A 115,343-nucleotide genomic window follows, 5' to 3' on the forward strand; every position below is an offset into this window, starting at 1 on the left:
CCCAACTTGTTCTGCTATAAAACACTTTTGTAACTCTTATTTATCAGTCCTACAACCCCAACATGCAAGCACGTTGGTTTGGGCTCTTCCCCGTTCGCTCGCCGCTACTTAGGGAATCGATTTTTCTTTCTGCTCCTGCTGCTAATGAGATGTTTCAGTTCACAGCGTATTCCGTCGTCTATCCTATGTATTCAGATAGCGACAACTCTTTTCGAGTTGGGTTTCCCCATTCGGAAATCTCTGGGTCATAGCGTACTTACCGCTCACCAAAGCTTATCGTAGTTAGTCACGTCCTTCATCGGCTCCTAGTGCCAAGGCATCCACCACGCGCCCTTATTAACTTAACCTATACAACTTGCGTTGCGGTTTCGTTTTATGAGTTGGTCATTTTTCAGACCTGCGATTAAACCGTTCTTTTTAAAGAACTTCTTTTTGTGTTGTTTCTCGGTTCAATTTAGAATAATGTTTCCATTACTTTTAAAAGAATTTGTTACTATTCAGTTTTCAATGTACAACCAAGACAATCTTTCGATTGCCTATGGAGAATAGCGGGATCGAACCGCTGACCCCCTGCTTGCAAAGCAGGTGCTCTCCCAGCTGAGCTAATTCCCCATAGGATCATCTTTTGAACATGATACCTATTACAGTACCACACTCAAAACTAAACAAAACTTTGAACATTTGAACTTGCAATCTAATGCACTGTCACTTTCCGATTATCCTTAGAAAGGAGGTGATCCAGCCGCAGGTTCTCCTACGGCTACCTTGTTACGACTTCACCCCAGTCATCTGTCCTGCCTTAGACGGCTCCCTCCCGAAGGTTAGGCCACCGGCTTTGGGCATTACAAACTCCCATGGTGTGACGGGCGGTGTGTACAAGACCCGGGAACGTATTCACCGCGGCGTGCTGATCCGCGATTACTAGCGATTCCGACTTCGTGCAGTCGAGTTGCAGACTGCAGTCCGAACTGAGACGTACTTTAAGAGATTAGCTCACCTTCGCAGGTTGGCAACTCGTTGTATACGCCATTGTAGCACGTGTGTAGCCCAGGTCATAAGGGGCATGATGATCTGACGTCGTCCCCGCCTTCCTCCGGTTTGTCACCGGCAGTCTCGCTAGAGTGCCCAACTGAATGCTGGCAACTAACAATAAGGGTTGCGCTCGTTGCGGGACTTAACCCAACATCTCACGACACGAGCTGACGACGACCATGCACCACCTGTCACTTTGTCTCCGAAGAGAACACTTCTATCTCTAAAAGCTTCAAAGGATGTCAAGACCTGGTAAGGTTCTTCGCGTTGCTTCGAATTAAACCACATGCTCCACCGCTTGTGCGGGTCCCCGTCAATTCCTTTGAGTTTCAACCTTGCGGTCGTACTCCCCAGGCGGAATACTTAATGCGTTAGCTTCGGCACTAAGAGGCGGAAACCTCCTAACACCTAGTATTCATCGTTTACGGTGTGGACTACCAGGGTATCTAATCCTGTTTGCTACCCACACTTTCGAGCCTCAACGTCAGTTGTTGTCCAGTAAGCCGCCTTCGCCACTGGTGTTCTTCCATATATCTACGCATTCCACCGCTACACATGGAGTTCCACTTACCTCTACAACACTCAAGTTAACCAGTTTCCAATGCCATTCCGGAGTTGAGCTCCGGGCTTTCACATCAGACTTAATCAACCGTCTGCGCTCGCTTTACGCCCAATAAATCCGGATAACGCTCGGGACATACGTATTACCGCGGCTGCTGGCACGTATTTAGCCGTCCCTTTCTGGTATGGTACCGTCAAACTAAAATCATTCCCTATTTTAGCATTTCTTCCCATACAACAGTGCTTTACGACCCGAAAGCCTTCATCACACACGCGGCGTTGCTCCATCAGGCTTGCGCCCATTGTGGAAGATTCCCTACTGCAGCCTCCCGTAGGAGTTTGGGCCGTGTCTCAGTCCCAATGTGGCCGATCAGTCTCTCAACTCGGCTATGCATCATCGTCTTGGTAAGCCTTTACCCCACCAACTAACTAATGCACCGCGGATCCATCTCTAGGTGACGCCGTAGCGCCTTTTAACTTGATATCATGCGATACTAAGTTTTATTCGGTATTAGCATCTGTTTCCAAATGTTATCCCCAGCCTTGAGGCAGGTTATCCACGTGTTACTCACCCGTTCGCCACTCGCTTGAAAGGTGCAAGCACCTCTCGCTGCGCGTTCGACTTGCATGTATTAGGCACGCCGCCAGCGTTCATCCTGAGCCAGGATCAAACTCTCAATTTAAATGAATTTAAATTCATTGTTTGAAGATGTACTCTTCGATTAAACTGACTAATTGCTATATCTCTATAACGACTATCCGTTTATTGTTTGTTACGAATTGACTTCGCAAATTTGTTTTTGTTATTACTGCTAATAACTAGTCACAGATTCGTTTGTTCAAAGTTTTGTTCAGTTTTCAATGTGCTACTTGTTGTCGCTGAGACAACTATATTATCTTATCAGCTTTCGCTGCCGTTGTCAACACTTTATTTCGTCGCTTACTTTCGCTCGCGTCGCTTTCGCTTTTTGACAACTTTATTACTATACTTTATTCTTCTCGCTTTGTCAACTACTTGCTCGCAATAATTAATAAAATATTTGTTGTTATCCTCTGTTACCAGACAACTATTAATACTATACACCGTTTTTTAAAATTGTCAAGCCTTTTACAATTATTCTTCAAAACTAACAAAAGATGTTGTTTGTAGTGTTTCTAATAGTGTGTGTAGCTTATTAGCTGGTACAAACTTAAGCTGATAATTCAAGGCTTTTTCTACCGCATCCATATTAGGCACTTCGAAAGAATACAATGACATTAATGTGCCGTTATCTTCTACACTTGTTAGCTCGCCCAATCGCCATTGATCAAAATCCACCGATCCCAACGTTTGAAATTCTCGCAATACGGCCCCTAGTGAGGTGTCGTGGTTATGCCTATGCATCTTTGCAGTGAAAAAATGGTACCCATTGGTATCTTCTTTAACTAAAAAATAAGGTAAATCATTTTTAACTGATATAGCTGTTGCTGCAATAAGTGACATTCTTTCTCTCCTTCACTGACCAATACGCGTTAAAGCTTCTTTGATCCACGCTTCGCGGTGTTTTTCAATGGCAGAAAAACCATAGTTCAAATGATTATTTGTCCAAAAATGCTTACGAAGATTAACATTCTTTGGTAAAACTTGTGATGCGTGCATGTCCTCTTGACGCAAAGACAGGCTTATTTTTTTATTATATTGTTCAATATCCAGCACTGTCACGACAACTGGCTTGCCGATACGTAGCTCATGTTTTAAATCGTGTACTATGCCTGATTTACATTCAGAAATATGAATCAATCCCTGTGTGTGATCATCTAATAGTACAAAGGCGCCATATGGTTGTATCCCAGTTACACGACCACATAGCTTTTGCCCAATATGGTAAGTTGTCATAATTAAAACCTCATTTTTATTATAACAAAAAAGCAGACCCTTAGTCTGCAATTTCTATCGTATTGATGGTAACATTCTCTTTTGGCTTATCGTACATGTCAACAGCAACGCCTGCAATTTTATCGACAACTGCCATATCAGAAATCACTTGTCCAAAAACAGTATGCTTACCATTTAGCCATGGCGTTTCTTCAGTTTGAACAATAAAGAACTGTGAACCATTGGTGTTTGGGCCGGCATTCGCCATTGAGAGCGCCCCGCGTACATTGCGCAACTTGTCCGAAAACTCGTCTTCAAAACTACCGCCCCAGATACTTTCACCACCCATACCTGTACCATTAGGGTCACCACCTTGCACCATGAAATCTTTGATCACACGATGAAAAATACCGTTGTCATAGTAACCGTTTTTAGCGTGCGTTACAAAATTTTCTACAGTTTTAGGTGCAAGATCAGCAAATAGCTTAACTTGAATATCCCCTAACGTTGTTTTAAACGTTGCAACTGGACCGGCATAATTTTGTGCATCTTGTTGTGGGTATTCTGTCATATCAAGTGTTCCTCTATATTATTTAATGTGTCTTAACGCGATGTTAAACTTGGTCTTCTAAATCGGGATCAATAATAACATCCCCATTTTCAATTTCTTCTAAAGCTTTACCAACTGATTTATTTGATTCGAACTTTTCTTGCGTGGCTGGTAAACCCGCGTCGAGTTCCCTGGCACGCTTAGCACCAAGGGCAATTAATTTGTAACGAGAATCAACTTTTTCAAGTAGTTTGTCAACTGAGGGGTAAAGTAACATAATAAATCTCCTTATAACGTTTTTTCAAAAACGCGCGCGACCCGAAGGCGCTCTGCTGTAATAATTGCTTTAATACGTTCTACCGCATGAATAACCTGATCGTTTTCCACCGCATAATCGTAATTGATCATTTGCTTAAGTTCTTCACGTGCTGCAGTGACACGCTTTTCAATCACTTCTTGCGAGTCTGTTCCACGTCCAACCAAACGCTCACGTAAGTTTGTTAAATCAGGTGGTGTCAAGAAGATATAAATGCCTTCTGGCATCTTTGATTTAACTTGTAATGCACCTTGAACATCAATCTCAAGAAAAACATCACGGCCACTAGCCAATGTCTCATCAATAAAACTCTTAGGTGTACCGTAATAATTGCTGACATACTGTGCATACTCTAGCATGTCACCATTTGCAATTTTCTCTTCAAATTCGTCATGTGAAACAAAGAAATAGTCTTCACCATCTATTTCGCCAACGCGTGGCTGTCGCGTTGTTGCTGAAATAGAATATTGAAAATCAATCCCATCTTCGTTAAAAATAGCCTTGCGTACTGTCCCTTTTCCAACGCCGGAAGGTCCAGATAACACAATTAGTAAACCACGCTGCGTCATCATTTTTCCTCTTTATGTACTAATGGGAATATTATACAGGTTTTAAGCGCTAGACACAACGGTTAGCTAGTTCTTATAATAAACTGAATATATGTTCCCCTAAGTTCAAACAGCCAATTAAAGCGTTTAATTGGCTGTTTGAATGATATTTTAAAAAAATAAGAGCTTTAAAAAAGATTAAATCTGATTAATTTATTTGCTTTTTTGAACATTTGTTCGTATGATAGACATATCAAGACATGCAAGGAGTGGATTAATGCAGAACTATCTTATACAAAATCCAATTGAATCTTTCTTTCATCACACCATAACTGCTATAAAGAAACGTTTTTCTCCTAAAAAGCGTGTCCCCCTGAAAGAACAGTTAACTGCTGAGGAATTAATTACACGTTTAGAATATGCTTTAAATAGCGAGGAAGCTGTTACTATACAAATTAACGATTCCTTATTATCTGAGGAGGTGTCTGATTTATTTGGTTACGTCTACCAAGATAATCATGGCCATGTCTTACTACAATCACCCTCTACACATCAGTTCCATAAAATATTGCCAGGAACCATTCGTCATATCACGCATCAAAAAAGATACAGCTGTTAGTTATCAGCTGTATCTTTTTTGATTTAAGCACGCGTCGCTGTGTCATCTATCGACATGTCTGCTAACAGATAATTTAAGGCACTAACATCAATGTAGCGATCAACGTAATCTAAATTATCTATCTTATCTTTCAATCCTGTGATGGCCTGCTTGCTGCTTAAGAAGGTCAAATAGGACTTAAGCTCCCCGCCAATACCATCTAAGTCTTGCCATTCTGGTCGCCAATAATCTAATAAATGATGAACAGTGAACGCCTTGAGTGCCTCAGCTGACCAAGAATCATGCGTCAAACCATATTCTTTTGCCATACCCTCATGGAACGCATATAGCATCGCAGTGACATTATCACTAACAACGTCTTTAACTGATGCTAATTTGAACTGCCCCAATTTAATTTTTGCATATGCAAGCTCGGTTTCAAGCACTGAATCTGTTATTGAAATAGTCGATTCTTCAACCTCCGCGTTTTTTAATGACCGCAAAACCGGTGATAATCCCTTAAACGTTTCATGGATAACAGCTAAATTAAAGTCATCATCAGCTTCATTTTCTGATAAGAACTTAAACTGTAATGTATCGATGGCCTGAGAAGTTTTCATCATCTCTGCAACATCCTTACCTTGCCACTTAAAGAAATTAATCGCCATAACGGTTCTCATAATCATTCGCCAAAAGTTGATATCAAACTTTGGTGCCTGTGCCACAAAACGAGGATTAACACTCGATTCTTTTACGATAAACTTTTGCATATCATATAATACTGGGACAAGCATGACAAAGTATCGCCAATCTTTATCATCACTATTCACTAGTGTCGCTTGCATAACTTCACTTAAATTAACAGTTGCGCGCTCATTACTTGTAAACGCTGAAAAATTCTGATTTACCATCATCGCAATCACATCGTCTAAAAAGAATGAGGCAACCTCAAATGTCTCCCGACTATACTTGTCATGGTGTGTCAGATAGTAACGTGCTCTTAAAAACCCAGCAAATTCATCATAATTAAAAGGTGGTAATTTCTCTTCATGTTGCTTTTTATGCTGCTTTTGGTTAATATGCTTTATCTTTTTTATTTGCGCTGACTTTCCTTGTTTCATCTTTATTCGTCTACCCTTCTCAATGCATATTAGACACTAAGGTCTAAACTATATTTGCCATTACCAAATTCACGTAAACGAAACTGAAATACTTGCTCGCCACGAGATAATTCTGGTGTTTTAATTGTAGCTTGTCGGCTACCCTCAAGTTCGGCAATTTCAACAGCACCATTGATTGCTGACATAACTGGTGCGAATTCCTTTGCATCTGCCGATACATAAAATAACTCCGCGTGCCCGTAAGTAGCAGATTTGCGAATTAAATTAACGGATACTTTATAACGGTTGGCATCAAAAACAATATGATTGAAATTGTAATCGTGTACGTAGTGGAATAGGGATGATAAAAATGCTGTTGCCTCAAATTTGTCTTTTGCCATTAAATCTTATTGCGTGATAGTTAACACGCTTCCTTCTCATTTGTCTTTTGTTACTTTCTATTGTACCTGTAAAAATAACAGGTTACCAGAAATTATTATGAAAGATGTTTTATCATAAATCAAAAAAAACTTGATTATGTAATCAAGTCCGTGTATTACTTATCTTTTTTTAACTTTTCTTGCACATCGTCTTTAATCTCAGTAGCCTTTTCAGTGGCTACTTTTGCTGTTTCGTCGACTTTCTTAGCAGTTTTTTCAACAGCATCATCAACGTGGGATTCAGCTTCTTGAGACAAATCACGTAACGCCTCTTCTAAGGTTAAGTCATCTTGTGTCAATTCAATATCTTCATTGCCAAACTTATCACGCAAATCGTGTAATGAATCCTGTGCTTTATCAACATAAGTAGCGGCTAAATCTTTTGCTTTATCAACATAAGGTGCTGCTTGATCAGCTAAATTTTTAACTTGTTCCGCTGCTTGGTCAATTTGTTCACCATATTTATCTTGCCCCTTAGCCTTAAGCTCTGAAGCACGATCTTTGGCCATTTCAGTCACATCACCGGCAAAATCAGCTGCAACATAGGCTGCATCATAGGCCTTGTTACGTAATTTGTCACCGGTTTCACTAGCCTTTTCTTTTAATTCATCTTGCTTATCTTTAGGTAAGGCTTTAAATGCTGCTATTGCAGCAGCCCCAGCTAATATACCTGCTAAAAATACTTTTGCTTTTGACATCACTTTTTCTCCTTTTTAGCTGCTTTTTTGTTTTTATATCGTTCCATGGCTGTTTTAGCCATTGCCGAAGCCACACCGCTGGCGCCAAAACTAGTAGCTGCCTTTGCTGTTGAAAATTTACTTGTGACATTCTGAACTGTCGCGTTCAACTGTGACACTGTTACGGATAAGTCGGCCACAGCCTGGACAGTTGGATCTAATGTTTTAACTTTACCATTAACATCATTTAACAATGTATTGGCATTACCAAGAATTTCATTACTCGACCTAGCTATAGTGTCAACATCGACTGTGATAATACTCAAAGATCTTGTTAACCTGAGTAAAAAAACGCCAATAAACAATACCAGTAAAAGAAATGCTATGGCAAAAATAATAAGCGCAAGCTGTCCTAGTTCCATAAATCCCTCCATATGTTAATGTTTGTTCTTGTTAATTGTTGATTTGATGATAACTATATAAAATTTCTCTCGTATAGTACTTCTAGTATAACAAAAAAAGTTACTCAATGAAATGAGTAACTTTTTCTCTTAGTGTGCGTAATCTGTTGCACGTGTTTCACGTACGACTGTTATCTTGACATGTCCCGGATATTCAAGTTTTTCCTCAACATCTGTTTTTATGTCATGCGCTAACACTGTCGCTTGCAAATCATTTAATTTAGTTGGTTCAACAATGACGCGTACTTCACGCCCAGCTTGTATAGCAAAAGCCGTTTCAACACCATCATAGTGATTAGCGATTGCTTCCAAATCTTTTAGACGTTGAACATAATTTTCTAATGATTCGCTACGTGCTCCAGGTCTAGCAGCACTAATTGCATCTGCAGCTGCTACAAGCTCCGAGATAGGAGAAATTGTCTCAACATCACCATGATGTGAAGCAATTGCATTAATAACAACTGGTTTTTCGTTAAACTTTTCGGCTAGGCGAACACCTAGTTCCACATGCGAACCTTCAACTTCGGCGTCCACAGCTTTACCGATATCATGTATTAAACCAGCGCGCTTCGCAAGCGCGACATCCATTTTAAGCTCTGCTGCCATCATTCCCGCAAGTTTTGCGACCTCTATCGAATGTTGCAACACATTTTGACCGTAAGACGTACGATAGTTCATACGACCAATCATTTTAATCAAATCAGGGTGAAGACCACGTAAACCAAGTTCAAATACCGCTTCTTCACCTTTTTCACGTATTGTTTCGTCAATTTGCCGCTTTGCTTTTTCAACCATCTCTTCGATGCGTGATGGATTGATACGGCCATCAGCTACAAGAGCATCTAACGCCATCTTAGCAATCTGACGTCTAATTGGATCAAACCCACTCAATACGACTGATTCAGGGGTATCGTCAATAATTAGATCAATACCCGTTAATGATTCTAATGTCCGAATATTACGACCTTCACGGCCAATAATACGGCCTTTCATGTCATCGCTTGGCAAATGGACAACTGAAACAGTGACATCAGCCACTGCATCTGCAGACGACCTTTGAATTGCCTGCACGATAACATTACGTGCACGTTTTTCGGCCTCACTGGTTGCGTCTTCTTCATATTCTTTAATCAGAGCGGCGCGTTGTCTCACCAAACGTTGTTTCGTTTTGCTTAAAATTTGTTCTTTCGCATCTTCAGGCGTTAGTTGCGCAATTTCCTCTAACTTTTCCTTCTGAGATGTGACCAGGTTATCAGCAAGTTTCTGCTTATTATTCGCATCATCTAATCGCTGTTGTACCTGGTTTTCTTTTTGAATCAATTGTGCATCACGTTGATTCAAGGCCGCATCTTTTTTGTCGAGGTTTGAGATACGGTCTTCAAGCCGTTGTTCTTGTTGTTGCAGCTGCTTTTGACGATCTTTGAAATCATTATCAACTTGATGTCGATAATCTTGCGCCATTTCTTTTGCATCAGTCTTAGCTGCACGTGTTAAACTTTTAGCTTCATTATTCGCTTGTTCAAGAATGTTATCTGCAATTTGTTTCGTTGAAGTGATTTTCTTTTTGTCAGATGACAAATGTAGATAATACCCTACACCAATACCAATTACAATTGCGAAGAGCGCCGAAATGATTGTCACTGCCATGAGTTTCTTTCCTTTCAGCTTGTGAAATTTTATTATTCACATATATTAAGTATATCTATAAACATAGATAACGTCAAACAAAAAAAGGCTAATTAGCCCTTAATGTTTTAACCGTCGACCGAGTTCACGTTCTTGATCCCGGCGCTTAATATCATCACGCTTATCGTATTGCTTTTTACCCCGACCAATACCAATTAATAACTTGGCAAAACCATGCTTGAGATAAACTTTTAGCGGTACAATTGTCACCCCCGGTTCAGTGACGGCTTTTTCTAATTGCCTGATTTCACGCTTATGCAATAATAATCGCCGCGTGCGTAGGGGATCAACATTAAAACGATTACCTGCCGTATAGGGCGCAATGTGAACGTTTGTTAGCAAGGCATTGTCATCATGTATTGTGACAAAGCCATCTCCTATTGTAATCTGGCCTGCACGTACAGATTTAATTTCCGTACCAGTCAATGCTATGCCAGCCTCAAAAGTCTCAGAAATAGCATAATTAAAGCGTGCCTTACGATTTTGTGCTAACACATTATGCTGATCTTGTTTTTTGTTTTTAACCATAATGACTAGCCTCCAGCAAAATAATTTTAGAAATTACGCTTTGAATCACGTTTTTGCCCTTGTTTTGCATCTAATGGCCCACGTTTTGGCTTTGGACCCTCTGATTTCCCACGACGTTCATTTTTTCGGCGTTCATCGCGATTACGGCCCTTACCAAATTTACCAGCAGACTTTGATGCTACACGGATAGCTGTTGTTGGTGCACTTTCAGGATTAACTAACATGAAATCAACTGTACGTTCTTCCTTGTTGACCCGCAAAACCTTGACTCGCACTTTTTGACCGATTTGGAAAATACGATGTTTTGATCGCCCAATAAGTGCCGCATGACCTTCATCATATTCATAATGATCATCAGTTAAATTAGAAATGTGCACAAGCCCTTCAACGGTATTCTCTAAACTAATAAACAAACCAAATTTTAAGGCAGAATTGATAACACCTTCAAATTCCAAGCCCACCTTATCCAACATATACTCGGCTTTTTTCAAGGCATCGACATCACGCTCCGTGTCAATTGCACGTCGCTCACGCGTGCTGGTATCTTCACCAATTTGAGCTAATTTATCAGCATACTTAGCTTGTGATGCCACACCAAGGCCATGTTTAGCGTACCACTTAATTAAGCGATGAACCGTTAAGTCAGGATAACGGCGAATAGGCGATGTGAAATGGGTATAATATGAAGCCCCCAAGCCAAAATGTCCAACTGGATCCGGTGAATATTTAGCTTGCTTCATTGCACGTAACATCATAGTTGAAATCATTTGTTCAGCTGGGTCACCTGCAACATCTGACATCAATTGCTGAAGCATCGTTGGTGTTACTTTACTAGGATCGCCATAAACAGGATGTCCTAAAGCCTTTGAGAATTCAAAGAATGATTTTGCACGCTCTTCATCTGGCGTCTCATGAATACGATACAAAAACGGTACATCTAGTTTGTCAAAATGTTCAGCTACAGTTTCATTGGCAGCCAACATAAATGACTCAATCATACGTTCTGCTGTACCACGTTCTCGTAGCTTAATGTCCACTGCCTTACCGTCGTTATCGACAATAATTTGTGCCTCAGGGGCATCAAATTCAATGGCACCACGTTTTTTACGCATATTATAAAGAATTTCGTGCAGCTCGCCCATCACTTTAAACATTGGGGTTAACTGTGCATATTCTTCTTGAACAAAGACATCGCCTTCAAGAATTTTGTTAACAGCGTCATAAGTCATCCGTGCATGTGACTTAATGACCGATGTATGCAAGCGATGGCTAACAATTTTGCCGGCTGGATTAATTTCCATTTCAGCTGACATCGCTAAGCGAGCAACATTTGGGTTTAACGAGGCAATACCATTAGAAATATTACGTGGTAACATGGGAATAACGCGATCAGTCAAGTAAACCGAAGTCCCACGATGATATGCTTCGGCATCAATCAGAGAGCCTTCAGTGACATAATGAGACACATCCGCTATGTGTACACCTAAATGATAATTACCATTATCCAATTTCCATGCCACAACAGCGTCATCAATATCCTTTGTATCCGCCCCATCAATGGTAACTAGCGTTTGATCAGTAATATCCTCACGCCCTGCCCAGTCTGAGTCTTGGACATCAGTTGGTATTTTAGCGGCTTCGTCTAATACCTCTTTAGGAAATTCACTTGGGACTTTTTTGGCATGGACAATTTGTAAAATATCCATGCCCGGCTCATCTTTATAACCCAATGTTTCAGTGACATGTGCGACTAATTCGCGTGGATGCACTTTGTCAGGGAACCGCGTTACTTCAGCAACCACTACCTGTCCATCATTAGGTGATAGACCTGTTTTATCAATCAATACTTTAAAATTGATTGCCTTTTTATCGCTTATTTTTAGTTCGCCAATCATATCTTTCACTTCAGAACCTAATGAAAATGTCCCAACAATGTTTTCATAAGCGTGTTCTAATATTTCTTCCACTTTACCTTCTGGCCCTCTATCAGGCGAAGGAGAAGGCTTAATTGTGCTCACGCGAACTTGATCCCCTTGCATCGCTTGCAAAGTGTTTTCCGGATTAATGAAAAAGTCTGGCAATTCATCATCATATTTAACAAAACCAAAGCCCTTATCGTTGGCACGATATGCGCCAAGAGTATAACCAGTATTGGGATTATATTGATATTTGCCTGCATCAAATGTCAGCTCACCATCACGAACCAAGGCGTCCATAGCATTGACAACACGCTTATATTCAGCAATGCTGGTCATACGTAGGCCATCAGCCAAGTTTTGAGCAGTAAATTCTTGAGATTGATTAGCTTTTAGAAAACCACTAATCTGGTGTTTTAATTCTTCTAATGTCATTTATTTTTCTTTCTAAATTTTATACAAAATAAAAAGTCAGTCTACAAAAAAGCAAACTGACCATTATAATTTTAGTGTGCAGATAGATACATCAATACAAAACCAATGACGAACCAAAGTCCGCCTAAAATGGCAGTTGCACGACGCATAACAGCCTCAAAACCTCGAGACTTGCGTTCCGCAAACAAATCGCCCGCGCCACCAGATAATGCTGATAACGCATCTTGTTGCTTACTTGGTTGCATCATGACTGTTACAATGAGTAAGAAACCCACAACAATCAGAGCAATAGTGAGTGCTTGTTCCACAGTCATAACCTCTACTTTAAATCTTTATTCTTTATTATAGCAAAAAAAATTGTGACTTGCATAAAAAATATTTTTACGCAATGAAATTAATTTCCTGCCGCTAAGCTAAACATCAAAATACCACCTGCAATGGCAACGTTAAGGCTTTCTGCTTGGCCTTGAATAGGTATATAAAGATTAGCAGTTGTCTTGTCAGCAAGAGATTCAGCCATTCCTTGACCTTCATTACCTACAATCAATGCAAATTGCGTGCTTGGTTGAATCGTACGATAAGATTTTGCTGCTTCATTAAGCTGTGAACCGTATACTGGTAGACCATTAGCCGTCAAAGCATCTGTCCACTCATGCAAATCACCATTTAGAATTTCCAAATGAAATTGTGATCCTTGCATTGCCCGCACCACTTTTGGCGAATAAGCATCTGCAGTGCCAGTACCCAAAACAACGCCACGGAAGCCAGCAGCATCTGCAGTACGTACAAGTGTTCCTACATTACCAGGATCTTGAATATTATCTAAGAATAACCAAGCGCCATCATGTACATATGTAGGATCAAACGTTTTATCTGGCAATGAAATTTCAGCAAAAATACCTTGTGGTGTATTTGTGCCTGCGATATGCTTTGCGACTTCTTCGCTCACCTCAAAAGCTGGTACACCGTGTGGCACATCATTTAAATGTTCAGCCATTTGTGCTTCAGTCGCCATAACTGCATGAAATTTAGCCTTAGCCTTAATAGCCTCTTCAACTAAATGCCAGCCGTCCAAGAGATATGTTCTGTTTTCTTGGCGACCCTTTTTTGTTGCAAGTTTAGCCCATGCTTTTACACGACTATTTTGATTTGATAAAATACGATCCATTATTTTCTACTTTCCTTTTGTAAAACTAACAAAAGTACGTCAAGATTTTGACGTACTTAAACTTAGCGCTGTTGCTTGCCTGCATTACGTGGCTTGCCGTTGCGCTTTGACTGCTTATCCTTAGTGGTCATATCATCTGTCGTCTGTTTTTTGACAGCTGGTTTAGCAGTCTCAGACATCAAATCATCAGCCGTTTTCTTAATCTTAAATTCCAATGCCACACGTTTTTCAAGACCTGGTCGTTGGAAATGTTGAATCAGCGTTTGAATCAGTGCAAACAAACCACCAACAACAAAGTACAAACCAATGGCACCGCTGGCAATCATGGCAAAGCCAAAAATCATAATCGGACTAATAAACATCATTGCCGCCGACGTCTTTTTTTGCTCTTCCGGCATGTGTTGCATGGCTAACCATGCTTGAATGAGGTAAACCAAACCAGCAATAATTGCAAAAACAATTTGTGGGTGACTTAGATTAAATCCCAAGAATGATGCCCCTTTTAATGCAGGTGCATGCAAAATCGCTGAATACAATCCTGAGAATACCGGTAATTGCATTGCCATGGTTAGAAAAGAAATACCACCAATAACACTGACATCATTTTCTCGGTACAATGACATCATTGCCATGCTAGCTTTTTGTTGTTCTTCGGTCGTTCCTGCTTTACGTGACAAGGCTTGCAATTTGTCAATTTCAGGCTTCAAAGTTTGCATCTTAATCTGATTGATGGTTGTATTAACCTGCTGGTTCAAAAAGAATGGTAGCAAGACCAAACGCAAAATTGCCGTGATAATGATAATTGCCCAACCGATACCATTGGGACCACCAATCACATGCGCAATATTTGTCATAATATCGGCTAATGGATGCCCAATCCAACGGTACATCTTACTGTGTTCATCATAACCGCCTGTAATTAAAATGATATCTAAAATTACAAAAGCCGCAGTCAAAACGCGCTTTACTTGTTTCATATTGTTTATTTTTCTCCTGGTTACTACAGAAGTTCATTATACCAATAATTCTTACCTAATAGCAAAGTTATTCGCATTAAAAGTCGCAATTATTTTTTTAGTGACCCCATCAACTTGACTATAAAAACCTGGGCCCATTGCAATATCATGCAAAAAAGCAGCCATATTTTCAGCATCCCCTTGTGCTGCAATTGTGACAGAACCATCTACTTCGTTTTTTACCCAACCTACAATATGATGTTTATCAGCGGCCTGTTTTGTGTACCAACGAAATCCCACGCCTTGTACACGTCCTATGACATTAATTTGATAGCTTTTGATCATTTTTATTCTCTCGCTGTAGTGGTAACCGAATCGTAAATACCGATCCTGAGCCGAGTGCACTCTCTAACGTAATCTCCCCACCGTAAGCTTTAACTAGCCGTTGTGCGATACTTAATCCCAAGCCGTTGCCTCCCTTAGCACGAGATCTCGCTTTATCAACACGATAAAAGCGGTCAAAAACACGTGCCGCATCCTCACTTGATAATCCTTCACCAAAATCTTGAATCCCAATTTCAACGCGATTAGTCGTTTGCGATAGTGCAAAATGAATTTCCTTACGATCAAGTGAATACTTCACAGCATTATCAGCCAAAATAATCAAAATCTGTTCCATATGGTCTTGCCGGACTTTGACATTAGCATCTTGCGTTAAATCGTCATCCAAAGTGAAAATAAAATCAGGATGAATCAATTTAAAGTTGTCAAACACACGATGCACTAACCCACCAACTTCAGTCACTTCTTGTACGTTTTCAATCGGAATTTGTTCAGCACGTGTTAAGTTTAACATCTCGTTAATCAATGTTTCCATTCGCTGCATTTCAGCCAAGGAAGATTTTATCGAGTCCTCTAGGACTTCCGGCTCATCTTTACCCCAACGATTAAGGAGATCCATATGACCTTTAACAATGGTAACAGGTGTGCGTAATTCGTGAGAAACATCCGACACAAATTGTTGTTGCGCTCCAATCAAGCTCTGTAAGCGATCTATCATGCGATTGAGTATATTCACTAAATCATAAAACTCATCATTTACATTTGCACGATCGGCTCTGACGTTGGTCATCGGATCGTCTTCAAAAGCTTCGATTGTTGTCTTAATCGATTTTACTGGTCTTAGAATATACCGTGTTAACATAAAGGCAAAACCAAAAACAAAAAGTCCACCTAATAAAATTGTGATACCAAGCCATTGATAAAGGGTCTCAGGTAATCGGCCATAGTATTGTTTTAAAATCTGCGATAATACAAAAGCAAAAATAATAAAGATAACAAAAAAACCAGACGCCATCCCCAATGCTAATTGCCAACTCAATGTGAAACGACGTAAGGTTTTTTCAGTTGTTTTTTTAGTCTCTGTCATTATAATCAATCAGCTACGCATAACATATCCAGTACCACGTACCGTCTGAATATATGAGGCCTTACTTTCTGGATCATCAATCTTATTACGCAAATATCGAATATAAACATCAACAACGTTGGTTTCAACTTCGGAATCAAATCCCCAAACTTCTTTCAACAATTGCTCACGTGATTGCACCACATTAATATTCTCAACTAAAGTAAGCAACAAATCATATTCACGCTTAGTCAAATTGATAATTTGATCATCACGACGTGCAATGCGATTTTCTTTTTCAATACGTAAGTCCTTAAAATTAATGATAGCACGATGCTTATCACTCGACTCTGTCTCAATTGCAATACGACGCAATAATGAGCGAATACGTGCTAGCAATTCTTCAATAGCAAAGGGTTTTACCAAATAGTCATCCGCCCCATAATCCAAACCTGATACACGATCAATGACTGAATCACGCGCTGTCATCATAATAATTGGCGTTTTCTTTGATTCACGCAAGCGACGTGCTACTTCAAGCCCATTTAGTTCAGGCAACATCAAATCAAGCAAGATGACATCGTAATTATTTTCCAATGCTGAATCAAGCCCAGAACGCCCGTCCAAAACAGTTTCAACTTCATAACCCTCGTGTTTGAGTTCAAGACCGATAAACTTTGCCAAGTTTTCTTCATCTTCAACAATTAATACTTTACTCATTCTTTGTCCTCAACATTTAAATCGGCTCATTGCCGAATCCATATTTCTTTTACTTCCCCTTATTCTAGATTAATTTTTTCCTTTTTGCAAGTATTTTCTCATTCTTTGAAAAAATCATCTAATTTTGCAAGCCTGGGGTCTAATTCCGCTTCTTTTTTCGCTTTTTTCTCATTTTCAAAAGTTTCTTCGCTAATAACATGCCAATCATTCCCCGATGGTAGAGTATCAGAGGCCTTTTCTTCAGCCGTTAAAATTTGTAGCGGTAATGAAGCTACGATATTATCTAAAATAGCCGTATCAACATCGAGTGTATCACTTTCTAAAACAAAAACTGCTTCTGTTTCTTCAAATTCTGTTAAGCGCGTTTCATCTTCGATATACCGTTCATCAAACGTCATATCAATATCTCGCAGTACGGGTGCCAACGATCGAGATGATGGCACTGTTACTTTTCCTGTGACTTGGATATGTAACAATAAATCATCATTATCGTAGTAGCGAATAAAACCCTTAACGTTTAGGGGGGTTAGCCCCAGAATTGTTTTTGGGAATCTTTCTTTGGCTAGTGATGCTAGTTCAAGTACTTCATCAAATTCCAACGAACTTTGCCGAAATTTTTGAAGTTGGTTTTTATTATATTTCATTTATCTTCCTTTGTATGAGCTTGTGTAAAATGAATGGGTTGCCGTGCGATATCTTGTTGCTGACCTGGTTCACGAGCTAATAATTGCCAAAGTTTTCCTGCCTTAAAATCTAAACGCAGATTGGCTTTGGCTAAATGCTGATCAACCTTACTAATGAGTGGTAAGGTGGTTGTTTTTTTAGCACCATTCAGATAAGCTTGCCCCTTGTCGGTAAAACCCAAAATACGTAAATAAGGGTCCTGCATCGCTGCTTGCATTTGGTCTACTTTAACATTTAATAATGTATACAGTAGTGTGCGCTGAATACGAGCAAACGTGTAACGCTTGGACTTGACGGCCTTGATAAAGCTTTGATAACTTTGCGGTCCTGGTTCACCAAGCGCAACTGCAGCTAGCCGATGCTCTAGTCCTTCTGCCATTTGGTAAACTTGTCCTAATTGTCCTATGGTATCAGTCATCAAACGATATTTTAATAACGGCCAGAATTGTGACTCAAAATCAACAGTATGATTAGCAGATGAAATATCAACTAGTGTCTGATTAGGCACCACGCCCTTCACTTTTTCTAGTTTGCCCTTATGAAGTGCGAGTCGAATCGATGATGCTGAGGCGATTGTTTGATCATCGGTGAAACTTTGGTCATGATAGCCTGCGGCGACGCGCTGAATAGCATGTAATTTAATTGGGGAATTCAAATTTAGTATCGCTTTAGCATAACCAAAAGCTAAAATATCATTTGGATCTTCTAATTTGAAGCCTGTTTCTGATTCTAATTGTGTTGCATAGGCTTGCGCAAACGTTTGGTTTTTCTCTTGAAAAGCCTTACCTCCCTGAACACTAGGTGCTTGTTTTGCTAGGTTTAAAAAATCAACCGTTGCGTGCTCACTGCCAAAAACAACATCTTCAACGCCAAGTGCAGTTAATAATTTAATTGCTCCCTCAGCGAATAAATGACTGGGTTGTACCGCATAAAAAGTTGGTAGTTCGATAACCAAGTCAACACCATTTGCTAATGCGGCCTGAGTACGTGTCCATTTGTCAAATAAGGCTGGCTCACCACGTTGCACAAAGTTTCCAGACATTACAGCAATAACCACATCTGCCCCTGTTACCGCCTTAGCTTGCTGAATATGATAAATATGCCCATTATGAAACGGATTATATTCTGTTACGAGACCAACTGCTTTCATATTTTCACCGCCTTAAAGAACCAACGTGATGTTTCATCGTTGACTGAATGATTACCAAAATCAGCCATTACTTGCACGTCTTTAAAGCCTGCTTCTTCGAGGGCTTGCTGGTAAACAATCAAGTCATACGTTTGCTCATGATGAATCTCTCTAAGTATTTTGAAACCATCAATCGCTTCATCATAGACAAAGAACTTCAAATCATGATCGACACTATTAATGCTATCTCCAGGGTATGATGTCCACATGAAAATATTGTCTGCATCATCATCATTGTTATAATAATAGGCTTGATACAACTCATTCACCTGATAAGGTGTAATGACGTCAAACAATAATTGCCCGCCAGTATTTAAGTGCTGTGCGGCTTGTGCTAGAGCTGCTTTAAAATCATGTAGGGTAGGTAAATAATTAAATGCGTCCGCAAAGCTAATAATTGTGTCATAAGTCTTTGGCCAGTCTGACCAATCACGCATATCTGCTTGCAACAAGTTAATATCAACTTTTGCCGCTTGCGCATGCCGTTGTGCTAACGTCAACATATCAGCAGATAAATCTAAAACGTCCACTGCGTAGCCATCTTCAGCTAGTAGTACGGCCAATCGACCAGCACCACCACCCAAATCTAAAATCGTCCCTTTTGTTGTATGCACCTTAACGAATGCTAACCAAGCCTCGTACATATTATCATCAAATAATTGATCATACTTTTCGGCAAAAGTCGAATAATTTTGTTGTAAGTTTTCATCAGTCATATATTATATTTTAACAGAAAAAAAGACAAGCTGCTGCTTGTCTCAAACTAGTCTGCTATTAATAATGTCGTTAAATCAACATATGGCGCATCATGCCACAACCGTTCCAAATTGTAAAAGTCACGTTGTTCGGTTGAAAAGACATGCACAATCACATCCCCCAAATCGACCAGAACCCAGTCAGCTGATTGAAACCCTTCAATTAGTTTCACTTCACCGCCTGCTGCTTGAACCTTATCTTTCACTTCTGTCACGATAGCTTGCACTTGACGGTTAGAAGCAGCATCTGCAATCACAAAATAATCTGCCATCAAACTCACATTGCGCATGTCTAATGCCACAATATTATTTGCTTTTTTACCATCAATAGCTTTTACCGCTGTTTCTAAAACAGTATTCACATCTAACGCTGTTGTCAAAATTAATCCCTTAACTTTCTTTAATTTAATAGTCCCCGGTTTAACCAGTAATTATAAGTCGTGATACTTTTTGGATAAATCGGCGTTTCTTTTTTCACTAACCGTAACACAGTATGCACAATCTGGTAGCGCACACCAGCGGCCAGTGATTGATCAGTTATCTGACGTGCTGTTTCTACACCAGGGAAATCACGTCCTTTTTCTAAATAATCAGCCATAAACAATACCTGAGATAATGGTGTCATTTCCTCGGCACCACCTGTGGTATGCTCACGTACTGCATTTAAAATTTCGTCATCTTCAATACCGAGTTCATCTCGAATAATCTCAGCCCCAACAACCCCATGCCAAATATAGTTGCCCCAATTAAGTAAATCAGAGTCCAAATGTTTTGCTTTAATCACAGAGAGAAATGTTTCATCTGAAAGTTCTTTGGCATAGTCGTGTACCAGTGCCGCGACTTCTACTTTATCTTCGTCAACACCATTATCATGTGCTAATTTCACCGCATAATCACGTACACGCACGCTATGTTGAAAACGATAATCAGATAATTTGTCTGCAACGCGTGTCTCCAGTGTTTGAATTGTACCATTAAAATAATTAGTCATAAATGCCTCTATACAGATTATACTCCTGAATAAAGCATGCTTCACGTTCCGGAACTAAATAATTAATACTTTGATTTAATCTTAACTTTGTTCGAATGTCTGAGGAACTGATAGCAATATCTGGGACATCTAGCCAAACAATAGGATAGTCTGACTCATGCCGATTACCACCGCGTGCCCCAGCAACAAAAGTCACCAATCGCGTCAACTCATCAATATAGTCCCAAGTCGCTAATTTACTGACTTTTTCACCACCAAGGATAAAAAAATACTCATTTTCAGGATGTTGCTCAACCAAATCGCGCATTGTCTGGTACGTATACGATTTCCCACCTTGTCGAATTTCACGTAGCTCGATATCAAACAGTGGATTACCCATGATGGCCATTTTAACCAACTGTGCCCGATATGACGGCTCAACGGCACTAGCATGTGTGCCGTCAACTGGAACAGCATTAGGCATCCAAAATATTTTTTCTAATCCTAATTGTTTGCCAATACTTTCAGCTAGTATCAATTGCCCAATGTGTGGCGGATTAAATGTTCCGCCAAATATACCAACACGTTTTTTAGTCGGCATGGTCACAGTATCGGGTTGAATTTTTGGGTAAACCGTATACGTCCCATTCATAGATTTTACCGCCTTAAATCTTAGCTAGTGCGACTGAAATTTTTTTATATTTATCTTCTTCAGCAGGCAAAAACAAAACTAAAGTACGACCAATTGTTTGCGCCACTGTAATATTGGAATGTGCTTGAATAAAATCTGCTACGTCTTTGACACTCTCATCAGCACCTTGCTGTAAGCTAACTTTTATTAGTTCCCGTTTTGCTAGTGCTAAAACAATTTCATCGACCCATTTTTGTGTTAAGCCATTCTTACCAATCGAAAAAATAGGTGATAGTGTATTTGCCTGTGACCGTAAAAATCGTTTTTGTTTTCCTGTAAGTTCTAACATTAAATCATTGCCTTTCTAATAAGGACTGAAACACCTTGTGGCGCCCAACCCGAAACTTCAATACCCGCGGGCACAGTTACCCAACCTAACCCTGCAAACACAATATCACTTTTTTCTGTTGTATGGAATTGATGTTTAACAAGCGTCGATGTGGTGACTTGTGTTGGCGATGGTGCCAATAGGTTCCCGACATGTTTTTGATAAAAATCATCCGCGCCTAGTAGCTTTGTACGATGTAAATTTAAATTATTTTCAAAATAAGCCGTTACTGCACTGCGTTGTCCTGCTTCAAAATCAAATCTGGCCAGACCACCAATAAAAATTGTCTGTTCCGGATTTAGTTGGTAAGTACGTGGCTTGATTTCGTTCTTAGGTAACGCGTACTTAAGATTCTTATCATCTAACACATGAGCAATTTGATCACGCTTGATAATGCCAGGTGTGTCAATCAAAAATTGACCATCAGCTAACGGAATTTCAATACGATCTAAGGTGGTTCCTGGGAAACGAGACGTCGTAATTAAATCAGTGACACCTGTCCGAGATTTGATAATTTGGTTAATCAACGTTGATTTACCAACATTGGTTACACCAACAACATAAACATCGCGCCCTTGTCGTAGCGTATCTACCTTGTCTAACAAATCATCTAAATTTTGTGGCTTAGTTGCTGAGGTCAAGAAAATGTCAGCCGGCTGAATACCTTGTGCCTTGAGCTCCGCCTGCAACCAATTTTTTAGACGGTTTTTATTCAATAATTTAGGTAGTAAGTCAACTTTGTTCGCAACAACTAAAATTGGATTATCCTGACCGACGAAGCGTGGTAATCCTGAAATTTCAGAACCTGTGACATCAAAAACATCAATAACATAGACAATCAATGCCTTCGTCTCAGAAATCTGATGCAACAACGTTGCAAAATCATCGTCTGTCAGCTCTACTGGTTGAATTTCATTGTAGTGTCTTAAGCGGAAACAACGTTGACAAAGCAGTTCATCACTATCAATTGTCTTCTTAAGTGCACTCATTGGTAAATAACCTGATTTATTTGCATCCGTCACTTGCATCAAAGCACCACAGCCGATACAGCGAATGCCCTCTGATAATTGTTCTTGGATATATGTTTCTGTTATTTCAGTTGTCACGAAGTGATTTCTCCCATTTCAAGTGTGGATGTGCTTTAAAAACAATTTTTTTAACAATTTTTTCAACGCTACGGTTTATCCAAGTCTGCCACATGTCAGACTCGATTAAACGTTTTACTAAAACGCTTCTCACCCCTGCCCCATGAGCCGCCCAAACATCTGTAAGCATTTGATCACCTACCATTATGACAGACTCACGCTTTAAATGATGTGTTCTTAAGACATGAAGTATGCCGCGTGGTAAAGGCTTTAAGGACCAAGACACAAATTTCACTCCCAGTGGCTCAACGGCTTTAGCAACACGTTTAGTGGTATTGTTTGAGACCACAATCAATTCGATGCCACCCTCACGTAAATCTTGCAACCATTGCTTTAATTCAGGGGTGCCATCTGGATTATTCCAAGCCAATAACGTGTTGTCTAAATCAGCCAATACTGTCGTAATACCGTGGGCTTTTAAATCTTCAACTGTCAAATCGTATATTCTTTCTACCATGTAGGTAGGCGTAAAATGTTCTAAGCGCATCGATAATCCATCATCCATTTTATTTATTCTATCTTATTATACACTACTATCTTATTAATTTATAACAAGTCGCACCAGACAAAATAAAAGGTAACAGTACGCTGTTACCTTCTTAATACCAATTATTTGATTGCCAATGAGAAATTGCATTATCAACCGTACCATAGCGCTCCGCGATATATTTTTGCATTGCTTCTAATTGCACATCATAGTTTCCACGGTAATTCTGACCTGGCACATATTTATCATAATATGATTCTGCCAATTGTCCAATACCATAATAAGCACCATTTGTTGCATGTGCATCGCCATGGCTTTCACGTGTAATCAGCCACTGAATGTCACCCGTATTAGTCACTGGCTTTGGCGCTGCTGTGGCCACTACGTTTGCAGATTGTGACGATGGGACTGACAATTGATCGTTGGTTTTTGGTTCAACAGCAACCTGCTGTTCATTCATATCAATATGATTCAGTGTTTGTGTTTGCACCGCTGGTGCTGGTTCAGCCTTCGCTTCATTTTGTTTGACACTAGCTTCTGCTGTCAATTGCTGTGTACGCTCTGGCTGATGGCTTTTACTAGCACTAAGCTGGATACTATTGACATCTGATAATGATTTTACAGCGTCATCAATACCAATAACGTTAACCTTTTCACGATCTGGCTTAGTATAGGTCACATGTTCTTGATTGGCATGTGTTGGTGTTCCAAAAATTCCCAAACCACAGCTTGTAATTGTTGCACTTGTAAGTAATATTTTCTTTAACATCATGCTTTCTATTGTCTAATCCCAATGTTACAAAAGCATGACACCAGTTACTAAATGAACATACAATATATAAATATTAAACATTATCACGCTATTTGTTTACCATTAAAAAATATTAAACGTTTAACAAAAAAGCTGAAAAATAACGCACTTTGATAGTGATTTTAGGAGTTGAAAAAATAAATTATTGTCAGCGTCACATAACTAACACATACCTGTCATAAAGAAGAAAAAAAGACGAGATACGCTAACATATCTCGTCTTAAAAATAATTTACAAATCTTGTTGGAAGTCCATTGGTGTGTATAGCTTTAGTAACTTACTAAAAACATATTGTGCAATGAAACCAGCAATGATTGGCACAATAATCCAAGCAATCAGTGCAGTTACGGGGTTAATAAAATGATTCATTACACTAGCTGGCACTGCCGCATCTTTAACCATCGATTGGATTGGCGATACTAAACCAATATACCCAAACCCTGCTGTCGTTGGCGTTCCTTGAACATTAAACAAGGCTACCGGAATACCAGATATAGCGGCGGTTAATAAGAATGGTAGCATCGTTAATGGCTTAGCAAACACTGAAGGCATCATGCCTTTCATGGCACCAAGTGCAATAGCAACGGTCACACCAGGCTTATTAACGCGCCAAGAGTTAATCAGCAAGACGATTGTTGTCGCTACAACACCCATCGCTGCAGCACCTGAGCCGATGCCTGATAATGAGATGGCAAGCGCAATACCAACAGTAGACACTGGTGTGATAATAATAATTGAAAATGCCATTGCAATGAGCATTGCCATCGGTATAGGCGCCAATTTAGTAAATGTTTCTACTAATTGTCCAATCCAAGTGGTTACCGCACCAACATAAGGTGCAATAGTTTTACCAATTAGGCCAACCCCACCACCAACAATTATTGGGCTTAAGATGATAGCTACTGACCCAAAGCCTTTCAAGTATCGAGACACAAGCCATGTGACCAATACGGCAATCGCCGCAACAATCATCGCATTGATAACATCCCCGGCACCATTAGCTATATAGATATTACTAGGTGCGACCGTCTTGATGCCAGTGACTGGGTTAACAAATCCGGCTGATACTTTGGCCCATTTAATTGAGCCAGAAGCAACTGCCGTAGCAATTGCTACCACACCAACATCCAAACTTTTCATTTTAAATTGTAAGGCAACAGCCATACCAATCAAAAATGGAATAAGTGATGTAAAGAGCGTCAAAATCGCACTGAGGTTAGCACCAAAAGCAGTTGTGCCTAAACCAGAATACTGAATGATGTACTTCATAACGGCTGAAGGTAAAACACCAATCAAAATTCCTTGTGCTGAACCTGAAAGCACTTTAAAGAAAAAGTCCTTAAGTTTTAATTCGGTGGCACCACTAAATGTTACTGGTGCACTTTCGGAGGCTTTACGTGCATATTCTTCATTACGCACCATTTGTGACTCCTTTGTGGCCCATTTCTGGCCATCTGCTTTAATAGTCATAATTTTCCCTACTACTTTTAAACAAGTTCACTAATCGTTTCAATTCACACTAAAGCCCGCGCAAATGCCCGGGCTTAGTCAATAAGTCTTAATACTTTACAGCAATACTTGGTGTCTCACCCTTGGCAAAAGCTACAGCAGCATCAAATGATTGGTGTACCATTTCTTTTACAGCATGTGTTGTATAGAATGCAGTATGTGGTGTTACAAAGACGTTTTCACGAGAAATCAAGTCATCTAAGCGCTTGTCATCAAGCCCATTAACTGACCAATCCTTATTGAACACACCCACTTCGCCTTCGTAAGTATCCATAACAAAGCCAAACAATTTCTTTGAATCCAAGGCCGCAACAACAGCATCAGTATCCACAAGTAGACCACGTGATACGTTAACTAAGACAGCATCGTCTTTCATCTTAGCAATTGTTTCAGCATTAATCATTTGATCATTAGTGCCTGGGATATGAGGAATGTGTAGCGATACAATATCTGATTGTGCTAACAATTCGTCCAATGTGTCAACGTAAACGCCTGTTTTTTCTAATTCAGCATTACGATAGACATCATAAGCAATCACTTTTGCACCAAATCCTTGCATAATCTGCATGAATACACGGCCTATGTGACCTGTCCCAACCACACCAACAACTTGGTCACGTACTTCGCGACGGATTGTTGGTTCCCAACGCAAGTCACGTTTTTGTACTTTATTTTCCATGACTTTAGCTTGTGACAATAATGCTGAAACTTGAATTGCTGCATGTTCTGCAATTGCGTTAGGTGAATAAACAGGCACGTTAGATACATTGAAATTGAATGCCTTAGCAGCATCAAAATCAATGTTATCTGTTCCCACATTACGAAGTGACAAGTTTGTCACCCCATTTTCAGCTAGGGCAGCTAACGTCTCACGTGAATAATCTAACTGTTGATATACAACTGCTGAGTCTGAACCTTTAGCTAAAGCTGCTGTTTCAGGGGTTAATAATTCTTGAGTATAGTCAACTTCAACTTCAGGATGAGCTGACTTCCAATCTTCAAGTGATGGCTTCTCGTCATCACGAATACCATAAGCAAAAATCTTCATAAGATCCTCCAAAATTTATATTACCACTCTATTTTACCCCATTTTGTGCATTTTTGCACGTGAAATATTAACTAAACTTATTTTTATATCATAGCCATAATATTGTATTTAATGCAAACAAAAAAACGCAGACGATTACCCCTGCGTTTTTTGTTTATTTAGTTGTTGGCTTTTCACCAGATTTTGTTAAAATACCGTCAATAAAACCGTAAGCAAGTGTTTCTTCAGCGCTCATCCAGTGGTCACGTTCAGTATCACGGGCAATAGTCTCCAAATCGCGATCAGAAGCATCAGCTAAAATTTTATTCAACTTGTCACGTGTCTTGGTTAATTGTTCAGCAATAATTGCCATATCTGTTTGCTGTGTTCCGCCCACAGCACCACCCATTGGCTGGTGAATAAGGTATTCAGCATTAGGCAACATAAAGCGATGACCTTTTTCACCAGAACTCGCAATAATTGTTCCCATAGAGGCTGCTAACCCCATGACAATTGTTGTAACTGGTGCTTTAATAAAGTTCATTGTATCTGTAATTGACAGTCCAGCAGTAACTGATCCGCCTGGCGAATTAATATACATTGAGATTTCTTTTGTTGGGTCTTGCGCTTCCAAAAAAAGCAATTGGGCAACAATTGACGTTGCCATGCTATCTTCTACTTCACCTTGTACTAAAACGATACGATCTTTTAACAAACGTGAAGGCAAATCATAACTTTCACGTCCATTGGCAGTTTGTTCAATAACTCCTGGCCACATAATTGTTAGGCTCCTTATTTAAAATATATTCACAACATAACATTGTTGCAGTTTACCGCTTTTAATTAGTCAAACAACGGCTTAAGACTATTTTAGCACAAACGCATGAAGAGTGCTAAAAATTGCCTACAATTTATTTAAGTCGTATGTCACGCCAGCATTGATCATATCTTCTAATGCTTTTAATTTTCTCATACGATGATTTGCACCTGATTTACTAATCTCAAGACGATCACCTAACTCTGCTAATGAATCATCAGGGTGTTCTAACCGCGCCTTAGCGATATCACGTAATTTCTTTGGCAATAAATCTAAATCACCAATTTCATTAGCAATAAACAAAATTTGTTGCACTTGTTTATTAGCGGCATCAGCTGTTTTTTGAATGTTAGCTAGTTCCGCATTGGTCATACGATTCACAGAATTACGCATATCACGCATCATTCGGATATCCTCGAAGCGCAACATTGTTTGAGTAGCCCCAATAGTTGATAAAAAATCGACTATCTTTTCAGCACGCTTAATGTATATGACATAACCCCCAGAGCGATCAATAATCTTTGCCGGCAAACCAAATTCAGCCATCATTAATCTTAACGTTTCCGCCAACTCTTCATGCGTTGTAAAAATTTCAAGATGGTAATTAGCCTTCTCAGGTGAATTAACGGACCCGGCCGCCAAAAAAGCGCCGCGCAGAAAGGATCGTCGTTTATCGACTTGATTCAATATTCTGTCAGGAATATCGGGGTGCAAACCAAACGGATCAACACCCAAATCAGTTAATACATCTGATACTTTGTTTTTGAGTAACACGCCGTATGACTTATGCTGTGACATGTAGTTGTGTTCGGCAACTGTCACTTCGACTTCTATTTGTGTATAATTTTGTTTCAATAGTGTATAAATGCGCCTGGCAATGGCAGCATTCTCTGTTTTAACTGAAACGGTTTGATCTATGCCTAATGTGCTAACACCATTCATGCGCATCAGTGCAGAGAGTTCAGCTTTGGCATTACCATCATGAACACGTAAACCTGTTAACTCTTTTTTCACATCTGCTGCGTAGGACATTAACTATTCTCCAAAATTTTTAACAATTCTAACATGATTTTTTCACCATCATGAAATGCACCAGCATCACGTAATTGCAAAAAATCACCCGGTACTTCGACAGCGCCTTGTACTTTAACAGCTGCCTCATCTAGTTTAACTTGATGTGAAATTTCATCCCATTTTTGATAATCAACAAAGTCTTCTGGCACAACGGCATTATTAGCAATGACATAATCAATCACTGGGGAACCAATATGCGCGTTCAGGGCTAGTAAATGTTGCGCATCAGTATAAGCATCCGTTTCACCTTTTTGCGTCATGATGTTAGATATATAAACTTGCTTAGCCTGTGTTAACCGTAAGGCTTCGTTAACTTCTGGCACAACAACATTAGGTAATATAGAAGTGAATAAACTACCAGGACCATAGACAATCATATCCGCATCTAAAATTGCCTGGACAACTTCAGGGGCAGCTTTAGGTGCTTCACCTGGTTCATCTCCAGTGACCCACACGTGGTCAATGACTTTATGCGCGTGAGTAATTTCAGACTCTCCAGCAATGACTTCCCCATCTTTAAATTCTGCATGTAAAATTAGCGGTTCATTCGAAACAGGGTAAATACGCCCTCGCACGCGCATAAACTTGGCTAAATATTGCACAGCATCAAAAATATTACCATGCATTTCTGTCATTGCTGCAATAATTAAATTGCCGACAGCATGCTTAGCAAAAAAATCATCTTTGGCATTAAAACGATATTGCATGACTTGCGTAATCGCTGGATCAACATGTGACATAGCCACTAGTATATTTCGAATATCACCAGGTGGTACGATGTTAATATAGTTTCGCAGTAGGCCACTAGAACCGCCATCATCTGCAACAGTAACAATTGCTGTCAAATCAATTTTTTGTTTGACAAGTGGTTTAATAATGACGGGTAATCCTGAACCACCGCCAATGATTACAATTTTGGGTTTATCTGGCATACGTTATATAGTAATCTTTGAATTACACATACATTAATGACGCATAACGTGCCACTTTCATCTGTATCCAAGGAGTCACTTCGACCTTTCGATTTTTAACTTCATTATTATAATTACATTTTATCATGTTGTTGCAATTTTCAGAAATTTTGATATACTAATAAATTGTAAGTGAGATTGCTAGCAAATTGCTCTCTTAAATTTGCCGTCCCTATTTGCAAATAATCAAATTGGAGATCTATTACATCATGACAGAAAAATTAGACATCGCTTCAGCAGCACGTCATCTGAAAAGCCCCAATATTAAAACACGTAAGCGTGCTTTAAAGGCAATTCACGATTTAAACCTGCGAAAAGGCGCATCAAAGTAATTTAAAATAAAAAGCATGAACGCTTAATCGTGTTCATGCTTTTTATTTTAAATTATGCTTTATTTTCTTGGCGTGCTTTGTCACGCGCCATAATTGTCTTCAAATACTTACCAGTATATGATGCCTCATGTTTAATTACTTTTTCTGGTGTGCCGGTAACCAAAACATTACCGCCACCTTCACCACCTTCAGGCCCCATATCAATAAGCCAATCAGCCGACTTAATAACATCTAAATTATGCTCAATCACGACAACGGTATTACCGCCATCAACTAAACGCTGCAATACTAACAATAAACGGGAAATATCATCCACATGAAGACCAGTCGTTGGTTCATCTAGAATATACATCGTCTTTCCATTCGACCGGCGATGTAATTCCGAAGCCAACTTCATACGCTGGGCTTCACCACCAGATAAAGTTGTTGCTGATTGCCCTAACTTAATATAACCCAAACCGACATCACTGATCGTCTGTAGTTTACGCGCTATTTTTGGAATTGGTGAAAAAAACGCCAATGCTTCGGTCACAGACATCGCCAAGATTTGTGAAATATTAAATCCCTTGTATGTTACTTCCAGTGTTTCTGAGTTATACCGCGTACCACCACAGACTTCACATGTAACATAAATATCGGGAAGAAAGTTCATCTCAATTTTAATAACACCATCTCCGCGGCAGTTTTCACAACGACCACCCTTTGTGTTAAATGAAAAGCGCCCCTTATTATAGCCTCGCATTTTAGCTTCATTCGTTTGTGAAAAAAGATCCCTAATATCATCAAAAACCCCCGTATAAGTCGCAGGATTTGAACGTGGTGTACGCCCAATTGGCGTTTGATCAATATCTACTACCTGATCAATATTTTCAACTCCCTCAATCGCACGGTATTTTCCGGGTTTTTGAGAGTTATTATTCAGTTTTTGCTTCAATGCACGTTTTAGAATTTGGTTAACCAGTGTTGATTTCCCTGAACCTGAAACACCCGTCACAACAATAAACTTAGCCAGCGGAAACTTAACAGTCACATTTTTAAGGTTATTTTCGCGCGCACCCTTTATTGTTACCGCATTACCATTTCCCTTGCGCCTCTTATCCGGTATAGGTATGAAGCGTTTTCCTGCTAAATATTGACCAGTAAGCGATTTATCGTTGTTAGCAACGTCATCTGGTGTACCGGTGGCAACAATTTCACCACCTAAAATGCCAGCACCCGGCCCAACATCTATCAAATAATCGGCAGCCATCATCGTGTCTTCGTCGTGTTCAACAACAACTAATGTATTGCCCAGGTCACGCATATTATCCATGGCATGTAACAACATGTCGTTATCTCTTTGATGCAAACCGATTGAAGGTTCATCAAGTACGTACAATACACCTGACAAATTTGATCCAATCTGCGTGGCTAAACGAATACGTTGTGATTCGCCACCAGAGAGTGTGCGTGCTGAACGTGATAGTGTCAAATATTTCAAACCAACGCTTTCTAAAAAGCCTAGGCGATCTTTAATTTCTTTAACGATTGGTGCTGCAATTTCAGCATCTTGCTGCCCTAATACCATTGTATTAAAAAAATCAAGTTCCTGATCTACTGGCAATTCTGACACTTCACCAATATGCTTACCATTAATTTTCACTGATAAAGCCGCTTGATTTAAGCGATAACCATGACACGTTTGGCACGCTAGCTCAGTCATATAATTTGCCATTTGATCACGTGTGAAATCTGAATTTGTTTCATTAAAGCGTCGTGAGATATTGTTAATCACTCCCTCAAAAGGCATATCAACATCACGCACGCCACCAAAATCATTTTTATAGTGGAAATGAAAATCCATTGTCCCTGAACCATATAATATTAATTGCTGTACTTTTTCAGGTAACTTCTCAAACGGTTTATCCATATCAATATTAAATTGTTCCGCAAACTGCTGTAACATTTCTGGATAGTAGTTTGACGATATTGGATTCCAAGGTGCAATGGCGCCTTCACGCAAAGTTTTCTTAGTGTCTGGTACAACTAAATCAATATCAACTTCGCGTGTGACACCTAGCCCTTGACAAACTTCACAGGCACCCAATGGCGCATTAAAACTAAATAAACGTGGCTCTAAACGACCCACTCGAAAGTCTCTCAAGGCGCCAAGATAATGGTCTGAAAATTTGAGTGGTGCAACAGGTGATTCCCCTTCACGTACGATTACATTAAGCGTTACTAACCCATCAGTTAATCGCACAGCAGCCTCAATTGAATCAAATAAACGTGAACGTCCATCGTCCCGCAAAACAACACGATCTACCATCACATCAATATCGTGCGCTTGATTTTTATTTAACTTTGGTGTATCAGTATCTAATTCAATAATTTTCCCGTCTACGCGAGCACGAATATAACCCTGTTTTCTCATATTATCAAAAGCCGTTTCGTGTGAACCACGTTTATGACTGATGATAGGCGCAAAAACTTGTAGACGACTTCCTGTTGCGAGCTGCTGATAAACTTTCTCGACCATCTGGTCGATTGTCATAACAATTTGTGTCCCATCTTCCGGATCATCAGGCCGCCCAACACGAGCAAAAAGTAATCGGAAATAGTCATTAATTTCAGTAACTGTTCCAACGGTTGATCTTGGGTTGTTAGATGTCGTTTTTTGGTCGATTGAAATTGCTGGAGATAAACCGTCAATCGAGTCAACATCTGGCTTGTCCATCTGGCCTAAGAACTGTCTGGCGTATGAGGATAGACTTTCAACATAACGCCGCTGGCCTTCAGCATAAAGCGTGTCAAAAGCCAAGGAAGACTTTCCTGAACCGGACAAACCGGTAATCACCGTGAGCTTGTCTTTTGGAATATCAACATCAATATTTTTTAAATTTTGGGTGCGTGCACCACGTATTTCTATATTTTTCTTTGCCATTTAATTATTATTAAGCTATGTGCTCGATGGTAGATTGTGTAACAAACTACCGCTACATGATAGTCATAGCTCAGCCCTTCATTCTCTCTTAGTTTTGATACTGATAGTAAAATTTGCTATCAAAGGCTGGCCTTCAAGCTCATCACACTATCACGAAGTTGTGCTGCTTCCTCGAAATTCAAGGCCTTTGCTGCAGACTTCATTTGACTTTCCATATTTTTAATAATGGCCTGTTGCTCATCTTGCGGTAAGTCTCTGAAGGCTACTTGTGTCAAATCAATTGTTTCAGCCCCACCATCGGTTTCCGTGCGGACACTGATACGTTCTCGAATGTCTTTTTTAATTGTCGTTGGTACAATATCGTGTACTGTATTATACTGCATTTGTATTTCACGGCGCCTTGCAGTCTCGTCCATGGCTTCTTGCATTGATTTTGTGACGCTATCAGCATACATAATGACATGACCATTAGCGTTACGAGCTGCACGCCCGATTGTTTGTATGAGCGAGCGTGGATTGCGCAAAAAGCCCTCCTTATCTGCATCTAAAATTGCCACTAATGATACTTCAGGGACATCAATACCCTCTCGCAATAAGTTAATCCCAATCAATACATCATATTTTCCTAAACGCAGATCACGAATAATTTCTGTACGTTCTAACGTTTTGATATCCGCATGTAGGTAAGCTACTTTGATACCGACGTTTTTAAGGTAATCAGTCAAGTCTTCTGCCATACGTTTTGTTAACGTTGTAATAAAGACACGCTCATTTTTATCAGTTCGTTTGTTAATTTCGCCAACAAGATCATCAATTTGTCCCATAACTGGACGTACTTCGACTTCTGGATCTAATAAACCTGTTGGTCGTATAATCTGTTGTGCAATGTGATCTTTTGTTACACGCTCTAATTCATAATCACCAGGCGTTGCCGACATATAAATAATTTGATTAACATGCTTTTCAAATTCTGGCAGCTTTAATGGTCGGTTATCAAGAGCCGATGGTAGACGAAAGCCATAATTGACCAGTGTCTCTTTACGCGCACGATCACCGTTAAACATTCCTCTAACTTGCGGCATCGTCACATGACTTTCATCAACAATAATCAAAAAATCTTCAGGGAAGAAATCGAGTAAAGTAAAAGGTGGCTCGCCTGCTTGACGGCCATCCATCCAGCGAGAATAATTTTCAATACCACCAACAAAGCCCATTTCTTCAAGCATGGCTAAATCATATTCAGTTCGCTGCTTAATCCTTTGGGCTTCTAATAACTTACCTTCTTGTTCAAACTTGGTAACTTGCGCTGCCATTTCTTGACGAATACCATTTAATGCGCGTTGCATTTGATTATCATCCGTCATAAAATGTTTTGCTGGATAAATAGAAACGAAATCACGTTCTGAAGCTGTCTCGCCGGTCAGGGCATTGATTTCTCTAATACGATCGATTTCATCACCAAAAAATTCAATTCGCAGAGCGACCTCGTCTTCAGAAGCTGGAAAAATTTCTACAATATCGCCACGTACACGAAAAGAACCACGATGAAAATCAATATCGTTACGTGTGAATTGAACACCTATCAAATCACGCATTAACTGGTCACGTCCATATTCATTACCAACACGCAAGTTAATGACGTGTTCTTGATATTGATGTGGATCGCCTAATCCAAAGATTGAGCTCACAGAAGCCACAACAATGACATCACGACGAGATAGAAGCGAACTTGTAGCCGAATTACGTAATTGATCGATTTCATCATTGACGGCAGAATCTTTTTCAATAAAGGTATCAGAACTGGGGACGTAGGCCTCAGGTTGATAGTAATCATAATAAGAAACGAAGTACTCAACCGCATTGTTTGGAAAGAATTCTTTTAATTCACCATATAATTGTCCCGCCAACGTTTTATTGTGACTTAAAACTAGTGTCGGTTTCTTAACGGTTTTAATAACATTTGAAATGGTAAATGTTTTTCCTGTGCCTGTTGCTCCCAACAAGATTTGTTCTTTAACACCTGCATTAATTCCACTGACTAACTGGCTAATTGCCCGAGGCTGATCACCAGTTGGCTGATACTTAGACACAACCTCGAAATCTTGAGCCGCAACATTTTCACGCATAGGTTTCTTCTTTCATAGACTTTTAATATTATTATACAATAAAACGAACAAACGTTCTATTGTTTGCTCGTTTTATTTACTACTGCTACTACTATTATCATTATTTGCTGCTGATGTCCCATTGAGTTCGGGCGCATCAGTTTTGTACATATCCAAAGTCGATTTGCCATTATTTTTAGCGAGTACACTAGAAGGATTTGTTTTTTGCGCTTCCTTAAGCCGGTCTAAGCCAGTGCTCTTTTTATAATCAAAATCCTTTTTATTAACTGGATGGAAATCAGAACGACCTGTATCAAAACGTAATAAATCGCCAGTAATTACAGCATCTGAGTAACTCAATACTTTATTGACATAATCTTGCGTTGTTGTTGCAATCTTTTTCAACTCTGAATCAGAATCGAGTGTCACTTGCTGCCCATTCGTGGTATTGAAATATTGATTATTATATTTCATATACTTTGGCGTAATCCAATTACCATTACGCATTGGTACGACACCTTCATACTTTGGTGACAACATATCCTGACCAAACATCGTCATGTTATCATCTGGTACCCCTAATAGGTCAAGCAACGTTGGTAGCATATCAATTTCGCCACCATAAGTGTGGTTAATCCCACCTTTTAAATTATTGCCATGAATCATGAAAGGTACTTTCTGGAACTGTGCCAAATCGTAATTCGTGACTTTATCTTTACCAAGTAGCTGTGCAATCGCCGGTTGATGATTTTCCGAAATACCATAATGATCACCATAAAGCACAAAAACAGAATTATCATATAAACCAGCTTTTTGAAGATAAGTCATAAGTTCACCAAAAGCTTGGTCTAAATAATGGGCAGTTTGAACGTAGCCATCAACTGTATTGTCGCCTGTCGTGGTTGCCGGAAAACTAATATTTGCTTTATCAATTTCGTATGGATAATGGTTCGTTACAGTTATCAGCTTGGCATAGAAAGGTTGTGGTAATTGTTCAATATATTTCGCACTATCTTGCAAGAAAATTTTATCCTTCAAGCCATAGCCAACATTGAAGTTTGGCTTACTAGCATTAGGATAGTAAGCTTTTGAGAAGAAGTAATTATAACCAAATGATTTATAAGTATTATCGCGGTTCCAGAAACTAGCCACATCACCATGAAAAGCTGCTGTCGTATAGCCTCGTTGGTCTAAAATACCTGGTAGTGACTCAAATGTATTATTCGTGCCATATTTCACCATTGCAGATCCAGTTGCTAGACCGTATAACGAATTTTCTTGCATCATTTCAGCATCTGATGTCTTACCTTGGCCCACTTGATTATAAAAATTATCAAAACTTAACGTATGTTGATCATGGTAAAACTTATTCAAGTTCGGTGTAACTTCACGATTGTCTACTTTGTAATCAATTAAAAATTGTTGAAATGACTCTAAATGAATCATAAACACATTCTTACCTTTTTGCGTACCATAATATTGGATGTTATCAGGTAATTTTTGTGTGGCAACAAATTTCTTAATTTTTGTTAAATCAGCCGGCTTGGCTCTCTTACGACTCTCTGTTTGATTATACGTTTGTACGGCATTAAAGACAGCATATTCATTTAGTCCTAAATATTTCACAATATAATTGTTATCAAATGAACGTGTCAATAGGCCTGATCGATCTGCTGAAGCAATCCCAAAATCAACTAACATCAAAGCAAAACCAAGTATTGTAGTTAAAATAGCAAATTTCTTTTGAACACCTTTACGGTCAATTGTGAGTTGCTTGAATACCACCAACAAGATAAGAATGATGATATCAACAAATACCATATAATCTGACCAGTGAATAATTGCCGCAATTGATTTACTCAAATTATTCCCCGTTGAACTACCTGAACTTAGAATACCCATTGAGAGAAAGTCAGAAAATTCGCGGTAATATAAAACATTGGCAAACAGCCAAATCGACTGAATCAGATTAAAAGCAATTGCCACCCAATAACTAACCACACCACGGAAATACAGTGCGATACTCAAAAATATAATGGCAGTTGGTATTGGATTTAGGAACAACAGAAATTGCTGTGTCGCACCTTCTGCACCTAAATTAAAATTCATATGATAATTGACAAAAGTCTTAAACCAAACAAGCACAACATTTAAGACAAAAAACCAAACCAGTGGTGCAGATGTATCCATTGTGCGTTTAATTTTTTGCCAAATTGTTTTCAGACTTGGAATTTTTTTAAAACGGTTAAACATATTCTTTTCCTTCACATACCTACAAACTATAATACTTTGACTGAGACGAGCATATACAGCTTAGTCGCCAATATAACACTGTCAATCAAAAGATTAATTTAAAATCATGTAGGACATCATAAATTTCAATGGCTACAAGGTCAATGTCATCAAACTGAAAATGACGTATTTGGCGGTGCTCATACACAGTCCAAATCTTTGTAAGCTGGTCGTATTCTACTCGTAACGCTTCAATGCCAAAAACATCAAAACGCCGGCTTTGAAATTGATTGTCAGTTGCGTCAATCATAGCGCGCAAACGACCCAATATCTGATTTAAATCACTAATCTGGTGATTTTTTTGTATCTTCATGGTTGCTCCTTGTAACGTGGCGCGCTGGTATCATATACGCCACAATACCAGCAAATAAGCCAAAATAATAGGTAATCAAGCGCCAAATTAAAATAACAAGTATTAATGTTGCCGGATTTTTAACAAACGGTGAAAAAAGCAATTGGAAGCTCAGTTCAGCGCCACCAACACCACCCGGAATCGGGAAAAGTGATATCACCATCACAATCATAATATTCATTGTCACAATTAGCCATGGATTGGTTTCACTGTAACCAAAAGCGCGAATAACAAAATAAGGTATCATATAGAAGACAATCAATTGTAAGGTTGTAAAAAATGTACCGCCTAACAAAGATTCCCAACTACTAATCACACGACGTGATTCTTGATGAAAGTTGTCAATTTTTTGTTTAACTGTTCTAATCAATCGCCTATAACGCACTTCTGACATGAATCTTTTGAATAGCGGAGACACCATATCCACAATTCTGATCGTTAGCGCTGGCCAAAACATGACTAGTGCAATACCTACGATTACCACTGCATGAATGGCAATTGCAAACGGAATAAATGTTGCAAACGTTGGGTCAACTTGTGCATATATAAAATGCTCTGCGGCAAAATAACCTATCACAAAGCATACAACCACCACAACTTGATAGACTAAAAATTTCATCAATATGACTGATAACGCTCGCCCTGCTTCAACACCTGAACGTGTCAGTCCATAAAGTTGTGCTGGTTGCCCACCAGTTGCAAACGGTGTCACGCCTGTCCCAAGTTGGTTCAAAAGCGGTACTCGCAATAACGCGACAACAGAGGTTTTTTTGCGATCTGCTTGATTAAGCATCGCATAGGTGGCTGCTGATTCTAAGAAAAACGATATGATCATCATGAGCAGCCCTAAAAAAAGCCAACGCCAATCCAAATGCTGTAAAGCAAGTTTCAACTGTTCGCCCTTGCCACGTAATTCATTTGTTAAAAAGTAGACAACAACAGCAGTGAGTACAATAACGATAACTGCTGATATTTTATCTCTTCTTGACATATTTCCCCCTAACAGGTTTATGTGTTCAACACGGTCTGATAAACACGTTTTAACTGTTGCCCTATTTCAGGCAAGTTGCGTTCCACCGCTAATTGGTACCCTGCGTCAGTTAAATCAGGTAGTTCATGATTTAATATTTTAACCATTAATGTTTCAAAAGCAGCCACATCTTTAGCTTTATAGCTATTAATGCCATCAGCCAGCCAATGATGATAAACGGGTATATCCCTGACTAGCACTTTTTGCTTAGAAGCCAAAGCTTCAAGGACAACTATCCCCTCTGTCTCTTCAAACGATGGATATAAGAAGAGGTCAGCACCTTGATAAGCGCCTTGAATAACATCCCCTGTAATATAACCTGGAAAAATAAGGTTTCTTGGATGATTACCCTTAATCAAGCGACTAATTTTTTGGGGCACTAAACGTAAGTCTGTGTAGCCAAACCATATAAAAACATATTCAGGGTGTTTCTTTGCCAAAGTGACAAAATCAAGAATGCCTTTTCTTTCAAAAAATAAGCCAACACTAATAACCACTTTTTGTTCCGGTGATAAATCAAAATAGTCACGAAATTTTTTTACTTTTTCGTCACTCGCTGCATACTTCTCTAGCGGTATGCCATTAGAAATAGGAGCAATATATTGGCTCAGTCGATAACCGCGTAGTAGTTGTTTAGAATAAGGTGTTGGCGTAATAATGGCATCTGCTTTTTTATATAATGAGACGAGATAACGTTTAAAGAACGGTGCAATCAGATTAGATCCAGTGAATGAATTCCGAAAATCTTCATAGGTTGAATGTCCATGATAGACAACCTTTTTACCCATTTTGTGCGCTTGGTTGACCATGTAATGACTCTTCACACCGTAAGTATTAATGTGCAAAACATCATAGTCACGCGATTTAGGATCAGTTGTCACCTCAACGTCAGTATAACTGAGTGCCCTTTGTTGTAATTTGAGCGCACGACCAATACCTGATTTAGCGATTAATTTCTGATTTTCAAAATAAAGTAGTACTTTCACTTAATTTCTCCTGAAAGGATTACGCAGTATGCGCTTCATATAGCCAACTTCGTCATCTGTGGGGTATTCATCATCTACATCGTCACTTTGATGATAGTCCGATAAAACGTCTTGGTACAAAGACAAGACACGTTTAGCAAAAGTATTGGCATCGACATCTTGCATTTTTTTAGCACGAATTGCCTGATCTTTAGCTGTTGCTTGATGTGTAAGGTATTTTTCAATGCCAGCTAATAATTCATCATAATCAGAAACTAGCGTACCAATGGCATCATTATCGACTAAATTATCGAGGTATGGCGAATGAATTGCCACAAATGGTCGATTGGCCGCCATTGCCTCAATAAAAGTCAACCCTTGCGTCTCTGTATCTGAAGAACTAACAAATACATTACTCATTTGATAATAGTTCATGATATCATCATGATTGACCATACCTACAAAAGTGACTTGCTTCTCTAGTGACAATTCACTGACTTGTTCTTCTAACGACTTACGTGCTGGACCGTCACCAGCAATAACGAGTTGCGCGTCTGGCCATGTTTGCAGTAATTCTGAAAAGACTGAAATAGTCAGTGCAACATTTTTTTCAAACGCTAATCGACCTAATGATAAAATCACAGGCTGTCGCGATGAAAAGCCAAACTGGTCACGCAAGTTTTGCCTTGCAACGCTTGGATTTGGTAAAGCCACACCGGTAGGAATAATACGTATAGGTGCTTTTACACCATAGCGTAGTAGCGTTTCTTGTACTAATTGAGATGGGGCTATCACCGCTGACATACCCATCATATAAGCTTTCATAATCGTACCCACACCCTTAGGGCCTATTAACAGCCCTTTAGCCACGTAATGCGTATAATCTTCATACATCGTATGATAAGTATGGATAACTGGAATCTTTAATTGACGGCCTACAATTTTACCAAGTAGCCCCAGAGAAAACTCTGTCTGAGTATGAACAATGTCAAGTTGTATCGATTTTGCAATCTCAACTGCTTGTATTAAGCCACGAAAAGCTAAACGTCTGTCCTTAAATCCCACATAAGCTACGCTAGAGAAGCGATAAATATGTGGTTCAAATTTATTTTTAGGTACTTTCGGATCAGTCGAAGTAAAAATATAAACTTGATGGCCTTGAGCTTCAAGTGCATCTTTGAGTGTTTTAATTGATGTTGCGACCCCACTTACTTGCGGAAAGTAGGTATCAGTGAAAAGACCAATATTCATTGTCTCCTCCATATTTTGTGTCAATAGTAGATTTTAAAAGCCTATGAATTGCAATATTACCATTATAACATAACTTACCACGACTTCAGATAAACCAAAGACGTCGCTAATAAAAAAGCTACGTCTCAAGACGCAGCTTTTTTTACTCAAAAACCATTTGATTATGATATAGTTCAGCGTAAAAACCATTTTGTTTAACTAATTCATCATGGTTACCTTGTTCAATCACACGGCCATCTTTTAAGACAACAATTTTATCGGCTCCTAATATTGTTTTGAGTCGATGCGCAATAACGAAACTCGTCCTACCTGCAATGACATTATCCATTGCAGCTTGTATACGAGATTCGGTAACCGTATCAACGTTTGAGGTCGCCTCATCTAAAATCAAAAACGTTGGATTTGTTAAAATAGTACGGGCAATGGAAAGTAATTGCTTTTGGCCTGTTGAAAATACCGATGTTTCATCGTTGACAAAAGTATGGTACTGATCAGGCAGTGTCATAATGAAATCATGGATATTAGCTTGTTTAGCCGCACTCATCATCGCCTCATCTGTCGCATCTGGTTGCCCAAATTTAATATTATCAGCAACAGTACCACTAAACAAAACTGAATCCTGCAGGACAATACCAACATGTTCTCGCAACGACTTAATATCAAATTCGCGAATATCAACCCCGTCAAATTTTACTGAGCCACCAGTCACGTCATAAAAACGATTTAATAGGTTCATCACCGTTGTTTTGCCTGATCCTGTTGGACCCACGAGCGCAACCATTTCGCCTCGATTAACGTTAACCGTGACATCATGCAAAATTTCTTTATCTTTTTGATAACCAAATTTAACCTTATCCAGTGTCACATCTTTTTGGATGGCCGTTAATTGATGACCATTTTTAGGGTTAATTTCTTCAGCCTGCTCATGCACTTCAGACAAGCGACGTGCACCTGTAACTGCGAGTTGTAGCATATTATAAATAGAAGTAATTTGTGTAATTGGTTGGTAATACTCTTGCGAATAGTTTACAAACACAACAATCAATCCCAAACCTGCAGCAGTGCTCATACTGCCGCTAACTACAAGCCATGATCCAAAGAAAATAACAATGGCCAAATTAAGTAAAGAAAGGCCTTGCATCAATGGAAATAATAGGCCTGAGTACATCTGTCCTTTGAATGTCGCTTGACGTACTTTTTCATTATAAGGTTGGAATCCAGCAATGGAAGACTGCTGCAGTCCTTGTGTAATAATGATTGCTTCACCATTGATTTGCTCATTGATATAACCATTCATTTCACCAGTTGCATCTTGCTGCATATCTATGTAACGACGCGCTTTAGAAATGACAAACCAGGCAACTAAGATAGCCACAGGTGTAGTTGCCATCGTCACCCATGCTAAGGCAACATTCTGACTAAACATCATCCAAATGACAGCCACAAACAACGCAAATTGCGACAACAATTCGAAAATAGCTTGATTCATCGCATTAAATATATTATCTAGATCAGAGGTAAACAATGATAGAATTTTACCGTCACGATGCGTGTCAAAATACTTAATGGTCATACGCTGGAGTTTACTAAATAGCCCAATGCGCATTTGGCCTGAAGCCTGAGCCGAAATACGTGATGCCAAAAAGCTCGAAATAAACATCGTTATAGCGGTTAGTATGAAGAAAATCATCATTGCTTCAAGTGCCTGATAAAAGGCTGTCTTGTTAGCCTGACTTTGCGTTATGGGATTCATATATTGGCCTAAGTATGTGGATAATGCTGTGATAGCTTTACCCATATAAATTGGCGCTTGTACTTGAAAATAAGTCGAAACAGCTGTCACAACAATGGTAAATGACAAACCCAACCAATAGCGTTTGAGGTAGGTTGCAAAATATTTTAATGAACGTTTTAAGTCTTTCACGCTATGATGCTCCCTTCGCTTTTTGTGTCTGATAAATTTCAGAATAAATAGGTGATGTTGTTAACAACTCTTGATGCGAGCCGATGCCAACTAATTCGCCTTGGTCTAATACGAAGATACGATCAGCATGAATAACTGAACTAATTTTTTCAGCAATCACAATCGTGGTTGTATTAGACAACTCCTGATTCAGTGCCTCTTGCACCAACTTTTCAGAACGAGCATCTAAGGCAGAGGTTGAGTCATCCAGAATCAGTATCTTTGGATTACCAATAACGCCACGTGCTATTGATAAGCGTTGCTTCTGACCACCAGATAAGTTTGCAGATCTTTCTTCAACATAATGATCAAACCCATCATCATAGCGATTGATAAATTCTGCTGCTTGCGCAATATCAGCTGCTTTTTTTAGTGCTAACTCATCTGCATCTTTACTGCCTTGGCGTAAATTATCAGCGATGCGGCCACTAAATAAAATTGCCCGCTGTAACACGTAAGAAACCGCTGAACGAAGGGATTTTTCATTAACATACTTCAAATTGACCCCTCCAACAAGGACATCTCCCTGTGTCGGATCATACAACCTTGGAATTAATTGTGCTAACGTTGTTTTCCCAGAACCTGTTGCCCCAACAATACCAATCATCTCTCCGGCATGTATGTCAAAAGAAATATTTTTCAGCGATGGCCTATCATCATTAGGATATGTAAAGGACACATTCTTAAATGATACTTCACCTGATAATGGCTGTTCAGGTGCATCAGCACGATAAGTTAAATCCGGCACCGTTGCTAATACAGCGCCTATACGTCTAAGTGAAATAAAACCACGTGAAGCAAATGTCGACATCAAACCACCAATCATAATTGCGAAGAAAATCTGCATTAAGTATGAAATAAATGATGTAATAGCTGCTAAGTCAGTTGGATGTGCAACAACACTTTGCCCAACAAAATAAATAGCGGTACCAATGGCCACGTAAGAAATCAGCATGAACATTGGAATCATGGTAGAAAATAAATAGCCAATCATCGTGGTAACACGGGTCAAATCATTCGAGTTATCGGTAAAGTGCTTAATTTCATTATCTTCTTGATTGAATGACTTAATCACGCGAACACCTTGAAGACTTTCTTTGGCGATGGTGTTTGTTTTATCAATCAACTTTTGAATTTGAGAAAAATATTTACTCATTTGTTTAAAAACAATCTGAGAAGATAGTGCAATTAAAATGACCATCAAAACAACAATCCACCACAACCGTGGCAGTGTAATGAGCGCCAAAATAAAGGCCCCAATAAACAAAATGGGAATACGTGTTAATGATTGTAAAATCATCATAATTAATTGTTGTACTTGGTTCACATCATTTGTCATGCGAACAACCAAATTACCCGCAGAAAATTTTTCAATATTTCCGAATGAAAAAGATTGAATTTTTTGATATTGATTGGCTCTCAAATCAGCAGCTATACCTTGTGAAATCTTAGCAGCAAAAACTGTATTGATAACACCCGCAATCAAACCAATGATGGCTAAAATAATCAACTCCGTTCCATAAAACAAGACATTTTGTTGATCATTTTTGATAATAGCTGTCATCACGTGCTGTAGCAGTCTAGGCTGCCATAGTGAGGCACCAGCCATAATCACAACAGCAAGCAACGAAAAAAAGATATCTTTGTGATATGGTTTAGCATGTTCTCTTAAAATTTGCATTACAAACTCCTTATTCATACATCAATGTTATCAAAATCCTTAACTATTGATGAAAAGAAAGATTTTACTGTAACATCTACTCTAACACAAAAAAATCAAAAGTAAAAAAAAGCGCATTCATGTGCGCTTTTTTGAATTAATCTGATGCTAATGCATCTATTGTATTCAATTTTGCAGCACGACGTGACGGCACAAAACTAGCAACTAACGCAATCACAAGTGAAATCACAACAGCGAAAATAACATTGCCAATTGATACTTGCACAATACTAAAATGAATTAAACCATTCAGTGCCTGATTCATCACGACTTGTGCAACATAGGCTAGAACAATACCCAAAACCGCAGAAATCATGCCAATTAATAAGGCTTCGTTTGTAAACAAGCCTCTGATATCTTTTGCACGCGCGCCTAATGCGCGTAAGACACCGATTTCTCGTGTACGCTCTGAGACTGACATATAAGTTGTCACAATAATCATAATAGCCGATACCAATAGTGAGATCCCAGCAATAGCTGCCAAAACATAAGAAGCAAGACTGGTAATCGTATTGATTGTGCCTAGGATATCATCCATAGATACACCAGCAAATGTTTGCATACCATCTGTTTGTACTTGGTTAATCCGCTTCATTGTGGCCTTCACGTTCTTTGTGTCGCGAATTTCAACCGAAGCATAGTTAGCATCTGTTACAGCGTTATTCTTCTTGAGATCTTTTTGAATCGTATCCCAATTTTGTATAAACATCTTACCAGATTGACCACCATCAGTCATACCAGCAATTTTTGCTGTTGTCGCAATGGGAATCGGGTGATTATCTTGGTCAAAAGCAATATAAGTAAAAGCAATATCTTTACCAATGAGTGCTTTATAATTACTTTGAATTTTCTTAGCAAATTCACGATCAATGAGAACTTCACCATCACCAGCCTGGTGACCTGCCTTGATTGTTTTCTTGGCATACTGTGGTGTCCATGATTTCAGCTGGACTGGTTGAGATTTCACATTGCCATAAGTAAATACGGCATTGTTAAACTGACCACCAGCATAAACATTATCCACACCCTTAACTGATGCCAACCGTTTAAGAGTTGCCTCATTCATTGTGGTTGCTTTGTAATCAGTGGCCATCAGTTTCATCGTTTCTTGCATGCGTTCTGTTGCATTAGCTTGTTTATTGGTGGTTGTATTACGCACAACTGTCTGATAGTTTGGATTGACTAAGTCATTAACCTGGTTAGCAATATAACCCTTAATACCATTACCTAATCCCAAAAATAGTATTACTGAAAAGACACCAATAGCTGACCCAATAATAATCAAAGCATTTTGTAACTTTTTATATTTCAAATGATCAAAGGCCATGTCCCATACTGAAGCCGCTTTGAGCGGTCGTGACTTAAAGCGTTCAGTAGCAGTAGTTGCCAGAAACTTGTCCTTTAGCTGTTTTTCTTCATCAATTTTACCATCAGACATATGCAGAATACGCGTCCCATATTCTGCAACAGCCTGCGAATGCGTCACAACAATAACAAGCTTGCCTTCTTGGGCAATTTGTTCAAGTAGCTCTAAAACTTCCGCTGTGTTAGCTGAATCAAGTGCCCCAGTGGGCTCATCAGCAATCATGATATCCGGATCGGATGCCAATGCTCTTGCAATGGCAACACGTTGCTTCTGTCCACCAGATAATTGTGAAGGATATTTATTAATATGATCAGCCAAACCAACTTTCGTCAATAATGCTACGGCGTGCTTTTTACGCTCACTAGCAGATAAATCAGTCATATTTAAGCTGGTTTCGACGTTTTCTAAATTCGTTTGATAGTTAATTAAGTTAAAACTTTGAAAGATGTAACCAATTGTTTCCCGACGATAAACATCTAACTTTTTTTCCTGTGTATGGTCCAACTTTTCGCCATTAACTAAAACAGCGCCTTCAAAGTTGCGGTCCAAACCACCAATAATATTCATTAAGGTTGACTTACCACCACCGGATTCGCCTAGTATTGAGACAAATTCACCCTTTTCAAAGGATAAATCAATGCCATTTAACACAGGGAAAACCTGTTTGCCTAAGTAATAGGATTTTTTGATATTCTGAAGTTCTAAAAATGCCATGTTAACCTACTTTCGTTTTCTAACTGTGTTATTTTACACTACTCGCCATGCTCTCTCAGCCATGGCTGCTCACTAACCATATTATCGTTCAGCACGCGATGCAACGTTTTTTGCGCCTGTGGGACAAACATTTTTGGCACAGGATTTATTGGGACAAATTGTAAATCTAGTGTCTCAACGCCGTCCTTTCTCAGTGTACCGCCAACCTGTTCAACTTCAAAGCCGATACCTATTGTTTCTTGCGCATCACCCCAATAATTTTTATCTGTCACATGGGTTGCCATACCTAACATCCTCGTAACGGCAACATCTAACCCAGTTTCTTCTTTAAACTCTCTTACCACGGCTTGCATCGGTGAGTCGCCATATTCTAAATAACCACCTGGAAACCCCCACCCCTCGTCGGAATCCCAGCGCTTTTCAAGTAATATCGCGTCATGTTGCTTATTCCACAATACGCCAAATGCTGAAACAAAAATCATGCCCTCATGACCTATTTTTTCACGCATACGACTAATATAATTTTGTTCTGTCATCTGATATCCCCCCATTTTTTCTCAGTCAGTTATTGTTGTGCTGCAGCAAAATCTGGTAACAGACTTTTAGCTAAGTCAAATAACAAGTCCTTATGAATGAAATCTTCTGAAAAAATATCAGGTAAAATATCTGTTGCAATGTATTTAACACTCGCCATATGTTGAAATTCAGCTAATGCTTCCAAACTGCTTTGGAAAATGTTAACAAAAACAGGTTCTGGATTGAATTTTTCTAATTCACCGTAGGCCTCATACATTAAGTCAACTTTATCGGCAACAGATAATATTTCACCTTCAATCGTTTCATCTTTTCCTTCACCCAATCGCCGGGTGTAGGCTGCTTGAAATTGTGTCGGAATTTCAGTTTTAATGAAATTTTCAGTCATCGTATCTTCAACATCAGCTAACATTGAACGCAAGGTTGCGGTGGCATATTTAACTGGTGTTTTAATGTCGCCAATAAAGCGCTCAGTATAATCATGGTTCAGCGCTTTTTCATAGACCGATTGCCAGTTGATGGTTTTACCATTTTGCTCTTCGACATCTGCTAGAAATTGTGCAATCTGCGCCACTTTCCAAGAATGCGCCGCAACATTGTGTGGTTGATATTTGAAAAATCCTGGTGCCCGGTTGATGAGCTCTAACTGATTCATCCCCATAAAAAATTCGTGCATTGGCATCATTAATTGGTCTATGACACGCATCAGTGAGATAATGATGGCATCATATTTCCTCCTCTATATATTAAAAATCATTATCTTTATCATACACGACTTTAAACGCTGGTGCACGTTTGACACCTTTATTATCAATTTTGAGTAAGCCAATCATTACCATGATAATCCATGATTTTCTAGAATAGGCAATATACATCGGCACCCATGTTTTTGTGAACTTACTCTTATAATGATGTAACCCTTCAAAGGAATACACTTTTGAGCCAAATTGATAAACCAGATTAGCTAATCTTTCTCGACCAAAGCTTTGCCTATGTTGTCCAACATTAGCTAACGGTGACATGCCTAAATTAAGTGTTTGTAATCCTTGAGACTTGGCATAAGCAATTGTATTAACAAACAAAACATCCATAACGCCATTTGGCGCTGCCTTTGTGAATCTCATTAAATCTACAGCCATTTGTCGTTCGGTATGGGACGTTACTAAAGTGGCATAAGCTTCAATTCGATTATCTTTAGATAAGACAGCAATCGGGTAACGTTGTATATAATTCTGATCAAAGAAACCTAAGGAATAGCCTTTTTCCTCTCGCCCAGCTAACCATTCATCACTAATTTTTTGTAATTGCTTCAAGATTTCTTCATTAAACGGTGGTGTGAGAACTTTAAATTCAAAACCAGCTCGTCCAGCTTGATTAACAACAGACCGGACATTCTGCATTTTTTTACCCGCCGTAGAGAATGCATCTAATACAACATGTGCTTCTTCTCCTAATTTGAAAAAATCGTACCCAAATTCATGTGCTAACATCGCAATTTGTTCACTCACTTCGTAAAATACTGGCACGTAGCCTAACACATCAGCATCATCAACAAATTGTTGCATCGCTTCAGCAAAATAGCTCGCATCACCAAAAGGATCACCCATCACCATAGCTTTATTGTTAACTAATCTAAACTGCATGCCTACGCTATCTTCGTGATTGACTTGATAATAATAAAAGCGTTTATCACCTAAAAATGCTAGGTTGGTATAATGCGTATCGCCAATTGTTAAAATACGATTAAGCCGTATTTCATCAAATGATTCACCTAATTGTTGTTGATGGGCATGTAAATAGCGCGATAGCAATAAGCTAAAGGTAGCAACAACTAAAATAACAATGGCGCCCATAACCCACCAGTGAACAGAAGGTATCATGCCTCGTTCATGAAAATGATAGTTGTGTTTAAATATTGGCGTATTTACAATACCGAGTAATAAATAACTGATAATCAACGCACCCCAAATTGCCCCGTCAACAATTTGCTCTTCCCATGAATGAATAAATTGTTCTCGGTATAAGGTTTGCCGAGTTGTCATAAACGCGAATAACAACACCCCCACCAAAACCATCGGTACAATGTGCCGATATTCAAACAGTGCATAAATAATAATGACAACTAATAAGACGATAGTTGACTGATACGCCCTTTTAACACGATTGGCCACCCCTCGGGCACTAATGAGTAATAAAAATCCCAACAAAATATTTGGTAATTGATTAGCTAAAGCATATGTAATCGGCCAAGACCGTAAATGATTTAATATCATAACACGCTGCACAATAGTTGGCATTGTGCCTGACAAAACCAGTAAAATACCAGTCAAATATAACATCACTGTTGTGACTTGATGTGTTACTGCGCGTGCAACATAATGTGGCACACCACGGTAATCGCTATTAATTTTTTTGGATAGTCGATAAATCAGTAAAATAAACGCACTCAGCAAGGGTATTACATTATATACGACACGGTATAAAATAAGCCAAACAACCACCTGATCCGAGTTGACTGATAAATCTGATAGGATAAAAAGTACAGCCACATCAAATGAGCCCCACGTACCTGGTGTCATGGAAACTAAAGCAATTGTACTGGCTAAGATGAATGCCAGCATCATAATGGCCAAGCGCAAATGAATTCCTAATGTGACACCGATAGCAACAAATAGCGCCATTTGTAAAACAAAAGAAGCGAGTGATACCGTTAATAGCCGTTTAACAACCAATAAGTTGATGCCTTGCCAAAAATGAAAACGCGGTACGATAGAAATGAAACCAACAACAATAGCCATCATTAAGATGGCTATTAACCAAATCATGTTTTCTTCAAATCCCGTCAGAAAATGCAGCCATATTGCGACAATAGCAGCAGCACTTGCCACTAATAAACCAGTAAGACCCAACAAATATACTTGAAGATAGGGCTTCAAATGACTAGATTTTTTTTGATCAAAATAGAACACTCGCCGCAATAGCAAACTCACTGTGCCAATAAAACCAGCATTAATATTAAAAACGTTAATCAACCAAGCACGTTGTATCAAGTCAGTTCGTTTAATATTGTATGCTTGCCAACGTGCCAAAATAAAGTCACTCAACAACGTGGGTACAATAGTGACAAATCCAAATATAATTAGCAGTAGCGCTTGCCACCAAGTAATTTGACTAATTGTTTCTAGAATCATGTTCCACGTAATTTCACGCGTCATAAAGACTAGTTGGCTAATCAATATTACTGTAACCGCTGGAATAATTAAATGTGACAAGATTGACTTAATTTTTGGCATGTTTTATTCCCCCGAGTAAAAATGGCATGACTAATCGACTAAATTTTTTAGGATTAGTGTAAGTTATAAAATGACTGTGTCTAGGTATGACCATCATTTCAGCATGTGGTAATAATTGTCTGATTCTCTCAATGTGTCGACGCTTAACCAAGTCAAAGCTACCGATGACGAGTAACACATCACCCGCAACACGCTGTAAATCGCCCCGCGAAATGTTGAGTGGCTCACTCATAACATGCAGCTGTTTGTGGCGCCGGGCTGCATAATGACTAATCGGTGCTAATACACGCGTTAAATGCTGCGCAAAACTATCAAGCCACCATAGAATCTTATAAATGCCTTTTTTACTGAGGTTTGGTGCATTGAGTACCATCCGATACACACGATTAGGGTATACAGTCGCATATTTTATAGCGATATTTGCACCATCACTATACCCGAGTATAATAATCTGCGACAAATTAAAAGTTTTTCTCATAAACTCAATGTCTGAAACTATAGCCATAATTTCTATTTTATTTTTAGTATTGGAAGAGCGACCATGGCCGCGTGAGTCTAGCGCAATAACATGAAAATATCTTGCATATTGCTCAATTTGAGGCTTAAAATAACGTGCAGAACTACCGTTCCCATGCAACAAAAAAATGGTCGCATGTGTCATACTACCATATTCGTCATATACAATTTTTGTCCCATCCGGCACGATAATTGATTTTGTTGTCATTTAGTAATTTCCATTCAAAAAAGAGAGCTATTGCTCTCTTTATTATACCGCTTATTTATCTGAAGGCTTATCAGTTTCAGATGTAATATTTTCTTTTGCATCTGCAGTTTCATCTTTAGCAATAGGCTTCAAATCTTCGACTGCAACTGTTGGTTCTGCCTTTGGTGCTTCAGGTACGATTGTACGAATAGCTGCCATATCAAATGTTAAGATGACACCTTCTGCATCTAGATCAACTGTCTTTGCAACTTGATCAACACTATCTACAACCGCATGCAAACCACCAATTGTTATAATCTTTGTGCCTTTTACTAAGTTACTTTGACGTTCCTCTTGCGCTGCACGTTGCTTTTTTTGTTGGCGGCTCATAAACCAAAACATACCAACAATCAAAATTAATGGGAGAATCAAACTTAAATTCATATAATATTTCCTACTTTCTTAACTGATACGATTCATTGTTGTGTAAACAATATAACTTAATTATACCAAACAATACACAATAATTGTCTTAAAATAAGCGCGCATTTGGCTTATTATAACCGTATTCTTCCATTACTCTTGCTCGGAATTCAAGTAATTCATCATTTTCGATGGCTGTTCGCATATCTTCCATGAATTGTAACAAGAAACGTAAATTATGTTGCGATGCTAGTTGGGCACCCAATATTTCGTTAGCGTTAAACAAGTGATGCAAATACGAACGTGTCAAATTTTGGAAAGGATTATAGTCTGGATTATCGAATTGTGCTTGATTACCGAATTGCGCTTGTCGAATATGATTTGGTGAATAGTAGCTCAAATCAGGATCCAATGGTGAAAAATCATTTTTGTACTTAGAATTCTTGATAACAACGCGGCCATAGCGTGTCATCAAGGTCCCTTTACGTGCAATGCGAGTAGGCAACACAGAGTCAAACATATCTACACCGCGAATTACACCGTCAATCAGTGAGTCCGGTGCAGCAACCCCCATGAGATAACGTGGCTTATTTTCTGGTAATAATGGCATAGTGAAATCTAATACACGGTTCATTTCCAGTTTGGATTCCCCTACAGATAGACCACCGACGGCATAACCTGGTAGGTCCATTCCCACCAAGCCATTAGCCGATTCTGTACGGAGTGCCTTGAATCCAGCGCCTTGCACAATACCAAATAATGCTTGTTTTTCAGGATTACGATGCGCAACTTGTGCTCGATCAGCCCACCGTAAAGAGCGCTGCATTGATTCTTTAATATAATCGAAACTTTCAAAATACGGAATCGCCTCATCTAACTGCATCATAACGTCAGATCCCAAGTTATTTTGAATACGCATGGCCACTTCTGGTGATAAAAACATTTTATCGCCATTAACATGGTTTTGGAAGGTAACGCCTTCTTCTTTTAGCTTTCGTGCATCTGATAGAGAAAAAACCTGAAAGCCACCAGAATCCGTTAGAATTGCTTGATCCCAGCCCATATACTTATGTAAGCCACCAGCTTCGGCAATTAATTCATCACCTGGCCGTACCCATAAATGATAAGTGTTACTCAAAATAAATTGCGAACCAATTTCTTTTAACGCTCGTGTACCTACACCTTTGACTGCACCTTGTGTACCGACAGGCATAAACATGGGTGTCTCAAACGTCCCATGTGGCGTATGTATACGCCCTCGACGTGCCCCTGTATGTTTTTCGGTATGAAGGTGTTCGTACCATACTGCTGGATGTTCTTGTCCCATGTTTTATCTGTTAGGCTAAAGACGTTGACTATGCAACGGCGCAATAGCTTATTCCTTTTCTATCAATGTTGATATCAAACTTACCCATATTATTTTACCAGTTTTTGATGCACAAAAAAAGTAGCGTGTTCTTGTGCAGGCGGCATATCATCATGATCTAATTAAGCAGGACACTTGAGTTGTGCATTTTCAGATAAACTCCAGTAGCTGTCATAGGTAACAACAAAAGAATCAAACATTGGCACCGCCATCTGATCACCTAATTGCTTTAACCGTTGACTAAAGGCGATATCGGTATCCGATGGCATAACATTCCCACTCGGGTGATTATGAATTATCATAAATCCTAACGCGTTTGCTATCAAGACGCGCTGAAATATTTCACGTGGTGAAGCTTGGACACTGGTTAAACTACCAATAAATACCGTTTCCCAACCTATAACATTTAACTGGGCATCAAGTATTGCCACACACAACTGTTCTTGCTTAAAATGACCTAATTTCTGCTGAGCAAAGTGGCCAATATTTTCGGAAAATTTTGCATTTAATAATACTGGTCGTATACTCGCTGCCACCTGCTGCCCAATCGCAATACCGGTGAGCAATGCGCCATGTAACGTTGGATTATCCGCAATAAAATCCATCATCGTATCATGCCCAATCTCATTCAAATCATAATCATGGGGGAAAAACCGTCTTAAGTCATCAACGCCCTTACGCCCATCATATCCTAGCAATGTATAAAATTTTTCGACTTGATCATCTAATATCATTTTCTACCTCTTACTAGAATGATACGTGATTAAGCCTTGTTATTCACAACCCTTAACGCCCTAAGCGATAGTGTTGCCGCCACAATAACAATAATGATGTCTAACCCAAATAGCCAGGTTGTCCCAAGACTTGTTTTGGCCATATAGTTCAAAGTGCTATTGTGGTTTTGAAAAATAGTCATCACACCAGCAGCAAGTGCAATACCGACAGCTGCTGAATAGTTATTGGTTGCTGAAAAAATTGAATTTCCCGCACTTTGGTACGCAACCGGTACATGGCTGATTGCATGTGTCATGTTGTTACCAAACCAAAAGCCGGCACCAAGTTGCACTACCATAAAGCTCAATGTCATATTGAAAACACCTAATGGTAAGAATAGCATCATCATTGCACCAACAATAATCATTGTTATGCCAGTGACGATTGGCAATCTAGGCCCGTAACGATCGTAAAGTCTACCAGAGACAATAGCCATAAAAGCATAACCCAGTGCGCCAGGCAATAACGTCAGCCCAGCCACTTGTGAATTTTTCAAAAGTACAATTTGAAGCGCCATTGGTATGGCATAATTAAATGTTAAATTTGCGACCTGTGTCGTAAAAGACGCCGCAACACTCAAAGAAAAACTCTTAAATTTAAAAATAGCCGGATCAATCAGTGGATATGTAATACGTTTTGATCGTTTGAAGTAACTCAGCAAGCTAATAATCATTACTAGTAACAAGACAACACTAATCACATTGATCAATCCATGTGTGCTAAGTCGTTCAATTAAGAAGATACCTGATATAAAAAACAAACTTAATTGTAACCAGCCGAATAAATCCAATTTTTCTCGGACGACCTCTGAAACTTGTCTAATTGTAAACCAGCCTAAAATAAGTGACCCTATCTGAACAGGTAACACAACCCAAAACACTGTACGCCAACCGAAGTTTTGCGTTAAATAGCCGCCAAAAGCCGGTCCAATAGCTGGCGCAAAAGAAATTATTAGTGAACCCAAACCAACCATTGTGCCGCGCTTTTTTTCAGGTACCTGTTCAAAAATAACATTGTACATCAGCGGCATGCCAACACCGCCACCGATGCCTTGTAACAAGCGGCCAAACAAAGTCAGACCAAAATGACTACTGACTGCGTCAATTAAAACCCCTAAAATCGATATGACTGTCGCTACAACAAATTGACTACGATTGGTAAACCGCTTCTTCAACCATGGTGACAATATAACTACCATACTTGTCAATAAAATAACACCAGATGTTAACCATTGCACTGTACTTGACGGCACATTAAAGGTCCTCATCAACACTGGGAAACTAACATTCAAAGCCGTCTCCAACATAATATCGGAAAAACCTAAAAGTCCGATTGCTAACACACTCAATATTAAACGAACGGATAATTTTTTTTCAGTTTGTATTCTCATCATAGTTGATTTCTCACCTCACTAACAAAATATAAAGAACCTGTAAAAATTGTCATATCACTATGACTTTCATGAAAAGCTGTTTGCCAACTATCAGCCGTCTTGATGGCATATTGCTTAGCAACTGACGAAATATTTAGGCTGTGTCTACCGTTAGGGCCAGTAAAAGGTACCAGCACAATATCAAATTTAGCTTGTGTCAAAATATCGCTGAAGGCTAACACAACGTTTTTATCCATCAGACTGCCGATAATTAATGTCTTCGTTTGCTTTTCATATTCTCCCGTATTCAGGGCGGTCACTAATTGCATTAACCCTTGGTAATTGTGTGCGCCATCGATTATGATGCCTGGCCTAATTGTCTCAAAACGCGCAGCAAACTGGCTTTGCTTCAGACCATTTTGAATTTGTTCAACCGTAATACTCTCATCAAAAGCGTTGACTGCCGCCACTGCAGTGGCAGTATTTTGTACTTGATATTGTCCAGGTAGACCTTGCTCAAATTGGCCAGAATGTCCATGAATTATTGGCCTTTTTGATCGCTTTTCAATAACCCATTGCGCTGCTTCTGGCAATTCACCTATCACAACCGCCATATTATCATGAATTATTCCGGCTTTTTGCTCAGCGATTGCTGCGATGGTATCACCTAACAGCGCTTGATGATCTAGGCCAACACTTGTGATGACAGCAACAGTTGCGTTTGGCATCACATTTGTCGAATCAAGTTGACCACCAATACCCACTTCGATAACCAAAGCATCTAAATTTTCACGAGCAAAATAAGTCATCATAATTGCCGTCAAAACTTCAAATTCGGTGGGCACATCTGGTGCCAACTGTTGATCCACAGTGATTAATTTTTTTTCTACTAATTGTGCCACTGCTAGTAAGTCTTGTTCGGCAATCCACTGATTATTAATCTGTATTCTCTCTCTAAAATTAACAATATAAGGGGAAATAAATAAACCAGTACGATAACCTGCAACACGTAAAATATTACTAGCCATTGTAGACACTGATCCCTTACCATTTGTCCCGGTCACATGGATTGCCGGCGGTAATTGCTCTTGCGGATTATCTAATGCATTTAAGAGCGTAAACATACGATGCAGAGATTCTTTTTGCCCACCCTTTGGGCGGCTATGAATAAAGGTAATCGCGTCTTCTACTGTCTTCATGACTATCCTCCAATAAGTGCAATTGTACTGGGAAATGAAAAACCGACCAACAGCTTGTTTGGACGGTTTCATCGTTTTATCTAAGTAGTTATAAATAGCTCAGTGTTAATCTTTTTCACGGACAGTGAATTCACGACGTTGGCGTGATGAATTATTTGATCGTCCCTCATTTGAACGGCCATCACGACGCTTGTAATCACCAAAACGACGTTCACTGTTACCACGACGCTCACGGTTGCCACCACCGTTTCTTGAGCCGCCACTGCGATTACCACCACGATAACCACCGCCATTGCCACGACGATCGCCACCACGGCCACCACCATTACGTGACCCACTACCATTTCTACGGCGTGGTAATGGCCGTTCGCGGGTAATTTCAACTGGTGTATTCTGCTTTTCCAAATCTGCTACAGATGACAAAAGTGCTGCCGCTAATTCTTCTGAAGAATACTGGTTTGTCAACTTATCAACTTCTGTTTGAATTTCGCTAACATCTGTTTTTTTGACAATATTATGCACTTCATCTGCCGCATTTTTAATTTTACCAATACGTGCTTCTTTCAAAGAAGCTGGCTCCAATGGTGTCATACGTTTCTTGGTAAGATCTTCAACTGCGCGAAGGTAATCCATTTCATTTGGTGCAACTAGTGTTACTGAAACGCCTTTAGCGCCAGCTCTACCTGTACGGCCAATACGGTGAACATATGATTCAGGATCTTGAGGAATGTCAAAGTTATAAACATGTGTAACATCCTTAACATCCAAACCACGTGCAGCAACATCAGTTGCTACCAGAATGTTGATTTCGTGTGATTTGAACTGTGCCAAAACGCGTGAACGCATTTGTTGCGTCAAATCACCGTGCAAGCCAGCTGCACGATAGCCACGTGCTTCTAGACCACGTGATAATTCTTCAACACGACGCTTGGTACGACCGAACACAATCGCCAACTTAGGTGCTTGTACATCAAAGATGCGTGTCATTGTATCAAACTTTTCATTCTCGCGCATACGTACAAAATACTGGTCAACTAAATCAGTTGTCAATTCTTTTGCTTCGATTTGAATATGCTCAGGATTAGTCATAAATTTGACACCAATACGCTTAATAGCTGGTGGCATTGTTGCTGAGAATAGCAATGTTTGACGATCTGCTGGTGTGTTCTTGATAATTGATTCAATGTCATCCAAGAATCCCATATTTAACATCTCATCAGCTTCATCCAACACCAATGTCTTAACATTATCAATTTTAACTGTCTTACGGTTAATATGATCAAGCAAACGGCCTGGTGTACCCACAAGAATTTGTGGATGCGATTTCAAGTTTTGAATTTGACGACGAATATCTGCACCACCAAAGACAACTTGCACATCAACGTGCTTATCACGGCCTAATTTTTTAAGTTCCTCAGCCGTCTGAATTGCTAATTCACGTGTAGGTGAAACAATTAAAGCTTGAATGTTTTTATTACTTAAATCAATGTGTTCTAATATTGGCAAACCGAAGGCAGCTGTTTTTCCAGTTCCTGTTTGCGCTTGTCCAATAACATCTTTACCCGCTAATGTTAGCGGAATTGTTTTTTCTTGAATGGGTGTTGCTTCCACATAGCCATGTGTTGCAATAGCATCCAAAATATCTTGTGACAAACCTAATTCACTAAACTTCAAAATTTTTCTCCTCTGCGCTTTGTAGCGCCTATAGCCATCTAACGTGTTTTAATGGCTGTCATTTGTGTAAATAGTGCTTTTGCCAGCGGTTGCCAGCTTTTCCCTCTTACGCGGCTGTTGCTTAACAAAATAACTGCACTACGTCCATTATTTGTTATAACAATTGTCGGTTCAAACCCATCCAATATGCCATGGCCACTATTGTACTTACCCCAATGATATAAGCCACTTGAATAGGATTCTCCGACAACTGGTTGCCACATATCATGCAAACGTGAGACAGTAATAATCTTGTGATCAATCAACAAGCGATAATAACGATATAGCATGCCCGCAGACATTGCCACATTGCCGGTGCCCGTTTCTCGTGCGTACTGACGCGGATTATCGGGGACGATATTACCATTTTGATAAGCTATCGTTCGATGCTCACTATGCATAAAGTTTTCATAGTTAGCAATATTCAAATGATACTGCTTATTAAACACATTGTTAAATAGCTCCCAATAACTTTGGTGCGTAATCTTCATTAAAATGCCAGCTAATAAACGAAAATTAATAGCTTGATACGTCCACCGATTTGATGGTAACAGCTTAACATGGCTGGCATCGAAGTTAACATTATCTAACTCAGAGATAACGTTTTGATCTTCGCCTGTTTGTGATAAACCACTAGTCATCGTCAATAACTGCTTAATCGTAATTCGCCTTGCATTAGGTACGTTAGGGTAATATCTTGCTAACAGTGTTTCTAGACTCAGCTTCCCCTGCTGAACTTGTTGCATAATCAACGTTGCCGTAAAACTTTTCTGTATTGAGGCAATTTGGAACAGTGATTGCGGGTTATTGAACCGACCTTCTGCCTCATTCGCATAACCGTAACCCTTTTGCAAAATGATACGATTATTTTCCACAAGCAAAGCAGTCCCTGTAAAACCAGCTTTTTCAAGTTGATGGTTAGCCGATACAGCGTGATCATTGTCTTCAAGAAAAACATTTTGATCAATCTGATCTAACGCATCTTGTGTTTCTGGATGTGCGGCCTCAGCTTCATGCATTTTGGTAACTTGGTAGAATCCCCAAGTACCAACGCCTAAGATTAGGATAATTACCGTAGTAATCAGAAAATGACGCCACGTAAAATATTTAAGTTGACGATGTTGTGTACGTTTCAATGCTGCTTCCCCAATGACAACTAAGGTTGTTCAGATGTGAGCTGCTGAACAACTTCTTCTAAATGAATCCCATGGCTGGCTTTTAGCAAAATAACGTCACCGGGCTGACTGATAGCCAATAAATCTGATGCCAATTGCTTGAGCTGATCCGTTTGATACAAATGCACCCTTTCCACACCCATTTTTGACATTAAAAGTGGTGCGGTATTTTGATTAAATAATGATCCTACTAAGTATACACCGTCAACATCTGTATCGAGTATTTTAGGTCCCAATTCAGCGTGAAGATGATTTGCTTGTGTTCCCAATTCTAGCATATCGCCTAACACAACATACTTTCGCCGAGCAGGAAGTGACTTTAAGGTTGATAATACAGCAGCAACAGCTGTTGGATTAGCATTATAGACATCACTAACTAAAACAACGCCTTGTGATGTCACTAATCTTTCAGTTCGATTTTTCGTCAAATCAAAGTTTTTTAATGCCAAGGCGGCATGTTTTAAATCAATAGATAGTAGCTTACCCGCTGAAATCGCTGCGAGCGCATTCATAACATTATACCTACCCATGACAGGAATTGCAAATTTTTGTTGTTCAAATGTAAATGTTGTGACAGTAGCCAAGGCTTGAATGGCCGATACTTTTTCGCCAAAGTACTGCCTATCACTTTTAACAGCTGCTTGCGTCAACAAGGGCTCATCAAATGGCACCAGTAAAATACCATCAGATTTAAGTCCCTGTGTAATTTCTAGTTTAGCACGGGCAATGTTATCTCTTGTCTGAAAAAATTCAATATGTGCTTCACCAATCATTGTAATAATCGCAATATCTGGCATGACCAAGTGTGATAATACCGTTAGTTGCCCAGGGCGGTCCATGCCTAATTCTACAACCAATACTTCTGTGTCATCTGGCATAGACAATAACGTCATAGGCACACCAATTTCGTTATTATAATTTTCAGGTGTCTTAAATGTTTTAAATTTCGTCGACAAAATAGCCGCAGTCATGTCTTTTGTCGTTGTCTTGCCGTTGGACCCCGTAATAGCAATAACCTTTGGATTAACCATTTCACGACGATATTGTCCTAATCGTTGTAAAGCTAATAATGTATCTGGCACAATAATAGCTGGTATATCTGGTGTTATAGCATGCTGATCATCAACTAGCACTGCCACAGCACCGTTAGCCAAAGCTTGTTGTATATAAAGATGACCATCATGTTCCGACACGAGGGCTACAAATAAATCACCTATCTTAACTTGTCTAGAGTCAAAGGCAACACCAGTAATATCGGCGTCCCCTTGCGAATTAGCCTGAAGCACTGAAGCAATGTTTTTAAGTGAGTCGTTCATTTTATCTCCAAAATAAAAGCACCGTTTTATCTAGCCAATTTTGTACATGACATACAACAATATCATATAGCCATCTTGGTGATACGCGGTGTTTCTGTCATACGTATATTATATCAAGAATTTTTCTTAAATACTGTAATACTTTCTACATGCGATGTTTGTGGGAACTGATCCACTGGCAATACTGGTCCGTCAATATGATAACCTTGCTGCACTAATTCTGCCGCATCACGAACTAATGTGACAGGATTACAACTGACGTATACAATCCTGTCAGGAGCCATATCTGTCGTTGCTTTAATCAACGCATTGGTTAATCCCCGCCGCGGTGGATCAACAAAGACAACATCAGGTTGTAGGTTGGCTTCTTGCCATAATTTAAATTGTTGTGGCGCATCTGCCAAAATGTATTCCGCATTATCGACGTGATTCATCCGCATGTTTAATTGTGCATCTGCCACAGCACCAGGTACAACCTCAACCCCAAGTACTTTTCGAACCTGTGTAGCCACCGTGATACCAATTGTGCCAATACCTGAATAAGCATCAATAACAATATCTGTTGTTTTTAAATCAGCTTTACGCGCCGCTAAATCGTACAACACCTCTGTAGTCTGTGGATTAACTTGATAAAAAGAGTTTGGGCCAATGAGAAAAGTATAATCTAACAAGGTATCCTTAATAGCCGTTTCTCCCCATAATGTCCGATTATTTGGACTCAACAACACATAATCTTTTTTAGGACTGTAATTAAAAATCAAACTCTTAAGTTCAGGGAGGTTTTGTCGTAATTCTTGTGTAATTGCCGACTCATGATTAATCTGCGCATCATTTGCGACGAGAACCACCATCAATTCATGTGAATAATAGCCACGGCGAATCATAATATATCTAATAGCGCCCACCTGTGTATCAGGATCATAAGCACTAATTTGATAATTTTCTAATACTTCACGTACAGTAATAATCGCTTGGTCGATGTTGGCATCATTGACGAAATAATCAGTCATAGGAACCAATTCATGTGTTCCACGACGATAAAAACCACTAGTTAAATGACCATTTTGCCATTTAACAGGCACAATTGTCTTATTACGATAATAGGTAGGGTTGGCCATACCTATCGTACTATCAACAACAACTTCAATATTTTGTGCTTCAAATAAACGCTTTACCTGTTGCCGCTTTAATTCGAGTTGTGCCTCATATTTCAGATTAACTAATGGTGCTGTTCCCGCCTCAATTAAATATTGCCTTTGACTGTCCTGACGTTGATCAGAAACTGTTAATCTCTCGATAATTTTAGCATAGCCGGAAAATTTATCAACTTGAATAACTTCAATTTTGAGCATTTCGCCAGGAATCGCATCGGCAATATACAATGGATATTTTGACGTGACATAGACAATCCCCATGCCATCAAGTCTAATATCATCAACCGTTGCAACGATTATTTCATGTAATTTAACTGGAAGAATTGTTCTCGACATTATACACAACATATGATTATCGCAAAACCAAATAGCAAAGCTGCAATAACAATATGCCCTCCATTTCTCAATAATAAGATGAATAAAAAATAAAAGCGCTCACTACCGTGAACGCTTTTACTAAGAACAATTATTTGTCTTCGTTGTTCTTAAAACCAAATCCAGCAAACTTCTTGTTGAACTTGTCGACTGCACCATCGGCTTGCGTGAACTTTTGCTTACCAGTGTAGAATGGATGTGAGTCAGATGTGATATCCATACGGATAACTGGGTATTCTTGACCTTCAAATTCAGTTGTATCATTTGATGTAACAGTAGAAGCTGACAAGAACTTCTTACCTGTTGTTGCATCAAGAAAAACAACTGGACGGTAATTTGGGTGGATTTCTGCTTGCATAACTATTTCTCCTTAGCGCCCTGAAACTTCTGTAACAGAGTCAGTATATAACTAGTATAGTTTATCATATCATGATTTACGTTGCAACATATTTTATCAATGGTTCACGGCATTAAATTAATCAAGTCAATGCCTTCAATTGAAACATCTGCACCTAAGGCAGTTAGCTTATCTTGAATTCGATCATATCCTCGCAAAATATGATCTGCATCATTGATAACCGTCTCACCTTCAGCCATAATTGCTGCTATCACAAGAGCTGCGCCAGCACGTATTTCAGCAGCTTCTACATCTGTACCAATTAATCTCGGTGAATAATTGACACGAATATGCCCTGGCTTTTCAGAATCAACGTCTCCACCCATACGACGTAATTCTGCAATATGCTTCACACGCTTAGGGTAAATGGTATCTTGAATCATGCTTTCCCCATTGGCCATTAATAGTAATGGTGTAATGGGCTGTTGTAAATCAGTTGCAAACCCAGGATAAGGCATGGTCTTGATACTAACTGGTTGCAATTGGTCTGAAGGGTAAACATGTATGGCATCTTCGCCAATATCCAAATTAACCCCCATCTCAATGAGTTTTGAGGTATATGACTCCAAGTGCTCTGGAATAACATTTTTGATTGTGACTCCGTCACCAAAAGCAGCAGCCATACTCATATAAGTACCGGCTTCAATACGATCTGGAATCACTGTATGCGTGTTACGCGCTTTCAAACTTGGTACACCAGCAATACGAATAGTATCTGTTCCAGCACCACGAATATTGGCACCCATGTTATTTAGAAATGTTGCAATATCAATAATTTCTGGTTCACGAGCAGCATTTTCAAGTATAGTTTGCCCTTTAGCACGCACGGCAGCCAAAATAATGTTAATGGTAGCCCCAACCGATACAGTATCCAATGCTATACGTGCACCAATCAAGCCATTTTCAGTGGCATCAATATGGATAATGTCATTAGTTTCAGTGACTGTTGCACCAAGCGCTTCAAATCCTTTAATATGTTGATCAATTGGTCGACGACCTAAATTATCACCACCAGGGAAAGTAACTGTTGCGCGATTAAAACGTCCCAGTAATGCCCCCATAAAATAATATGAGGCACGCAAAGACTTAATCGCGCCACTTGGCAATTCACTTTCCGTGATTTGCGTTGGATCAATGTCTAAATTACCATTTTCAAAATTGGAATGCACATTCATTGCATCCAAAATTAATTGTAAGTTTTTAACATCAAGAATCTGCGGTACGGTGTCGAACTTAACCGGTGTATCAGCTAATATTGCAGCTGGAATAAGTGCAACTGTTGAATTCTTTGCACCACCGATTGTGACTTCACCATGGAGACGTTTGCCACCACGAATAATTATTTTAGCCATGAATTTTCCTTAAAAAACGTTATAGTCCGTTTTTAATTATACAGTGAATTCTTCTTGAACTCAAATCAATTTGCCTATGGTCACCGAATGTCTGCACCCAACTCAGCTACAAGGGCTTTTGTGACAACCTCAAAATCATCATTAACTTCTGATTCGACTAGTGTGCCTTCATTATTTTGATAGGTTAACTGATAAGCTAACGACTTTTTACCGGTTGGGAGTTTGTCTCCTGCATAAACATCAAATAGTGTCACATCAGCTAACTTACTACCTGCAGCTTGGTGGATAACTGTCATCACTTGTTCATTTGTGATCGTGTCGTTTATCAACAGCGCAACATCACGGCTTACTTGTGGGAATCGTGTCACTGGTTGATAACTTACTGTTCGCTTTGCAGCAGACATGACAGTAAACAAATTCAACTCAAAACCATACACTGGTGTCATTTTTTTGGCACGCGTCATTTTAGGATGAATTTGACCGACAAAGCCGAGATAAACATCATCAGTGTATATATCGGCAGTTCGCCCTGGGTGCATATTAGCGTGACGGTCAGTCGCAACGTACCGCACGTTTTTAACACCGATTTGCTCTAGATAAGCTACAACAATACCCTTTATATCATAAAAATCAACAATACGTTCTGCTTTTTCTTGTTGCCAAGATGACTCAACAATGTTGCCAGTCAGTACACCAGCCAAATGTTCAATTTCAGTTGGCAATTCGTTTTTGCCATTGGCCACAAATACACGACCTTGCTCATAGAGTGCAATATCTCGCACACTGTGATTAACATTATACGCAACATCTTCTAGTAAACCAGCTAATAAGTTTTGCCGTACTGTTGTACGATCAGAACTCATTGGGTAATCTAATGTTACCACTTTGGCTGCTGGGTTTTCTGCGAACTGTTGCGCTTTTTCAGGTGTTGTTAAGGCGTATGAAATCGCTTGGTTCATGCCCAAACTTTCCAAAATTTTCCGACTAGCACGAATTTGCCTTTGTGCTTTGGTCAGGCTGCCTGGTGTTGTTGGCCCATATGGTAAAGTAACTGGTAAATTATCATAACCATACAGTCGAGCAATTTCTTCAATTAAATCTGCTTCAATACTCATGTCTGGACGACGCGCTGGTAACACAACGTTAATTTTCGAATCCACTATCGTGTACTCAAATGCTAAACGGTCGAGGATAGTCGTCACATCAGCTAGTGTCAACGTTGTGCCTAGGATATGATTCACGCGATTAACAGTTATCGCTTGTTGGATTGCTTCACGCGGTTGGTTGACAGCAGTCAGTAATCCGCGTGCAACTTGCCCTGTAGCTAATGTGTCTACCAAACTTGCAGCATGGTCTAAGGCTGTAAACGTATGATCACTATTCACGCCACGTTCAAATCGTGATGACGCTTCGGAATGAATGTTGTGACGTCGAGCGGTAGCACGTACTAAACTTGGGTTAAATACAGCCGACTCAATCACAATATTTTTGGTCGAACGATCAACTTCAGAGCTCATACCACCCATCACACCGGCTAACATCAATGGTTGTGCATCATTTGTTGCAATAACAATATCTTCGCCGGCTCGTAATTGACGCGTTTGGCCATCAAGCGTGGTGAGTTGTTCATTGTTTTTGGCGCGGCGTACTGCTAACTGTTTTGTTGTTAATTTATCTAAGTCAAACGCGTGCAGTGGTTGCCCATAAACTAACATCATGTAATTCGTGATGTCAACAATGTTATTAATTGGTCGCATCCCCGCATTCCACAAACGCTTTTGCAACCAAAGTGGTGAGTCTTTCACTGTAATATTATTAATGACACGAACAGCATATTTCGACGCTAGTTCATCACTTTCGACCGATATTTGAATCTGATCGGCTGCCAACGGCTCATATTCAACTAAATCAAAATCGGGGATGACAACTTTTATGCCAAGCATTGCGCCAAACTCATAAGCTGTACCCAGCATTGATAGCATATCAGAGCGATTGGGTGTCAAATCTGTATCTATGACCGGTTCATTCATGCCCAAAATAGCAATGGCATCATCGCCAGCATGCACATTATCTTCTTCGCCAAAAACATAGATGCCCGCATCAAAATCCTTAGGAGCAATTTTATTATCAAACCCAATCTCTTGCAGTGCCACTAGCATACCAAATGAAGTTTCACCACGCAGTGTCGCCTGCTTTATTTCTATCATATCACCGGTATTATGATCAATGATATGTGACCCAACTTGTGCCAAAATAACATATTGTCCTTCAGCAACATTTGGTGCGCCGGTAACAACTTGAATCAACTCATCTTGGCCTATATCAACCTGGGTAATCACCATATGATCTGAATCTGGGTGTGGTACTACCGTTTTGACTTGAGCAACAACTAAACCATCTTGCTTACCAGCCAGTGTTGTGACTGAATCAACTTCAACACTTGTTCGTTCAATACGTTCAGCCAAATCAGCAGCTGATTGTTCATCTACGGCAACACTTTCTTCTAAATACTCATTTAACCATGTTAGACTTGTCTTCATTGTTAATTTCCCTTTCGATTGAACTGTGACAAAAAGCGAACATCGTTCAAATAGAATTGACGAATATCATCTACGCCGTACTTCAACATAGCAAAGCGATCTGGTCCTAAGCCAAAGGCAAACGCGCTATATTTTTCCGGATCAATACCATCCATTCGCAAAACATTCGGGTGGGTCATGCCTGCACCAAGCACTTCAATCCATTCAATATCCTCTGGTTTCATATCTGGTGTGACTTCATTCCAAGATACGTCTACTTCAACTGAAGGTTCCGTAAATGGGAAATAAGATGGTCGCATACGAATTTGATGCTTTTCGCCAAATAACTTTTGCATGATTGATAACAACGTGCCCTTTAAGTCGGCCATGGTAATATTTTCGCCAACAACCATCCCTTCGACCTGATGAAATTGGTGCGAATGTGTCGCATCATCAGTGTCACGACGATACACCTTGCCTGGCGCTATCATTTTTAATGGTCCTTTTGAAAAATCATGTTTTTCCAACGAGCGTGACTGCACAGGTGAGGTTTGTGTGCGTAATAAGATTTCTGGCGTAATATAAAAGGTATCCTGCATATCACGTGCTGGATGGTCTTTAGGTAGATTTTCACGTTCAAAATTATATTCATCCGTTTCTATCTCTGGCGAATCAACAATGTCATCAATGATTTCAAACCCTAATCCCAAAAAGTGCTGTTCTATTTCATCGATGATTTGTTGCAAAACGTGCGGCTGACCAACTTGGTGTGCACTACCTGGCAATGTCACATCAATTTTTTCAGCAGCTAATTGCTCATTTAGTCGTGCCGTTTCTTCTGCTGCCTTTTTTTGTGCTAACAGGGTCGTAATCGTTTGGCGAACATCGTTTCCAATTTCACCAACCGTTTTACGCTCTTCTGGCGCAACATCCTTCATACCCTTTAATAAGGCCGTTAACTCACCTTTTTTCCCTAATAAGCTCACTCTTAGCGCTTCAACATCCGCTTCAGTAGCATTAATTCTTGCGACAGCTGTCGCTTTTAAGGCTTTAAGATCTTCAATTAAACTCATCATTTTTCCTCTCTATTATGCCATTTAGTTTATCTAATCTAATCCCGTTGCAACAAAAAATCCCATGTTATCTTCTCTTAAGATAACATGGGACGTCAAACAACCGTGGTACCACCCAATTTTCTGATAAATTACCAGCTCTAGGACTATAACGCAGTCTTACGTTGGTGATTAAACCAAACACTCATGACTGAAATTCATTGCATCGTTGCATGATGATATTTACACCAAATATATCACTCGCTTAACATGAAAAACGCAATTACTAGGCCACTCTCCGTGTAAAATTATATTAAATCACTTATAGTATATCATGCTCAGTCATTACTGTCTGCATGTTTTGCTTGCGTGACATCATTATATTTATCGGACCACTCGTGTATCGCAGCCATCATCGGCCGCATCGCCTCACCAGCCTCAGTTAATTTATATTCAATTAGGCTAGAATTATCATATGTTACACGCTTAACCAAGTGTACGGATTCTAACTCTTTGAGTCGCTCAACTAACACACGGTCAGAGCAACTCGCAATGGCTCTCGAAAGTTCCAAAAATCGTTTTGGTCCACTAATGAGGAGCGCCTCAATAATGAGTCCGTTCCATTTTCTGCCTAAAATTCGAAATGTATTAGTAAAATTTTGGCATAGAATACTCTCTGTATTATCTATTGTTTTTGTCATGAGATTGCCCTCGAAATTATTGATATGTTAATAATAACATAGAACCATAACGTTGACAAAAAGTAAGAATTTTACAACAATGTTTTAGCCAAATAGAAGCAACCAAGAATACCAGCGTTATCGCCGTTAGCTACTGGCACAATGTAATCTTCTAAATCATGTACATCTAAATAATCACTCATTTGTTCAGCAAAACTCGCACGAATCAATGGGAATAAGGTTTCGCGATGTGGCACACCACCACCAAAAACAATCTTTTCTGGTCGCAAAATCATGGTATAGTCTAGCGCTGCTTGTGCTAGATAAAAGGCTTCAATTTCCCATGCCTTATCTCCGTCAGGAATTTCTTTAGCACTCTTATGCCAACGCGCTTCAATGGCTGGACCAGCTGCCAAGCCTTCCAAACAATTATCCCCGTGGAATGGGCAATGGCCTTCATAGTGATCTTCAGGATGCTTTTGTAAGAAAATATGTCCAGCTTCTGGGTGCCCATAACCACTCACCAATTTGCCACCTGACACAATACCAGCACCAACGCCCGTACCTACTGTCAAGTAAACCATATTTTGAGCATCTTTGGCAGCACCAGTCTCAAATTCAGCCCAACCAGCACCATTTACATCTGTTGTCCAGAAATAAGGAATATCACGCCAAGCCTTCATACGACCTAAGAAATCATAGCCTGACCAACCATGTTTTGGCGTGTCCAATACATAACCATATGTTTTAGATTCAGGAACAATGTCAATTGGTCCAAAAGCAGCGATACCAATAGCATCAATATTGTCAAATTGGTCAAAAAACGCAATAACTTGATCTAATGTTTTCTCCCCATCTAATGTTGGGAATGCTGTCCGTTCAACAATATTATAATTTTCATCTGCTACGGCGACCACAAACTTTGTGCCACCTGCTTCAATTGCGCCTAATAATCCCATGATTCTTTTCTTCTCTTTTCTTTTCTTATTTGTTTTGTAAGACTGTCTTGCCCATTGCTGTGATGACAAAGGTGCGTGTCTTGGCATTAGCTAGCAAAATAGCTATATTATCTCCGGAATGATCCGTTCGTGTAATTTTAATATCATGTTCTGATGGTGTCTCGACAGTGATTGTCCCATCCAGAGCAAATGCTGAAAACTGATTACGCCATGATAATAATGCCAATAAGTCAGCAACAACTGGCCGCTTAACAGCTGATTTTATTTCTTCACGAGTATAGTAATGACGATTAATATTACGACCTTCTTTTGAAGATTCCAACAAATCAATATCATTCTCGCCTGCAAGTAACCCGACATAATAAATTTGTGGAATACCAGGTGCAAAAACTTGGAAAACACGACTCAACAAATATGCGGCATCATCATTGCCTAAAGCTGAATAGTAAGTTGAATTAATCTGATAAATATCTAAGTTATTATACGCAGCTGATGAGTAGGTCTTTTTGACATTGGCACCAACTTTGTATAATTCCTCAGAAGCATAATCAATTTATTCGTCCGTCAAAATATCACGTGCGTCAACAACCCCAATGCCATCATGCGTATCTAACGTCGTGAATTGTTTCATCGGAGACTGTTTGAGCCAGTTGGCTAGTCGATTTGTTTTGCCTGAGTAAAGCGTATAAAGTACTGTCATTGGCAAAGCAAAATCATAAGTGAAATAACCATGGGCGTTGATCTTTTGAGGAATTGTATAATGCTCATGAATTTCTGGTAAAATTTCAGCATGCATAGGTGCCAAAATGTCACGCACTTCGTTTAAAACAGCCCATATTTCTGGTTCGACAAAGAAATCATTTGTCCCAACTTTCTTAACAGCATAGGCGAAAGCATCTAAACGAATCAAATTGGCACCATGTTGGACCATGTCTTCTAGCGTTGCTTTAATGAAGGCTTTAGCAATTTGAGAATTAACATCAATATCAATCTGTTCTTCACCAAATGTATTCCAAAGATGCTCTGTCATGCCATCAGCAAAAGTGATTTCTTGAATTGGCGCCTTGTCTTTGCGCTTATAAATAAGGTCGATGTCTGCTTGAGTTGGTCGATCTGGCCCAGCTTGTTGCCAAAACTTTTCCCAGCGAATGAAGAAATCACGGTACTTTGATTGATCGTGATTTACTTTAAAATCTTGATACATCTCCGATTCACGAGAAATATGATTGATCATAAAATCAAACATCAAATAGTACTCTTGTCCAAGTACCTCAACATCATCCCAATCACCAAATGTTGCATCAACACGCGTGTAATCAGAAGGAGCGAAGCCACGATCACCTGTAGAAGGGAAAAATGGTAACAAATGTACCCCGCCAATCGCATCGCCAATGTCTTCCTTCAAAACTTGGTGGACTTCCTTGATATTACTGCCCAAAGAATCAGCATACGTAATGAGCATTGCTTTGTTTTGAATTTCCATGTCTTTACCTTTGTCATATTCAGTTTTTGTTAAGCGCTTACATAACTAGTTTAATCGATTATATTGATACATGTCAAGCGCTTGTCAGCACTTATTATTGAAAAGAACAAAACTATCATATGTCATTTTTTCTGAAAACAAATTGAAAACACGATGATATCAACTATCTTTTAACATTTCTAAGCAATAAAAAACGCACACTTTTATTCAAAGCGTGCGTTTTTTTATTTATTATTTTACAATTTCACAAAATTCAACGATAACAGCGTCTGGTCCTTCAATATTAAAGAACTTAATACCTTTTTCCCAGAAAGCTAAATGTTGTACTTCTGAATCGATTAGCTTGAAACCTTCAGCCTTTGCAGCAACAAATGCTGCGTCAGCATCAGTTGTATCCATAGAAATATGGTTAATTGCACCAGGCTTACCAGCAACCTCGTCCTGCTGCCAAGTTTCAATCACGAGGTTGTCACGCTTCATGAAAATAACATTACCAACTGGAAAATCACCTGTTTTAGTGAAACCTAGCTTCGTCCAAAAGGCTTCAGCAGCTGCTAAATCTTTTGTGGGAATACCAATGTGTTGTACGCCTGAATAATAATCTGAAAATGACATGTTATGCTCCTATAATTTAGAATGCAAAGGCTGGAACGATATGTTGTCCCACGTCTTCATGATAATTAAATTCCTTGATGTTTAAGATTTGGGAAAATCGCTTTATCTCCCCAACCCGTAATCCCACCTTGAAATAGAAATGCGAACACTGTACCGACACCATAATTGGTAAAATCAGGCAAGATAATAATAGCAATAATACCAATAATTGTTGGCGGAATATATGACGCCCACATCGCCTTAGCGGCAGAACCTTTGAAATACTTAAATCTCAAAATCTGCATCAAATCATCTGCGGGATGTAGGACAAGGTTTGTACGTTGATAAATTGAAATAGCAATTGCAATCATTGCAACACCAATGAAATTCAATACAGTATAACCTATGGTTGTCATGACACTATGTGACTCGGGTAGCACCTGTGAGAACATACCTGCAAAGAAACTAATCAACACTGAGAAAGGTACCATGAAGGCAATATTGCCAACAAACTTTTTCCAATCAAAATAGCCTTGTAAGAATACATTCAATATTGCAATTAAGACACCTACAATGAAAAATACCCAACCAAGCATCAAATTTGATCCTTGAAACACTGCTTTATTAAAACCTGATTCAGCGGCTGTCCAATAAGCAGAGCCCAGAAAAGCTGGGTGGATTTTTTGACTTGTAACGACTGTTAAGACATTACCAGCCGCGTTGATTACCAAAGAAAGCACAAAATATGATAATGAGGCGCCAATCGTCAGCGTGCGACCATTCTTAGATGTCGTCTGTGCTACGTTTTTAGCGTTCATGGAATTATGCCTCTTCTCCACCAACTTTAACAACAGCCTTTGAAACTACACCAAGCTTACCATTAACAAAGTCATCAACTGTGTTATAGTCCAATTCGTGAGACATCAATGCTTCTACGTTCAACTTGCCTGATGACAACAAAGCCAATGAATCTTCAAATGCATTAGGGTTAATAAATGAACCTTGGATTGTCAATTGCTTTTGGAAGACTTCGTATGTGTTCATTTCGAACTTAGCATCAGGACCGCCAACACCAAACATCAATACTTGTGCACCACGTGCTGAAGCTTCAATAGCAGCTTCTTGTGTTTGTGGCAAACCAACAGCTTCAATGATAACATCGTATTCGCCTTCAGGAATCTTGTCACCCTTCATCGTGTTGAAGGTATTTTTAACACCAAACTTTTCTTTGTTCATTGCCAACTTTTCGTCAACGATACCAGCCAGGTCAACTTGGTGAATACCATAGGCTTGCAAAATTTGTACAAAAAGTTCACCCATGAAGCCATCACCAATAACCAAAGCTTTTTGGTATGGTGTTACTTTCAATAACTTAATACCATGGACAGCACATGAAATTGGTTCAACAACAGCTGCTGATTTCAATGATACGTTATCAGGAATTTGATAAACGACTGAAGCAGGTGCTGTAAAGTACTCTTCAAAGCCACCATCGCGCGTCACACCAACGGCTGACAAGTTTTCGCACAATTCTGGACGACCTGTACGGCAGAACTTGCATTGTCCGCAATAAATATTAGGATCAACAGTCACACGGTCCCCTACTTTAACATTGGTTACAGCTGAACCAACTTCGGCAACAACACCTGAGTTTTCGTGTCCCAAAACGATTGGAGGTACGGCTGGAGCTGAACCTGGCAAACCAGCATACAAAGCGTGGTCTGTACCACAAATACCCGCAAACGCAGTATGAATTTTCACCTCGTTTGGTTTTACTTCTGGTTGTGCAATATCTTGCAATTCCAGTGACTTAATGCCTGTTAATACTAATGCATCCATGATTAATGCTCCTCTTTTCTTGTGATTCCTTTAACTTACAAGGACAATGTTAAACCTTAAATTTTTTGTTGTCAAGCGTTGTTCAAAAAATATATTGCAGTAATCATCGTGAGCGTTTACAAAACCGTGTATAATGGACTAGTATAAATATAATTTTTGAGATTAGTTTCTCCACCAATGGAGGTGTTTATGGTTGCAAAGCTAAGTGACGTCGCTGAATTAGCAGGTGTCTCAGTAACAACGGTATCACGTGTGATTAATAGTTATGGTTCATTAAGTCAAAAAACAATTGATAAAGTCCACACTGCTATGCGTGAATTACATTATCAACCTAATGCAATGGCAAGGTCTTTACAGGGAAAATCTTCCCAATTTATCGGTCTTATTTTTCCTAACATACAAAACCCTTTTTTCACAGCACTTGCAAGTGAGATAGAACAACTTTTGTTTGAAAAAGGATACAAGGTTATTATTGCAACAAGTGCAAATAATATAGAAAAAGAACAACAATATTTGCAAATGCTTGCTGCTAATCAGGTTGAGGGTATTATTACATCATCACATAATCTTGGCATTGAAAGTTACAGCAATAGTTTGCTACCTATCGTCGCTTATGATCGTCATCTGTCTGATAATGTGCCAATTGTTAGCGAAGACAATTACCAAGGTGGTTTTCTTCTTGGTAACTACCTTGTCTCACAAGGCGCCAAAAATCTTTTAGTATTGAACGATAACGATCAATCAATCTCGCCTACATCAAAACGTTATAACGGTTTTGTTGATGCTGTCGGCTCAAAAAGTAAGATTAGTACTCTGGATTTTGATTCCAACAAAATATCCGAACCAAATATTATTCAAGACATCGTAAAGGATATCCAAACGCAGAATATCGATGGTGTTTTTGCTTATAATGATATAATGGCTATTCAACTGCAAAACGCACTGCGAACTGCAAACATTCGAGTTCCTGAGGATGTCATTGTCGTTGGTTATGATGGCTCACCAATTGTGCAATTACTTCATCCTGACTTACCAACGATTATTCAACCAATTCACGAAGCAGCGCAACGCTTAATTGAAGTGTTATTTGCTGAAATCAATCAACGATCAACTGTTAAAAACGATTTACTACCAGTCACACTACACGAGCCAAAATAAAAAACCACAACCAAATCTGGTATGTGGTTTTTTTATGCGTTCACCTGATTCAATGGTGCTTCGTTATTTAATACACGCACAACTTCTTTTGCTGCAGCTAATCCGACAGCATCAAAAGCTTCTCGAGACTTAGCAGCAATATGCGGCGTGATAAATGTATTAGAAAGACCTAGTAAGGCATTGTTGTCAGAAATTGGTTCGTTAGTGACAACATCTAAACCAGCTCCAGCAATTTCTCCGGACTTTAGTGCATTAAACAACGCGTTTTCGTCCACGATGGCACCACGTGCTATATTCACTAATACCGCAGTATTTTTCATTTTTTTAAACACTTCAGCGTCAATCATATTCTGGGTATCAGACGTTGCCGGCAAGGCTAACACAATAAAATCAGATTGCGAATAGATTTCTTCTAAAGTTGCCATGCGTCCATTTTTAACTGATTTACTATGTCGCGCATAAGCTAGTACCTCAACGTTAAAACCAGTTAAGAGTTCATCTATTTTTTGACCAATCGCACCAAAACCAATGATACCAATTTTCTTATGTGACACTTCTTGTCCTTTGGCTGGGGCATCTGTCTCATCCGTGATGCTTTGTCTCTCTTGATAAAATAAACGTCCGCTCATGAGCATGTGCATTAAGGCTGTCTCTGCAACAGCTGTTGCATTAGCACCAGGTGTATTTGTCACAATGACATGTTGCTGACTGGCGTCCTCTAAATTAACGTTATCATAACCAACACCATACCGCGCAACGATTTTCAAATCCGGAAGCTGAGATAATATGTGCTTATCCACTGGATGCATCATCAAAATCATCCCATTCAAATCCTGATTCGCTAAGAAATCGTCATCATTTTTTTGTTGATTTGATATTACCTCAATATGATTGGACTTGAGGTAATCAATGGCAACCTGAGCAATACCATCAAATACTAATACTTTTTTCATTGTTTACTCCTTCGTTTGCTTAATCTAATCCATTAAATGAGCCAGGCATTAATGAAGCAATATTCGTTTTTATTTCTTTACCTGAATCATTAATTAACCAAATCGGCATATCTGGGCCAAAAAACTCAACCATCACTTGCCGACATGCCCCACATGGTGCGATTGGTGCTTTTGTACGTCCCGCAATCACTAACCCTTCAAACTGTCGGTAGCCGGCAGCCATCGCACTAAAAATGGCCGTTCTCTCAGCACAATTAGTCAAACCAAAAGAAACATTCTCAATATTAATACCTTTAAAAACACGCCCATCAGCGACTTGTAGTGCAGCACCAACTGGAAAGTTCGAATATGGTGTATATGTCTCATCAAGAGCCATTAAAGCAGTATTGATTAATTTTTCAGGTGCTGAATTTGGCGACATAATAACTCTTCTCCTCGTTAATAGTTTACCACAGCAGAACGAGTGCTTGTCTTAGTTTGCGAGTAACTTTTCTAACTGGTTCAGTCGCGTTTCAAAGACATGGAAAGCTTGGTTCAGATAATCTGACTGGCTCATATCAACACCAGCTTTTCCAATAACATTTAGCGGATAATCAGAGGCGCCAGCACGTAAATAATTTTTGTAGTCATTAGCACCATCGTGATTGATAATACGGTCAGCTAGTGTTGTAGCAGCTGCTTCACCTGTTGCATATTGATAAACATAGTAATTGTAATAAAAATGCGGAATTCGTGCCCACTCATACGCAATAGCCTCATCAGGAAACAAATCTGGGCCATAATACTTTTGATTTAATTCACCATAATAACTACTCATTTTATCAGCCGTTAGAGCCTCGCCCTCAGCAGCTTGTTGATGAATCCAATCTTCAAATTCTGCAAATTGCGTTTGTCTAAAGACCGTCCCTTTGAAACCGTCTAGATATTGGTTCAAGACATAAGCTTGCACCTTAGGATCATGATTAGTTTTCAGTAAATAATCTGTTAATAGACTTTCATTCGTTGTAGAAGCAATTTCTGCCAAAAAAATGGGGTAGTCACCGTAATGATAAGGTTGTGTATGTCTTGTTAAATAAGAATGAACAGAATGTCCCAACTCATGAGCTAAAGTATAAACATTATTTAAATTATCTTGCCAATTCAATAGAATAAAAGGATTGGTATCGTACGCGCCGCTAGAGTATGCTCCTGTCCGTTTACCCTTGTTTTCAACAACATCTATCCAACGTTCATCAAAGGCACGCTGGACAATACGCACATAATCCTCGCCCAATGGCGCTAATGCTTTAATCACAATGTCTTGCGCCTTATCATAGGAAACATCAAATGTAACATCATCAACTAAGGGCACGTATAAGTCATAGCTATGGACGTCTTCAACACCCAACACTTGACGACGTAACGAGACAAATCGATGTAGTAATGGCAAATGATCATTAACTGATTTTCTTAGGGTCTCAAAAACCGTTGTAGGTAAGCCATGTGGTAAAATAGCGGCCTCGCGCGCTGAATCATAATGTCGTGCTTTCGCCAAGAAATTATGGCCTTTCACATGCGATGACAGTGTTGAAGCAAAAGTATTTTGAAAACTAATATAGCTGTCATAGAGTGTATCAAATGCTTCCTGACGTAGGTCGCGTGATTGCGATTCTAATAATAGACTGTACAAACCATTAGTCAAAGGCACCAGTTCACCTGTTTCAGTATGTACATCTCCGAAAGACAGATCTGAATTATCAAGCACACCAAATGTATTTTCAGACGCATTAAAAATATCACTAGCACCAGCTAGTAGCGCTTCTTGTTCAACAGGTAGTGTGTGTGGCTTTTGTAAACGAATCGTATCAAATAAATGACTAAATGGTTCTAACCCAGGTGTTGCTAGATACTCAGCTAATACCGTATCAGGAATACGCAATACTTCAGGCTGAAAATAGGCCGTCGCTTCACTAACTTCAGCCCAAAGCGCCTGTACTCGAGCGTTAAATGCTGCATACTGCTGATTAGTTGTGTCTTGATCATATATTTGGTGGGCGTAGACGTAAACTTTCTCTAATAAACGTTCCAACGATAAATCTGCCACTAATGCCGCTTGTAACATGTCAGCCGAATCACCGACGTGCCCAACGAAACGCGTCATATTTTGAGCTGATTCATGAACTTTTTGAAAAGTCTTTTCCCAGGCCTCATCTGATGAAAAAATAGTTGTTAAATCCCATGTTAACGCTGTTGGCACTTCATGACGCTTTATCTGTGGCATATTATTACTGATCAACACTTGCTGCTTCATTAAGAAGACGAAACAGCGGGTGTTGCGTTCCTTTCTAAGATATAATATCTTATTTTATCACTTTTTTCTCACTTTATCTAACTTACCTGCAAGCGATATAAACCAGGGCAGCTCACTCAAAACACATAAATAATCTCCCTGTAAAGATATGTAGCCTTGTTGTTGCAAACTATCTAGCAATTTTTTTACTTGGCGCCATCTAAACCTGTCATTTCCTACTACATAAGTAAATAATTTGTCTGCAATGCACCGTAAACGCACTTTATGACCAATCCCTACTTTTTCAATTAAACAAACTGCTAATAAACGCCATTGCCAGTTTGCAATTATCAGACCAAAAGTCTCACCATAATGTATCCACAACGGTGCTAGAATAATCAGCCTATTTTGATTATAAAAATAACTAATCATTTGCTGATTGACTCTTTTTTGTAACAGCAGATTTTGCAATTTATAAATTTGTTTTTTGACATCTAACGGCCTTTGTCTTGACAGCTTAGAAATAACAGTGAAAGGCATTGTATCACAAATTTCGGTATAGTGGACACGCTCAAAGTCCTTTTTGATAAAATGGCCGCGATGAATATAATGCCCTTGCGTTGGTAAATAAAAAACAACTTGATCATGAGCAGTCATGAATTTTAAAATCGTTTTTTGTGATAAATGCCGTTCAAAATAAGTCTCCCCTAATATCCATATCACATCAATATTTTGACGCCGATAGCCTTCATTACGTTCAGCCAGTCTCTTTTGAGATATAGGACTACACTGATATTCAATTGCAAGCTGTTTATCCCCTATAGTTAACAAAATATCTGGCCTCTGCTGGATAGCTACGAGCTTAGCTTCAATTTGAACAACACCGTAAGTAGCCAGTTGCTCAGCTAATTGTAGTTTTCCAGATAGATGCGCAGCTGTTTCATTCTCGGAGAATGTCTGACATTTTGCACCAACAATATGCGCAAAATGCTGCTGTTTGATGTCACCAACACGTAATATAACTGGTTCATGGCAGCCCGGACAATTAAATTGACTATTTTTTTTAGCATCACGTGCCAAAACATATTGTTCTTTTCGATTAATTGCAACAAACATAAAAGCCTCCAAACCATAATACGGTTTGAAAGCTTTTATAACACATAATTATTTAATTTTTTTCTCAACCCAGTTGCTTAACCATGTTAATAGTGTGATAACAATCAGATATATCACCGCTACAATTGCCCAGACACGGAAGCCTTGAGAGTTACGCGCAACAATTAATGTTCCTGTTTGCGTTAATTCAAGCAAACCAATGGCTGACAAAATTGAGGTGTCTTTCAACGTAATAATAAACTGATTAATAAAGCTTGGCACCATAATACGTAGCCCTTGTGGCATGATTACTTTGCGCATAGCGCTATTATAATTCAAGCCAAGTGATCTTGCCGCTTCCATTTGACCACGTTCGACAGCTTCAAAGCCACCACGAACAAACGCACCGGTGTAAGCACCTTCATTTAATATCAAGGTAATAATACCAGCCGTAAAAGCCGGAATCTTGACCCCAGTGACACCAGGTAAACCAATATAAATAAAGAACGCTAATACCATTAAAGGTAAACCACGGAAAATATAAATAATCGTTGTCGATACACCACGTACCCACTTCAACTCACTGACACCCATGACACCTAATAAGGTTCCCCAGATAGATGCTAATACAATCGCAATCACAGTGAGTTGCACTGTTTGCCACAAGCCCTTTAAGAAGGCTGCTTTATTGGCCGTTAAAATCCCCAATACTGTGCTATTATCTTTCTTACTGCCAGAAAATGTTGCTTGACTAGCACCTAGATACTTAGCTGTAATTTTATTATACGTACCATCAGCTTTAATTGCTGCAAAACCTTTATTAAAGGCAGCTAGTAGGGCTTTGTTTTTTCCCTTTTGAACCGCAAAACCGTACCAACCCGCATTACCGGGGTTATCAGCGTTCATGATTTTGAGTTTCATGCCATTTTTAATTGCGTATTGAATTACTGGCATATCTTCAAATGTTGCAGCCGAGTTCCCCACAGCAACATCATTGTACATCGTATCTGTATCATTGAAATACTTGACATTAAAACCGTATTTACTCTGTAAAGATTTACCGTATTCAGACGCTGCCGTCCCCGTTTTCAACGCAACAGTTTTCCCTTTTAAATCAGCTAACTGTTTAATGGTGCTATTTTTTTTAACAATCCAGGCAACACCAGTTTTATAATAAGGCGTTGCAAAATCGTAAACTTCTTTACGTTCTGGGGTAATTGACATCCCCGCAATAATACCATCAGCCTGGCCATTAGAGACTAGCTGAGCGGCAGAATTAAAGCTCATCGGTTTCATTGTATAGGTGAAACCTTCACGTTTAGCAATTGCTTGCATCATGTCCTGTTCAATACCGACATAATTATTATTTTTATCTTGAAATGTAAATGGTGCATAAGTTGCATCAGTTGTAATGGTGTAGTGTGGTTCAGATGCTTGACTCGTTGAAACGAAAGTAAAGAAAGCAGCGAACGTTGCTAGACCAAGTAAACATTTTTTTAACATAGTCATGAACTCTCCCTTATCCCACAAAAAAGTCGACCTAGTGGTCGGCTTTTTTAATTATTTTGATCATATATTAAGCCAAGAGCAGTATTGTCAATGCTTAAGCGTGCATAACCTTACTCAAAAACTCTTGTAATCGTGCATTTTTAGGCGCATTGAATACTTGTTCAGGTGCACCAGATTCTTGTATTTTACCGGATTCAAAGAATACAACACGATCAGCAACTTGCTTAGCAAATCCCATTTCGTGAGTAACAATGATCATGGTCATACCTGAGTCAGCTAGATTTTTCATAACTTCAAGCACATCGCCAACCATTTCTGGATCTAAAGCCGAAGTTGGCTCATCAAACAACATAATATCAGGTGACATTGCTAAGGCTCGCGCAATAGCAATACGTTGTTTTTGACCACCAGACAGTGAATTAACTGAAACATCTGCTTTATCTGCCAAACCAACAGTATCAAGTAATTCACGTGCCTTCTTCTCAGCCGCAACTTTATCTAACTTGCCCAATTCAACTGGGGCCAGCATAATATTCTCAAGTACGGTGTAGTTATTAAATAGATTGAAATTCTGAAACACCATGCCGATATTTTCACGGACTTTGTTAATATCTGTCTTTTTATCAGAAATATCAAAACCATCAACAACAATTGTGCCATCATCCTGTGTTTCGAGTTGGTTAAGCATACGTAAGAAAGTAGACTTACCAGAACCAGAAGGGCCAATCATTACGACAACCTCATTTTCAGCAATATCTAATGAAATATCGCGTAAAACATGATTATCGCCATATGATTTATTAACTTTGTCGACGTGTACTTTTACTTTTTTTTGTGCTTCACTCATGCACGTGTCCTCTTTTCTACCCAATTACTCAACCATGTGAGTAAAGTAATCACAATCAAGTATATCACAGCTACGATAGCCCATACACGAAAACCTTGAGAATTACGTGAAACAATCAGTGAACCTGTCTGTGTTAATTCTAAAATACCAATCGCCGATAGGATTGATGTATCTTTTAACGTAATGATAAATTGATTAATAAAACTTGGTATCATAATTTTGAGACCTTGTGGCATAATAACACGTCGCATAGATTTACTGTACGGTAAACCAAGTGACCGTGCCGCTTCCATTTGACCATGATCGACAGCTTCAAAGCCACCACGGACAAATGCGGCGGTATAAGCACCCTCATTTAAAATAAGCGTTAATAATCCTGCGGTAAAGGCGGGAATTTTAGTTCCTATCACACCAGGCAAACCAATATAAATAAAGAATGCCAATACCATCAGTGGCAACCCACGGAAAAGATAAATAATTGTTGTCGATATTGCCCTAATCCATGGTAATTGGCTGACACCCATAACACCAAGTAAAATACCCCAAATTGAAGCCAATACAATGGCAAATACGGTCAAAATAACAGTTTGCCATAATCCTTGCAAAAAGGCGTTACGGTTGGCATTTAAAATACCCATGACCGTACTGTTATCTTTTTTACTACCGGTAAAAGTCGCGGCGCTGGCGCCTAAATATTTGGCGACAATCTTGTCATAAGTACCATCTTTTTTAATTTCGGCAAAACCGTGATTAAATGAAGCTAATAACTTGGCATTTTGTCCCTTTTTGACAGCAAAACCATACCAACCAGCTTGTATTGGTGCTTTTGGATTCATAACCTTTAATTTGGTACCATTTTTAACAGCATATTGAATCACTGGTAAATCACCAAAAGTTGCTTGTGCATTATCATTAATGACATCATTATACAGCGTGTCTGAATCATTAAAATAAGTCACCTTAAAACCATACTCTTTTTGTATAGATAAAGCATAGTCAGCACCAGAGGTACCAGTTTTAAGCGCAACAGTCTTACCCTTCAAGTCTTTTAAGGCTTTAATATTTGAGCCCTTTTTAACGGCCCAACCAATACCTGACCGATAATAAGGTGTCCCAAAATCATAAACCGCTTTGCGTTCATCTGTAATAGACATCCCCGCAATAACGCCATCAGCCTGATCTGAAGATACTGATTGTGTGGCGGCATTAAAACTCATAGGTTTTAATGTGTAGGTGAATCCTTCACGCTTAGCGATTGTCTTGAGAATTTCTTGATCGATACCTGTATACTGATTATTTTTGTCTTGAAAATCAAAAGGTGGATAAGTCGCATCAGTTGTAATCACATAATTTGGCTTTTCTGAAGCGTTAGTATAAGCCGTTCCACTAATCAAAGATACGAATGCAATCAAAGATAAAATTAAAAATTGACTTGTTTTTTTCATAGTAACTTCATTCTAACAGCATCATCTTCTTAATTTTTGATGAATGTTAGCTTTTATGACATGTTAAAATTTCGTTATATTTTTTATTTTGAAGGCGCAATAAAGCGCCTCAAGCAAATTGAGGCGCTTGTCATGTCATCATTTATGGATGTACAGGCACCTTGATATCACCTGAGATAATCTTCTTCTGCGCTGATTCGATAGCTGACCATACTTCTGAAGAAGCGGAATCCTTAGCTACACCAACACCGTTTTCCTTCAAACCATAAGTAATGGTCTGCCCACCAGGGAACTTGCCATCCTTTGCCTTATTAGAAAGTGACTTAACAGCATTATCAACACGCTTAACGGCTGATACAAGAGTAAAGTTAGACTGCTTATTGTCTTTATCCTTATAATCACCATCGCGCTTTTGATCCATATCAACACCGATGACCCAAACCTTTTTATCAGAATCGTCTGATAACTTTTGGTTCGTTGCCTTGGCTTCAGCAAAAACACCAGAGCCTGTGCCACCAGCTGCTTGGAAGATAACGTCAGCACCACCAGCAACCATTGAAGCAGCAATAGTCTTACCCTTAGCAGCATCGGTAAATGAATCAGCATACTGAGTTACGACTTTAATATCTGGGTTTGTTGCCTTGACACCAGCTTTAAATCCAGCTTCAAATGTATCGATAATATCACCATGAATACCACCAATAAAACCAACTGTCTTTGATTTTGTTTGTTTTGCTGCCGCAACACCAGCCAAGTATGATGATTGCTCTGATTTAAAGGCTAAAGATGCCACGTTCTTATCAGGCACAACAGCATCAACAATTGCAAAGTTTGTTTTTGGGTTCGCCTTAGCTACTGTATTCATAGCTGGAGCTGTCGCAAAACCAACACCATACACAAGCTTATAACCGCCCTTAACGGCTGTTTGAAGATTTGTCTTAATATCTGACGCATCTGTACTTTGGAAGTAATTATAACCCTTCGTGCCTTGCGACAACTTATTATCTTTACCATAGGCTTTCAAACCTTCCCAAGCTGATTGGTTGAATGATCGGTCATCGATACCACCACCATCAGTAACTAAAGCAACCGTATAATTATTTTTACCGGCTGATTTTGAATTTCCTTGCGTTGCAGCATAAATACCACCACCAATGACTGCCACTGCAATAACACCAATTCCAATTTGCGCTGAACGTTGCATAATAAGTTATAACGTGTAAGCCCATTTTGCTTACACATCTCCTCTCAAATTTATAACTCTATTATGCGACATATCATGGTTAAAACCATGATAATTTCATTAAAATATCATTTAAAAAGCGAACATTATTATTTTTTTATTTATTTAGTTCGTTTTTAGAAACTTTTTGCAAACTATGGTTCGGATTTTGGTAAAATAAGCTTATGTCTAATTTCATTACCCATACAATTGAACCTTGGATGCCTCCAGGTGCACTCAAAGCCAAAGCCGATTACGCGCATATTGCTGATCAATCTGGGTGGACCGTGTTACCCTTAGCTCGCTATAATGATGCACGTTACGATGATGCAACACGTACGCAGTTTATTAATTCATGGTTACAGCAAGTCAACACAAACGATATTGTCCTACACCAGTTTCCTTCATATATGAGTGAAAAATTTGAAGTACAGTTCGCCAAAACATTAAAAGCACGCCAAGTTAAACGTGCCATTCTCATTCACGATATTGAACCATTGCGACTGATGAAACATCCAATCTGGGAATTTGATTTATTAAATCTTTATGATATCGTTATTGTTCATTCTCAGGCCATGAAAGCGCAACTTCAGTCATTGGGTGTCACAAGTCAATTCATAATACAACCTTTATTTGATTATTTGGGACTATCATACTCCCTTGTATCCTTTAGTCATGAGATTAACTTTGCTGGTACTTTTCAAAAATCACCTTGGTTGCAACAAGCACAAAACGTGCATATTAATTTATTTGGTGCTAAACCAAAAAAATGGCGCGACACAACCTTTCCCGCTAATGTGACCTACAAAGGTAACCTTGATCCTGAGCAGTTAATCATGGCTTTTCGTGATGGATTCGGTCTCATTTGGGATAATGATTTTGAGGATAAAACGTACAAAACGTATACTAAATATAACGCACCTCACAAAGCAAGCCTTTATATTCGCGCCGGCTTACCGCTCATTGCTTGGCGCGAAAGTGCCATTGGCCAAATAATTGCCGAGCAGGAAATTGGTTTTGTGATTGACAAGTTGAATCAGTTACCAGCGCAGCTATCTGAGACTACAGCTGCCCAATTCAATCTATGGCAACAAAATATGCAACCATTAGCACAGCAACTTGCTTCTGGTTATTTCACAAAAGCGACTTTAGCACAATTAACACAATAAAAAAGCGCTGCATTAGCAGCGCTTTTTAAGGTAATAACCGGAGTCGAACCGGCGATGACGGTTTTGCAGACCGTTGCCTTACCACTTGGCTATATTACCATGATTAAGGCTTGTCATTTTTTAAACCACAACAACGTTTATAATTATAGGGTAAAATCACCTAAATTACAAACACTTTGTTAATTATTGTCATTTGCCATCACTTCACCTTGCTTAATTACTATATGTGGTGTAATTGTGCCATCAGATAACCAAATCGGTGTTTGCGATTTTGGCTCCCACCAGCCTTTAATTTGATTGCGATTCACAAATACTAAATCAGTACCGTAAGGTAAATCTAAAATATATTGCAGGCTTGGTTCAATAGCTAAGGCAGTTGCCACAACAACTGGCATAAAGTTATTTGGTTCTTGGTTCCATTGCTCATTATCATTATCAGCAAATAGCAGCCAGCCCGTATCTTGTGACTGCGTTGGGGCTAACTCTCTATAAATCCAGCGTAAACTGCCACTACCATTCAATAGATGTTTGGAAACCAGCACAACCGCTTCTGGTTGATAAAAAACAGATTGCATAACATTTTCCTCTTAAAAATACTTGTATCGGTATTTTGGCTAAACATGGTCAGCCTAACTTATTTTCTAATAAAATTTGTGTCATGGCTTCCGCCATCTCAGGTGTACGTTGCCACTCTTCCCAACCGTCATACTCCAATGGCAGTAGTTGATAGTTAGCATTAATGTAATTTTCTAATTGTTCTACATAAGAAGATCTTGGAATATTAATTTTTAAAATGCGTACTGACTTGATGTAGCCGTGCTCAGCTGCATATTCAGCACGCCCATTGTGTGGTATATTGCCAAGTTCATAATATATTGAACCATCTAAACGCGTTATTTCTTCAATGAGATTAAATGTCTCTTTCATGCCTTATCCCCACTTTTTGCTGTCTCACATTATCACGTACCACTAACCAACTCGCAACCCAAATACTCAACAGAATGCCTAGCATCCCCAGTAACATTGTCACAACTTCAGTTGCCAACAGCTTAGCATTAATAAACATAGCAATCGGGTATTTTAAGCGTACAAACCAAATAATTAACGGTAAATTACTGCCCAATACACCAAAAAACAGTGTATTAATTGCTGTCCCTAGAATTTGTCCACCAATGATTTTTGCATGGCCATATAGACTGCTACTGGTCATTTCTGGTGTCCGCTCCAACACTTCATTTAAATCGGCTACAATAGCCATCGCTGCTTCAGCAACTGCACCAAGAACAGATAATAACATCACGGCAATCGCCACATCACCAAAATGAATACCAACAGTTAACGACAGTCCTTCTAGTTCTTCAGAATTTTCGGTTGTAAAGCCCTGAAATTGGCCAAAATATTGCATAATAACGGCAATTATCATTAAAATAGCAACAACAATAACACTTGTTTTAAAGGCATTGTTTGTCACCTCACTATTATCAGCACCTAAATAAATGGCGACAGCCAAAATGATTAGACTCATGATACCTGTAATAATATAAACATTAAACTGCCAATTAATTAAAACAATCAGAACAAAAATAGCTGCAAAATTCAGCAGCAGACCAATGAACACTTTTAGTCCTTGCATATGACCAACTAACAGCATCAATACAAATAAAATAATAATTAATACACCGATTGTATTCATTGCCTACCCGCCTTTCTTGTTAGTGCGAGACCAACAATGACACTGGTTACAGGTACCGCCAAAACAATCCCGATGGCTGAAATGACAGTTTGCAAAATACCAAGATTCATCACTTGATCCATGATGTAGGCCCAGTTATTGCCATTACGTAACATCAAAAAGACCATTGGCAAGGTCTCAGCTATAAATATCATAAATAGCACATTCATTAATGTACCCATAATTTCGCGGCCAACAGACACACCGGCATGCCAATAATCACCAAACTCACGTATGCTATTTTCACGCCGCATCCCAAATTGCATCGCCACAATATCAGAAGCCTCATCCATAACAGCGCCCAAAACACCAATGACCGTTTGTGCCATGAATAAGGTGGCCGGTACTTGTGTAACATATGACATGGTCTCAAAATGGACACCAACATTGTGAGTTACATCCAAAACAATAATTAATAAAATAATTGTCAAGAACGTAGTGATTAAGGTGGCTGCTAAAGTTAATGCCATCTGTAGTGTTCGACCCAGAACCAGAATCAAACTGACTGCCGCGAAAAGTATACTCAAAATACTAAAAATCAATAAAACATTCGTATCTTTGTTATGAATATCTACCAACAAAGCGACGCCAAATAAAGCAATATTAATCAACATACTCAATAATAGCCAACTCGTCGCACGCCACTTACTATACATTAATAACAGCGCCAAAAAGAATGTCATTAATGCACCGACCCAAGCATCACGTTTCAGCGATAAAATATGTGTATTGGCAGCAACCTTTTCTAATAATAATTGGTCTCCAACACGATATTTTTGTGTCATCACTTGTGATTTTGCATAGTCATTGTGAATGACAATAATCCTTTTTTGCCGATTCAATAACTTGACAGTTAATCTTTGTGTTATCATGACGTCAGCATTGCCATGTTCATCGGTGGTTTTTTGTGTCACCGATGCCTGTACTTGTGTCACTTGGCCAACTGGATTCTGATATAAAAAAGCATCGTGTCGTAAAAAAAGCCAGACAAAGAGCACGGCAACCAATAACAAGCCATATTTTATTGTGTGCCTCATATTTTTCAATTATCTAACCGTCTATTCTTACCGGATACAGTGATTTGTCGCGTCAGAAATTTCACGCGTTGCATCAATCTCGCAGCCTTACCTTTGTCACGGTCATCCCGTGTTTCAGCCAAATAAGACGTTAATTCCGTCATATCAAAATTTGAAGTTATAAATGTCGTCAACTCGTTTTGCATGCGATATTCTAAAATGACCCCTAGAATATCGTCACGTATCCACATACTTAAATTTTCAGCACCCAAATCATCTAATATTAATACGGGTATGCTTTTTGCTTGTGCCATCATGCGTGATTTCAAGTCATTAGATCGCCCAATAGCATCTTTCAAATCAGCAGCAAATGACGGGAAATGCAACATCATTACGCCAATATTATTGGCCGCTAGGGCATTGGCTAGCGCCCCCATCAAATATGTTTTACCGACACCAAAATCACCATACAAGTACAACCCTTGTGTATACTGGTCTGGTTTAGCGATTAGTTGTGTTAACGTCTCTACAATTTCTGTCACTGCCTCTGCACGACCAGATTCTACGGCGATGGTCTGTAGATCAGCATTTTTAATCGCCTTAGGCATTTTATAAGTAATGAGCTTATCAGCCTGCATCAACTGTTGCTGCTTTTTTTCATCGGCAACGTAACGAACATGTGGGTAGCCTTTTTCAATCTCTAGTTGTGGATAATAACCAGGATATAAAGACTTTTCCCCAGATTGAATACGTTTTTTTTGTTGAATAAATTCATGTAAGTCCATCATTTTGAGTTGAAAAGCATCTGCTTTCAGTTCTTTTTGATGTGCAGACCAAAATTGACGTATATCTGAGTCCTCAGCAATATTTTGTACAATTTCGGCTAGTTTAGTTTCTTCAATTTTAGGATATTTTTGTTGAAATTGTTTGAGAATGTCTGATAAATTTTGCATATTAGTTTCTCGTCTTTATATTCTTTAGTTTAGCTAACGCAGCGGCAGCTGCATCGGTGCCCATGTTTGCTGACGATTCCGGTGCTACTGTTTTTGGCTGTTGTTGTAAAAATTTAGGCGCTGTTTTTTCAACTTTTTTAGAGCGACTAAAACGTTTTTCCTGTCTGGATAAATTAGCTTGTTGATGTTGCTGAATTTGAACTAAGGCTTTTTCAGGAGAATCAACACGATTTTGCGTCCATGAATCAGCAATTGTTGTGACCAAAGCGCCTTTTAGACTATCATTCTGCAGACCAATCAACACATAATGGACCAAAATATTGATAACTGCCATTGGCAGAACACTTTGTGCCACTAAATAATCCACCAAATCACGTTCATTTTTTAACACTAAGCCATTTTTTAGCGTCGTTTTAACATAGGCTAAAAAGTCTTGGGCGCTCGTTGTACTTGCAATTTCAATCAAAGCCTTAGCTTCTGAATTTTTAATCTCTGGTATCCTATTTTTTTCGTCAGTTACTTGATTAGTAGCCGGTATCATCACAGATTGAGGTCGCGCTACTTGAGCTCGTAATAAGCGTTGTACATCTTTTTCACTTATTTCATGTTTATCAAGACTGACACTCTGACTGATGATATTTGCTAATGTCACTTCATCCACACCATAGTTTAAATGCATGGCAACTAGAAAATTATGGTGTTTCTCGATTTCATCTTTCGTTGTACCATGTACCATCTCTGCCATATCATTGAAACTAAAGTCAGTTGCTTCTGCAGTAACCTTTGCCTCTTGATACGCTAATGGTGTGGTTGGGACACTCTCATCACTTTGATTCTGAAAAACTTGTAAGAACCGCGCAGAAATATCCTTGCCTAATAGTTCCTTTTGCCCCTGAACATCGTAACGCATTTGTAGCGTTAAATAGCGTTCTTCACCAACAAATTTATATAAAAGGCCAGCGAGTAAGGGCTCTTTGAAAAAGCGATCTGCCATTAATGGCATCATCAACCGATAGCCGTATACTTCACCTACAGCATCGTGTTCATAAAAAGTTTTAATGAGTCCTGCAGCCTCAAGACGGCGACGAAATTTAACAAAATTAGGTAAACTAATATTCAAACTATCTATCAAAAAATTATGATCTTGTCGATGTAACTGATTGGCTGTATAAGGTAACTCATTGACTAACAAATGATACAAGGCATAACTTGTCGAGCCAATAAAAGGCAAATATAAAGTAAACACACGTTCTAGGTCGTCTGGTGTAATAAGATGATCACTTCGAATGAAAACACCTGAAGTGGCGTGAAATTCAATTGTCTCACTACTTTGTGTCATATTCTGGTGCAATGTCCTTTAATTTTTCTATGAGATCGTCTACTTGTGCTTTCAGCTGTGATTTATCCCCATTATTATTAATCACGTAGTCAGCACGAGCTACTTTCTCTGCAATTGGCATCTGTGTACGCATACGGTTTTTGGCTTGTCGCTCATCTAAACTGTCACGAGATTTTAAGCGCGCTAATTGTACCTCAGGGTCAGCGCTGACAACAATGATTTTATCCACATGATAATTTTTATCATATTCTCGTTCGAACAAGAGCGGGATGTCAAGGATTAAAACAGGTACGTGTTGTGTGCGCCAAAAGTTTATTTTATCTGCCATTACTGAACGAATCGCTGGTTGCATAATTGCATTCAATCGTTGTAATTCACTTTGATTATCAAAAACAATATTCCCTAATTGACTACGGTTTAACACACCGTTTTCAATGACACCGGGACCAAAAGCGAGTTTAATGGCTTCTAGTGTATGCGTGCCAGGCTCAACAACTTCACGTGCCACGACGTCGGCGTCAACAATTGGCATCCCTGCATCTCGTAGCATGGTACTGACTGTCGATTTTCCAGTAGCAATGCTACCCGTTAAACCAATAATAACCATTAGGCCGCCTGCCTTTCTGCTAATTTGAGCGTCAAAAGATGACGCGAATAAGCAACACGTGTGGCATTAAGATAGGGAATGACATAAATGTAAGCTAGTCCTGCTGTTACAAAACCTAAAATATGCCAACCAATAAAGCTCAATTCCAACAAAAATAACTCCCATTTACGACCAGCCATTAGTCGACGACTAATCGTGATGTAATCAGTTAACTGACGTTGACGTGTCCCATGTTCAATATCTATTTTATAAATGAAATAAGTCTGTGAATAAGCAAAATACTTAACCACTCCTGGTACAATCAATAATAATGTCCACAAAAACATCAAGACACTTTGGACAATAGCTAACAACAATGTGTGCCAAATATTACCATGCGTAAAAGCTTGAAAAGCGGTTTTTAGGGTTGGTTTTGTTTTGGGTTGCTCATACCAGTCAATTAGTGTCCAACACACACTCCACGTCAATACAAGCTGCACTGCTTGACTCAAAATATCTTGAATCGTCTCATACATTTGGCTAATACGATCATCACTAGAAACACTAACATCACTTATCGTTGCGAATTGTCGGAATACAATATACAGAGATAAGAGTGTACTAACTGTTGTCAAAATCGTTAAAACAATTGGTACGATGTTGATTTTAATAGCTGTGCCTAAACGACCATGATATAACGCACGTGCTTCACGCTTAACATTACGAATGCTAATTGGTTCTATTGAATTCATTCTTTCTCCTAAATAACTGAATTTGGTTTAAGCTGGCAAAACGGACAAAATGTCGTACCACGTTGTCCAACCTTAATCTTTGACATGGTAGTGCCACAACGTAAGCACGGTTGCCCCACACGTCCATAGGCTTGTAATTCATTTTGGAACTGACCGACTTCGCCAAAAACATTGCTAAAACTATGCACGGTTGTTCCATGATGCTTAATGGCTCGTGCCATTTCGTCAATAATATTTTGTCTTAAAACGGCTAACACTGTTCGTGACAAACTATTGGTTGGCGTTTCAGGATGAATTTTACTCTGCCAAAGCACTTCGTCAGCATAGATATTACCAATGCCAGCAATTTGATTTTGATCCAATAAGAAGCTTTTGACTGGCTTCTTTGATTTGGCAAACGCAGTCACCATATAATCTAAGGATAAATCATCAGCAGTGGGTTCTGGACCCAGTTTTGCCAACGAGGGCACGTCAATTTTTTCATGTCCTGTTGTCGCTAAAACCATTCGTCCAAAACGACGTGTATCGTTATAGAAAACTGCACGATTATCCGATAGTTCAAAAATAATTTCCGTGTGTTTATGTGGTGTTGCTTCACGCGGTTCAACAGAGTACTGCCCTTCCATGCGCAAATGAGAAACAATGGTATGGCCATTGGACAAACGTAATAATAAATACTTTCCTCGGCGATCAATTGCTGTAAAAGAGGCATTCATAACGCCAGTAATAAAAGCATTTGAATCACCGCTAATGACTTTTGGATACGGTAGTTTTACCTGAACGATATGTCCACCAATAATTAATTTTTTTAGACCACGGCGAACCGTTTCAACTTCTGGTAACTCTGGCATACTGAACAAATTCCCTTTCTAGCCAAACACAATGCTGCGTTGACAGTGTGACGGCATGTCGTTAATACTCATTTTACCACAATAAAAGCTGTAGCAATTTTTACAGTATATAGCCTGATAAAAAAAGAAGCTATGCAACTAATGCAATGACTTCTTTTTAAACAAACAACAAAACTTTATGATAATTCAGCAATTGTTGCCCCATCCCCACCTGCGTTAGCGTTAGCAAAGTGGTAGGCCTTAACACGACGATCAGATCTTAAAAACTCGGTGACACCTTGTCTTAAGGCACCTGTCCCTTTACCATGGATAATTTCCACAGTACCAAGATTAGCAAGCACTGCAGTATCTAAATAGCGATCCAATTCTGCCAACGCTGCTTCATATCGGACGCCACGTAAATCCAAACGAGACTTCGCTGTTGCACGTGCTGAACCAGAAGCCGTCTTGGTTTTAACAATTTTCTGTTGTTTTTGTTTGGCTTTAGATTGTTGGGCTTTGGCAGTCGCTTCTGTTTTAACAATGTCATCTTCGTCAACAAGCATTTTTAAAATACCCATCTCAACTTCCCATTGTCCGTTACTGTGCTGTTTAATTAACGTTCCCTGCTGGCCATAGGATTGCACAGTAATCTCATCACCAGCTGCTAGCTGTTTAGCTCGCTTGGCTTTTTGAAGTATCTTATTCTTTTCCAGACTACTATTTTGGCGCAAGCCATCCAGCTGACGTTTTTTAGCCTGTAAGTCTTGCTCACTAAGTTCACCCGCACTTTGACCTGCATTTAGTCGTGCTTTACGAATTTCTGAGATCATTTGTTCAGCTTGTTTTTTAGTTGCTGCAACAATATGATTCGCCTCATTTTTGGCATCTAATACAATCTTGGCGCGCTCTTTTTCCAACTGCCGTTGCTGTTCTGATAATGCTTCTGATTGTTTTTCCGTTGCTTTTAATTGTTCAGAAAGCGCTACATCATGTTGCTTAACCGCGTCACGTTGCGCAACCAAATCAGCAATCATTTGATTAAGATCTTGATCGGCATCGCTAGTCAAAGCTGTTGCTGCACCAATCACATCGTCGCCAAAACCTAAGCGCTTAGCAATTGCCAAAGCATTCGATTGACCTGGTACCCCCATCAAAAATTGATAGGTCGGCTTTAACGTACTGACATCAAAAACCATTGATGCATTAAGCGTTTCCGGTCGGTTATAACCATATAGCTTCAATTCCGGATAATGTGTGGTTGCAATCACAAAAGCACCCAAGCTAGCAACTTTATCTAAAATAGCAATTGCCAGTGCAGCCCCTTCAGCAGGATCCGTACCGGCGCCTAATTCATCAAAAATAACAAGCGTTTTATCGTCAATACGATCAATCATCGAGACGATATTAGCCATATGTGAACTAAAGGTTGATAAGCTTTGCTCAATTGATTGTTCATCACCAATATCTGCAAAAATTTCATGAAACACACCAACAGTTGATGGGCGTTTTGTCGTAATAAACAAACCAGATTGCGCCATCAACTGTAATATGCCTAGCGTCTTGATAGTTATTGTTTTACCACCTGTATTGGGACCCGTGATAATAATAGCCTTATAACCATCGCCAAGTGCAATATCATTGGCAACAGCCAAATCTTTGTCTAGTAGCGGATGCCAAGCTTGTTGCAAGTCAACTTTATTTTCTGTATTAACCATCGGCTGCATAGCATCCAACCGAGCTGCTAGGCGTGCCTTGGCATTTACAAAATCAAAATGCCCCAGAATCGTCACATTATTGGCGATTTCTTCTGTGTGTGGCGCTAAGGTCGCTGATAGTTCTTGTAGCACACGTTGTTCTTCGGCTTGCTCTTGGACACGTAGTTCACTTAATTTGTTGTTAAGCGTCACAACTGCTTGTGGCTCAACATACAACGTTTGTCCCGTCTGACTCTGATCATGGACCACACCGCCAAATTGACTACGATACTCAGCCTTAACAGGCAAGACATAGCGATCAGAGCGTATGGTCACAATTGGATCACTTAAATATTGTGCCGTCTTGCCTCGCGTGTATGCTTGCATTTGATTTTTAACTGCCTGCTCTGTTCCGTTGATACGGTCACGCACATGCTTCAATTCGTAGGATGCCTCATCATTAAGGCGGCCTGAGGAATCAATGGCAATCTGAATTTGACGTGTGATATCAGGCAATGTCACTAAATTCTTGGCTTGTTCAGGTAGCACACGTAATGATTCGCCTATCGCCTCGTCCTGCATTTGCTCAAAAAAACTAGCAATCGTACTCGTGTTACGTAACACGAGACTCATTTCAGATAGTTCAGTGGCACTCAAACTTGCTTCAATATTCAATCGCTTTAAATGTGGGGTAATGTCACTCAATTTAGATAGTGGTATACCACCCTTTAAGCGATCAATCAAAACAGCATCGGCTGTTTCTGCTAACCAGTGATTAATCAGATCAACATCACTGACAGGCTGTAGTTCATTAGCTTCTTGCAAACCTGTTGGCGTTGATAAAAAATCATTGAGTTGTAATTTAATTTTATCGTATTCTAATGTTTGTAAAACTTTATTATTCATATTTGTTTAGTATCTATCTTATTTATAGGCTGTACGAAAGTTATCACAATAAGGTGCCCATAAAATTATAGCCACCAATGATAAATTTGTTCAGCGAAAAAAGGGACATTGTCGAGGATCTGATTTAACTGGGGTGTGTTCAAGAACTGGTCTTGAATCCATGTATTTGGGACAACCGACAATAATTGGAGTGTGAAAAAAGCAATCACTGCACCAATAAAGCCGTAGAGGATACCACCAAGTACGCCATCAACCCACCCTAATAGCGGAATATGTCGAATAATTTTTAAGGAACGTAACACATAGTGACTGATTGCACCACCAACCATAAGTAATACAATAAACACTAGTCCTGAGCCCAAAAATTGTGTCCCGTGACTAACCACATCTTGTGGTACACTCGTTCTTACAAATTGCCCGTTCACGAAATTAGTTACTACTGAACCAACTGGCTTGGCAAATTTAATTGCTATATACCAAACAACAAACCAGAGCGCAATTCTTAATAAACCATTTACAAAACCATGTCGATAGCCGGATATAAACCATATTAAAATAAAAATGATGGCAGCGCCAAGTAAAATCATATTGAGGTTCCTTGTTTAAAAAGTTTATTAGTTGATCGTGCCTGGCTATCTTGCTTCGCGTGGTCAATAATTGAGCCAATCGCACTTTTTGATTCACGTCTTGTTGCCGGTTTCGTTGGTTGTTCACGCGCTGCTAACATTTTTTCTAGCTCAACAACTTGTTTTTTTAAGTTGTCTACTTCAGCTTGCTTATATAATTGATCTGATAATGCATTAAAAGTCAATAACATGGCTTGATCCATCGTTGAAATTTTAGGGGCAACAACTTTAATTTGTTGCCACTCCTTATTCAACAAAGTTTCTACTGCTTTAAAGTGTGGTAAGCTTGCCTGCCCTGAAATGATGTAGTTTTTACCAGCCAAATTTGCTTTATATTGTCGTTTCTCTTTTTGAGTTGCCATTGTATTATCCCTTATGATGTCCTACCAATTATACACCATATTTTTCTCAACAAAAACTGATATACTTATATTATGCAAATCGTTCTTCAAGTTTCTATACCACAACTTAAAAAAATGGCGGCCTATTACGCTCCTTACGCTGTTTCCAAAGCACCAAAAGGTGCAGTGTTTGCAGCTAAATTATCACAAGCAACAGTAACAGCTTACAAATCTGGTAAAGTCCTATTTCAAGGGAGCGGTTTTAAAGTAGAAGCTGCTCGTTGGCAAGACAATGCAAACCAGCCGACTCAAAAAATGAATGCTAGTCACGTAACGCCAGGTGCGACTATCCCAACTGATTTTGCTAATTGGTCTGTTATTGGGTCTGATGAGGTCGGTGCGGGAGCCTACTTTGGCCCACTGACAACAGCGGCTGTTTTCGTATCTAAAAATGACCTTGATTGGGTAAAAGCGCTGGGCATAGCTGATTCAAAAACTCTGACTGATGCCAAAATGCGGGACATAGCCCCTGAAATTATTCAACGCCTCCCTCACCATGTGGTCAATTTATTACCAGAAAAATACAATGCCCTACAGCCTCACAATAATGTTAATCAACTCAAGGCCATCTCACATAATTTTGCTTTGCATAAAGTCTTAGAAAAAATTGCGCCAATAACACCTGATGCCATTTTAATAGACCAATTCGCCCAAGCAACCACTTATTTCAACTATTTATCAAAAGCACAACAAAGCCCAGTCATTAGACAAAATGTTTATTTTACAACCAAGGGCGAACAGTACCATTTAAGTGTTGCAGCTGCTTCTATACTCGCTCGTGTGGTAGAATTAGATACTATGGTAGCTTTAAGTCACGAAGCTGGCATGACGCTCCCTATTGGAGCAGGAAAAGCTGTGGATTTAGTTGCGGCAAAATTAATACGTCAAGGTCAAGATTTAAATCACTTTGCTAAACTACATTTTGCAAATACGGCTAAAGCTAAATCACTCGTCAATTAAATTTATAACTTATATACTGGAGGCTCACTTATGTTTTTCATGTTATTCGTACCGCTACTTATTGTTTTATTTGTCGTTTATTTCTTCGCTTCTCTTTTTGCTAACACATTTGGTATTCTACCAAGATTGATTTTAGCAATTGTTTTTATTCTCTTAATCAGTTTTGTTATTAAAAACTTTTTCGCAGTGGTTGGTGTCTTGCTACTCATCGGCTTAGCTTTCTGGATCCGCGCAACATTTATTCAACCACCTAAACAACCCCATCACGACAGTCATGATCAAACATTTGATGGCGATTTTGAAGAAGTCGATAAAGATAAACATTAAAATCAAAAAAACACTTCGCGATAATTCGTGAGGTGTTTTTTAATGCATATCTTCTTTTTAAAACACACTAATAATTAATAAGCATTTTTCTTTATATTCTAAGTTCATTCTGATATGATTGTTCTATTGAACTATTTTAATTAGCATAGTTTATGTTTTCTTATGCACATAATTTCACAATTTATACATATCTGAAAGTAGTTACTATTATGAAAAATTACAAACCCACCTTACGCACATTAGTACACCATCCGACAACGTTAGCTTTGGCTTTGGTAAGCACCATGGTCATGTTTATGTTGACTTATAATACCGTCATTCGCTATGGTTTCTCTTGGCCAATTTTATTAAATGTCATCAAAATTTATCCTCTGGCAGTTATTTTCATCTATTGCTTAAGGACTTATGTGACCTTACCACTGGTCATACGCCTGCACCACTACTTCCCAAAAGCTATTTCAAACAAAATTCCGCGTCATATCACTGTGCCTTTGCTGGTTATTACTGGTAACGTCTCGATTATGATGGCAATTCTTACGGAAACACATCGTCAGCTATATCCGCTGTTTTTACCTGGTTATATAGATAATTGGGCCAAAACCTTTTTTGTCGCTATTCCCTTATTCTTTTTTATTGTTCGACCCGCGATTATTTATATCTTTAACCATTTAAAACTGCGTTTTCCAAAAGTCGATTAAAAAAAGGTGTCCTTGACGTAAGGACACCTTTTTTTAGTTAACAGTTATTCAACTATTCTTTGAATTGAACTGGTTTTATTAAACACCATCGTCTCAGAATCATTTGACGTCAGTTTTGGCCATGTCAAGTTCGGTGCAATATTTGGATTGCCATACTTAATAAACTGATAGAAATAACTTTGCATTTGGTGTGCTAATTGCTGAGCTGATAACTGATCCATGCCAGCTAACATCGGCGCATTGTCCCACATTTCAAAATTATCAAATATAAACGGCAATTCGATACAATGACAAGCCAAAATGTTTGGGTCAGCTGCCGGATAGGCCATTACATATTGGAAAACATCATTATGCCTATCTGCCATTGCCTTAAACAGTCTGGATGTTGGTTCAGTAAATATCGTTGTTGTACTCGTTGCAATAAAATCTAAATAATCGGCTTTTTTACTTTGTGGTGTTTGATGAAAAAATGAGGTCGTCTCGTGCGTTGTCGTTCCTCCAAAGATTACCACATGACCTTGCGCATGTCGCACAGCTTCAGAAATAATATCACCCTTTAACAGTTTGCCGTCAATCATTGGAATAAATCCAGTAGGAACATAATCGTGCGTCCGCTTTTGCATGGCTAACGTTACCGCTCCCTGTGCGGCAATTAATTCATCATCGGCCACATCTAATAGTTTTGAAGCTTGTTTGCTAGATAAATTAAAATGTGACAACAGTAGGGATGCGAGCAGTTGCGCATTTTCTTCCGATAAGGCTTCAACACTACCAGGAAAACTCATTAATCCAAGGCGATTAAAGAGTTGATAACTCTCGTCAGAAGCTAGTAAAGCTAAGCTGTACCAGGCTCCGGCTGATTGACCTGCCACTGTTACTTGTTCTGGGTCACCACCAAAGGCACTAATATGACGTTTTACCCATTTTAGGGCTGTGATCAAGTCATTCAAAGCTAAATTACCATCAGAGATGCCAGGTAATCGTAAGTTTCCAAAAACGCCTAGTCGATAATTAACGGTGACAACGACAACATCCCCATTCTCAGCTAAATGACGTGCATCATACCATGATAATGCCCCGCCACCTGTCAGAAATCCACCACCATGAATCCAGAAAAGCACAGGCTTTTTTCCTCTGACATCCGGTGTCCAAACGTTTAAGCGAAAAGCATCCTCACTTTGATTCTTTTCCCCTGGCTTAGAACCCATAACAGAGGCTAAACGATTTGGCCCTTGCTTGAATATCACACCAGGTTGCCTAGCATCTCGCACACCAGTCCAAGATATAGATGTCCCGACATGCTTGAAACGCCCTTGATTACTGCCATATGGTACATCATAAAAAGCGCTTGTTTGCCCTTCTTTGGTTCCTAATAATTGCCCTTGTGAAATCGTAACTACTGTTGCTTCATCTGCCATTTTTTACCTCTTCACCTAATACTAGATCATAATACCTTTCATAAATGACGTGAGTATCACGTCAATCGATGCTGTGTCTAACGCTTTACCATAGAAGAACACATTCATATAAACATCACCGAATAGCATATCTAAGACCACATCGATATTAATATCTGCCTTAATCAGCCCATCATCAATGCCCCGTCTTAATAATTGACTTGCCTGCTGTCGTCTTGGCTCAAAGAAACGTTGGTGAAACTGGTCTAATAAGTCGCAATCTTCTAGAATCGCAGTGATTAGTGCACGGCCCAGCGCGCTATCTAAAACAACAGTCAATTCCACGATGACTTGCTTAAAATCATCTAGTAATGGTGCTTCCTGATTGAAAACCACATGATCATCAGCTGTATCAAGGAAGGTTTCAAGTAGTAAGTTTTCCTTGCTACCCCACCAACGATAAATTGTTGCCTTACCCACACCCGCTTCTTTTGCAATCCGTTCTATTGTTAAATTAGCAAATTTAAAATCTTTTAATAGTGTCATTGTTGCTGTCATAATTGCTGATTTGGCTGCTTCATCTCGTGGTCGACCTGCGTGTGTCATATTTGTGTTCAAATTATTCATTGTGACCTCCTTCTGTCACTAATTATAAAACGATACGTTTCGTTTTTCAAGAGAAGATTAAGCGTATAAAATAAGAACATCTTAATGTAGGTAATATCTGCTATAATATAAGTATAATCTCATAAAACCTTGCAAGCATATTTGTTTTATTTTAAGAAAGGATTTTTCCGTGCAGACATATGATAATAAAACAGCGCTTCTAAATGCCATTCAAAGTAATTATGCTAAATACATCAATGAATTTGAAACCATTCCTAATGCCCTGCAAGATAAGCGCATCGACGAGGTTGACCGCACACCTAGCGAAAACTTAGCATACCAGTTAGGTTGGCTGACCGCCATATTGCGCTGGGAGAGTGATGAACTATCAGGAAAAAAAGCCGAGGTGCCCGCACCAGGTTATAACTGGGGACATCTCGGTGATTTATACCAATCGTTTTACCAGACATATGCAGATATGACACTTGAGGACAAAATCGTTTTATTGAATCAGCGTGTCTCGGAAATTTGTGACATGATTACACGGTTACCCGATGAGGTACTCTTTGAAGCTAACCAACGTGACTGGGCATATACCAAGGCACAATGGCCAGTATGGAAATGGCTACACATCAATACTGTCGCACCGTTCAAAACTTTTCGCACCAAAATTAGAAAATGGAAAAAAGTTGCTTTAAGTTAAACTACTGACCATTAGTTTAAAATCAGAACAGCAATTGATAGATACGATGCAAACAATAGCCAAGCAAGATATGGGATTAGTAAATATTTTACGCGGCGTTGATCTAACACTAATAACCAAACAACTAAACTATCCATCACAACAATCATGATTGAGGCTAACCATAAATTGGCAAAAGAGAAGAACACCACCGTCCAAAGTATATTCAAAGCCAATTGGCCATACATGGCATAATATATGACCTGCCTATTGGTTATCACACTGCTAAGCTTAGCACAATAAATGCCAAGTAGAATATATAAAATACCCCAGGCAGGGCCAAATAGCCAACGTGGTGGTGCAAGTGGTGGTAAGTTAAATTCGCCATAGACTTTAGCAATTGACACACCCCTAATCCACTCGACGCTAAATGACGATAAAGACCCTAAAATTAAAATAGCTACTGTACACAATACAGCTTTCACTGGGACAGATAATTGTTTCATCATGATTCTCCTTTTTACTTTTCTATTCATCCTATTACTCTATTCTAACATTCGACGGCCACGTATTTTAAACTGATCACTTGGACAAGGCAACATTGTTAAGGAGGTAACTGATATGACCACAACCAAACAAAAAATCGTTATAGCTGGTGGTACTGGCTTTGTGGGACAAGGCATCATTAAACAACTACCACCACAATTATTTGATGTTCACAGTCTGTCACGCCATGGCCGTCAACCAAAGAATGGCGAGTCAACGACCTACCATGCCGTTGACTTTAATCAGCCTGATCAGCTACAAGCTGTTATCATGGATGCTGATTGGGTGATTGACGCAATTGGTATTCTATTGCCTAACCCTATCAAAAAACAAAATTACCAAAATAGTAGTTACGAACCGGCAAAAAAATTGATCGATGTTGTCGTGCAATCGCCAAAAACAAAATTTTTGTTTGTTTCAGCTAACACCGGTCCCTTCTTTATGAGACCCTATCTCAAAGCAAAACGTGCCGTTGAGAAAGATATGGCACAACTACTTCCTAAGCGTTCTTTTTCGGTTTACCCAGGAATTATTTTTGACAAAGATCGCACCAGTTCTTACCTACCTGGCTTAATGGTGGCTCGCCTGCGAGGCATATCTTACTTTTATAAGCTAAGGGCAATTCCTAGAACATACTTCGCTAAAGAAATTAAAAAAATATTATTAGGTCATCGTAGTGAATTACAACAGCGACGTGTGTAATCACGCGCATCCCTATCACGAGAAAAACTTTAAGGAGAGAAAACATGGATGAAAATGGCACAAACGTACCTGCTGAAGTGAAAGGCTGGAACTGGGGCGCTTTCATGTATAACATTTTTTGGGGTATTGGCAACAAAACCTATTTGCCTTTACTATGCTTAATTCCCGTTTTTAATTTTGTTTGGATTTTCGTATGCGGCTTTAAGGGTAATGAGTGGGCTTGGCAAAAGAATGATTACAAGGATGTGGCGACTTTTAAGGCCGTACAAGCCACATGGAACCGTGCTGGGCTAGTGCAGTTCGTTATTACAATTGCCGCTATGATTTTGTATTTCTTATTCTTTGCTGCCATGGTATCATCGCTTATCAATTATTCACATGATTAAAAATATCATGGTTAAATCCTATCTAAACACTGGTAAGATGAATCCCTCTATTAATCTTTTATGCACTAATATGACTCATATGTAAGTTATATCATATAGAATTTTTCAGGTTGAATTAAATATTTTTGTCATAAAAAACACCATCCCCTTTTCGATCGGCGTTGTGCGTTGCACCAGTTACCTAATTCACGCAATTGTTCTAACTGTCTTTTTGACTTATTTCATACCGTTTTAATACAAAATAACCTTGAATGGCATCACACCATTCAAGGTTATTTTGTATTAAATATGAAATTTATTTATTGAAATGTTCATGAATAGCGTCTAAAATCTTCTCACTAGCAAACCCATCACCATATGGATTTTTAGAGTTGCTCATTTTTTGGTAAGCTTCTTTATTTTCAATCAGCGTCTCAACTGCGTGATAAACATCGTTTTGATTGGTACCAATGAGCTTTAAAGCACCTGCGGCAACACCTTCTGGTCGTTCAGTTGTATCACGTAATACAAGTACTGGTACACCAAATGATGGCGCTTCTTCTTGGACACCACCAGAATCAGTCAAAATCAGATAGCTTTCATTTTCCATACGGTGGAAATCAATTACATTTAGTGGCTCAATTAACTGCACGTTATCAAGGTCACCTAAAATACGGTAAGCAATTTCTCTTACCTTGGGATTTTTATGTAAAGGATACACAACACTAAGTTCTGAATATTTCAGGGCGATGTCTTTAACTGCCTTAAAGACATTTTCCATGGGTTCTCCAAGATTTTCACGGCGATGCATTGTAATAAGAATTTGGCGACGATCTTTTTTTACTTTTGACGGAACTGTGTAGCGCAGTGCGTCAATTGCTGTGTTACCGGTAATATAAATATCTTCAGGCGCATGATTTTCTTGTAATAAATTCACTTTGCTTTCTTCGGTTGGAGCAAAGTAAATATCGGATAATACATCGGTTAATTGTCGGTTCATTTCTTCTGGAAATGGCGAATACTTATTCCAAGTACGAAGTCCGGCTTCAACGTGCCCCAACTGAATATGGTGGTAAAATGCTGCAATTGAAGCTGCAAAAGTGGTAGAGGTATCACCGTGAACCAACATAATATCTGGCTTTTCTTCTGCTACCACCTTCTCCATTTCTGTTAAAACTTTAATCGTAATTTGACTCAAAGTCTGATTTTTACCCATGATATCTAAATCATAGTCTGGCTTGATTTTAAAAATATCCAGTACTTGATCTAACATTTCGCGATGTTGCGCAGTTACTACCGTAATTGATTGAAAACGCTCGTCTTTATCAATAGCTTTAATCAGAGGTGCCATTTTAATGGCTTCTGGCCTCGTTCCAAACACAATCATTATTTTTTTCATGTCCCTGCTCCATTCTTAATATAAATTACTTTTTACCTCTAAGGCAACTGTTAAACTGTTTCGTATCACAAATCAACGCGCTCTTTCTATTAGATAAATTGTTCTGGCATACCATATAGATATCCCGATCTCAAATCAATAGCTAATACATCAAGCAGATGTTCATCGGCTTTAGTTTCCACACCAGAAACAATTAATGCAAGTTGGTATTTGTTAGCTAGTTTCCCCCAGAACGCAATAGGCAGATCAAGCCATTTTTCTTTGTGATTAAAGTATTTAATATCCAATTTTAGAATATCAATAACAGGCAATAGATAGTGAATCCTTTTGGCAAAAGAAAAGTCGGCACCCAAATTATTAATTGAGAACAACACCCCTTGCTTTTTAAATGCAATCATCTTTCGAAGAATCGAGCGGACACGCTTTCTTTTGACGATTTCATGATAAGAAATCTCAATGACAAGATCAAGCGGTTTTATGTTCTCAACAATTTGTGCGATTTTTTTCTTAAAATCACGACTTAAAAACTGTTCTAGTGTCAATTTAACAATCACTTTAAAATGATTATCACGCACATTCTCGAGGCTTTGCTTAATGTTATCCTGCAAAATAAAAAATGGTAGCGTATCAACATGAGGTGGTAATACCCATTCATGATTTGCATCTTGTTCTCTTAATACAGACTCAACACCTTGTAATTCATGCTTGCGATTGTATATTTTATTATAAAAATAAACATATTTTTTTATATCTAAAGAACTTCGTTTCAATTTTTTTTTGCTCCGTATTATGATCTCTTTGTTAATAAAACAGCTTCTAATTTTGACGATTAGTTTTATCCCAAGTGTTTTGAGCATTGAAATATCTTAAAATAGCTTGCGGATAAATTTGACTCAATATCACTAAAAATCTTGTTAAGTAGTATGCATCTTTTAATACGAGCAAAATACTTAATTTCTCCCGTGTGTTTTTACTGTACAAGATTGCCCAAACAATATTAATCAAAAAAATGTAGAGCACCATACATACAAAGACGGTGATAAAACTTCTCGAGGCTACGTTAAATCCAAATAGTAGTAATGTCCCTAACAAGACAATTCCCGTGTAGATGACCACAAGATATTCAATAGCCATCAACCACGGTTTAATTAAGGTGAAGAAAAACTCCAATTTTTGTTTCTTTTCTAATTCACCAGACTTCATGATTTTACCAAGGTACTTAAATGTTTGAACGTTTCCTTGTGCCCAACGGACGCGTTGTTTAACCAATGCTTTGGTATCATTATAAATACCAGTTTGCTTAATTTGTATATCATCATACTGCACGTTTCGGACATTATAAATAGCTGAAAGAAATAACCGTAATGATAAATCAAAATCCTCTACCAAGGAAGTTGTCCAAGGGTCCTCATGTAGTGCGAATAGCGTGCTTAGTTTACAAAATTGGCCATTGCCACCAAAGGCCACCGTGTTCATCCGACTACGCAACGATTGTGTGGCATTAATAATTTCCCTAAACTCTAAATCTTGTGAAACATCACGATTTTTATTTAACACTTGGACTTTCGATTGTAAGCCTGTTAATTCAAAATCTGAGTTAAACACCAAGTTCACTTTATCAAAGTAGTCTGTATCAACACTCGAATCAGCGTCAATGATTGTGACAAGCGTGTCTTCCAGAATGTAACCCTGTTTCAAATATGATTCTGTCACTTTTTTATATGCCCAATTAAGTGCTTTGCCTTTACCTTGTTGCGCTTCTGGCTTGACTCGTTTCAGCAAATGAAACTTTTGGTTATCTTTGAATTCTTCAACTTGTTGCACCGTATTATCTGTACTAGCATCATCAATCACATAGATATCTAGGGCATCATAATTAGTTGCCAACAAACTTTTAACCGTATCTTTGATAACCGCTGCCTCATTCATACAAGGAATCAAAATTACCATTCGGTATTCAGTGCTCTTATACTAAAAAAATGGACTACTTTTATTCAGTCCGTAAAATGAAAGTATAGGAGTATTTTTATGTCAATTCGTTATTCACAAGATTTTAAAGATTCACTGGTTAAACTTCACCAAGAAGGACGTTCACTTAAGTCATTAGCAGAGGAATTTGGACCTTCAAAAGATTCTATTGCTATTTGGGTCAAGCAAGCTACCCCAGTCATGATTCAGGGTCAGTCAAAGACGTTAAAGGATGTCAAGCAATTAGAAAAGCGTCTCGCTATTTTGGAGGAAGAAAACGAAATTTTAAAGCGAGCGGCCATCTTACTAGCCAAAAAATAGTCCGTAATGTGGGATTGCCGCTCGTTAACCAATTTTTAGCACAAGGCTACGCGCTTGTGCGTATTTTAAGTGCACTTAAAATCAAACCTAGTACCTATTACAACTGGCGCCATTGGCAGCCCAGTCGACAAGAAAAGCGTAGAGAATCTCTAAAACCTTATATTTTAGACGTTTGGAAAACCTTTAAATTTTATGGTTATCGCCGTATTGCTGCTTATAGTCAACAAACCGACGGGCCGAAAGTATCTGAGTATATGACACTCAAATTGATGCGTGAATTAGGGATTAAATCCCGCATGCAAAAACGTTATCGCAAGCCAAAAACTGTGGTGACTGTTGATCAAAAGCCCAATTTGATTAGACACTTGCATGATTTGAGCGGTGTTTGGCAAACAGATATCACTTATATTCAGTTGACTAACCACAGATGGGTCTATTTAGCGACCGTTTTGGATCCTGAGAAGAGAAAAGTATTGGGCTATAAAATTGGCGATACAATGACAGCCGAGCTAGCCACAAGTGCCTTACAGATGGCTTTAGATAAGCATCGAAAGCCATTAATTATTCATTCAGATATGGGGTCGCAATACACGAGTGCTGAATTTAATATTAAATGTCAAAATTATGGCTTGAAACATTCATATTCACTCAAAGGACATCCATACGATAATGGCCGTATGGAAGCATTTCATTCAATATTGAAACGTGAAGAGGTGTATTTGAAGGCATACGAAACATTAACGCAAGTCCAAGCAGCCATTGGTTGGTATATCAATTTTTATAATCGCAATCGTATCTCAAATGTTGCCTAAGTAACTGAATAAAAATAGTCCAATTTATTGACTTCTGAGCACGTGTTGTTGCTCTGTCTAACAGCTCATAAGCTTGCATGATTTCAAACTGTGCCTGTTCGTTCCCTGATACTCTGTCGCTGTTAGCAATATCAATTAGTGGCTTGTATATGCGTTCTAAAGTTCTCACATACAGGTTGCTCATACCTTGTGTGCCTCCTTTAAACTTTCGCCAACGACAACGCCTATAATAAATGCGCTACCAACTACAAAGACAAGCCCGATTACTTGTGCTACCCATAATGTCATACTTGTTCCTCCTGTTCTGCTTGTGCTTGATTTTCTAAACCACCTTGCACATTCTCGTTATCTTCGAGACGTTCATAGTATTTGAGTTGCATGTCTTCCAAATCTTTCAACATGTTAATCACTGTTGGCGTTGTGATATGGTCGCCAGCTTTTAAGGTATCAACCAATGAGAGTGCTAACGTTTCTTGGATGTCTGCCAATGCACTGTTAGTTTCCTTAATTACTTCTTGTTCTGTGTACAATGCGTTTGATACTGTCATGATATTCTCCTACCTCGTTGCTTTTATAGTGGTTCACTCTTGCACTTAATATCCTTACTTGACTTTAAATGACCTTGTTTGTCTGGTATGATTAGTGTATATTCACTGTACAAGTAAATATACTTTGTTAGTTAAACTAACATTCAATAATTAAACTATATCTTTTGTTAGTTCACTGTACAATACACTTTAAAGTTTCTTAATTAAGTTTCATTTTTGATTAAGCGCTTTATAAATCCTTAACATTTAATCGAGGTGCTAATATGTCTGTAATATCAGAACGCATGAAAGAACAGCGCAAAATAAAAAAACTAACTCAGACTTCTCTAGCTGAATTAGTTAATTCTTCACGTTCAAGCATTGCACAAATTGAAACTGATAAATATACTCCCTCTTATGCCATGCTCTCGTTGATTGCTGACGCTTTAGACACCACAGTGGCGTATTTACAGGGTAAAACAGATAACGCGCTTAAAACGGCTCACAATGGCTCTAATAATGGGGATGACAAAAAGCATGTCGATTTAAATGATGATGAACTAATCATGTCTTTTGAGGGTAAAGAGCTATCAGAAGACTATAAACAAGCCATTATCGCAATGTTAAAAACTATGCGAGAGGGCAAACAATAAATGTATGAATACCTAGACTACAGTTCGCCACTTGAATACTTTGATGATGTTATTGTGAAATACAATATTAAACGTTCAACTCAGAACCGAATAAATGTCGTTGAAGTTCATGGCCATGAATGTGATCCAGACGTTGCATCCCCTTTTGACAGTACAATCATCATCAACCCAAACTTTAAGACTAAGTTCTCATTGCCCTTTAGGAAGTTTCACGAACTACAACACATTTTGAATGGCGAACAACACAAAACTTATGCGTTCTCTCCTTTAGCTAAAAATGATGCTGAAATTAGCGCTAATGCTTATGCGTTTAAAATGTTAGCTGATTTCTACTTTGACGAGAATACAGACAGATATAGTAAGCTTTATGACTTCATGGCGTACTTTGGTATACCTATGTCGCTTGAGAGTGCTGTACTGAAGAATATATAGGAATTGACACTATGACATCTTTTTTTCTAGCACTAACTTGCCTTTTTTCTGGTACAACCTTTATTACACTATCCAAGCGAGACAACAGCAAACGATACCAGACCGCGGGTATCCTACTTACCATAGCCGGAGTAGTCAATCTATTAATAGCACTTTTTAATCATTGACCGGTTGTCTACGTCAACGGCAAATAAAAAGACACCTACTATCAGTAAGTGACTTAATGGGGATGATATCCTCGCTGATTATTCAAACAAAAAACGTTACAAGACATTACTTGCTGAAAAGCAAGCTAACATGACAGCTACTAGGCTAATGAACGACTTATTTAAAAGCAAAACTAATTTACGGGAGAACTCAATATGAAACCACTGCTTATGATGTCTTTACTATTTTTAATTCTAGGTATAACTTTTTGGTTCTTTCCAGAAATGAAAATAATAAAATCTATCAATTTCCTGGTTTCTCATTTTTAATTGCGGGGAGAATATTAACATGACTAAATTAATTGTTACTGATATGGATGGAACTTTTTTAAACGATCACCACGATTTTGATACCAAAATGTTTGAAGTAATACTAGAACTGTGTCAAAAGAAAAACGTACAGTTTGCCGTTGCTAGTGGTTCACAGTACATGCGTTTGGTTAAGCAGTTTGAAAAATACCAAACACATATAAACTTTATATGTCAAAACGGGGCTTCAGTATATATAGGAAATCGCTTACTGTACTCCGAAAAATTAACACATGAGGAACTGAAATCGTTAGACAACGTCTTATCAGATCAGACGGTCACTACGCACCTAAAACAAAAACTTTACCTCGGCCAAGAAGGGGCTTACTTCCTAAGCCATAATGGCGAAGCACTTGTAGAGGCAAATAAGTATTTCCCACTTCTACATGTCATAGGCAAAATAAATGATATTGAGGAACTTTACAACGACAATGTCCTTGGTATGGCAGTCATTGGAAACGGCTCTCTTACTAGTAAATCATTATCCCAAATAATTCAGAATCTCATACCGAACAGCTTTTCATGTCTCAGTTCAGGCTTTGATTTTTATTTAATACAACATACTAATGTTGATAAAGTCGTGGGTGTAAAAAATCTTCAAGAATATTTCAATGTTAAACCTGATGATACTATTGTATTCGGTAATAACTATAATGATTTAAAAATGTTAGAGTCAACTCCTCACTCTTTTATTATGTCTAATTCCCCAGATGACATGAAGAGTATGTTTAATATTCTCGACTTTTCTAATAATCAAAACGGTGTTCAAAAGAAAATATTGTCGTATTTAGAAAATCTGTAGCTATCGTTCATTAAAAAAATACAGGCACTCACAGAGTGCGTACATACGTGCAGAATCACGTTAAAAGAAAATAGGAGAGAAAAAATGAATTTAATAATCACTATTATTAGCCTTTTAGTCGCCATAGAATTTCTATACATTATGTATTTAGAAACGTTTGCTACAACATCCCCAAATACAGCGAAGACATTTAACATGTCGGAAACTGATTTACAAAGTAAAAAAATACAAACTTTGTTAAAAAATCAAGGTATTTACAACGGATTGATTGCAGTGGGTATCATTTATTCACTTTTCTTCACGCATAACTATCACAACAGCTTGCTTGCTATTATGATCTATATTATTTTAGTAGCTTTGTATGGTAGCTTCTCGTCTGGGAATAAATCTATCTTTTTCAAGCAAGGAACATTAGCTGTCATTGTGGCAATTCTGCTGTTAATTAGCTAATTTTATAAGCACTCACATAGTGCGTACATACGTGCCAAGCGTTCACGTTAAAAAGTTAAAATAAAATTTAAATTGAGATACAAAATGAATGATTTTGAACAATACACCCAAGACGATATTGATATTCTGCTAGCTTCCATCAAAAATATGAGTTCAAATATTCCAAAGAATATTCCTATTTTTGGTGTTGAAGATAAAAATTTTGATTTGTTCGACAAAAAATATTTGATTGATTATAAATTTTCATATCATCGAGGACGAATTGAAGCTAATCGATTCACCATTTTGATTCGTTTTATTCAACACCCAGGACATCTGGTAAGATTAGATGTGAATAGTGGAACTAATCATCGCAATCCTGATGGTTCGAAAGTTGGAAAAACACACATTCACTTTTATCATTCAGCCCCTGAAGCTGGCATAAATCATGATAAGATTGCATCCCCTCTTCCTAAAGAATTTGCAAACTGCATAGATGATCTGACATCAGCGTTAGAAACGTTTATGAACACATATGTTGTTCAGGAGAATTAATTATGGAATCTGCTACAAACTTAAAAACTGAATTATTACAGTGGGTTAAAACTAGTTTTGATTTTTCAGAAGTCAGTTCTCATGCTATTAGGATTGACACACCTTTTTTAAATCACAGTAATGACAGTGTTGTTTTATATGCGGAAAGTAGTGGTATACAGATTCGGCTAACTGATGACGGATATACGGTCAGTGACTTAACTTTTAGTGGCGTATCCTTAACTCGTTCGCCAAAAAGAGCAGAATTATTTAAAAATCAGCTTGTCGGATATGGAGTAAGTTTTGACTCAGAAACTAATGAGCTTTATTTAAACACTACAATGGATAATTTTGCACAAAGCAAATTTCGCCTTGTACAAGCTATACTGTTTGTTGATGACATGTTTATGTTGAGAAAGACAAATGTCAGGTCTTTGTTTTATGAAGATGTTACATCTCAACTAGAATCGGCAGATTTAGTGTTTAATACACCCTATTTGATAGATGACTCAATAGGAATGACACACAAGTTTGAGTTCCAGTTTCCCGGCAGTCGAAGCAAGCCTGAGAGATTAGTAAAATTGCTTTCATCACCCACAAATGAAACCTATGCTAAGTCATTAGTAACAGACGTAAGTATGTCTAAAAACGCTCCCACAAAAATAACTCGAGAGCAAAGATTTTTTACACTAATCGATGACACAGAAAAGTCTATTAGTCCCAGCATTTATTCGCTAATGTTAGAAAACGAAATTAAACCAATTGAATATTCAAAATTTAAAAAGTCACACAAAGTTCTAACAGAAGCGTAGGGTCTACAAGGGGTAATATTTAAAACTAATTTCATCCCCTAAATTAACAACCATATAAACAATGAAAGGCATGAACTTGTATTATCTAGTCCGTGCCTTTTTTTATGAATTCTATTAAGCTGTAAGAGCCGTTTTAAGCGTTTAATGTCTGTCTAGTATAAATACACTCACCAATATAGGAAACGCAAATTCACACGCTATCTAGCTTATTTTGAAACGAATACGCACGTTATATCTCACTCACTAATACGGGGATGAGAATATATCCGTTAGTAATCAAATTTATAACGAACTCATCTAGTGGTCGTTTCAAATGACCTCGGACTTTCTCGCTATCGCTTCAAACAATAACAAACATCCGCTATAACGTTTTGTGATAGCCACCGTTATGCTTCAAAAGCATAGCAAATGATGCGTGATCCATTTTAGCCCTCTGAAACACAGTACATTATCAGTCGTTCATTTAATAAAGATGAAATAGCATTTTAGTTATTTTCTTTAATTACAGGTAAATTACTTGTGTCATAAGCAACCCTAGCATGATTAGTTTTAATTAGTTTTTCTGAAATTAATTTGCCATTGTTAAAGACACACTGAAAAATATTTCCACAACGATACACATGACCATCTTCTTCAACAAATTTTTCATCAACCATTTGTACATCATATGTATTTTTAGGTTCTTTTGAAGCACGCAACTCTCCGTGAAGATATTTTTCACCAACATATGTTATCAGCTGGTAAGTTGTATCTGTGTTGTTTTTAAACCGATAATCAAGGTAATTATAAACTATTGACGTTCCACTACCGAAGGGCACTTGTCTATCAGAATCAGGGAACATATCTACTTGCTCATGATGATATTTTTCAATTACGTCTAATGGAGAATGTAGGATCATCCAATGAATCAAGTTGCTAAACTGACACAAGCCACCACCTGTTCCTTTTTTTAGTTGCCCATCGTTTGCAACCATTAATCCCGATTGGTAGCCATTTTGTGCGGTACATCTTCCAACCAGGTTCCAAAATGAAAAGGTCTCTCCTGGCTTAATCAAAACACGATCTACCTTAGGAGCTGCAATTTTTAGATTATTTACCTTTGCCTCCTCGACAGGAACAGGTACTTTTCTTAATCTTCTGCGCATCAAAGACTGATGTTCAAAAATAACAAAAGGTAATTTACTATCTTCCTTATCTTTAGCTATATGTGTTTTCAAAACATCAGTTATTTTACGTTTTAGAATATGTGATTCATAAGATATTTTGTATGTTAATGGTGATATCTCACAGAATAATTTCCTTGTCATGATTTCCCTTCCGATCTCTTAATCAAATATTATCACTTGACTAAGAAATAGTTACCTTTCACTATATGATTATAGTAATTTTTATACAAATCTTAACTTTTACTTATACCCCCGCCCATACTCGCACAAGAGAGAGCGCTCACATATCGTCGTCTTATAAAAATGTTCAAATTTCAAAACTTTTTTATAGGGGGGGTTATCCTGAAAACGTTGATATATGGGCATTCTGTTTTTTTGATAAAATTTTAAGAATACTGTTATATCAATGTTTTTAGCATGTTAATTTCTAAAAAAACGGACTTTCAACACTACTGCCACAAGGGTTTAGCACCCATTACATTAAAACTACCGTAAAAAGTACCCCTTATTCCTACCCTACTTTTATAGATATGCGTGTCCTCTCCAAAACAAAATATTACATCAAAATCAACAATTTAGTGGTATGTTTGTGCTACCCCTAAACGCCTATTTTTAGTTAAAAATGCCTTTATATCAGCATTCTATATTCTAAAAACGCCTTATAAAAAGTTTTGATTTCTGCATTCGTAAGATTTCAGGACGCCACCTTGTGACGCTCCCCTCCAACAGCATAGGGCGGGGGTGTTTTTTATTGCACACAAAAAAGCACTACACTTGTAATGCTTCTTGTCGTAATTTTAGAAATTCATCCCCGTGTTGTAAAATGATATTTAACAATGTTTTAAAATCATTCCGCCACGTTCTTAATGATGAATTACTTTTACCTGCTTCACTCACAACTTCATCCCACGTTATAAACTTATCGCTATAATAACGTTTAATGACTTGGCTGTGTTCTGGTTGAATGACTGACAAACAAAATGTAATATCAGCAATCTCTTGTTTATGTTTTGGATCAATTTCTGTCATAAGTTTCAATCTACCTGAGAAATAATCACGCAATAATTTATCTGTACTGTCTGCCATCTATCTATTCCTTTTTCCTATCGTTCATTTCGTGGTCGTTTAAAACGACTTCGACTGACTACTAAGCATATAGTCGTGGCTGTGGTCGTTCTATCTTGCTGACTATGGTATTTAATTCATTATTTAGAGCCACAATATAGCTAGTTGGTGCTACGACATTGTAGAACTCTCCAAATGCTCTCTTTTCTCGATATTTGAGCTTGTACATGTCTTTTAACTCGGGTGTTAGTTGGAGACTAAACTCATCTAAAACACGCTTAATTTCACGTATAAACGGCTCATTGTCTCGTCTATACTGATTATTACTATCTGGGTATTCATCCATGTACTCAATCTGTAAATCTATCATCCCCATAAAATAACTTCTCAATATTTCACGATTAGTCCATTGGTTTGTCATAGGTTACCTCATTGTAAATACGATCATTTATGAATATTATACTGTATATATACAATTTATTTAAGTATATATGCTATTTATTTAAGTATATATACTATTTATGTACCACATTTTAGTTTATGTGCTATTTTGTCCCATTTAGACAAATAAAAAACGGCTTAAACGCCGTTACACTGCTTACTTGCGTATTTAAAATGTTTCCCAAAAAGTTTCCCATTTTGTGTGAAATGCTATGAAATACAGTGCAACGTTTTTCATAAGAAAAGGCGCTACATCAAGGTTTTTGAAACCTTATGCAACGCCATGAAATGCTTAGTGGAGCCGAGGGGAGTCGAACCCCTGTCCAAGCCACCCGGTACATCAACATCTACGCTTATAGTCTTGTCATTTAATTTTCATGCCCTGTAACGCCACAAAACGAGGCTCACACAAGACACTAACCTGATTTATTTAATTCATGTACTCCAGATGTAAATACACAAACGATCTGACCTTCTATGACCTGACTTCAGACGCCAGCAACCAAAGCCAAGTTACGCTTCACTGTGTTTTAAGCAGCGATTGCGAAAGAGTTTTCATTTTTTGCAGTTAAAATGTCTGCCCGTTTTTACGCCCGGATGGCGAAACGCAGTCAATGCCCTAAATAGCCTGTCGAATTCCAAAAACGACCCCAAAATATAAATAGTTACCGACAATAATGTCCGTAACTATTATACCATACTAGAAAGCTCTGAAGCGCGCCCGTCGCTGTGCAATTAATTCATCAGGCGTTAATTCATTTAATCGTGTAAATTCATCATCCAGACGCTTACGAATTAAGTTAAAGACGCGGGGATGGTTACGTGATTCAGGAATAATGTATTCAATCACGTTTTTGTTCAGTAAATCCTTAGGTGTCAATCCCATCACACCAGCTGCTTCGTCAGAACGCTTACTATCTTTCCACAATATTGAGGCAAATCCTTCTGGTGATAAAATTGAATATGTCGCGTTTTGGAACATCCAGACTTGATCACTCGTTGCCAAAGCCAATGCGCCACCTGAGCCACCTTCACCATAGATAATTGCAATCATAGGGACTGTGAGTTTCATTGACTCTAAAATCGACTTAGCGATAGCTTCCCCTTGTCCTTGTGCTTCGGCTGTTTTACCAGGGAAGGCACCAGGTGTATTGATAAAAGTAACAATTGGTCGGTGAAATTTGTTAGCTTGTTGCATCAAACGCTGTGCCTTACGGTAACCCCAAGGTTCAGGTGAGCCATTTCTTTTGCTCAACTTATCATTGATATCAATACCTTTATCAATGGCAATAATAGTTACTGGCTTACCATTCAATGCGGCAATACCACCAATAACTGACATGTCATCACCACTTTGGCGATCGCCATGAAATTCAATGAAATCAGTGAAAATACCATCAATAATTTCTCTTGCAAAGAAACGATCTTCACGTGATTTTTTGACAACTTCAGCAGGTGTCAGTTCATGTCTAAATAAATTCAATCCAATATTAACTGCCATATTAAATCTCCGTCCTGTGGTGTAACTTTACTATTTTGGCGATAATTTGACCCAATTCTGCACGTGGTACAATTTTGTCAACAAAACCATTTTCAAGCAATGTTTCTACACGTTGAAAGTCTTTTGGTAGCTTTTCATGAATCGTTGATTCAATGACACGTGCACCAGCAAAACCGACCAAAGCGTGTGGCTCAGCCAGAGTAACATCTCCCTGCATTGCAAAACTGGCAGTTACACCGCCAGTGGTTGGATCAGTCAAAACAACCAAATACAACAGACCGGCTTCTTGATGTGCAGCAACTGCAGCGGATACTTTAGCCATCTGCATCAATGAATTAATACCCTCTTGCATACGTGCACCACCTGAAGCAGTGAACAAAACAACCGGTAATTGATGTGTCGTGGCGTACTCAAACAGGCGTGTAATTTTTTCCCCCGTCATTGAACCCAGTGATCCCATCATGAAGTATGAATCCATCA

Annotated in this window: 114 protein-coding genes, 2 tRNA genes, 2 rRNA genes, 1 other RNA gene and 2 pseudogenes (2 of these 121 cut by a window edge); 18 read left to right on the plus strand and 103 right to left on the minus strand. The window is 38.8% G+C overall.

The window, feature by feature from the left end; genetic code table 11:
- The 8 genes from FAZ25_RS00890 to gmk all read right to left on the minus strand — a co-directional run.
- Window positions 1–347, minus strand: a 23S ribosomal RNA gene (locus FAZ25_RS00890) (it extends 2,565 nt beyond the left edge of the window).
- Between the two features lie 192 nt (window positions 348–539).
- Window positions 540–612, minus strand: a tRNA-Ala gene (locus FAZ25_RS00895).
- 114 nt (window positions 613–726) lie between these two features.
- Window positions 727–2,276 (minus strand): 16S ribosomal RNA (locus FAZ25_RS00900).
- Together the 16S and 23S rRNA genes with 1 tRNA gene alongside form the textbook arrangement of a ribosomal RNA operon.
- A 431-nt stretch (window positions 2,277–2,707) precedes the next feature.
- A complete protein-coding gene (locus tag FAZ25_RS00905) occupies window positions 2,708–3,076 on the minus strand; it encodes a hypothetical protein (RefSeq protein WP_004899984.1) in 369 nt (122 codons plus the stop codon).
- A 12-nt stretch (window positions 3,077–3,088) separates the two neighbouring features.
- A complete protein-coding gene (locus FAZ25_RS00910; RefSeq protein ID WP_004899987.1) occupies window positions 3,089–3,469 on the minus strand; it encodes a CvfD/Ygs/GSP13 family RNA-binding post-transcriptional regulator in 381 nt (126 codons plus the stop codon).
- Between the two features lie 40 nt (window positions 3,470–3,509).
- Window positions 3,510–4,019 carry a peptidylprolyl isomerase gene (locus FAZ25_RS00915; protein WP_004899989.1) on the minus strand — a complete coding sequence of 170 codons (510 nt, stop codon included), beginning with the start codon at window positions 4,017–4,019 and terminating at the stop codon, window positions 3,510–3,512.
- Between the two features lie 43 nt (window positions 4,020–4,062).
- Window positions 4,063–4,275 (minus strand): DNA-directed RNA polymerase subunit omega, encoded by a 213-nt coding sequence (gene rpoZ, locus FAZ25_RS00920; RefSeq protein WP_004899992.1) that lies wholly within the window; start codon window positions 4,273–4,275, stop codon window positions 4,063–4,065.
- Between the two features lie 11 nt (window positions 4,276–4,286).
- On the minus strand, window positions 4,287–4,883 hold the full coding sequence (gene gmk / locus FAZ25_RS00925; protein WP_012305066.1) for a guanylate kinase: 597 nt from the start codon (window positions 4,881–4,883) through the stop codon (window positions 4,287–4,289).
- A gap of 256 nt (window positions 4,884–5,139) precedes the next feature.
- Here gmk and FAZ25_RS00930 point away from each other — a divergent pair, with 256 nt between their 5' ends.
- A complete protein-coding gene (locus FAZ25_RS00930; protein WP_004899998.1) occupies window positions 5,140–5,481 on the plus strand; it encodes a hypothetical protein in 342 nt (113 codons plus the stop codon).
- 23 nt (window positions 5,482–5,504) lie between these two features.
- Here the strand turns inward: FAZ25_RS00930 and FAZ25_RS00935 are convergent, their stop codons facing one another.
- From FAZ25_RS00935 to yvcK, 28 genes are all read right to left on the minus strand, one after another.
- The gene (locus FAZ25_RS00935) at window positions 5,505–6,581 is read right to left on the minus strand and encodes a hypothetical protein (protein WP_040189914.1); all 1,077 of its coding nucleotides are present in this window, start codon (window positions 6,579–6,581) and stop codon (window positions 5,505–5,507) included.
- A 29-nt stretch (window positions 6,582–6,610) separates the two neighbouring features.
- On the minus strand, window positions 6,611–6,961 hold the full coding sequence (locus FAZ25_RS00940; RefSeq protein WP_004900002.1) for a hypothetical protein: 351 nt from the start codon (window positions 6,959–6,961) through the stop codon (window positions 6,611–6,613).
- Between the two features lie 155 nt (window positions 6,962–7,116).
- Window positions 7,117–7,698: a hypothetical protein gene (locus FAZ25_RS00945; RefSeq protein ID WP_004900004.1), complete on the minus strand. Its 582-nt coding sequence runs from the start codon at window positions 7,696–7,698 to the stop codon at window positions 7,117–7,119.
- Window positions 7,698–8,099, minus strand: a complete 402-nt coding sequence (locus FAZ25_RS00950) for a DUF948 domain-containing protein (protein ID WP_004900007.1) — start codon at window positions 8,097–8,099, stop codon at window positions 7,698–7,700. The genes FAZ25_RS00945 and FAZ25_RS00950 overlap by 1 nt, the downstream gene beginning before the upstream one ends.
- Window positions 8,100–8,228: 129 nt before the next feature.
- The gene (gene rny, locus FAZ25_RS00955; protein ID WP_004900009.1) at window positions 8,229–9,785 is read right to left on the minus strand and encodes a ribonuclease Y; all 1,557 of its coding nucleotides are present in this window, start codon (window positions 9,783–9,785) and stop codon (window positions 8,229–8,231) included.
- 99 nt (window positions 9,786–9,884) lie between these two features.
- Window positions 9,885–10,352 carry an SsrA-binding protein SmpB gene (smpB, locus tag FAZ25_RS00960; RefSeq protein WP_004907330.1) on the minus strand — a complete coding sequence of 156 codons (468 nt, stop codon included), beginning with the start codon at window positions 10,350–10,352 and terminating at the stop codon, window positions 9,885–9,887.
- A gap of 26 nt (window positions 10,353–10,378) precedes the next feature.
- Entirely contained in the window at window positions 10,379–12,703 is a 2,325-nt protein-coding gene (gene rnr / locus FAZ25_RS00965) for a ribonuclease R (RefSeq protein WP_004907333.1), read from the minus strand.
- Between the two features lie 71 nt (window positions 12,704–12,774).
- Window positions 12,775–13,011 (minus strand): preprotein translocase subunit SecG, encoded by a 237-nt coding sequence (gene secG, locus FAZ25_RS00970; protein ID WP_277750946.1) that lies wholly within the window; start codon window positions 13,009–13,011, stop codon window positions 12,775–12,777.
- Window positions 13,012–13,097: 86 nt separating this feature from the next.
- Window positions 13,098–13,871 carry an RNA methyltransferase gene (locus tag FAZ25_RS00975; RefSeq protein ID WP_004905141.1) on the minus strand — a complete coding sequence of 258 codons (774 nt, stop codon included), beginning with the start codon at window positions 13,869–13,871 and terminating at the stop codon, window positions 13,098–13,100.
- 62 nt (window positions 13,872–13,933) lie between these two features.
- A complete protein-coding gene (gene yidC, locus FAZ25_RS00980; RefSeq protein WP_004900021.1) occupies window positions 13,934–14,848 on the minus strand; it encodes a membrane protein insertase YidC in 915 nt (304 codons plus the stop codon).
- 51 nt (window positions 14,849–14,899) lie between these two features.
- Window positions 14,900–15,172, minus strand: coding sequence for an acylphosphatase (locus tag FAZ25_RS00985; protein WP_048801760.1), 273 nt, complete (start codon window positions 15,170–15,172; stop codon window positions 14,900–14,902).
- Window positions 15,150–16,256: a cell wall metabolism sensor histidine kinase WalK gene (locus tag FAZ25_RS00990; protein ID WP_004900026.1), complete on the minus strand. Its 1,107-nt coding sequence runs from the start codon at window positions 16,254–16,256 to the stop codon at window positions 15,150–15,152. The genes FAZ25_RS00985 and FAZ25_RS00990 overlap by 23 nt, the downstream gene beginning before the upstream one ends.
- Window positions 16,257–16,265: 9 nt before the next feature.
- The gene (locus tag FAZ25_RS00995) at window positions 16,266–16,955 is read right to left on the minus strand and encodes a response regulator transcription factor (protein ID WP_004900027.1); all 690 of its coding nucleotides are present in this window, start codon (window positions 16,953–16,955) and stop codon (window positions 16,266–16,268) included.
- Window positions 16,956–17,053: 98 nt separating this feature from the next.
- Window positions 17,054–17,599 (minus strand): DUF177 domain-containing protein, encoded by a 546-nt coding sequence (locus FAZ25_RS01000; protein ID WP_004907344.1) that lies wholly within the window; start codon window positions 17,597–17,599, stop codon window positions 17,054–17,056.
- The gene (locus tag FAZ25_RS01005) at window positions 17,596–18,789 is read right to left on the minus strand and encodes a nucleotidyltransferase (protein WP_004905144.1); all 1,194 of its coding nucleotides are present in this window, start codon (window positions 18,787–18,789) and stop codon (window positions 17,596–17,598) included. Before FAZ25_RS01005 ends, FAZ25_RS01000 begins: the two co-directional genes overlap by 4 nt.
- Window positions 18,786–19,544 (minus strand): class I SAM-dependent methyltransferase, encoded by a 759-nt coding sequence (locus tag FAZ25_RS01010; protein ID WP_048801761.1) that lies wholly within the window; start codon window positions 19,542–19,544, stop codon window positions 18,786–18,788. The genes FAZ25_RS01005 and FAZ25_RS01010 overlap by 4 nt, the downstream gene beginning before the upstream one ends.
- Before the next feature lie 47 nt (window positions 19,545–19,591).
- Window positions 19,592–19,963 carry a ribosome silencing factor gene (rsfS, locus tag FAZ25_RS01015; protein ID WP_004900035.1) on the minus strand — a complete coding sequence of 124 codons (372 nt, stop codon included), beginning with the start codon at window positions 19,961–19,963 and terminating at the stop codon, window positions 19,592–19,594.
- Window positions 19,964–19,983: 20 nt separating this feature from the next.
- Window positions 19,984–20,574 (minus strand): bis(5'-nucleosyl)-tetraphosphatase (symmetrical) YqeK, encoded by a 591-nt coding sequence (yqeK, locus tag FAZ25_RS01020; RefSeq protein ID WP_040176630.1) that lies wholly within the window; start codon window positions 20,572–20,574, stop codon window positions 19,984–19,986.
- Window positions 20,567–21,205, minus strand: a complete 639-nt coding sequence (locus FAZ25_RS01025; protein ID WP_004905147.1) for a nicotinate-nucleotide adenylyltransferase — start codon at window positions 21,203–21,205, stop codon at window positions 20,567–20,569. Before FAZ25_RS01025 ends, yqeK begins: the two co-directional genes overlap by 8 nt.
- A 13-nt stretch (window positions 21,206–21,218) precedes the next feature.
- Window positions 21,219–21,533 (minus strand): ribosome assembly RNA-binding protein YhbY, encoded by a 315-nt coding sequence (yhbY, locus tag FAZ25_RS01030; RefSeq protein ID WP_004905148.1) that lies wholly within the window; start codon window positions 21,531–21,533, stop codon window positions 21,219–21,221.
- Window positions 21,533–22,678 carry a ribosome biogenesis GTPase YqeH gene (yqeH, locus tag FAZ25_RS01035; RefSeq protein WP_004900046.1) on the minus strand — a complete coding sequence of 382 codons (1,146 nt, stop codon included), beginning with the start codon at window positions 22,676–22,678 and terminating at the stop codon, window positions 21,533–21,535. Before yqeH ends, yhbY begins: the two co-directional genes overlap by 1 nt.
- Window positions 22,668–23,204, minus strand: a complete 537-nt coding sequence (locus FAZ25_RS01040; RefSeq protein WP_036058343.1) for a YqeG family HAD IIIA-type phosphatase — start codon at window positions 23,202–23,204, stop codon at window positions 22,668–22,670. Before FAZ25_RS01040 ends, yqeH begins: the two co-directional genes overlap by 11 nt.
- A gap of 112 nt (window positions 23,205–23,316) precedes the next feature.
- On the minus strand, window positions 23,317–23,976 hold the full coding sequence (locus FAZ25_RS01045) for a hypothetical protein (protein WP_004905150.1): 660 nt from the start codon (window positions 23,974–23,976) through the stop codon (window positions 23,317–23,319).
- A 270-nt stretch (window positions 23,977–24,246) separates the two neighbouring features.
- A complete protein-coding gene (locus FAZ25_RS01050; RefSeq protein ID WP_004900053.1) occupies window positions 24,247–25,485 on the minus strand; it encodes a PTS transporter subunit IIC in 1,239 nt (412 codons plus the stop codon).
- Between the two features lie 88 nt (window positions 25,486–25,573).
- On the minus strand, window positions 25,574–26,572 hold the full coding sequence (locus FAZ25_RS01055) for a D-2-hydroxyacid dehydrogenase (protein ID WP_004905151.1): 999 nt from the start codon (window positions 26,570–26,572) through the stop codon (window positions 25,574–25,576).
- A gap of 154 nt (window positions 26,573–26,726) precedes the next feature.
- Entirely contained in the window at window positions 26,727–27,329 is a 603-nt protein-coding gene (locus tag FAZ25_RS01060) for an ATP-dependent Clp protease proteolytic subunit (RefSeq protein ID WP_004900057.1), read from the minus strand.
- A gap of 126 nt (window positions 27,330–27,455) precedes the next feature.
- Complete coding sequence (whiA, locus tag FAZ25_RS01065; protein ID WP_004905152.1) at window positions 27,456–28,400, minus strand: DNA-binding protein WhiA; 945 nt, start codon at window positions 28,398–28,400, stop codon at window positions 27,456–27,458.
- On the minus strand, window positions 28,400–29,374 hold the full coding sequence (yvcK, locus tag FAZ25_RS01070; RefSeq protein ID WP_004900061.1) for a gluconeogenesis factor YvcK family protein: 975 nt from the start codon (window positions 29,372–29,374) through the stop codon (window positions 28,400–28,402). Before yvcK ends, whiA begins: the two co-directional genes overlap by 1 nt.
- Before the next feature lie 248 nt (window positions 29,375–29,622).
- Between yvcK and FAZ25_RS01075 the strand changes: the two genes are divergently transcribed.
- The gene (locus tag FAZ25_RS01075) at window positions 29,623–29,745 is read left to right on the plus strand and encodes a putative metal homeostasis protein (protein WP_004900063.1); all 123 of its coding nucleotides are present in this window, start codon (window positions 29,623–29,625) and stop codon (window positions 29,743–29,745) included.
- Between the two features lie 52 nt (window positions 29,746–29,797).
- On the opposite strand, the gene uvrA is transcribed toward FAZ25_RS01075, so the two are convergent.
- The 33 genes and pseudogenes from uvrA to FAZ25_RS01240 all read right to left on the minus strand — a co-directional run bounded on the left by uvrA (window position 29,798) and on the right by FAZ25_RS01240 (window position 72,698).
- Window positions 29,798–32,668, minus strand: a complete 2,871-nt coding sequence (uvrA, locus tag FAZ25_RS01080; protein WP_048801763.1) for an excinuclease ABC subunit UvrA — start codon at window positions 32,666–32,668, stop codon at window positions 29,798–29,800.
- Between the two features lie 119 nt (window positions 32,669–32,787).
- The gene (uvrB, locus tag FAZ25_RS01085; RefSeq protein WP_004900068.1) at window positions 32,788–34,794 is read right to left on the minus strand and encodes an excinuclease ABC subunit UvrB; all 2,007 of its coding nucleotides are present in this window, start codon (window positions 34,792–34,794) and stop codon (window positions 32,788–32,790) included.
- 72 nt (window positions 34,795–34,866) lie between these two features.
- Window positions 34,867–37,026, minus strand: coding sequence for an LTA synthase family protein (locus tag FAZ25_RS01090; RefSeq protein WP_004905154.1), 2,160 nt, complete (start codon window positions 37,024–37,026; stop codon window positions 34,867–34,869).
- Between the two features lie 85 nt (window positions 37,027–37,111).
- Window positions 37,112–37,378 carry a DUF1797 family protein gene (locus FAZ25_RS01095; RefSeq protein ID WP_012305061.1) on the minus strand — a complete coding sequence of 89 codons (267 nt, stop codon included), beginning with the start codon at window positions 37,376–37,378 and terminating at the stop codon, window positions 37,112–37,114.
- Complete coding sequence (locus FAZ25_RS01100; RefSeq protein WP_004905156.1) at window positions 37,350–38,408, minus strand: lysylphosphatidylglycerol synthase transmembrane domain-containing protein; 1,059 nt, start codon at window positions 38,406–38,408, stop codon at window positions 37,350–37,352. The genes FAZ25_RS01095 and FAZ25_RS01100 overlap by 29 nt, the downstream gene beginning before the upstream one ends.
- Before the next feature lie 17 nt (window positions 38,409–38,425).
- On the minus strand, window positions 38,426–39,433 hold the full coding sequence (locus FAZ25_RS01105) for a glycosyltransferase family 4 protein (RefSeq protein WP_004900074.1): 1,008 nt from the start codon (window positions 39,431–39,433) through the stop codon (window positions 38,426–38,428).
- Window positions 39,434–40,663 (minus strand): glycosyltransferase family 4 protein, encoded by a 1,230-nt coding sequence (locus tag FAZ25_RS01110; RefSeq protein ID WP_004905157.1) that lies wholly within the window; start codon window positions 40,661–40,663, stop codon window positions 39,434–39,436.
- A 142-nt stretch (window positions 40,664–40,805) separates the two neighbouring features.
- Window positions 40,806–42,587, minus strand: coding sequence for an ABC transporter ATP-binding protein (locus FAZ25_RS01115; RefSeq protein WP_004900081.1), 1,782 nt, complete (start codon window positions 42,585–42,587; stop codon window positions 40,806–40,808).
- Window position 42,588: 1 nt separating this feature from the next.
- Entirely contained in the window at window positions 42,589–44,307 is a 1,719-nt protein-coding gene (locus tag FAZ25_RS01120; protein WP_048801765.1) for an ABC transporter ATP-binding protein, read from the minus strand.
- A gap of 136 nt (window positions 44,308–44,443) precedes the next feature.
- Window positions 44,444–46,426, minus strand: coding sequence for an ABC transporter ATP-binding protein/permease (locus FAZ25_RS01125; RefSeq protein ID WP_048801766.1), 1,983 nt, complete (start codon window positions 46,424–46,426; stop codon window positions 44,444–44,446).
- A 38-nt stretch (window positions 46,427–46,464) separates the two neighbouring features.
- The gene (locus FAZ25_RS01130) at window positions 46,465–46,962 is read right to left on the minus strand and encodes an NUDIX domain-containing protein (RefSeq protein WP_192269726.1); all 498 of its coding nucleotides are present in this window, start codon (window positions 46,960–46,962) and stop codon (window positions 46,465–46,467) included.
- A gap of 29 nt (window positions 46,963–46,991) precedes the next feature.
- Window positions 46,992–47,642 (minus strand): YfbR-like 5'-deoxynucleotidase, encoded by a 651-nt coding sequence (locus tag FAZ25_RS01135; protein ID WP_176606018.1) that lies wholly within the window; start codon window positions 47,640–47,642, stop codon window positions 46,992–46,994.
- A gap of 64 nt (window positions 47,643–47,706) precedes the next feature.
- Complete coding sequence (gene mprF / locus FAZ25_RS01140; RefSeq protein WP_004907382.1) at window positions 47,707–50,253, minus strand: bifunctional lysylphosphatidylglycerol flippase/synthetase MprF; 2,547 nt, start codon at window positions 50,251–50,253, stop codon at window positions 47,707–47,709.
- Window positions 50,240–50,977 (minus strand): alpha/beta fold hydrolase, encoded by a 738-nt coding sequence (locus FAZ25_RS01145; RefSeq protein ID WP_040189896.1) that lies wholly within the window; start codon window positions 50,975–50,977, stop codon window positions 50,240–50,242. Before FAZ25_RS01145 ends, mprF begins: the two co-directional genes overlap by 14 nt.
- Window positions 50,978–51,028: 51 nt before the next feature.
- Window positions 51,029–51,400, minus strand: coding sequence for a preprotein translocase subunit YajC (yajC, locus tag FAZ25_RS01150; RefSeq protein ID WP_004900100.1), 372 nt, complete (start codon window positions 51,398–51,400; stop codon window positions 51,029–51,031).
- Window positions 51,401–51,488: 88 nt separating this feature from the next.
- Window positions 51,489–52,706 (minus strand): tRNA guanosine(34) transglycosylase Tgt, encoded by a 1,218-nt coding sequence (gene tgt, locus FAZ25_RS01155; protein ID WP_004900103.1) that lies wholly within the window; start codon window positions 52,704–52,706, stop codon window positions 51,489–51,491.
- Window positions 52,707–52,867: 161 nt separating this feature from the next.
- Entirely contained in the window at window positions 52,868–53,479 is a 612-nt protein-coding gene (locus tag FAZ25_RS01160; RefSeq protein WP_048801767.1) for a JAB domain-containing protein, read from the minus strand.
- Window positions 53,480–53,508: 29 nt separating this feature from the next.
- Entirely contained in the window at window positions 53,509–54,912 is a 1,404-nt protein-coding gene (locus FAZ25_RS01165; protein WP_004900108.1) for an MFS transporter, read from the minus strand.
- A complete protein-coding gene (locus FAZ25_RS01170; RefSeq protein ID WP_040189894.1) occupies window positions 54,909–56,090 on the minus strand; it encodes a folylpolyglutamate synthase/dihydrofolate synthase family protein in 1,182 nt (393 codons plus the stop codon). The genes FAZ25_RS01165 and FAZ25_RS01170 overlap by 4 nt, the downstream gene beginning before the upstream one ends.
- A gap of 105 nt (window positions 56,091–56,195) precedes the next feature.
- Window positions 56,196–57,764 carry a DEAD/DEAH box helicase gene (locus FAZ25_RS01175; protein ID WP_004900112.1) on the minus strand — a complete coding sequence of 523 codons (1,569 nt, stop codon included), beginning with the start codon at window positions 57,762–57,764 and terminating at the stop codon, window positions 56,196–56,198.
- Between the two features lie 38 nt (window positions 57,765–57,802).
- On the minus strand, window positions 57,803–58,939 hold the full coding sequence (locus FAZ25_RS01180) for a serine hydrolase (RefSeq protein WP_040176616.1): 1,137 nt from the start codon (window positions 58,937–58,939) through the stop codon (window positions 57,803–57,805).
- Window positions 58,940–58,959: 20 nt separating this feature from the next.
- Complete coding sequence (gene murF, locus FAZ25_RS01185) at window positions 58,960–60,294, minus strand: UDP-N-acetylmuramoyl-tripeptide--D-alanyl-D-alanine ligase (protein WP_040189892.1); 1,335 nt, start codon at window positions 60,292–60,294, stop codon at window positions 58,960–58,962.
- A gap of 113 nt (window positions 60,295–60,407) precedes the next feature.
- Window positions 60,408–61,784 carry a 23S rRNA (uracil(1939)-C(5))-methyltransferase RlmD gene (gene rlmD / locus FAZ25_RS01190; protein WP_146973242.1) on the minus strand — a complete coding sequence of 459 codons (1,377 nt, stop codon included), beginning with the start codon at window positions 61,782–61,784 and terminating at the stop codon, window positions 60,408–60,410.
- Between the two features lie 130 nt (window positions 61,785–61,914).
- The gene (locus FAZ25_RS01195; protein WP_004900125.1) at window positions 61,915–62,181 is read right to left on the minus strand and encodes a type B 50S ribosomal protein L31; all 267 of its coding nucleotides are present in this window, start codon (window positions 62,179–62,181) and stop codon (window positions 61,915–61,917) included.
- 104 nt (window positions 62,182–62,285) lie between these two features.
- Window positions 62,286–63,572 (minus strand): UDP-N-acetylglucosamine 1-carboxyvinyltransferase, encoded by a 1,287-nt coding sequence (locus FAZ25_RS01200; RefSeq protein ID WP_004900127.1) that lies wholly within the window; start codon window positions 63,570–63,572, stop codon window positions 62,286–62,288.
- Window positions 63,573–63,652: 80 nt separating this feature from the next.
- Complete coding sequence (gene pheT / locus FAZ25_RS01205) at window positions 63,653–66,112, minus strand: phenylalanine--tRNA ligase subunit beta (protein ID WP_146973246.1); 2,460 nt, start codon at window positions 66,110–66,112, stop codon at window positions 63,653–63,655.
- Between the two features lie 2 nt (window positions 66,113–66,114).
- Entirely contained in the window at window positions 66,115–67,164 is a 1,050-nt protein-coding gene (gene pheS / locus FAZ25_RS01210) for a phenylalanine--tRNA ligase subunit alpha (protein ID WP_040176611.1), read from the minus strand.
- Between the two features lie 317 nt (window positions 67,165–67,481).
- On the minus strand, window positions 67,482–67,844 hold the full coding sequence (locus tag FAZ25_RS01215) for a helix-turn-helix domain-containing protein (RefSeq protein ID WP_004905172.1): 363 nt from the start codon (window positions 67,842–67,844) through the stop codon (window positions 67,482–67,484).
- 71 nt (window positions 67,845–67,915) lie between these two features.
- Window positions 67,916–68,782: an ROK family protein gene (locus tag FAZ25_RS01220; protein ID WP_182089844.1), complete on the minus strand. Its 867-nt coding sequence runs from the start codon at window positions 68,780–68,782 to the stop codon at window positions 67,916–67,918.
- Between the two features lie 25 nt (window positions 68,783–68,807).
- Window positions 68,808–70,265 (minus strand): annotated as a pseudogene (gene gtfA / locus FAZ25_RS01225) (sucrose phosphorylase).
- Window positions 70,266–70,496: 231 nt separating this feature from the next.
- Window positions 70,497–70,880, minus strand: a complete 384-nt coding sequence (locus FAZ25_RS01230; RefSeq protein WP_004907397.1) for a VOC family protein — start codon at window positions 70,878–70,880, stop codon at window positions 70,497–70,499.
- Between the two features lie 65 nt (window positions 70,881–70,945).
- Entirely contained in the window at window positions 70,946–71,677 is a 732-nt protein-coding gene (locus FAZ25_RS01235; RefSeq protein ID WP_004900146.1) for a hypothetical protein, read from the minus strand.
- A gap of 4 nt (window positions 71,678–71,681) precedes the next feature.
- Window positions 71,682–72,698 (minus strand): zinc-dependent alcohol dehydrogenase family protein, encoded by a 1,017-nt coding sequence (locus FAZ25_RS01240; RefSeq protein WP_004900149.1) that lies wholly within the window; start codon window positions 72,696–72,698, stop codon window positions 71,682–71,684.
- Between the two features lie 189 nt (window positions 72,699–72,887).
- Between FAZ25_RS01240 and FAZ25_RS01245 the strand changes: the two genes are divergently transcribed.
- A complete protein-coding gene (locus FAZ25_RS01245; RefSeq protein WP_040189884.1) occupies window positions 72,888–73,856 on the plus strand; it encodes a LacI family DNA-binding transcriptional regulator in 969 nt (322 codons plus the stop codon).
- A 32-nt stretch (window positions 73,857–73,888) separates the two neighbouring features.
- Here the strand turns inward: FAZ25_RS01245 and FAZ25_RS01250 are convergent, their stop codons facing one another.
- The 8 genes from FAZ25_RS01250 to FAZ25_RS01285 all read right to left on the minus strand — a co-directional run bounded on the left by FAZ25_RS01250 (window position 73,889) and on the right by FAZ25_RS01285 (window position 83,178).
- Window positions 73,889–74,809, minus strand: coding sequence for an NAD(P)-dependent oxidoreductase (locus FAZ25_RS01250; RefSeq protein ID WP_004905936.1), 921 nt, complete (start codon window positions 74,807–74,809; stop codon window positions 73,889–73,891).
- A 19-nt stretch (window positions 74,810–74,828) separates the two neighbouring features.
- On the minus strand, window positions 74,829–75,230 hold the full coding sequence (locus FAZ25_RS01255; RefSeq protein ID WP_004907398.1) for a cytidine deaminase: 402 nt from the start codon (window positions 75,228–75,230) through the stop codon (window positions 74,829–74,831).
- Window positions 75,231–75,281: 51 nt separating this feature from the next.
- Window positions 75,282–77,069 (minus strand): oligoendopeptidase F, encoded by a 1,788-nt coding sequence (gene pepF / locus FAZ25_RS01260; RefSeq protein WP_036060955.1) that lies wholly within the window; start codon window positions 77,067–77,069, stop codon window positions 75,282–75,284.
- 87 nt (window positions 77,070–77,156) lie between these two features.
- On the minus strand, window positions 77,157–78,194 hold the full coding sequence (locus FAZ25_RS01265; RefSeq protein ID WP_040176608.1) for a competence protein CoiA: 1,038 nt from the start codon (window positions 78,192–78,194) through the stop codon (window positions 77,157–77,159).
- Between the two features lie 48 nt (window positions 78,195–78,242).
- The gene (locus FAZ25_RS01270; protein ID WP_004905944.1) at window positions 78,243–79,682 is read right to left on the minus strand and encodes an ABC transporter substrate-binding protein/permease; all 1,440 of its coding nucleotides are present in this window, start codon (window positions 79,680–79,682) and stop codon (window positions 78,243–78,245) included.
- 94 nt (window positions 79,683–79,776) lie between these two features.
- Window positions 79,777–80,529: an amino acid ABC transporter ATP-binding protein gene (locus tag FAZ25_RS01275; RefSeq protein WP_004900167.1), complete on the minus strand. Its 753-nt coding sequence runs from the start codon at window positions 80,527–80,529 to the stop codon at window positions 79,777–79,779.
- Entirely contained in the window at window positions 80,526–81,974 is a 1,449-nt protein-coding gene (locus FAZ25_RS01280; protein ID WP_040189883.1) for an ABC transporter substrate-binding protein/permease, read from the minus strand. Before FAZ25_RS01280 ends, FAZ25_RS01275 begins: the two co-directional genes overlap by 4 nt.
- Before the next feature lie 142 nt (window positions 81,975–82,116).
- Window positions 82,117–83,178 (minus strand): BMP family protein, encoded by a 1,062-nt coding sequence (locus FAZ25_RS01285; protein WP_004900172.1) that lies wholly within the window; start codon window positions 83,176–83,178, stop codon window positions 82,117–82,119.
- Window positions 83,179–83,381: 203 nt separating this feature from the next.
- Between FAZ25_RS01285 and FAZ25_RS01290 the strand changes: the two genes are divergently transcribed.
- Window positions 83,382–84,365 carry a sugar transferase gene (locus FAZ25_RS01290; RefSeq protein WP_040189882.1) on the plus strand — a complete coding sequence of 328 codons (984 nt, stop codon included), beginning with the start codon at window positions 83,382–83,384 and terminating at the stop codon, window positions 84,363–84,365.
- 28 nt (window positions 84,366–84,393) lie between these two features.
- Here the strand turns inward: FAZ25_RS01290 and FAZ25_RS01295 are convergent.
- The 13 genes from FAZ25_RS01295 to zapA form a co-directional block, all read right to left on the minus strand.
- Window positions 84,394–84,464 (minus strand) — tRNA-Cys (locus FAZ25_RS01295).
- 80 nt (window positions 84,465–84,544) lie between these two features.
- Complete coding sequence (locus FAZ25_RS01300) at window positions 84,545–84,940, minus strand: DUF2185 domain-containing protein (protein WP_040189881.1); 396 nt, start codon at window positions 84,938–84,940, stop codon at window positions 84,545–84,547.
- A gap of 49 nt (window positions 84,941–84,989) precedes the next feature.
- Window positions 84,990–85,292: a hypothetical protein gene (locus FAZ25_RS01305; protein WP_004900181.1), complete on the minus strand. Its 303-nt coding sequence runs from the start codon at window positions 85,290–85,292 to the stop codon at window positions 84,990–84,992.
- Window positions 85,276–86,058: a YibE/F family protein gene (locus FAZ25_RS01310; protein WP_004907408.1), complete on the minus strand. Its 783-nt coding sequence runs from the start codon at window positions 86,056–86,058 to the stop codon at window positions 85,276–85,278. Before FAZ25_RS01310 ends, FAZ25_RS01305 begins: the two co-directional genes overlap by 17 nt.
- A complete protein-coding gene (locus tag FAZ25_RS01315) occupies window positions 86,055–87,134 on the minus strand; it encodes a YibE/F family protein (RefSeq protein WP_004905956.1) in 1,080 nt (359 codons plus the stop codon). Before FAZ25_RS01315 ends, FAZ25_RS01310 begins: the two co-directional genes overlap by 4 nt.
- A 5-nt stretch (window positions 87,135–87,139) precedes the next feature.
- Window positions 87,140–88,066: a primosomal protein DnaI gene (gene dnaI / locus FAZ25_RS01320; protein WP_004907410.1), complete on the minus strand. Its 927-nt coding sequence runs from the start codon at window positions 88,064–88,066 to the stop codon at window positions 87,140–87,142.
- A gap of 1 nt (window position 88,067) precedes the next feature.
- On the minus strand, window positions 88,068–89,405 hold the full coding sequence (locus FAZ25_RS01325; RefSeq protein WP_040189878.1) for a DnaD domain protein: 1,338 nt from the start codon (window positions 89,403–89,405) through the stop codon (window positions 88,068–88,070).
- On the minus strand, window positions 89,392–90,012 hold the full coding sequence (gene coaE, locus FAZ25_RS01330) for a dephospho-CoA kinase (RefSeq protein WP_040176601.1): 621 nt from the start codon (window positions 90,010–90,012) through the stop codon (window positions 89,392–89,394). Before coaE ends, FAZ25_RS01325 begins: the two co-directional genes overlap by 14 nt.
- Entirely contained in the window at window positions 90,012–90,743 is a 732-nt protein-coding gene (locus FAZ25_RS01335; RefSeq protein ID WP_040176600.1) for a DUF975 family protein, read from the minus strand. Before FAZ25_RS01335 ends, coaE begins: the two co-directional genes overlap by 1 nt.
- Before the next feature lie 8 nt (window positions 90,744–90,751).
- On the minus strand, window positions 90,752–91,594 hold the full coding sequence (gene mutM, locus FAZ25_RS01340) for a bifunctional DNA-formamidopyrimidine glycosylase/DNA-(apurinic or apyrimidinic site) lyase (protein ID WP_040176599.1): 843 nt from the start codon (window positions 91,592–91,594) through the stop codon (window positions 90,752–90,754).
- A 176-nt stretch (window positions 91,595–91,770) separates the two neighbouring features.
- On the minus strand, window positions 91,771–94,176 hold the full coding sequence (locus FAZ25_RS01345) for an endonuclease MutS2 (protein ID WP_004907415.1): 2,406 nt from the start codon (window positions 94,174–94,176) through the stop codon (window positions 91,771–91,773).
- A 65-nt stretch (window positions 94,177–94,241) separates the two neighbouring features.
- Window positions 94,242–94,763 (minus strand): CvpA family protein, encoded by a 522-nt coding sequence (locus tag FAZ25_RS01350; RefSeq protein ID WP_004900200.1) that lies wholly within the window; start codon window positions 94,761–94,763, stop codon window positions 94,242–94,244.
- On the minus strand, window positions 94,760–95,164 hold the full coding sequence (zapA, locus tag FAZ25_RS01355; protein WP_004900204.1) for a cell division protein ZapA: 405 nt from the start codon (window positions 95,162–95,164) through the stop codon (window positions 94,760–94,762). The genes FAZ25_RS01350 and zapA overlap by 4 nt, the downstream gene beginning before the upstream one ends.
- Window positions 95,165–95,236: 72 nt before the next feature.
- Here zapA and rnhC point away from each other — a divergent pair, with 72 nt between their 5' ends.
- From rnhC to FAZ25_RS01370, 3 genes are all read left to right on the plus strand, one after another.
- The gene (gene rnhC / locus FAZ25_RS01360; protein ID WP_048801701.1) at window positions 95,237–96,163 is read left to right on the plus strand and encodes a ribonuclease HIII; all 927 of its coding nucleotides are present in this window, start codon (window positions 95,237–95,239) and stop codon (window positions 96,161–96,163) included.
- Between the two features lie 30 nt (window positions 96,164–96,193).
- A complete protein-coding gene (locus FAZ25_RS01365) occupies window positions 96,194–96,490 on the plus strand; it encodes a hypothetical protein (RefSeq protein WP_004907417.1) in 297 nt (98 codons plus the stop codon).
- A 209-nt stretch (window positions 96,491–96,699) separates the two neighbouring features.
- Complete coding sequence (locus FAZ25_RS01370; protein ID WP_004900212.1) at window positions 96,700–97,188, plus strand: hypothetical protein; 489 nt, start codon at window positions 96,700–96,702, stop codon at window positions 97,186–97,188.
- 44 nt (window positions 97,189–97,232) lie between these two features.
- Here FAZ25_RS01370 and FAZ25_RS01375 read toward each other — a convergent pair whose 3' ends face one another.
- Together FAZ25_RS01375 and FAZ25_RS01380 are read right to left on the minus strand one after the other, a co-directional pair.
- Window positions 97,233–98,606 carry a carboxylesterase family protein gene (locus tag FAZ25_RS01375; RefSeq protein ID WP_192269729.1) on the minus strand — a complete coding sequence of 458 codons (1,374 nt, stop codon included), beginning with the start codon at window positions 98,604–98,606 and terminating at the stop codon, window positions 97,233–97,235.
- A 21-nt stretch (window positions 98,607–98,627) separates the two neighbouring features.
- Window positions 98,628–99,212 carry a TetR/AcrR family transcriptional regulator gene (locus FAZ25_RS01380; protein WP_040176597.1) on the minus strand — a complete coding sequence of 195 codons (585 nt, stop codon included), beginning with the start codon at window positions 99,210–99,212 and terminating at the stop codon, window positions 98,628–98,630.
- A 169-nt stretch (window positions 99,213–99,381) separates the two neighbouring features.
- Between FAZ25_RS01380 and FAZ25_RS01385 the strand changes: the two genes are divergently transcribed.
- The gene (locus FAZ25_RS01385) at window positions 99,382–99,894 is read left to right on the plus strand and encodes a ClbS/DfsB family four-helix bundle protein (protein ID WP_004900220.1); all 513 of its coding nucleotides are present in this window, start codon (window positions 99,382–99,384) and stop codon (window positions 99,892–99,894) included.
- 11 nt (window positions 99,895–99,905) lie between these two features.
- Here the strand turns inward: FAZ25_RS01385 and FAZ25_RS01390 are convergent, their stop codons facing one another.
- Window positions 99,906–100,379: a TspO/MBR family protein gene (locus FAZ25_RS01390; RefSeq protein ID WP_040189870.1), complete on the minus strand. Its 474-nt coding sequence runs from the start codon at window positions 100,377–100,379 to the stop codon at window positions 99,906–99,908.
- 115 nt (window positions 100,380–100,494) lie between these two features.
- Between FAZ25_RS01390 and FAZ25_RS01395 the strand changes: the two genes are divergently transcribed.
- Window positions 100,495–101,121, plus strand: a complete 627-nt coding sequence (locus tag FAZ25_RS01395; protein ID WP_040176595.1) for an NAD(P)H-binding protein — start codon at window positions 100,495–100,497, stop codon at window positions 101,119–101,121.
- 44 nt (window positions 101,122–101,165) lie between these two features.
- Window positions 101,166–101,507 (plus strand): hypothetical protein, encoded by a 342-nt coding sequence (locus tag FAZ25_RS01400; protein ID WP_004900229.1) that lies wholly within the window; start codon window positions 101,166–101,168, stop codon window positions 101,505–101,507.
- Window positions 101,508–101,802: 295 nt separating this feature from the next.
- On the opposite strand, the gene wecB is transcribed toward FAZ25_RS01400, so the two are convergent.
- The 3 genes and pseudogenes from wecB to FAZ25_RS01415 form a co-directional block, all read right to left on the minus strand.
- Window positions 101,803–102,885, minus strand: coding sequence for a non-hydrolyzing UDP-N-acetylglucosamine 2-epimerase (gene wecB, locus FAZ25_RS01405; RefSeq protein ID WP_040189868.1), 1,083 nt, complete (start codon window positions 102,883–102,885; stop codon window positions 101,803–101,805).
- Window positions 102,886–102,974: 89 nt separating this feature from the next.
- Entirely contained in the window at window positions 102,975–103,655 is a 681-nt protein-coding gene (locus tag FAZ25_RS01410; RefSeq protein WP_040189866.1) for an EAL domain-containing protein, read from the minus strand.
- A gap of 46 nt (window positions 103,656–103,701) precedes the next feature.
- Window positions 103,702–104,847 (minus strand): annotated as a pseudogene (locus tag FAZ25_RS01415) (glycosyltransferase); the annotation flags it as partial.
- A 66-nt stretch (window positions 104,848–104,913) separates the two neighbouring features.
- Here FAZ25_RS01415 and FAZ25_RS01420 point away from each other — a divergent pair.
- Together FAZ25_RS01420 and FAZ25_RS01425 are read left to right on the plus strand one after the other, a co-directional pair.
- Complete coding sequence (locus tag FAZ25_RS01420; protein ID WP_050884923.1) at window positions 104,914–105,174, plus strand: transposase; 261 nt, start codon at window positions 104,914–104,916, stop codon at window positions 105,172–105,174.
- A gap of 8 nt (window positions 105,175–105,182) precedes the next feature.
- Window positions 105,183–105,986 carry an IS3 family transposase gene (locus tag FAZ25_RS01425; RefSeq protein WP_157798163.1) on the plus strand — a complete coding sequence of 268 codons (804 nt, stop codon included), beginning with the start codon at window positions 105,183–105,185 and terminating at the stop codon, window positions 105,984–105,986.
- A gap of 284 nt (window positions 105,987–106,270) precedes the next feature.
- Here the strand turns inward: FAZ25_RS01425 and FAZ25_RS01430 are convergent, their stop codons facing one another.
- On the minus strand, window positions 106,271–106,534 hold the full coding sequence (locus FAZ25_RS01430) for a hypothetical protein (RefSeq protein ID WP_192269732.1): 264 nt from the start codon (window positions 106,532–106,534) through the stop codon (window positions 106,271–106,273).
- 263 nt (window positions 106,535–106,797) lie between these two features.
- Here FAZ25_RS01430 and FAZ25_RS01435 point away from each other — a divergent pair, with 263 nt between their 5' ends.
- The 6 genes from FAZ25_RS01435 (at window position 106,798) to FAZ25_RS01460 (ending at window position 110,690) form a co-directional block, all read left to right on the plus strand.
- Window positions 106,798–107,166: a helix-turn-helix domain-containing protein gene (locus FAZ25_RS01435; RefSeq protein WP_192269735.1), complete on the plus strand. Its 369-nt coding sequence runs from the start codon at window positions 106,798–106,800 to the stop codon at window positions 107,164–107,166.
- Entirely contained in the window at window positions 107,167–107,598 is a 432-nt protein-coding gene (locus tag FAZ25_RS01440; protein ID WP_192269738.1) for an ImmA/IrrE family metallo-endopeptidase, read from the plus strand. It begins immediately after the preceding gene.
- A gap of 495 nt (window positions 107,599–108,093) precedes the next feature.
- Window positions 108,094–108,915, plus strand: a complete 822-nt coding sequence (locus FAZ25_RS01445; protein WP_147002085.1) for an HAD-IIB family hydrolase — start codon at window positions 108,094–108,096, stop codon at window positions 108,913–108,915.
- Window positions 108,916–108,999: 84 nt separating this feature from the next.
- Entirely contained in the window at window positions 109,000–109,365 is a 366-nt protein-coding gene (locus tag FAZ25_RS01450; protein WP_192269741.1) for a DUF1304 domain-containing protein, read from the plus strand.
- A gap of 84 nt (window positions 109,366–109,449) precedes the next feature.
- A complete protein-coding gene (locus tag FAZ25_RS01455) occupies window positions 109,450–109,899 on the plus strand; it encodes a hypothetical protein (protein WP_192269744.1) in 450 nt (149 codons plus the stop codon).
- A gap of 2 nt (window positions 109,900–109,901) precedes the next feature.
- On the plus strand, window positions 109,902–110,690 hold the full coding sequence (locus tag FAZ25_RS01460) for a DUF1828 domain-containing protein (protein ID WP_192269747.1): 789 nt from the start codon (window positions 109,902–109,904) through the stop codon (window positions 110,688–110,690).
- Between the two features lie 485 nt (window positions 110,691–111,175).
- Here the strand turns inward: FAZ25_RS01460 and FAZ25_RS01465 are convergent, their stop codons facing one another.
- The 6 genes from FAZ25_RS01465 to FAZ25_RS01490 all read right to left on the minus strand — a co-directional run.
- Entirely contained in the window at window positions 111,176–111,997 is an 822-nt protein-coding gene (locus FAZ25_RS01465) for a VanW family protein (protein ID WP_192269750.1), read from the minus strand.
- A gap of 627 nt (window positions 111,998–112,624) precedes the next feature.
- Window positions 112,625–112,942, minus strand: a complete 318-nt coding sequence (locus tag FAZ25_RS01470; RefSeq protein WP_182089761.1) for a hypothetical protein — start codon at window positions 112,940–112,942, stop codon at window positions 112,625–112,627.
- 61 nt (window positions 112,943–113,003) lie between these two features.
- Window positions 113,004–113,342: a hypothetical protein gene (locus FAZ25_RS01475; RefSeq protein ID WP_192269753.1), complete on the minus strand. Its 339-nt coding sequence runs from the start codon at window positions 113,340–113,342 to the stop codon at window positions 113,004–113,006.
- Between the two features lie 313 nt (window positions 113,343–113,655).
- Window positions 113,656–114,014: a transfer-messenger RNA gene (ssrA, locus tag FAZ25_RS01480) on the minus strand.
- 48 nt (window positions 114,015–114,062) lie between these two features.
- Complete coding sequence (gene accA, locus FAZ25_RS01485) at window positions 114,063–114,863, minus strand: carboxyltransferase subunit alpha (RefSeq protein WP_004901118.1); 801 nt, start codon at window positions 114,861–114,863, stop codon at window positions 114,063–114,065.
- A 1-nt stretch (window position 114,864) separates the two neighbouring features.
- Window positions 114,865–115,343: the 3' portion of an acetyl-CoA carboxylase carboxyltransferase subunit beta gene (locus FAZ25_RS01490; protein WP_048801794.1), read on the minus strand. It continues 361 nt past the right edge of the window; only the last 479 of its 840 coding nucleotides appear in the window; its start codon lies beyond the right edge, outside the window; its stop codon occupies window positions 114,865–114,867.

This window comes from Leuconostoc sp. LN180020 (assembly GCF_014844115.1).
Taxonomy (GTDB): domain Bacteria; phylum Bacillota; class Bacilli; order Lactobacillales; family Lactobacillaceae; genus Leuconostoc; species Leuconostoc citreum.

Excerpts from the sequence above, each read along its gene's own strand:
- FAZ25_RS00905 (WP_004899984.1), bottom strand. The coding sequence starts at position 3,076 with ATGTCACTTATTGCAGCAACAGCTATATCAGTTAAAAATGATTTACCT.
- FAZ25_RS00910 (WP_004899987.1), bottom strand. The coding sequence starts at position 3,469 with ATGACAACTTACCATATTGGGCAAAAGCTATGTGGTCGTGTAACTGGG.
- FAZ25_RS00915 (WP_004899989.1), bottom strand. The coding sequence starts at position 4,019 with ATGACAGAATACCCACAACAAGATGCACAAAATTATGCCGGTCCAGTT.
- rpoZ (WP_004899992.1), bottom strand. The coding sequence starts at position 4,275 with ATGTTACTTTACCCCTCAGTTGACAAACTACTTGAAAAAGTTGATTCT.
- gmk (WP_012305066.1), bottom strand. The coding sequence starts at position 4,883 with ATGACGCAGCGTGGTTTACTAATTGTGTTATCTGGACCTTCCGGCGTT.
- FAZ25_RS00930 (WP_004899998.1), top strand. The coding sequence starts at position 5,140 with ATGCAGAACTATCTTATACAAAATCCAATTGAATCTTTCTTTCATCAC.
- FAZ25_RS00935 (WP_040189914.1), bottom strand. The coding sequence starts at position 6,581 with ATGAAACAAGGAAAGTCAGCGCAAATAAAAAAGATAAAGCATATTAAC.
- FAZ25_RS00940 (WP_004900002.1), bottom strand. The coding sequence starts at position 6,961 with ATGGCAAAAGACAAATTTGAGGCAACAGCATTTTTATCATCCCTATTC.
- FAZ25_RS00945 (WP_004900004.1), bottom strand. The coding sequence starts at position 7,698 with ATGTCAAAAGCAAAAGTATTTTTAGCAGGTATATTAGCTGGGGCTGCT.
- FAZ25_RS00950 (WP_004900007.1), bottom strand. The coding sequence starts at position 8,099 with ATGGAACTAGGACAGCTTGCGCTTATTATTTTTGCCATAGCATTTCTT.
- rny (WP_004900009.1), bottom strand. The coding sequence starts at position 9,785 with ATGGCAGTGACAATCATTTCGGCGCTCTTCGCAATTGTAATTGGTATT.
- smpB (WP_004907330.1), bottom strand. The coding sequence starts at position 10,352 with ATGGTTAAAAACAAAAAACAAGATCAGCATAATGTGTTAGCACAAAAT.
- rnr (WP_004907333.1), bottom strand. The coding sequence starts at position 12,703 with ATGACATTAGAAGAATTAAAACACCAGATTAGTGGTTTTCTAAAAGCT.
- FAZ25_RS00975 (WP_004905141.1), bottom strand. The coding sequence starts at position 13,871 with ATGGATCGTATTTTATCAAATCAAAATAGTCGTGTAAAAGCATGGGCT.
- yidC (WP_004900021.1), bottom strand. The coding sequence starts at position 14,848 with ATGAAACAAGTAAAGCGCGTTTTGACTGCGGCTTTTGTAATTTTAGAT.
- FAZ25_RS00985 (WP_048801760.1), bottom strand. The coding sequence starts at position 15,172 with ATGATCAAAAGCTATCAAATTAATGTCATAGGACGTGTACAAGGCGTG.
- FAZ25_RS00990 (WP_004900026.1), bottom strand. The coding sequence starts at position 16,256 with ATGACAGAGACTAAAAAAACAACTGAAAAAACCTTACGTCGTTTCACA.
- FAZ25_RS00995 (WP_004900027.1), bottom strand. The coding sequence starts at position 16,955 with ATGAGTAAAGTATTAATTGTTGAAGATGAAGAAAACTTGGCAAAGTTT.
- FAZ25_RS01000 (WP_004907344.1), bottom strand. The coding sequence starts at position 17,599 with ATGAAATATAATAAAAACCAACTTCAAAAATTTCGGCAAAGTTCGTTG.
- FAZ25_RS01005 (WP_004905144.1), bottom strand. The coding sequence starts at position 18,789 with ATGAAAGCAGTTGGTCTCGTAACAGAATATAATCCGTTTCATAATGGG.
- FAZ25_RS01010 (WP_048801761.1), bottom strand. The coding sequence starts at position 19,544 with ATGACTGATGAAAACTTACAACAAAATTATTCGACTTTTGCCGAAAAG.
- yqeK (WP_040176630.1), bottom strand. The coding sequence starts at position 20,574 with ATGACTAATTATTTTAATGGTACAATTCAAACACTGGAGACACGCGTT.
- FAZ25_RS01025 (WP_004905147.1), bottom strand. The coding sequence starts at position 21,205 with ATGAATGGGACGTATACGGTTTACCCAAAAATTCAACCCGATACTGTG.
- yhbY (WP_004905148.1), bottom strand. The coding sequence starts at position 21,533 with ATGTTAGAACTTACAGGAAAACAAAAACGATTTTTACGGTCACAGGCA.
- FAZ25_RS01040 (WP_036058343.1), bottom strand. The coding sequence starts at position 23,204 with ATGCGCTTAGAACATTTTACGCCTACCTACATGGTAGAAAGAATATAC.
- FAZ25_RS01045 (WP_004905150.1), bottom strand. The coding sequence starts at position 23,976 with ATGATGTTAAAGAAAATATTACTTACAAGTGCAACAATTACAAGCTGT.
- FAZ25_RS01050 (WP_004900053.1), bottom strand. The coding sequence starts at position 25,485 with ATGACTATTAAAGCAGATGGCCAGAAATGGGCCACAAAGGAGTCACAA.
- FAZ25_RS01055 (WP_004905151.1), bottom strand. The coding sequence starts at position 26,572 with ATGAAGATTTTTGCTTATGGTATTCGTGATGACGAGAAGCCATCACTT.
- FAZ25_RS01060 (WP_004900057.1), bottom strand. The coding sequence starts at position 27,329 with ATGTGGCCAGGAGTTATTGAACAAACTGCCAATGGACGTGAAAGTTAT.
- whiA (WP_004905152.1), bottom strand. The coding sequence starts at position 28,400 with ATGTCCTACGCAGCAGATGTGAAAAAAGAGTTAACAGGTTTACGTGTT.
- yvcK (WP_004900061.1), bottom strand. The coding sequence starts at position 29,374 with ATGCCAGATAAACCCAAAATTGTAATCATTGGCGGTGGTTCAGGATTA.
- FAZ25_RS01075 (WP_004900063.1), top strand. The coding sequence starts at position 29,623 with ATGACAGAAAAATTAGACATCGCTTCAGCAGCACGTCATCTGAAAAGC.
- uvrA (WP_048801763.1), bottom strand. The coding sequence starts at position 32,668 with ATGGCAAAGAAAAATATAGAAATACGTGGTGCACGCACCCAAAATTTA.
- uvrB (WP_004900068.1), bottom strand. The coding sequence starts at position 34,794 with ATGCGTGAAAATGTTGCGGCTCAAGATTTCGAGGTTGTGTCTAAGTAT.
- FAZ25_RS01090 (WP_004905154.1), bottom strand. The coding sequence starts at position 37,026 with ATGTTTAACCGTTTTAAAAAAATTCCAAGTCTGAAAACAATTTGGCAA.
- FAZ25_RS01095 (WP_012305061.1), bottom strand. The coding sequence starts at position 37,378 with ATGAAGATACAAAAAAATCACCAGATTAGTGATTTAAATCAGATATTG.
- FAZ25_RS01100 (WP_004905156.1), bottom strand. The coding sequence starts at position 38,408 with ATGTCAAGAAGAGATAAAATATCAGCAGTTATCGTTATTGTACTCACT.
- FAZ25_RS01110 (WP_004905157.1), bottom strand. The coding sequence starts at position 40,663 with ATGAATATTGGTCTTTTCACTGATACCTACTTTCCGCAAGTAAGTGGG.
- FAZ25_RS01120 (WP_048801765.1), bottom strand. The coding sequence starts at position 44,307 with ATGCAAATTTTAAGAGAACATGCTAAACCATATCACAAAGATATCTTT.
- FAZ25_RS01125 (WP_048801766.1), bottom strand. The coding sequence starts at position 46,426 with ATGGCATTTTTAGAACTTCAGAATATCAAAAAATCCTATTACTTAGGC.
- FAZ25_RS01130 (WP_192269726.1), bottom strand. The coding sequence starts at position 46,962 with ATGACAGAACAAAATTATATTAGTCGTATGCGTGAAAAAATAGGTCAT.
- FAZ25_RS01135 (WP_176606018.1), bottom strand. The coding sequence starts at position 47,642 with ATGCCAATGCACGAATTTTTTATGGGGATGAATCAGTTAGAGCTCATC.
- mprF (WP_004907382.1), bottom strand. The coding sequence starts at position 50,253 with ATGCCAAAAATTAAGTCAATCTTGTCACATTTAATTATTCCAGCGGTT.
- FAZ25_RS01145 (WP_040189896.1), bottom strand. The coding sequence starts at position 50,977 with ATGACAACAAAATCAATTATCGTGCCGGATGGGACAAAAATTGTATAT.
- yajC (WP_004900100.1), bottom strand. The coding sequence starts at position 51,400 with ATGAATTTAAGTTTGATTCTCCCATTAATTTTGATTGTTGGTATGTTT.
- tgt (WP_004900103.1), bottom strand. The coding sequence starts at position 52,706 with ATGGGACAAGAACATCCAGCAGTATGGTACGAACACCTTCATACCGAA.
- FAZ25_RS01160 (WP_048801767.1), bottom strand. The coding sequence starts at position 53,479 with ATGATATTAGATGATCAAGTCGAAAAATTTTATACATTGCTAGGATAT.
- FAZ25_RS01165 (WP_004900108.1), bottom strand. The coding sequence starts at position 54,912 with ATGATGAGAATACAAACTGAAAAAAAATTATCCGTTCGTTTAATATTG.
- FAZ25_RS01170 (WP_040189894.1), bottom strand. The coding sequence starts at position 56,090 with ATGAAGACAGTAGAAGACGCGATTACCTTTATTCATAGCCGCCCAAAG.
- murF (WP_040189892.1), bottom strand. The coding sequence starts at position 60,294 with ATGAACGACTCACTTAAAAACATTGCTTCAGTGCTTCAGGCTAATTCG.
- rlmD (WP_146973242.1), bottom strand. The coding sequence starts at position 61,784 with ATGTCGAGAACAATTCTTCCAGTTAAATTACATGAAATAATCGTTGCA.
- FAZ25_RS01195 (WP_004900125.1), bottom strand. The coding sequence starts at position 62,181 with ATGCAAGCAGAAATCCACCCAAATTACCGTCCAGTTGTTTTTCTTGAT.
- FAZ25_RS01200 (WP_004900127.1), bottom strand. The coding sequence starts at position 63,572 with ATGGCTAAAATAATTATTCGTGGTGGCAAACGTCTCCATGGTGAAGTC.
- pheT (WP_146973246.1), bottom strand. The coding sequence starts at position 66,112 with ATGAAGACAAGTCTAACATGGTTAAATGAGTATTTAGAAGAAAGTGTT.
- pheS (WP_040176611.1), bottom strand. The coding sequence starts at position 67,164 with ATGAGTTTAATTGAAGATCTTAAAGCCTTAAAAGCGACAGCTGTCGCA.
- FAZ25_RS01215 (WP_004905172.1), bottom strand. The coding sequence starts at position 67,844 with ATGACAAAAACAATAGATAATACAGAGAGTATTCTATGCCAAAATTTT.
- FAZ25_RS01220 (WP_182089844.1), bottom strand. The coding sequence starts at position 68,782 with ATGGGATTATTAGGCGCAATTGAAGCAGGTGGCACAAAGTTTGTGGTC.
- FAZ25_RS01230 (WP_004907397.1), bottom strand. The coding sequence starts at position 70,880 with ATGTCATTTTCAGATTATTATTCAGGCGTACAACACATTGGTATTCCC.
- FAZ25_RS01235 (WP_004900146.1), bottom strand. The coding sequence starts at position 71,677 with ATGAACGCTAAAAACGTAGCACAGACGACATCTAAGAATGGTCGCACG.
- FAZ25_RS01240 (WP_004900149.1), bottom strand. The coding sequence starts at position 72,698 with ATGGATGCATTAGTATTAACAGGCATTAAGTCACTGGAATTGCAAGAT.
- FAZ25_RS01245 (WP_040189884.1), top strand. The coding sequence starts at position 72,888 with ATGGTTGCAAAGCTAAGTGACGTCGCTGAATTAGCAGGTGTCTCAGTA.
- FAZ25_RS01250 (WP_004905936.1), bottom strand. The coding sequence starts at position 74,809 with ATGAAAAAAGTATTAGTATTTGATGGTATTGCTCAGGTTGCCATTGAT.
- FAZ25_RS01255 (WP_004907398.1), bottom strand. The coding sequence starts at position 75,230 with ATGTCGCCAAATTCAGCACCTGAAAAATTAATCAATACTGCTTTAATG.
- pepF (WP_036060955.1), bottom strand. The coding sequence starts at position 77,069 with ATGCCACAGATAAAGCGTCATGAAGTGCCAACAGCGTTAACATGGGAT.
- FAZ25_RS01265 (WP_040176608.1), bottom strand. The coding sequence starts at position 78,194 with ATGTTTGTTGCAATTAATCGAAAAGAACAATATGTTTTGGCACGTGAT.
- FAZ25_RS01270 (WP_004905944.1), bottom strand. The coding sequence starts at position 79,682 with ATGACTATGTTAAAAAAATGTTTACTTGGTCTAGCAACGTTCGCTGCT.
- FAZ25_RS01275 (WP_004900167.1), bottom strand. The coding sequence starts at position 80,529 with ATGAGTGAAGCACAAAAAAAAGTAAAAGTACACGTCGACAAAGTTAAT.
- FAZ25_RS01280 (WP_040189883.1), bottom strand. The coding sequence starts at position 81,974 with ATGAAAAAAACAAGTCAATTTTTAATTTTATCTTTGATTGCATTCGTA.
- FAZ25_RS01285 (WP_004900172.1), bottom strand. The coding sequence starts at position 83,178 with ATGCAACGTTCAGCGCAAATTGGAATTGGTGTTATTGCAGTGGCAGTC.
- FAZ25_RS01290 (WP_040189882.1), top strand. The coding sequence starts at position 83,382 with ATGTCTAATTTCATTACCCATACAATTGAACCTTGGATGCCTCCAGGT.
- FAZ25_RS01300 (WP_040189881.1), bottom strand. The coding sequence starts at position 84,940 with ATGCAATCTGTTTTTTATCAACCAGAAGCGGTTGTGCTGGTTTCCAAA.
- FAZ25_RS01305 (WP_004900181.1), bottom strand. The coding sequence starts at position 85,292 with ATGAAAGAGACATTTAATCTCATTGAAGAAATAACGCGTTTAGATGGT.
- FAZ25_RS01310 (WP_004907408.1), bottom strand. The coding sequence starts at position 86,058 with ATGAATACAATCGGTGTATTAATTATTATTTTATTTGTATTGATGCTG.
- FAZ25_RS01315 (WP_004905956.1), bottom strand. The coding sequence starts at position 87,134 with ATGAGGCACACAATAAAATATGGCTTGTTATTGGTTGCCGTGCTCTTT.
- dnaI (WP_004907410.1), bottom strand. The coding sequence starts at position 88,066 with ATGCAAAATTTATCAGACATTCTCAAACAATTTCAACAAAAATATCCT.
- FAZ25_RS01325 (WP_040189878.1), bottom strand. The coding sequence starts at position 89,405 with ATGACACAAAGTAGTGAGACAATTGAATTTCACGCCACTTCAGGTGTT.
- coaE (WP_040176601.1), bottom strand. The coding sequence starts at position 90,012 with ATGGTTATTATTGGTTTAACGGGTAGCATTGCTACTGGAAAATCGACA.
- FAZ25_RS01335 (WP_040176600.1), bottom strand. The coding sequence starts at position 90,743 with ATGAATTCAATAGAACCAATTAGCATTCGTAATGTTAAGCGTGAAGCA.
- mutM (WP_040176599.1), bottom strand. The coding sequence starts at position 91,594 with ATGCCAGAGTTACCAGAAGTTGAAACGGTTCGCCGTGGTCTAAAAAAA.
- FAZ25_RS01345 (WP_004907415.1), bottom strand. The coding sequence starts at position 94,176 with ATGAATAATAAAGTTTTACAAACATTAGAATACGATAAAATTAAATTA.
- FAZ25_RS01350 (WP_004900200.1), bottom strand. The coding sequence starts at position 94,763 with ATGATTTTACTTGGCGCTGCCATCATTTTTATTTTAATATGGTTTATA.
- zapA (WP_004900204.1), bottom strand. The coding sequence starts at position 95,164 with ATGGCAACTCAAAAAGAGAAACGACAATATAAAGCAAATTTGGCTGGT.
- rnhC (WP_048801701.1), top strand. The coding sequence starts at position 95,237 with ATGCAAATCGTTCTTCAAGTTTCTATACCACAACTTAAAAAAATGGCG.
- FAZ25_RS01365 (WP_004907417.1), top strand. The coding sequence starts at position 96,194 with ATGTTTTTCATGTTATTCGTACCGCTACTTATTGTTTTATTTGTCGTT.
- FAZ25_RS01370 (WP_004900212.1), top strand. The coding sequence starts at position 96,700 with ATGAAAAATTACAAACCCACCTTACGCACATTAGTACACCATCCGACA.
- FAZ25_RS01375 (WP_192269729.1), bottom strand. The coding sequence starts at position 98,606 with ATGGCAGATGAAGCAACAGTAGTTACGATTTCACAAGGGCAATTATTA.
- FAZ25_RS01380 (WP_040176597.1), bottom strand. The coding sequence starts at position 99,212 with ATGAATAATTTGAACACAAATATGACACACGCAGGTCGACCACGAGAT.
- FAZ25_RS01390 (WP_040189870.1), bottom strand. The coding sequence starts at position 100,379 with ATGAAACAATTATCTGTCCCAGTGAAAGCTGTATTGTGTACAGTAGCT.
- FAZ25_RS01395 (WP_040176595.1), top strand. The coding sequence starts at position 100,495 with ATGACCACAACCAAACAAAAAATCGTTATAGCTGGTGGTACTGGCTTT.
- FAZ25_RS01400 (WP_004900229.1), top strand. The coding sequence starts at position 101,166 with ATGGATGAAAATGGCACAAACGTACCTGCTGAAGTGAAAGGCTGGAAC.
- wecB (WP_040189868.1), bottom strand. The coding sequence starts at position 102,885 with ATGAAAAAAATAATGATTGTGTTTGGAACGAGGCCAGAAGCCATTAAA.
- FAZ25_RS01420 (WP_050884923.1), top strand. The coding sequence starts at position 104,914 with ATGTCAATTCGTTATTCACAAGATTTTAAAGATTCACTGGTTAAACTT.
- FAZ25_RS01430 (WP_192269732.1), bottom strand. The coding sequence starts at position 106,534 with ATGACAGTATCAAACGCATTGTACACAGAACAAGAAGTAATTAAGGAA.
- FAZ25_RS01435 (WP_192269735.1), top strand. The coding sequence starts at position 106,798 with ATGTCTGTAATATCAGAACGCATGAAAGAACAGCGCAAAATAAAAAAA.
- FAZ25_RS01440 (WP_192269738.1), top strand. The coding sequence starts at position 107,167 with ATGTATGAATACCTAGACTACAGTTCGCCACTTGAATACTTTGATGAT.
- FAZ25_RS01445 (WP_147002085.1), top strand. The coding sequence starts at position 108,094 with ATGACTAAATTAATTGTTACTGATATGGATGGAACTTTTTTAAACGAT.
- FAZ25_RS01450 (WP_192269741.1), top strand. The coding sequence starts at position 109,000 with ATGAATTTAATAATCACTATTATTAGCCTTTTAGTCGCCATAGAATTT.
- FAZ25_RS01455 (WP_192269744.1), top strand. The coding sequence starts at position 109,450 with ATGAATGATTTTGAACAATACACCCAAGACGATATTGATATTCTGCTA.
- FAZ25_RS01460 (WP_192269747.1), top strand. The coding sequence starts at position 109,902 with ATGGAATCTGCTACAAACTTAAAAACTGAATTATTACAGTGGGTTAAA.
- FAZ25_RS01465 (WP_192269750.1), bottom strand. The coding sequence starts at position 111,997 with ATGACAAGGAAATTATTCTGTGAGATATCACCATTAACATACAAAATA.
- FAZ25_RS01470 (WP_182089761.1), bottom strand. The coding sequence starts at position 112,942 with ATGGCAGACAGTACAGATAAATTATTGCGTGATTATTTCTCAGGTAGA.
- FAZ25_RS01475 (WP_192269753.1), bottom strand. The coding sequence starts at position 113,342 with ATGACAAACCAATGGACTAATCGTGAAATATTGAGAAGTTATTTTATG.
- accA (WP_004901118.1), bottom strand. The coding sequence starts at position 114,863 with ATGGCAGTTAATATTGGATTGAATTTATTTAGACATGAACTGACACCT.